The 114,117-nt window shown below is 48.4% G+C and carries 122 protein-coding genes, 2 pseudogenes and 3 riboswitches (2 of these 127 running past the window's edge); of the genes and pseudogenes, 90 read left to right on the forward strand and 34 right to left on the reverse strand.

The genetic code is table 11. The annotated features are described in order from the left end of the window. The 5 genes from IQ294_RS07330 to IQ294_RS07350 all read left to right on the forward strand — a co-directional run. Nucleotides 1–313, forward strand: partial view of a carbohydrate kinase gene (locus IQ294_RS07330; protein WP_432419951.1) — the 3' end only. It extends 806 nt beyond the left edge of the window; 313 of the gene's 1,119 nt are visible here — the last part of the coding sequence; its start codon lies off the left edge, out of view; it ends in the stop codon at nt 311–313. Then, nucleotides 310–1,224: a pseudouridine-5'-phosphate glycosidase gene (locus tag IQ294_RS07335; RefSeq protein WP_203333390.1), complete on the forward strand. Its 915-nt coding sequence runs from the start codon at nt 310–312 to the stop codon at nt 1,222–1,224. The genes IQ294_RS07330 and IQ294_RS07335 overlap by 4 nt, the downstream gene beginning before the upstream one ends. A gap of 257 nt (nt 1,225–1,481) precedes the next feature. Next, complete coding sequence (locus tag IQ294_RS07340) at nt 1,482–3,023, forward strand: histidine kinase N-terminal 7TM domain-containing diguanylate cyclase (RefSeq protein WP_203333391.1); 1,542 nt, start codon at nt 1,482–1,484, stop codon at nt 3,021–3,023. Between the two features lie 224 nt (nt 3,024–3,247). Continuing rightward, nucleotides 3,248–4,792 carry a malate:quinone oxidoreductase gene (locus tag IQ294_RS07345; protein ID WP_203333392.1) on the forward strand — a complete coding sequence of 515 codons (1,545 nt, stop codon included), beginning with the start codon at nt 3,248–3,250 and terminating at the stop codon, nt 4,790–4,792. Between the two features lie 451 nt (nt 4,793–5,243). Next, nucleotides 5,244–5,663 (forward strand): hypothetical protein, encoded by a 420-nt coding sequence (locus tag IQ294_RS07350; protein ID WP_349291333.1) that lies wholly within the window; start codon nt 5,244–5,246, stop codon nt 5,661–5,663. 70 nt (nt 5,664–5,733) lie between these two features. Here the strand turns inward: IQ294_RS07350 and IQ294_RS07355 are convergent, their stop codons facing one another. Further along, a complete protein-coding gene (locus tag IQ294_RS07355) occupies nt 5,734–6,285 on the reverse strand; it encodes an ECF transporter S component (protein WP_203333393.1) in 552 nt (183 codons plus the stop codon). Between the two features lie 291 nt (nt 6,286–6,576). On the opposite strand from IQ294_RS07355, the gene IQ294_RS07360 reads away from it, so the two are divergent. The 9 genes from IQ294_RS07360 to thiW all read left to right on the forward strand — a co-directional run bounded on the left by IQ294_RS07360 (nt 6,577) and on the right by thiW (nt 14,300). Further along, the gene (locus IQ294_RS07360; RefSeq protein WP_203333394.1) at nt 6,577–8,637 is read left to right on the forward strand and encodes an ATP-binding protein; all 2,061 of its coding nucleotides are present in this window, start codon (nt 6,577–6,579) and stop codon (nt 8,635–8,637) included. 33 nt (nt 8,638–8,670) lie between these two features. Further along, nucleotides 8,671–9,165, forward strand: a complete 495-nt coding sequence (locus IQ294_RS07365) for an LURP-one-related/scramblase family protein (protein WP_203333395.1) — start codon at nt 8,671–8,673, stop codon at nt 9,163–9,165. A gap of 168 nt (nt 9,166–9,333) precedes the next feature. After that, a complete protein-coding gene (locus tag IQ294_RS07370; RefSeq protein WP_203333396.1) occupies nt 9,334–9,786 on the forward strand; it encodes a helix-turn-helix domain-containing protein in 453 nt (150 codons plus the stop codon). Between the two features lie 27 nt (nt 9,787–9,813). Beyond that, nucleotides 9,814–10,368: a GNAT family N-acetyltransferase gene (locus IQ294_RS07375; protein ID WP_203333881.1), complete on the forward strand. Its 555-nt coding sequence runs from the start codon at nt 9,814–9,816 to the stop codon at nt 10,366–10,368. A gap of 315 nt (nt 10,369–10,683) precedes the next feature. Then, nucleotides 10,684–10,786, forward strand: a riboswitch (TPP riboswitch). Nucleotides 10,787–10,874: 88 nt separating this feature from the next. After that, entirely contained in the window at nt 10,875–11,570 is a 696-nt protein-coding gene (tenA, locus tag IQ294_RS07380; protein WP_203333397.1) for a thiaminase II, read from the forward strand. Further along, a complete protein-coding gene (gene thiM / locus IQ294_RS07385) occupies nt 11,560–12,372 on the forward strand; it encodes a hydroxyethylthiazole kinase (RefSeq protein WP_203333398.1) in 813 nt (270 codons plus the stop codon). Before tenA ends, thiM begins: the two co-directional genes overlap by 11 nt. Continuing rightward, complete coding sequence (gene thiD, locus IQ294_RS07390; protein ID WP_203333399.1) at nt 12,348–13,181, forward strand: bifunctional hydroxymethylpyrimidine kinase/phosphomethylpyrimidine kinase; 834 nt, start codon at nt 12,348–12,350, stop codon at nt 13,179–13,181. Before thiM ends, thiD begins: the two co-directional genes overlap by 25 nt. Then, nucleotides 13,162–13,815: a thiamine phosphate synthase gene (thiE, locus tag IQ294_RS07395; RefSeq protein WP_203333400.1), complete on the forward strand. Its 654-nt coding sequence runs from the start codon at nt 13,162–13,164 to the stop codon at nt 13,813–13,815. The genes thiD and thiE overlap by 20 nt, the downstream gene beginning before the upstream one ends. Further along, entirely contained in the window at nt 13,812–14,300 is a 489-nt protein-coding gene (gene thiW, locus IQ294_RS07400; RefSeq protein WP_203333401.1) for an energy coupling factor transporter S component ThiW, read from the forward strand. The genes thiE and thiW overlap by 4 nt, the downstream gene beginning before the upstream one ends. Before the next feature lie 172 nt (nt 14,301–14,472). Here thiW and pgeF read toward each other — a convergent pair whose 3' ends face one another. From pgeF to IQ294_RS07420, 4 genes and pseudogenes are all read right to left on the reverse strand, one after another. After that, the gene (pgeF, locus tag IQ294_RS07405; protein ID WP_203333402.1) at nt 14,473–15,234 is read right to left on the reverse strand and encodes a peptidoglycan editing factor PgeF; all 762 of its coding nucleotides are present in this window, start codon (nt 15,232–15,234) and stop codon (nt 14,473–14,475) included. A 120-nt stretch (nt 15,235–15,354) separates the two neighbouring features. Continuing rightward, nucleotides 15,355–16,062, reverse strand: a complete 708-nt coding sequence (locus IQ294_RS07410) for a Na-translocating system protein MpsC family protein (protein ID WP_203333403.1) — start codon at nt 16,060–16,062, stop codon at nt 15,355–15,357. Nucleotides 16,063–16,125: 63 nt separating this feature from the next. Continuing rightward, nucleotides 16,126–16,428 (reverse strand): annotated as a pseudogene (locus IQ294_RS07415) (Na-translocating system protein MpsC family protein); the annotation flags it as partial. A gap of 30 nt (nt 16,429–16,458) precedes the next feature. Then, the gene (locus IQ294_RS07420; RefSeq protein WP_203333404.1) at nt 16,459–16,821 is read right to left on the reverse strand and encodes a Na-translocating system protein MpsC family protein; all 363 of its coding nucleotides are present in this window, start codon (nt 16,819–16,821) and stop codon (nt 16,459–16,461) included. A 235-nt stretch (nt 16,822–17,056) separates the two neighbouring features. Here IQ294_RS07420 and IQ294_RS07425 point away from each other — a divergent pair, with 235 nt between their 5' ends. The 7 genes from IQ294_RS07425 (at nt 17,057) to IQ294_RS07455 (ending at nt 27,258) form a co-directional block, all read left to right on the forward strand. Beyond that, nucleotides 17,057–18,172, forward strand: coding sequence for a GGDEF domain-containing protein (locus tag IQ294_RS07425; protein ID WP_203333405.1), 1,116 nt, complete (start codon nt 17,057–17,059; stop codon nt 18,170–18,172). Nucleotides 18,173–18,282: 110 nt separating this feature from the next. Continuing rightward, nucleotides 18,283–21,423 (forward strand): DEAD/DEAH box helicase, encoded by a 3,141-nt coding sequence (locus tag IQ294_RS07430; protein ID WP_203333406.1) that lies wholly within the window; start codon nt 18,283–18,285, stop codon nt 21,421–21,423. A 316-nt stretch (nt 21,424–21,739) separates the two neighbouring features. Further along, the gene (locus IQ294_RS07435; protein ID WP_203333407.1) at nt 21,740–22,354 is read left to right on the forward strand and encodes an NUDIX hydrolase; all 615 of its coding nucleotides are present in this window, start codon (nt 21,740–21,742) and stop codon (nt 22,352–22,354) included. Nucleotides 22,355–22,469: 115 nt separating this feature from the next. Next, nucleotides 22,470–23,204, forward strand: coding sequence for a sulfite exporter TauE/SafE family protein (locus IQ294_RS07440; RefSeq protein ID WP_203333408.1), 735 nt, complete (start codon nt 22,470–22,472; stop codon nt 23,202–23,204). Nucleotides 23,205–23,473: 269 nt separating this feature from the next. Then, nucleotides 23,474–24,682, forward strand: coding sequence for a multidrug effflux MFS transporter (locus tag IQ294_RS07445; protein ID WP_203333409.1), 1,209 nt, complete (start codon nt 23,474–23,476; stop codon nt 24,680–24,682). A 127-nt stretch (nt 24,683–24,809) separates the two neighbouring features. Beyond that, nucleotides 24,810–25,610 (forward strand): ABC transporter ATP-binding protein, encoded by an 801-nt coding sequence (locus tag IQ294_RS07450; RefSeq protein WP_203333410.1) that lies wholly within the window; start codon nt 24,810–24,812, stop codon nt 25,608–25,610. Further along, entirely contained in the window at nt 25,603–27,258 is a 1,656-nt protein-coding gene (locus tag IQ294_RS07455; RefSeq protein ID WP_203333411.1) for a hypothetical protein, read from the forward strand. Before IQ294_RS07450 ends, IQ294_RS07455 begins: the two co-directional genes overlap by 8 nt. A gap of 419 nt (nt 27,259–27,677) precedes the next feature. On the opposite strand, the gene IQ294_RS07460 is transcribed toward IQ294_RS07455, so the two are convergent. Then, complete coding sequence (locus IQ294_RS07460; RefSeq protein ID WP_203333412.1) at nt 27,678–28,058, reverse strand: VOC family protein; 381 nt, start codon at nt 28,056–28,058, stop codon at nt 27,678–27,680. Beyond that, nucleotides 28,030–28,716, reverse strand: a complete 687-nt coding sequence (locus IQ294_RS07465; protein ID WP_203333413.1) for an alpha/beta hydrolase — start codon at nt 28,714–28,716, stop codon at nt 28,030–28,032. Before IQ294_RS07465 ends, IQ294_RS07460 begins: the two co-directional genes overlap by 29 nt. 159 nt (nt 28,717–28,875) lie before the next feature. Between IQ294_RS07465 and IQ294_RS07470 the strand changes: the two genes are divergently transcribed. Next, a complete protein-coding gene (locus IQ294_RS07470; protein ID WP_203333414.1) occupies nt 28,876–29,199 on the forward strand; it encodes a hypothetical protein in 324 nt (107 codons plus the stop codon). 69 nt (nt 29,200–29,268) lie between these two features. On the opposite strand, the gene IQ294_RS07475 is transcribed toward IQ294_RS07470, so the two are convergent. The 6 genes from IQ294_RS07475 to IQ294_RS07500 form a co-directional block, all read right to left on the reverse strand. Continuing rightward, nucleotides 29,269–29,679 (reverse strand): DUF4395 domain-containing protein, encoded by a 411-nt coding sequence (locus IQ294_RS07475; RefSeq protein WP_203333415.1) that lies wholly within the window; start codon nt 29,677–29,679, stop codon nt 29,269–29,271. Between the two features lie 69 nt (nt 29,680–29,748). Further along, nucleotides 29,749–31,107, reverse strand: coding sequence for a magnesium transporter (gene mgtE / locus IQ294_RS07480; RefSeq protein ID WP_203333416.1), 1,359 nt, complete (start codon nt 31,105–31,107; stop codon nt 29,749–29,751). 135 nt (nt 31,108–31,242) lie between these two features. Continuing rightward, a complete protein-coding gene (locus IQ294_RS07485; RefSeq protein ID WP_203333417.1) occupies nt 31,243–31,776 on the reverse strand; it encodes a 1,2-dihydroxy-3-keto-5-methylthiopentene dioxygenase in 534 nt (177 codons plus the stop codon). Between the two features lie 28 nt (nt 31,777–31,804). Then, nucleotides 31,805–32,431 carry a methylthioribulose 1-phosphate dehydratase gene (locus IQ294_RS07490; protein WP_203333418.1) on the reverse strand — a complete coding sequence of 209 codons (627 nt, stop codon included), beginning with the start codon at nt 32,429–32,431 and terminating at the stop codon, nt 31,805–31,807. Further along, nucleotides 32,428–33,093 (reverse strand): 2-hydroxy-3-keto-5-methylthiopentenyl-1-phosphate phosphatase, encoded by a 666-nt coding sequence (locus tag IQ294_RS07495; protein ID WP_203333419.1) that lies wholly within the window; start codon nt 33,091–33,093, stop codon nt 32,428–32,430. Before IQ294_RS07495 ends, IQ294_RS07490 begins: the two co-directional genes overlap by 4 nt. Before the next feature lie 3 nt (nt 33,094–33,096). Next, nucleotides 33,097–34,311: a 2,3-diketo-5-methylthiopentyl-1-phosphate enolase gene (locus tag IQ294_RS07500; protein ID WP_203333420.1), complete on the reverse strand. Its 1,215-nt coding sequence runs from the start codon at nt 34,309–34,311 to the stop codon at nt 33,097–33,099. A 78-nt stretch (nt 34,312–34,389) separates the two neighbouring features. Continuing rightward, nucleotides 34,390–34,499: riboswitch (SAM riboswitch) on the reverse strand. Between the two features lie 752 nt (nt 34,500–35,251). Beyond that, nucleotides 35,252–35,406: riboswitch (SAM riboswitch) on the forward strand. 81 nt (nt 35,407–35,487) lie between these two features. On the opposite strand from IQ294_RS07500, the gene mtnK reads away from it, so the two are divergent. The 7 genes from mtnK (at nt 35,488) to IQ294_RS07535 (ending at nt 43,210) form a co-directional block, all read left to right on the forward strand. Beyond that, nucleotides 35,488–36,666: an S-methyl-5-thioribose kinase gene (gene mtnK, locus IQ294_RS07505; RefSeq protein ID WP_203333421.1), complete on the forward strand. Its 1,179-nt coding sequence runs from the start codon at nt 35,488–35,490 to the stop codon at nt 36,664–36,666. Between the two features lie 2 nt (nt 36,667–36,668). Then, entirely contained in the window at nt 36,669–37,730 is a 1,062-nt protein-coding gene (mtnA, locus tag IQ294_RS07510; protein WP_203333422.1) for an S-methyl-5-thioribose-1-phosphate isomerase, read from the forward strand. Beyond that, nucleotides 37,727–38,809 carry a sugar ABC transporter substrate-binding protein gene (locus IQ294_RS07515; protein WP_203333423.1) on the forward strand — a complete coding sequence of 361 codons (1,083 nt, stop codon included), beginning with the start codon at nt 37,727–37,729 and terminating at the stop codon, nt 38,807–38,809. The genes mtnA and IQ294_RS07515 overlap by 4 nt, the downstream gene beginning before the upstream one ends. A gap of 57 nt (nt 38,810–38,866) precedes the next feature. Further along, on the forward strand, nt 38,867–40,420 hold the full coding sequence (locus tag IQ294_RS07520; protein ID WP_203333424.1) for a sugar ABC transporter ATP-binding protein: 1,554 nt from the start codon (nt 38,867–38,869) through the stop codon (nt 40,418–40,420). Further along, nucleotides 40,344–41,381, forward strand: a complete 1,038-nt coding sequence (locus IQ294_RS07525) for an ABC transporter permease (RefSeq protein ID WP_203333425.1) — start codon at nt 40,344–40,346, stop codon at nt 41,379–41,381. The genes IQ294_RS07520 and IQ294_RS07525 overlap by 77 nt, the downstream gene beginning before the upstream one ends. Nucleotides 41,382–41,547: 166 nt before the next feature. Then, nucleotides 41,548–42,552, forward strand: a complete 1,005-nt coding sequence (locus tag IQ294_RS07530) for an EAL domain-containing protein (protein ID WP_203333426.1) — start codon at nt 41,548–41,550, stop codon at nt 42,550–42,552. Nucleotides 42,553–42,616: 64 nt separating this feature from the next. Then, nucleotides 42,617–43,210: a flavin reductase family protein gene (locus IQ294_RS07535; RefSeq protein WP_203333427.1), complete on the forward strand. Its 594-nt coding sequence runs from the start codon at nt 42,617–42,619 to the stop codon at nt 43,208–43,210. A gap of 177 nt (nt 43,211–43,387) precedes the next feature. Here IQ294_RS07535 and IQ294_RS07540 read toward each other — a convergent pair whose 3' ends face one another. The 4 genes from IQ294_RS07540 to IQ294_RS07555 form a co-directional block, all read right to left on the reverse strand. Next, the gene (locus IQ294_RS07540) at nt 43,388–44,395 is read right to left on the reverse strand and encodes a FecCD family ABC transporter permease (protein ID WP_203333428.1); all 1,008 of its coding nucleotides are present in this window, start codon (nt 44,393–44,395) and stop codon (nt 43,388–43,390) included. After that, the gene (locus tag IQ294_RS07545; protein ID WP_203333429.1) at nt 44,392–45,390 is read right to left on the reverse strand and encodes a FecCD family ABC transporter permease; all 999 of its coding nucleotides are present in this window, start codon (nt 45,388–45,390) and stop codon (nt 44,392–44,394) included. Before IQ294_RS07545 ends, IQ294_RS07540 begins: the two co-directional genes overlap by 4 nt. 68 nt (nt 45,391–45,458) lie before the next feature. Beyond that, nucleotides 45,459–46,376: an iron-hydroxamate ABC transporter substrate-binding protein gene (locus IQ294_RS07550; RefSeq protein WP_203333430.1), complete on the reverse strand. Its 918-nt coding sequence runs from the start codon at nt 46,374–46,376 to the stop codon at nt 45,459–45,461. A gap of 5 nt (nt 46,377–46,381) precedes the next feature. Further along, nucleotides 46,382–47,173 (reverse strand): ABC transporter ATP-binding protein, encoded by a 792-nt coding sequence (locus tag IQ294_RS07555; protein WP_203333431.1) that lies wholly within the window; start codon nt 47,171–47,173, stop codon nt 46,382–46,384. A gap of 143 nt (nt 47,174–47,316) precedes the next feature. Between IQ294_RS07555 and IQ294_RS07560 the strand changes: the two genes are divergently transcribed. Both IQ294_RS07560 and IQ294_RS07565 read left to right on the forward strand, forming a co-directional pair. After that, a complete protein-coding gene (locus tag IQ294_RS07560; RefSeq protein ID WP_203333432.1) occupies nt 47,317–48,366 on the forward strand; it encodes an NAD(P)/FAD-dependent oxidoreductase in 1,050 nt (349 codons plus the stop codon). A 460-nt stretch (nt 48,367–48,826) separates the two neighbouring features. After that, entirely contained in the window at nt 48,827–49,657 is an 831-nt protein-coding gene (locus tag IQ294_RS07565) for a PP2C family serine/threonine-protein phosphatase (protein WP_203333883.1), read from the forward strand. Between the two features lie 54 nt (nt 49,658–49,711). On the opposite strand, the gene IQ294_RS07570 is transcribed toward IQ294_RS07565, so the two are convergent. Beyond that, complete coding sequence (locus IQ294_RS07570; protein WP_203333433.1) at nt 49,712–50,308, reverse strand: histidine phosphatase family protein; 597 nt, start codon at nt 50,306–50,308, stop codon at nt 49,712–49,714. A 91-nt stretch (nt 50,309–50,399) separates the two neighbouring features. Here IQ294_RS07570 and IQ294_RS07575 point away from each other — a divergent pair, with 91 nt between their 5' ends. Beyond that, a complete protein-coding gene (locus IQ294_RS07575) occupies nt 50,400–50,972 on the forward strand; it encodes a GNAT family N-acetyltransferase (RefSeq protein ID WP_203333434.1) in 573 nt (190 codons plus the stop codon). Nucleotides 50,973–51,376: 404 nt separating this feature from the next. Here the strand turns inward: IQ294_RS07575 and IQ294_RS07580 are convergent, their stop codons facing one another. After that, on the reverse strand, nt 51,377–52,216 hold the full coding sequence (locus IQ294_RS07580) for an aldo/keto reductase (RefSeq protein WP_203333435.1): 840 nt from the start codon (nt 52,214–52,216) through the stop codon (nt 51,377–51,379). A gap of 69 nt (nt 52,217–52,285) precedes the next feature. Continuing rightward, nucleotides 52,286–53,521 carry a dicarboxylate/amino acid:cation symporter gene (locus IQ294_RS07585; protein WP_203333436.1) on the reverse strand — a complete coding sequence of 412 codons (1,236 nt, stop codon included), beginning with the start codon at nt 53,519–53,521 and terminating at the stop codon, nt 52,286–52,288. A 438-nt stretch (nt 53,522–53,959) separates the two neighbouring features. Between IQ294_RS07585 and IQ294_RS07590 the strand changes: the two genes are divergently transcribed. The 16 genes and pseudogenes from IQ294_RS07590 to IQ294_RS07665 all read left to right on the forward strand — a co-directional run bounded on the left by IQ294_RS07590 (nt 53,960) and on the right by IQ294_RS07665 (nt 67,360). Further along, complete coding sequence (locus IQ294_RS07590; protein ID WP_203333437.1) at nt 53,960–55,189, forward strand: MFS transporter; 1,230 nt, start codon at nt 53,960–53,962, stop codon at nt 55,187–55,189. 74 nt (nt 55,190–55,263) lie between these two features. Continuing rightward, a pseudogene (gntK, locus tag IQ294_RS07595) lies at nt 55,264–56,807 on the forward strand (gluconokinase). A gap of 612 nt (nt 56,808–57,419) precedes the next feature. Then, the gene (locus IQ294_RS07600) at nt 57,420–59,075 is read left to right on the forward strand and encodes an FAD-binding dehydrogenase (protein ID WP_203333438.1); all 1,656 of its coding nucleotides are present in this window, start codon (nt 57,420–57,422) and stop codon (nt 59,073–59,075) included. 24 nt (nt 59,076–59,099) lie between these two features. Then, nucleotides 59,100–59,540, forward strand: coding sequence for a DUF4181 domain-containing protein (locus tag IQ294_RS07605; RefSeq protein ID WP_203333439.1), 441 nt, complete (start codon nt 59,100–59,102; stop codon nt 59,538–59,540). 24 nt (nt 59,541–59,564) lie between these two features. After that, nucleotides 59,565–59,969 (forward strand): GNAT family N-acetyltransferase, encoded by a 405-nt coding sequence (locus tag IQ294_RS07610; RefSeq protein WP_203333440.1) that lies wholly within the window; start codon nt 59,565–59,567, stop codon nt 59,967–59,969. A gap of 108 nt (nt 59,970–60,077) precedes the next feature. Next, entirely contained in the window at nt 60,078–60,656 is a 579-nt protein-coding gene (locus IQ294_RS07615; RefSeq protein ID WP_432419952.1) for a nucleotidyltransferase family protein, read from the forward strand. A gap of 12 nt (nt 60,657–60,668) precedes the next feature. After that, on the forward strand, nt 60,669–61,187 hold the full coding sequence (locus IQ294_RS07620) for a GNAT family N-acetyltransferase (protein WP_203333442.1): 519 nt from the start codon (nt 60,669–60,671) through the stop codon (nt 61,185–61,187). After that, entirely contained in the window at nt 61,184–61,747 is a 564-nt protein-coding gene (locus IQ294_RS07625) for a GNAT family N-acetyltransferase (RefSeq protein WP_203333443.1), read from the forward strand. Before IQ294_RS07620 ends, IQ294_RS07625 begins: the two co-directional genes overlap by 4 nt. Further along, the gene (locus IQ294_RS07630) at nt 61,740–62,216 is read left to right on the forward strand and encodes an 8-oxo-dGTP diphosphatase (protein ID WP_203333444.1); all 477 of its coding nucleotides are present in this window, start codon (nt 61,740–61,742) and stop codon (nt 62,214–62,216) included. Before IQ294_RS07625 ends, IQ294_RS07630 begins: the two co-directional genes overlap by 8 nt. Nucleotides 62,217–62,234: 18 nt before the next feature. Continuing rightward, a complete protein-coding gene (locus IQ294_RS07635) occupies nt 62,235–63,080 on the forward strand; it encodes a hypothetical protein (protein ID WP_203333445.1) in 846 nt (281 codons plus the stop codon). Nucleotides 63,081–63,117: 37 nt separating this feature from the next. Beyond that, the gene (locus tag IQ294_RS07640) at nt 63,118–63,750 is read left to right on the forward strand and encodes a class I SAM-dependent methyltransferase (protein ID WP_203333446.1); all 633 of its coding nucleotides are present in this window, start codon (nt 63,118–63,120) and stop codon (nt 63,748–63,750) included. A 38-nt stretch (nt 63,751–63,788) separates the two neighbouring features. Continuing rightward, on the forward strand, nt 63,789–64,400 hold the full coding sequence (locus tag IQ294_RS07645; RefSeq protein ID WP_349291335.1) for a metallophosphoesterase family protein: 612 nt from the start codon (nt 63,789–63,791) through the stop codon (nt 64,398–64,400). 10 nt (nt 64,401–64,410) lie between these two features. Further along, on the forward strand, nt 64,411–64,824 hold the full coding sequence (locus IQ294_RS07650) for an HIT family protein (protein WP_203333448.1): 414 nt from the start codon (nt 64,411–64,413) through the stop codon (nt 64,822–64,824). Between the two features lie 200 nt (nt 64,825–65,024). Then, complete coding sequence (locus IQ294_RS07655; protein ID WP_203333449.1) at nt 65,025–65,945, forward strand: ABC transporter ATP-binding protein; 921 nt, start codon at nt 65,025–65,027, stop codon at nt 65,943–65,945. Continuing rightward, nucleotides 65,938–66,894: an ABC transporter permease gene (locus IQ294_RS07660; RefSeq protein ID WP_203333450.1), complete on the forward strand. Its 957-nt coding sequence runs from the start codon at nt 65,938–65,940 to the stop codon at nt 66,892–66,894. Before IQ294_RS07655 ends, IQ294_RS07660 begins: the two co-directional genes overlap by 8 nt. Before the next feature lie 37 nt (nt 66,895–66,931). Then, nucleotides 66,932–67,360, forward strand: a complete 429-nt coding sequence (locus IQ294_RS07665) for a DUF4064 domain-containing protein (protein ID WP_203333451.1) — start codon at nt 66,932–66,934, stop codon at nt 67,358–67,360. A 333-nt stretch (nt 67,361–67,693) separates the two neighbouring features. On the opposite strand, the gene IQ294_RS07670 is transcribed toward IQ294_RS07665, so the two are convergent. From IQ294_RS07670 to IQ294_RS07685, 4 genes are all read right to left on the reverse strand, one after another. After that, nucleotides 67,694–68,425 (reverse strand): SDR family oxidoreductase, encoded by a 732-nt coding sequence (locus tag IQ294_RS07670; protein ID WP_203333452.1) that lies wholly within the window; start codon nt 68,423–68,425, stop codon nt 67,694–67,696. 97 nt (nt 68,426–68,522) lie between these two features. Beyond that, complete coding sequence (locus IQ294_RS07675; RefSeq protein WP_203333453.1) at nt 68,523–69,854, reverse strand: DUF4179 domain-containing protein; 1,332 nt, start codon at nt 69,852–69,854, stop codon at nt 68,523–68,525. Further along, nucleotides 69,847–70,365 carry a sigma-70 family RNA polymerase sigma factor gene (locus IQ294_RS07680; protein ID WP_203333454.1) on the reverse strand — a complete coding sequence of 173 codons (519 nt, stop codon included), beginning with the start codon at nt 70,363–70,365 and terminating at the stop codon, nt 69,847–69,849. The genes IQ294_RS07675 and IQ294_RS07680 overlap by 8 nt, the downstream gene beginning before the upstream one ends. A gap of 243 nt (nt 70,366–70,608) precedes the next feature. Then, entirely contained in the window at nt 70,609–70,920 is a 312-nt protein-coding gene (locus tag IQ294_RS07685; RefSeq protein WP_203333455.1) for a hypothetical protein, read from the reverse strand. A 350-nt stretch (nt 70,921–71,270) separates the two neighbouring features. On the opposite strand from IQ294_RS07685, the gene IQ294_RS07690 reads away from it, so the two are divergent. The 7 genes from IQ294_RS07690 (at nt 71,271) to IQ294_RS07725 (ending at nt 75,738) form a co-directional block, all read left to right on the forward strand. After that, nucleotides 71,271–71,969, forward strand: a complete 699-nt coding sequence (locus IQ294_RS07690) for a Type 1 glutamine amidotransferase-like domain-containing protein (protein WP_203333456.1) — start codon at nt 71,271–71,273, stop codon at nt 71,967–71,969. 21 nt (nt 71,970–71,990) lie between these two features. Beyond that, nucleotides 71,991–73,310: an alpha/beta hydrolase-fold protein gene (locus IQ294_RS16285; RefSeq protein WP_238942708.1), complete on the forward strand. Its 1,320-nt coding sequence runs from the start codon at nt 71,991–71,993 to the stop codon at nt 73,308–73,310. Nucleotides 73,311–73,326: 16 nt separating this feature from the next. Beyond that, nucleotides 73,327–73,800, forward strand: coding sequence for a GNAT family N-acetyltransferase (locus IQ294_RS07705; protein WP_203333457.1), 474 nt, complete (start codon nt 73,327–73,329; stop codon nt 73,798–73,800). A gap of 10 nt (nt 73,801–73,810) precedes the next feature. Further along, nucleotides 73,811–74,287 carry a GNAT family N-acetyltransferase gene (locus IQ294_RS07710; protein WP_203333458.1) on the forward strand — a complete coding sequence of 159 codons (477 nt, stop codon included), beginning with the start codon at nt 73,811–73,813 and terminating at the stop codon, nt 74,285–74,287. Beyond that, a complete protein-coding gene (locus IQ294_RS07715; RefSeq protein WP_203333459.1) occupies nt 74,288–74,806 on the forward strand; it encodes a DinB family protein in 519 nt (172 codons plus the stop codon). A gap of 55 nt (nt 74,807–74,861) precedes the next feature. Next, entirely contained in the window at nt 74,862–75,116 is a 255-nt protein-coding gene (locus tag IQ294_RS07720) for a hypothetical protein (protein WP_203333460.1), read from the forward strand. Between the two features lie 82 nt (nt 75,117–75,198). Continuing rightward, nucleotides 75,199–75,738 (forward strand): GNAT family N-acetyltransferase, encoded by a 540-nt coding sequence (locus IQ294_RS07725; RefSeq protein ID WP_203333461.1) that lies wholly within the window; start codon nt 75,199–75,201, stop codon nt 75,736–75,738. A gap of 66 nt (nt 75,739–75,804) precedes the next feature. On the opposite strand, the gene IQ294_RS07730 is transcribed toward IQ294_RS07725, so the two are convergent. Then, on the reverse strand, nt 75,805–76,344 hold the full coding sequence (locus IQ294_RS07730) for a peroxiredoxin family protein (RefSeq protein ID WP_203333462.1): 540 nt from the start codon (nt 76,342–76,344) through the stop codon (nt 75,805–75,807). 19 nt (nt 76,345–76,363) lie between these two features. Beyond that, on the reverse strand, nt 76,364–77,017 hold the full coding sequence (locus tag IQ294_RS07735; RefSeq protein WP_203333463.1) for a hypothetical protein: 654 nt from the start codon (nt 77,015–77,017) through the stop codon (nt 76,364–76,366). Nucleotides 77,018–77,333: 316 nt separating this feature from the next. On the opposite strand from IQ294_RS07735, the gene panB reads away from it, so the two are divergent. After that, nucleotides 77,334–78,170 carry a 3-methyl-2-oxobutanoate hydroxymethyltransferase gene (panB, locus tag IQ294_RS07740; protein WP_203333464.1) on the forward strand — a complete coding sequence of 279 codons (837 nt, stop codon included), beginning with the start codon at nt 77,334–77,336 and terminating at the stop codon, nt 78,168–78,170. A 66-nt stretch (nt 78,171–78,236) separates the two neighbouring features. Here the strand turns inward: panB and IQ294_RS07745 are convergent, their stop codons facing one another. The 3 genes from IQ294_RS07745 to IQ294_RS07755 form a co-directional block, all read right to left on the reverse strand. Then, on the reverse strand, nt 78,237–78,431 hold the full coding sequence (locus IQ294_RS07745; protein ID WP_203333465.1) for a hypothetical protein: 195 nt from the start codon (nt 78,429–78,431) through the stop codon (nt 78,237–78,239). A 23-nt stretch (nt 78,432–78,454) separates the two neighbouring features. Then, the gene (locus tag IQ294_RS07750; protein ID WP_203333466.1) at nt 78,455–78,862 is read right to left on the reverse strand and encodes a hypothetical protein; all 408 of its coding nucleotides are present in this window, start codon (nt 78,860–78,862) and stop codon (nt 78,455–78,457) included. Nucleotides 78,863–79,186: 324 nt separating this feature from the next. Then, a complete protein-coding gene (locus IQ294_RS07755; RefSeq protein ID WP_203333467.1) occupies nt 79,187–79,645 on the reverse strand; it encodes a universal stress protein in 459 nt (152 codons plus the stop codon). Between the two features lie 227 nt (nt 79,646–79,872). Between IQ294_RS07755 and IQ294_RS07760 the strand changes: the two genes are divergently transcribed. The 4 genes from IQ294_RS07760 to IQ294_RS07775 all read left to right on the forward strand — a co-directional run bounded on the left by IQ294_RS07760 (nt 79,873) and on the right by IQ294_RS07775 (nt 83,139). After that, on the forward strand, nt 79,873–80,547 hold the full coding sequence (locus IQ294_RS07760) for a Crp/Fnr family transcriptional regulator (RefSeq protein WP_432419954.1): 675 nt from the start codon (nt 79,873–79,875) through the stop codon (nt 80,545–80,547). Between the two features lie 318 nt (nt 80,548–80,865). After that, nucleotides 80,866–80,988, forward strand: a complete 123-nt coding sequence (locus IQ294_RS07765; protein ID WP_203333468.1) for a cytochrome C oxidase subunit II — start codon at nt 80,866–80,868, stop codon at nt 80,986–80,988. Nucleotides 80,989–81,016: 28 nt separating this feature from the next. Then, on the forward strand, nt 81,017–81,484 hold the full coding sequence (locus IQ294_RS07770) for a cytochrome c oxidase subunit II (RefSeq protein ID WP_203333469.1): 468 nt from the start codon (nt 81,017–81,019) through the stop codon (nt 81,482–81,484). A gap of 2 nt (nt 81,485–81,486) precedes the next feature. Continuing rightward, nucleotides 81,487–83,139: a b(o/a)3-type cytochrome-c oxidase subunit 1 gene (locus IQ294_RS07775; RefSeq protein ID WP_203333470.1), complete on the forward strand. Its 1,653-nt coding sequence runs from the start codon at nt 81,487–81,489 to the stop codon at nt 83,137–83,139. Nucleotides 83,140–83,655: 516 nt separating this feature from the next. Here the strand turns inward: IQ294_RS07775 and IQ294_RS07780 are convergent. After that, entirely contained in the window at nt 83,656–85,107 is a 1,452-nt protein-coding gene (locus tag IQ294_RS07780) for a murein hydrolase activator EnvC family protein (RefSeq protein ID WP_203333471.1), read from the reverse strand. A 616-nt stretch (nt 85,108–85,723) separates the two neighbouring features. Here IQ294_RS07780 and IQ294_RS07785 point away from each other — a divergent pair. From IQ294_RS07785 to IQ294_RS07820, 8 genes are all read left to right on the forward strand, one after another. Next, nucleotides 85,724–85,912: a DUF3934 family protein gene (locus IQ294_RS07785; protein ID WP_203333472.1), complete on the forward strand. Its 189-nt coding sequence runs from the start codon at nt 85,724–85,726 to the stop codon at nt 85,910–85,912. A 263-nt stretch (nt 85,913–86,175) separates the two neighbouring features. Beyond that, nucleotides 86,176–87,012 carry a nucleotidyltransferase domain-containing protein gene (locus IQ294_RS07790; protein ID WP_203333473.1) on the forward strand — a complete coding sequence of 279 codons (837 nt, stop codon included), beginning with the start codon at nt 86,176–86,178 and terminating at the stop codon, nt 87,010–87,012. A gap of 13 nt (nt 87,013–87,025) precedes the next feature. Next, on the forward strand, nt 87,026–87,574 hold the full coding sequence (locus IQ294_RS07795; RefSeq protein WP_203333474.1) for a GNAT family N-acetyltransferase: 549 nt from the start codon (nt 87,026–87,028) through the stop codon (nt 87,572–87,574). Then, on the forward strand, nt 87,571–88,095 hold the full coding sequence (locus IQ294_RS07800) for a GrpB family protein (RefSeq protein WP_203333475.1): 525 nt from the start codon (nt 87,571–87,573) through the stop codon (nt 88,093–88,095). Before IQ294_RS07795 ends, IQ294_RS07800 begins: the two co-directional genes overlap by 4 nt. Before the next feature lie 19 nt (nt 88,096–88,114). Beyond that, nucleotides 88,115–88,798, forward strand: coding sequence for an HAD family hydrolase (locus IQ294_RS07805; RefSeq protein WP_203333476.1), 684 nt, complete (start codon nt 88,115–88,117; stop codon nt 88,796–88,798). Between the two features lie 333 nt (nt 88,799–89,131). Next, nucleotides 89,132–89,344, forward strand: coding sequence for a helix-turn-helix transcriptional regulator (locus IQ294_RS07810; protein WP_203333477.1), 213 nt, complete (start codon nt 89,132–89,134; stop codon nt 89,342–89,344). After that, the gene (locus IQ294_RS07815; RefSeq protein WP_203333478.1) at nt 89,341–89,730 is read left to right on the forward strand and encodes a hypothetical protein; all 390 of its coding nucleotides are present in this window, start codon (nt 89,341–89,343) and stop codon (nt 89,728–89,730) included. Before IQ294_RS07810 ends, IQ294_RS07815 begins: the two co-directional genes overlap by 4 nt. Nucleotides 89,731–89,841: 111 nt before the next feature. Beyond that, nucleotides 89,842–91,533 carry a MutS-related protein gene (locus tag IQ294_RS07820; protein ID WP_203333479.1) on the forward strand — a complete coding sequence of 564 codons (1,692 nt, stop codon included), beginning with the start codon at nt 89,842–89,844 and terminating at the stop codon, nt 91,531–91,533. Between the two features lie 303 nt (nt 91,534–91,836). Here IQ294_RS07820 and IQ294_RS07825 read toward each other — a convergent pair whose 3' ends face one another. Both IQ294_RS07825 and IQ294_RS07830 read right to left on the reverse strand, forming a co-directional pair. Further along, a complete protein-coding gene (locus IQ294_RS07825; protein WP_203333480.1) occupies nt 91,837–92,769 on the reverse strand; it encodes a cation diffusion facilitator family transporter in 933 nt (310 codons plus the stop codon). A 28-nt stretch (nt 92,770–92,797) separates the two neighbouring features. After that, nucleotides 92,798–93,124 (reverse strand): ArsR/SmtB family transcription factor, encoded by a 327-nt coding sequence (locus IQ294_RS07830; RefSeq protein ID WP_284699725.1) that lies wholly within the window; start codon nt 93,122–93,124, stop codon nt 92,798–92,800. Between the two features lie 629 nt (nt 93,125–93,753). Between IQ294_RS07830 and IQ294_RS07835 the strand changes: the two genes are divergently transcribed. The 16 genes from IQ294_RS07835 (at nt 93,754) to IQ294_RS07910 (ending at nt 104,433) form a co-directional block, all read left to right on the forward strand. After that, nucleotides 93,754–94,473: an alpha/beta hydrolase gene (locus IQ294_RS07835; RefSeq protein ID WP_203333481.1), complete on the forward strand. Its 720-nt coding sequence runs from the start codon at nt 93,754–93,756 to the stop codon at nt 94,471–94,473. Nucleotides 94,474–94,613: 140 nt separating this feature from the next. Continuing rightward, nucleotides 94,614–95,270 (forward strand): DUF5694 domain-containing protein, encoded by a 657-nt coding sequence (locus IQ294_RS07840; protein ID WP_203333482.1) that lies wholly within the window; start codon nt 94,614–94,616, stop codon nt 95,268–95,270. 34 nt (nt 95,271–95,304) lie between these two features. Beyond that, nucleotides 95,305–96,180 (forward strand): GNAT family N-acetyltransferase, encoded by an 876-nt coding sequence (locus IQ294_RS07845; RefSeq protein ID WP_203333483.1) that lies wholly within the window; start codon nt 95,305–95,307, stop codon nt 96,178–96,180. Nucleotides 96,181–96,200: 20 nt separating this feature from the next. Continuing rightward, nucleotides 96,201–97,442: an MFS transporter gene (locus IQ294_RS07850; protein ID WP_203333484.1), complete on the forward strand. Its 1,242-nt coding sequence runs from the start codon at nt 96,201–96,203 to the stop codon at nt 97,440–97,442. Between the two features lie 66 nt (nt 97,443–97,508). Beyond that, a complete protein-coding gene (locus IQ294_RS07855) occupies nt 97,509–97,970 on the forward strand; it encodes an NUDIX hydrolase (protein WP_203333485.1) in 462 nt (153 codons plus the stop codon). 60 nt (nt 97,971–98,030) lie between these two features. Then, nucleotides 98,031–98,507 carry a GNAT family N-acetyltransferase gene (locus IQ294_RS07860; protein WP_203333486.1) on the forward strand — a complete coding sequence of 159 codons (477 nt, stop codon included), beginning with the start codon at nt 98,031–98,033 and terminating at the stop codon, nt 98,505–98,507. A 550-nt stretch (nt 98,508–99,057) separates the two neighbouring features. Further along, complete coding sequence (locus IQ294_RS07865) at nt 99,058–99,591, forward strand: GrpB family protein (protein ID WP_203333487.1); 534 nt, start codon at nt 99,058–99,060, stop codon at nt 99,589–99,591. A 41-nt stretch (nt 99,592–99,632) separates the two neighbouring features. Then, nucleotides 99,633–100,307, forward strand: a complete 675-nt coding sequence (locus IQ294_RS07870) for a metallophosphoesterase family protein (protein WP_203333488.1) — start codon at nt 99,633–99,635, stop codon at nt 100,305–100,307. Nucleotides 100,308–100,346: 39 nt separating this feature from the next. After that, the gene (locus IQ294_RS07875; protein WP_203333489.1) at nt 100,347–100,700 is read left to right on the forward strand and encodes a cupin domain-containing protein; all 354 of its coding nucleotides are present in this window, start codon (nt 100,347–100,349) and stop codon (nt 100,698–100,700) included. Nucleotides 100,701–100,740: 40 nt separating this feature from the next. Next, nucleotides 100,741–100,890: a hypothetical protein gene (locus tag IQ294_RS07880; RefSeq protein WP_203333490.1), complete on the forward strand. Its 150-nt coding sequence runs from the start codon at nt 100,741–100,743 to the stop codon at nt 100,888–100,890. A 458-nt stretch (nt 100,891–101,348) separates the two neighbouring features. Beyond that, nucleotides 101,349–102,188, forward strand: coding sequence for an STAS domain-containing protein (locus tag IQ294_RS07885; protein ID WP_203333491.1), 840 nt, complete (start codon nt 101,349–101,351; stop codon nt 102,186–102,188). Nucleotides 102,189–102,267: 79 nt separating this feature from the next. Next, nucleotides 102,268–102,762, forward strand: a complete 495-nt coding sequence (locus IQ294_RS07890; RefSeq protein ID WP_203333492.1) for a GNAT family N-acetyltransferase — start codon at nt 102,268–102,270, stop codon at nt 102,760–102,762. 144 nt (nt 102,763–102,906) lie between these two features. After that, complete coding sequence (locus IQ294_RS07895) at nt 102,907–103,230, forward strand: PadR family transcriptional regulator (protein ID WP_203333493.1); 324 nt, start codon at nt 102,907–102,909, stop codon at nt 103,228–103,230. After that, nucleotides 103,217–103,816, forward strand: coding sequence for a DUF2812 domain-containing protein (locus IQ294_RS07900; RefSeq protein ID WP_203333494.1), 600 nt, complete (start codon nt 103,217–103,219; stop codon nt 103,814–103,816). Before IQ294_RS07895 ends, IQ294_RS07900 begins: the two co-directional genes overlap by 14 nt. A 108-nt stretch (nt 103,817–103,924) precedes the next feature. Beyond that, a complete protein-coding gene (locus IQ294_RS07905; protein WP_203333495.1) occupies nt 103,925–104,128 on the forward strand; it encodes a helix-turn-helix transcriptional regulator in 204 nt (67 codons plus the stop codon). Nucleotides 104,129–104,130: 2 nt separating this feature from the next. After that, nucleotides 104,131–104,433 carry a hypothetical protein gene (locus IQ294_RS07910; protein ID WP_203333496.1) on the forward strand — a complete coding sequence of 101 codons (303 nt, stop codon included), beginning with the start codon at nt 104,131–104,133 and terminating at the stop codon, nt 104,431–104,433. A gap of 39 nt (nt 104,434–104,472) precedes the next feature. Here IQ294_RS07910 and IQ294_RS07915 read toward each other — a convergent pair whose 3' ends face one another. Next, complete coding sequence (locus IQ294_RS07915) at nt 104,473–106,530, reverse strand: EAL domain-containing protein (protein WP_203333497.1); 2,058 nt, start codon at nt 106,528–106,530, stop codon at nt 104,473–104,475. Nucleotides 106,531–107,138: 608 nt separating this feature from the next. Here IQ294_RS07915 and IQ294_RS07920 point away from each other — a divergent pair. The 5 genes from IQ294_RS07920 to arsC all read left to right on the forward strand — a co-directional run bounded on the left by IQ294_RS07920 (nt 107,139) and on the right by arsC (nt 111,140). Further along, complete coding sequence (locus IQ294_RS07920) at nt 107,139–107,651, forward strand: AAA family ATPase (RefSeq protein WP_203333887.1); 513 nt, start codon at nt 107,139–107,141, stop codon at nt 107,649–107,651. 44 nt (nt 107,652–107,695) lie between these two features. Continuing rightward, nucleotides 107,696–108,691, forward strand: a complete 996-nt coding sequence (locus tag IQ294_RS16445; protein ID WP_203333498.1) for a DUF2268 domain-containing putative Zn-dependent protease — start codon at nt 107,696–107,698, stop codon at nt 108,689–108,691. Nucleotides 108,692–108,714: 23 nt separating this feature from the next. Continuing rightward, nucleotides 108,715–109,779 carry a DmpA family aminopeptidase gene (locus IQ294_RS07930; protein ID WP_203333499.1) on the forward strand — a complete coding sequence of 355 codons (1,065 nt, stop codon included), beginning with the start codon at nt 108,715–108,717 and terminating at the stop codon, nt 109,777–109,779. An 11-nt stretch (nt 109,780–109,790) separates the two neighbouring features. Continuing rightward, nucleotides 109,791–110,648: an alpha/beta fold hydrolase gene (locus tag IQ294_RS07935; RefSeq protein WP_203333500.1), complete on the forward strand. Its 858-nt coding sequence runs from the start codon at nt 109,791–109,793 to the stop codon at nt 110,646–110,648. 72 nt (nt 110,649–110,720) lie between these two features. Further along, nucleotides 110,721–111,140 carry an arsenate reductase (thioredoxin) gene (arsC, locus tag IQ294_RS07940; RefSeq protein WP_203333501.1) on the forward strand — a complete coding sequence of 140 codons (420 nt, stop codon included), beginning with the start codon at nt 110,721–110,723 and terminating at the stop codon, nt 111,138–111,140. 351 nt (nt 111,141–111,491) lie between these two features. On the opposite strand, the gene IQ294_RS07945 is transcribed toward arsC, so the two are convergent. Further along, nucleotides 111,492–111,863 carry a GNAT family N-acetyltransferase gene (locus IQ294_RS07945; RefSeq protein ID WP_203333502.1) on the reverse strand — a complete coding sequence of 124 codons (372 nt, stop codon included), beginning with the start codon at nt 111,861–111,863 and terminating at the stop codon, nt 111,492–111,494. Between the two features lie 434 nt (nt 111,864–112,297). Between IQ294_RS07945 and IQ294_RS07950 the strand changes: the two genes are divergently transcribed. Then, nucleotides 112,298–114,117, forward strand: the 5' portion of a protein-coding gene (locus tag IQ294_RS07950) for a fructose-1,6-bisphosphatase (protein ID WP_203333888.1). It continues 112 nt past the right edge of the window; only the first 1,820 of its 1,932 coding nucleotides appear in the window; its start codon is at nt 112,298–112,300; the stop codon falls past the right edge of the window.

Raw genomic sequence — 114,117 nt, forward strand, 5'->3', positions numbered from 1 at the left:
AGTGGAAGAATGGCTGGCGCGCGGAGTGGAAAACGTGGTCATCACAAACGGTAAAGAAGGATCCATGATCGGCAATAAAACCGAAGGGATCTTCCATATTCCGGCGTATGTAACGGAGGAAGTGGCAGACGTAACAGGTGCGGGAGACGCATTTTCATCGGCCGTCGTCTATTCATGGCTGGAAGGGAAATCTTTGATCGATATTGCAAAAGCCGGCAGCGTGAATGCTGTCAAAACGCTTCAGTCGCCTTACACGGTAAGACAGGATCTGTCAGCAGAACAACTACTAAAAAACTTGGAGGAATTAGCATGAAACAATATATCGTATTATCCGAAGAAGTACGCACAGCAAAAGAACAGGGCAAGCCGATCGTCGCGCTTGAATCGACGATCATCTCACACGGCATGCCGTATCCGCAAAACGTAGAAACTGCCCGTGCAGTAGAAGAAATCATCCGTGAAAACGGTGCAGTGCCGGCAACAATTGCATTGATCGACGGCAAGATCAAAATCGGCCTGACACACGATGAACTTGAAATGTTCGGCAAGAGCACCGATGTCGCAAAAGTATCAAGACGCGATCTGGCATACTTGCTGGCAACGAAAAAAATGGGCGCAACAACAGTCGCTGCAACTATGATCTGCGCAGAACTTGCGGACATCCAGATTTTCGTAACAGGCGGCATCGGCGGCGTTCACCGTGGTGCGGAAACAACAATGGATATCTCTGCAGACCTTGAAGAACTGGCTCAAACAAACGTGGCCGTTATCTGTGCAGGCGCGAAATCCATCCTGGATCTTGGCTTGACGATGGAATACCTGGAAACAAAAGGAGTGCCGGTCATCGGTTACCAAACAGATGTACTTCCAGCGTTCTTCACGCGTACAAGTGAATTCGCTCTGCAGATCAACGCGAAAGATACAGATGAAATCGCTGCAACACTGAAAGCGAAATGGGATTTGAACTTAAAAGGCGGAGCAGTCATTGCGAACCCGATTCCGGAAGAGCACGCGATGGATGAGGAATTCATCAACGGCATCATCGAATCTGCACTGAAAGAAGCGGCAGAAAACAACATCGCCGGCAAAGATGTAACACCGTTCATGCTTGGCAAAGTAAAAGAATTGACTGAAGGCAAGAGCCTGGATGCCAATATCGCGCTTGTAAAACACAACGCGGTGATCGGCTCGAAAATTGCCGTAAGCTTTAATGGAATGAAATAAATAAACGTATGCGGATACGCCTCATCAGGCGTATCCGTTATTTTTTTGAAAAATATTTAGTTTTAATTTCCAGTAAATCTCAAAAATATACATATTTCTAGTGAAAATTATGCTACATTATAAGAAAATATCTGTAAGTGGATAATTTGAATTATAAAATTATACAATTCTTCCTTGGAAATTGTCAGCGCACGGTTTTTCTAAGGGATGATTATCGGAAATCATTGATTCGGCTTACACAAATGAGGGTCTTGAATTTGCATTCAACATTAACTGTATATATTACGCTGATTTGTATGTCGAGTGTGTTTATCATTTATCTTGGTTTCCAGGTTTTGATGAAGCGCCACCATTATTCGAACATCGCAAACTATTTTGCTGTTTACACGGCCGCCATTGCCATCTATTGTATAGCGTCCGCTTTGGGCCTGACTTCGGTGACGCTGGAGCAGATGAAACTTTGGACCATTGTCCAGTATATCGGGATGCCCATATCTTCACCGCTGGGTTTATTGTTCATCATGAAATACTTGGGGATTAAGGTGACGAAGAAAAGGATTGCTGCACTCCTTGCGCTTCCGGTCATTACGTTCCTGATGGTTTTGACGAACGACTGGCATCATCTCCATTATCATGTATTCACAGTGGATCCGGATCTGGGACTTCCATACATATATCAGGAAATCGGTCCCTGGTATGCGGTCCACGGCATTTATATTTTCGGCTGCATGTTCATCGCGTTGCTGCTGATGATCTCCCAGTGGAAAGAAACGGCGAGGGCCTACCGTTCACAATTGATCGCGCTGATGCTCGGTCAACTGGTGCCGATGGTGACGGCTTTCCTCTATTTAATCGGGATGACGCCGCCTGGAGTCGATCCGGTGCCGATGGTGCTGTGGATCACGTCGCTCCTGTATCTCTGGGCCATCAGTTCATCCAGCCTGTTCGCCATCATGCCCGTTGCGAAAAATGCCATATTCAACAGCATCAATGATGGTGTCATCGTGCTGGACGGTACCAAACGCCTGATTGATTTCAATGAAGCGGCGAGAAAAAACTTTCCCAACCTGAATAAATCCTTGTTCGGGACATCCATCCTGGAGTTTTGGGAAGATTATTTTGTGCTGGATCTGGAACATGCCACAGAAGCCAAAGAAGTGAAGATGGCTGTCAGCGGAATGGAGAAAGTCTACCAGGTCCGCGTTACTCTCCTGGATGAGTCGAAAGGGTCGCTGCTTATCTTCACGGATGTGACGGAACTCAAAAAATTGCAGACGCAATTAGAGAACCAGGCTTATTATGATGAGCTGACCGGTATTCATAACCGCCGCGCTTTCATGCAGCAATGTGAAAAAGAATTGGCGGAAGCGAAGAAAGAAGGCGTGCCGTTTTCCGTCATGCTGCTGGATATCGATCATTTCAAAAAGGTCAATGACACATATGGGCATCACACGGGCGACGAACTGCTCGTCCACATTACCAAAGTTTGCCGGACACAATTGGAGGCCCCCCATTTATTTGCCCGCTATGGCGGGGAGGAATTCGTCCTGGCACTGAAAGGGATGCCGGTCTCCGAAGCGGAGAAATTGGGTAACCGCATGCGCGCGCAGCTGATGAATCTGCCGCTGAAGACGGTCCAAGGCAAGATTGCGGTGACGATGAGCATAGGAATTACAGAAGGAACAGATAAAAGTCTGCATCAATTGCTCCACGAAGCAGACACGGCCTTATACGCGGCAAAAGAATCCGGGCGTAATCAGGTACGGGTGGTCGAAGCCTCTAAAGAAAAGGCGAAATGAGTTTTTTTCATGTTCACCATAAAATAGGTAGCTTTTCTTTATTGCCAGCTGAAAATGGTATATAATTATCTGTTAGAAGTAGAACTATTTACTTTATGGCAAGTCGCGATAGATTTTACGAAAAACTGAGGCAAAAAAGTGAGTACCGGAAGTCCTGCTTGAGATCGACCCGGGGCAGGGTGGCCGGCATTTTTTTGCAAATATATGGGATAAGGAAGGGTATAATGAGCAGCGTACCGAAAAAAACAGATGTCATCTTAATCGGAGCCGGTGTAATGAGCGCGACATTGGGAGCAATGTTGAAAGAAGTGGCGCCGGACTGGGAAATCAAAGTATTTGAGAAGCTCGAGAAAGCCGGAGCGGAAAGCTCCAATGAGTGGAATAATGCAGGTACAGGACACGCGGCGTTATGCGAGTTGAACTATACACCGCAGAAAGCTGACGGTTCGGTCGAGATTGACAAAGCGATCAAGATCAACGAACAATTCCACATGTCACGCCAATTCTGGTCATTCCTTGTGAACAATAAACGCATCGCCAACCCGCAGGACTTCATCATGCCGATTCCGCATTTGAGCATGGTGCAGGGCGCAGACAACGTGAACTTCCTGAAAAAACGTTTCGATGCATTGACGCAAGTGCCTTTATTCAACGGCATGGAATTTACGGATTCTGCTGACAAGCTGAAAGAATGGATGCCGTTGATCATGGAAGGACGCACTTCCACTGATCCGATTGCGGCAACGAAGATCGACACGGGAACGGACGTCAACTTTGGCGCATTGACTCAAATGCTTTTCAAACACCTTCAGCAGGAAAACGTCGAAGTGAATTACGAACACACCGTCAAGAACATCAAACGTTTGAGCGACGGCACGTGGGAAGTTAAAGTCCACGACTTGAAAAACGACAAAATCGAATACCATACGTCCAAGTTCGTCTTTATCGGCGGCGGTGGCGGAAGTCTGCCTCTATTGCAGAAAACCGGTATTCCGGAATCCAAGCACATCGGCGGATTCCCGGTAAGCGGCCTCTTCCTGGTCTGCAACGACCCGGAACTCGTCAACCAGCATCACGGGAAAGTCTACGGCAAAGCGAAAGTCGGCGCACCGCCGATGTCCGTGCCGCATTTGGACACACGCTATATCGACAATAAAAAATCGTTATTGTTCGGACCATTTGCAGGATTCTCACCGAAATTCCTCAAAACCGGATCGAATATGGACCTGATCGGATCTGTGAAGCCGAATAACGTGTTCACGATGCTTGCAGCTGGAGCGAAAGAAATGGGCTTGACGAAATATCTTGTTCAGCAGGTATTGCTGTCTGATGAAAAACGCATCGACGAATTGCGTGAATTCATCCCGACTGCAAAACTGGAAGACTGGGATGTAGTCGTAGCCGGCCAGCGCGTCCAGGTCATCAAAGACACAGAAGAAAAAGGTAAAGGCACACTTCAATTCGGTACGGAAATCGTAACCGCTGAAGATGGCTCGATTGCCGCCCTTCTTGGGGCATCTCCCGGTGCATCGACAGCCGTGCACGCGATGCTCGAAATCTTCAACAAGTGCTTCCCTGAATACAAAGAAGCATGGGCACCAAAAATCCGTGAAATGGTTCCGTCCTACGGCGTTTCATTGGCGGACAACCCGGAATTGTTCAAGGAAATCCACGAACTGACCGACAAAGCGCTCGGTTTGAATGAAACGGCTCTTTCCACAGCTGCAATAGCTGACGCTGATGACAAATCAGTGAAAGAACGAGTGTAAAAAGTTAAAAGAAAGCCCTGAAAGTCGGGCTTTCTTTTTTTTGATTGGTTATGTGCGGGAGAGCGGGGTTTATGTGCGGAAGATGGGATTTGTGTGCGGTGAGCAGAATTTATGTGCGGAAGATGGGATTTATGTGCGGAGAATAAAGTTTGTGTGCGCAGTGACAACAATATGTGCATTTCAATAAAATTCTGCCACACTCCAGATTCTAAAGCCGAAGCGGATGTTTTTCGCCAGGCGAAAAACTCCAATCCCTTAAGGAAGCTTTCGCGTCCGCGAAAGCTTTTTCCATTCAAGTCTTTCCAGTGTTAACAAATAATTCTAATTATGTATGCTAGAATATAGGAAAAGCTTGTTCTAAATCAGCTCGCACGGACGAAATGAATCATGTCAGACACCTAAGTAGATTATCCAGATTCTATACATCTTTCTAAATAGACAGGAATATGGGGTGTTTATAATCGGGGAACTGATTAACGGTAACGAAACGATCATTATGCTTATCTATTGTTTGGTCATGTTATGGCTCAATGTCGATTATTTAAGGGAATATAAGAAAATTAAAGAAGGCATGATGGATATTTCGTCTGAAGAAGAATTGGAGATCGACCCTAAGCATATTTCGGTCATGCTGCTGGGGTTGCTCGTTAACTTTATCCGCAGGTGGTTCATTTACCTATTGGCCGTCTCGGTGACGGAAAATGCTGTGGTGATTGGCATCTCAATTATTTTATTCGCTGCCAGCCTGTATGATACTTTGTTCAATTACAGTCTCGCGAAAATGAAGAAATCGAAGACCAAGCTGTATCTGGCGATGGCCGATGCAGTATTCATCTCCATTTTCATCATCCATCTTTTCACTTTGCTATGATCCATCTTTTACATAAAGCCAGTTTTATTGAAAGAAAATCTCAGTTCACTGAACTGAGATTTTCCTTATTTTATAGCCCTCTTTTGAAGAAAGGCACTTTTTTCAATGCGATTACTACAGGGATCGCGATCAGCAGGCCGACGGAGTTCTGGACAAGATTGCCCGGAATGGAAGCAGCCGGAATGATGAAACTGCTGAAGATGATGGCTTCACCCACATAATAGACGGCCACCATCACTGGAATGGAGACGATGGCTGCAAGGATGTTAAATGCTTTACTGCCACCTTGGCGACCGGCGGACCATGCGATTCGGCCGACAATGTAACCCTGTAATCCGCGGGCGATGATCGTGATCGGAGCCCATAGCGTCCAGCCGTTGATAAGGTCGAATAATCCCATGCCGACAGCGCCGGCAATGGCGGCCTTTTTCGGTCCGAACAGCATGGCGATGGTGAACAGCATCGCTGTACCGAGGTGGACCAATCCACCGTTTGCGGCAATCGGCAGCCGGATATTCAATAATTGGGTGGCGACAAAAACAAGCGAAATGGCCATTGCTGTCAGGATCAAATCGAATGTGCGTTTACTGGAAACAGGTTTTACCGCAGCTGTTTTTTGCATAAGAATTACCTTCCTTTTGAAAATGGATTTTTTTCAAGCGGCCGAAAAATCCGCCGCTCTATGATTCCTGCTAAGAATAGCAAATGGTTGACCCAGTTGAAAGTGCCAAATATGGTTAATTCTTAGGGGTCAGTTTTCCAAAGAATAAAGGACTTACGGAATTAGCCCTCATCTTTTGGTAAAATGTATGCAGATGAAGAAATTTTGAAAACGACATGAAATGAAGTCATTGATAGTGCATCCATGACTTCTATGTGGGTTTTGTGCTGACGAAAGATTGGAGAAGATGGAATGGAAAAAGAACAGTCGAGGTATTCGCGGCTTGCCAATATAACGCAGATCATCAATGCGAAACTGGAACTCCAGGAAGTTCTGCAGCAAGTGACGACGGCCATTTCGGAAGAGATTGTCCGTTGCAGTGCAGTCGGCATTTATTTGCCGCAGGAGGATGGCACTTACCGGGGCTATACGGGGAAACCGGAACGCATGAATGGCATGACTTTACAATCGCAGGTGATCGATCCGGCAACGGACCCGCTGGCTGCAGAAGTGATCAAAACGCGAAAAACCGTTTATATACCGGATACACAGCAAGACGGCCGTCCCGACTCGAATTCCGTGGAAAATTTCCAGATCCGATCGCTTCTGGCTTTGCCGATTTCCTATAAAGAAGAATTATTCGGCCTGGTATTCCTGTTCAATTACGGGAGTCTGATGAATTTGCAGAAATCCGAAATTGAAAGTGTGGAGGCTTATGTGAATATGGCCGGCTTAGCGATCCACAACGCAAAAAATATTGCCGAGAAGGAAAAGCTGTTGCAAGAAAAACAATTGCTGTTGAATCTCAGCCAGGAGTTGTCATATTGTTCGACCAGCCAGGAAAGTTTGGAAGTCTGCTTTTCCTATGTGGAAAAAATAATTTTCCTCGATCAATTTATTGCACATACGGTAAAACCATCTATGGCCGGAATTGATAACGGATTGATCTTCACAGCGGCAGGCAATTCGACGGAAGAAGAATGGAATGAAACACTTCGCCAGAAAGGCTTGTTGAAAAGCTTCGAAGAATCACTCGCAGATGTGGTCATACTCCGTCAGCGTATGCATTTAAAGGTTTCTCAAAACCAGGTCTTGCTGCTGTCTCCTTTGATCTCAATGGGGAAAGTACAGGGGATTGTCTCCGCAATCTGCATTTTCGATGACAAGGAAGATTTTAAAGAAGCGCAGATCCCATTGGCCCAATCCATCGTCGATGCAACGGCACCGGTATTTTCGAATTTATTGTATATGGATGGGCTGGAAGTGATGGTCGAAGAACGGACGAGTGAGCTGTATGCCGCCAATAAGCGGGCCAATAGCGTCATCGAAAGCATCACGGACGGTTTTTTTGCGCTCAACAAAAAATGGGAGTATGTCTATATAAATAAACATCACCTGATGCCGGAAGATAAAAAGGATGCGGCTCTAAGCGGCAAGAATATGTGGGAAATCTATCCCGAATTGCTCGGAAGCGATATTTACCATGCTTTCCAGCGGGCCATGAAGGATAGGGTGACCGTGCGTTTCGAGGCCTATTCGGAAGAAGAAGATTATTGGTATGAAGTCACTGCCTATCCTTTTGATGACGGCATCTGCTGCATGCTGAAGAATATCAAGGAAAAGAAGAAGTACGAGAAGGAATTGAAACGGCTGGCCAATCTGGATCTGATCGGCCAGATGGCGGCGGGGATCAGCCATGAAATCCGCAATCCGATGACGACGGTGAGAGGGTTTCTGCAATTATTGAAGGCGGATGAGTTATTGGCGCCGCATGCCGGCCATTTCGATTTGATGATCAGTGAACTCGACCGGGCCAATGCCATCATTACGGAATTCCTTTCCGTCGGCAATACGCGGACATCCGATATGAAAATGATGAATTTGAATACCATCATCCAGGACATTGCCCCGCTGATTAAAAGCGATGCGTTCAATCAAAACAAGCAGCTTGAAATTTATACGCAGGAAATTCCGGATTTATTGCTTAATCATAATGAAATCAAGCAATTGATCATCAACCTGTACCGCAATGGCTTTGAAGCGATGGAAGAAGGCGGCACGCTGACCATCGGAACCTATGTGGAAGAAGATAATAGTGTGGTGCTGGCGGTGCAGGACCAGGGAAGCGGCATCGATCCCGCCATCATGGAGAAAATCGGTACGCCGTTTTATACGACCAAAGAAGGCGGGACCGGCCTCGGACTTGGCATCTGCTATGCGGTGGCAGCCCGCCATAATGCAGCCATCGACATTGAAACAGGACCGGAAGGCACGATTTTCTTTACGAAATTCCAAGTTGCCGGAATAGACTGAAAAAGGATATGCTATAGCAAAGGGGGGATGGGGATGAAGAAGCTTTACATGAAACAGAAGGTGTTCAGTCTGAGCGGCAAATTTACGGTAAAGGACATCGATCAGCAGGATGTCTATTACGTTGAAGGCAGTTTCATGCAAATTCCCAAGACTTTTACCATCATGGATCCGTCGCGCAAGGAAATTGCGCTGATTACGAAAAAAGTGTTCAGCCTTTTGCCGAAATTTTTTGTCGAAGTGGACGGCCGTGAAGCCATGACGATCAATAAGGAATTTTCCTTTTTCAAAGCCCGCTATACGATTGATGCAGAGGGAATCGATGTGCAGGGAAATTGGTGGGACATGGATTTTGAAGTCTTACGTAAGGGGGAAGTTGTCGGTTCAGTGAGCAAACAATGGTTCACATGGGGCGACACTTACGAAATGGAGATTCTGGACGAAGAAATGGAGCATCTTATCATTGCTCTGGTGGTGGCCATCGACTGTGTCAAGGCGGATCAGGCGGCGGCAGCTTCGGGCGGTGCGTAAGCAATCTTATTAAAAGGGAAGACGAAGCGGCCGGAAATGGGCCGCTTTTTTAATTTATTTCATACAGAAAGCGGTCAAAGCGGGGTGAAGCCGGCATGCAACTGAAAGTAGCTTTACTTCGCATGGGATTATGCTCAAACTTGAAAGTATAGAAAGGCAGTGGTTTAAATGACTTTTGGAGAACGGGTGAAAACTGAAAGAGAGCGGAAGGGGTGGTCCCAAACAGAGCTTGCAGAGAAAATTCATGTCAGTAGGCAGTCGGTTTCAAAATGGGAGACGGGAAAGAGCCTGCCAAGCATCGAAGTTCTGATTGATCTTAGCGATCTGTTTGGAATAACAATTGACGAAATGCTGAGGAGTGACAGGGAATTGAAAGAAAAAGTGATTCAGGACAGCAGACAACTGGCTTATCCGAAGTGGAAAGTTTTCTTTGACAGTGTGTTTTTAATCGGTGTGCTATTGTTGGCGGCCAAGCTTATTGCTTTCGCTATCAATTATTTTGCAGGAACGGATTTATTGCAGATGGATGGCCTGCCAAGATTGTTGGCCAATTTTGGTCCATTGGCTTTGATGCTGATCGGCGGAGTCGGCAGCGATTCGCTGAAAGATAAATACCGCTGACGGGAAAGAGATGAAAGGGTGAAGGAAATGGGAGAGCTTTATATATTCGAATCTGAAAGGCTCGGTTTCAGAAGATGGAAAGATGACGATAGGGAAGGGTTTGCCGAAATGAACGCGAATCCCGAGGTGATGGAGTTCTTTCCGGACACGTTGACGAAGGATGAATCGGATAAGCTGATTGAGCGATTCGAGCAGCATACCGAAGAAAAAGGCTTTGGCATTTGGGCAGTCGAACGAAAGGAAGACGGTGCGTTCATCGGCTTTATCGGACTGCTGGAAGTCGGCTTTGATGCGGGTTTCCCGGGAGCCGTTGAAATTGGCTGGCGGCTGGACAATAAATTCTGGAAGCGCGGCTATGCGGCAGAAGGGGCGAAAGCGACGCTCGATTATGCTTTCAAGATTTTGGACATGAATGAAATCTGTTCCTTTACCGCACAGACCAATAAGCCGTCGGAAATGGTCATGCAACGGATCGGCATGACAAAAGCGGGTGAATTCGACCATCCAAAATTGGAAAAAGGAAGTCCATTGAAAAAGCATGTGCTTTATCGAATTACAACGGGCGAATACGCCGCGCTTTAAGCGAAATGCATTGACTTATTGCCGCTTAGGGCTTATTGTTAGAGACGCGATGAGCTCATTTGCGTAAGACGCACAAGCACTCCTTTCGGGGAAACACGTTGTGGAGCGTGGCTTGGACGCCGCAAATATCGATACACCCCGCCTTTATGGCGGGGTGTTTTTTGTTATTCGGCAGATTGGAATATTTGCGTGCGGTTAAGCGATACTTGTGTGCGATTAAATCAATTTGCGTGCGTTCAACCAGAATCCCTTCTTCGTAAATAAATTTGTGATTCTCCAGACACTGTGATAATCTGTGAGGGAACAACTGAATACATGCACCACTGGGGGAGCCGGTTACCGGCTGAGACGAGCAATGCTCGGACCCTTTGAACCTGATCTGGATCATACCAGCGGAGGGAAGTGGGCGAGCGTATGCCGGATTTCTCTATTCCTTTGCGTATATGATTGCCGCTTTCCTTTACTGGAAAGCGGTATTTTATTTTGCCTGAAAGGGGCTGGAGAAGATGAAATTTACACAGGAAGTGCGACAAGAATGCGAGGGATTATGGCAGGCGAGTTTTGATCATCCGTTTGTGAAAGGGATTGCGGACGGCAGTTTGCCGGTGGAGATCTTTCGCTATTACGTCATGCAGGACGCTTATTATCTGACGAATTTTGCGAAGATGCAGGCGGTCGGTGCGCTTAAAGCGCCGGACCTTGCCACGACAAAAAGCTTTGCGCATCATGCCGAGCAGACATGCGCGGCGGAAATGGCGCTCCATGAATCATTTATGGGCATGCTCGGGGTAACGGAAGAAGATTGGAAGAAATTCGAGCCATCACCGAGTGCCTATGCGTATGTGTCGCATATGTACCGCGCGATGGAAGGGGATCTGGCGGATGTGCTGGCGACAATTCTGCCGTGTTACTGGCTTTATTATGAAATCGGGGAGCGCTTGAAAGATGCCGAGCCGGATCACCCGATTTACGACCGGTGGATCGAGACTTACGGATCTGAGTGGTTCGGTGAATTGGTGCAGGAGCAGATTGACCGGATGGATCGTTTAGCGGAAGGGCTGCCAGCGGAACGGCGCCAGGAACTGAAGGACCGCTTCCGCCGCAGCAGTTATTACGAGTGGAATTACTGGCAGCAGGCATGGACGATGGAAACCTGGGAACTGCCGGCGCAGGTAAAGGCTGGTGTCGGTTATGATCAATAAAATCAGAAGCGAAAATCCGATCATCCATTGCATCACCAATCATGTCGTGTCGAATTTTCAGGCGAATGGGCTGCTGGCCATCGGGGCTTCGCCGATCATGGGCGAGGCACAAGAGGAAGTGGAGGAACTGGTCGCCATTTCACGCGCATTGTCACTGAATATCGGTACGTTGAATAAAGACACGCTGAACAGTATGATCCTCGCCGGAAAACAGGCGAACAAACAAAAGATCCCCGTAATTCTGGATCCGGTTGGAGCAGGAGCGACCGCTTTTCGAAAAGAGGCCGTGCAGAGAATTTTAAGGGAAATCGATGTCCAGGTGCTGCGCTGCAACGCAGGGGAACTGGCTGCAATCGGCGGTGTGGAATGGACGTCAAAAGGTGTCGATGCAGGTGAAGGCAATATCGACCTCAAGGAACTGGCGGCCCGGGTGGCAAAAGAATACAGCTTGGTAGTGGCAGTGACAGGCGAGACCGATTTCGTGGCCGACGGTTCGCGGGTGGAGAAGATCACAGGCGGTACAGAGCTGATGAGTTCTGTAACCGGCATGGGCTGCCTGCTAAGCGCTGTAACAGCGGCTTTTACAGCAATATCTCCTGACAATCCAACAGCTGCGGCGATCGAAGCTCTCACATTTTACGGGGAAGCCGGTAAAAAAGCGGCAGCTTCTTCAGAAGGGCCCGGCAGCTTCCGCGAGAAGTTCCTGGATGCTTTATTCGGCCATGAGCTTGAGCAAAACGGTGTCGATTTTGAACAAGAGAAAGGAGTGGATGTGCTGTGGCAGCGATCAAGCAGGTATTGACGATTGCGGGGTCGGATTCCGGCGGCGGAGCGGGCATACAGGCGGATATCAAGACATTCCAGGAGCTCGGTGTTTTCGGGACATCGGCCATTACAGCGGTAACGGCGCAGAATACATGCGGCGTATACGGCGTTTACCCGATGCCTGCCGGAGCGGTGAAAGCGCAAATTGATGCAATTGGTTCGGATTTTGCTATTGCGGCCGTGAAAACGGGAATGCTCTTTGACGCTGAAATCATCGCTGAAACGGCGGCCGGAATCGAAAGACACGATTGGCGTAAGCTAGTAGTGGATCCGGTGATGATCGCAAAAGGCGGCGCAACGTTGCTGCAGGAAGAAGCACTCGAGGCAATGCGAACATTATTATTGCCGTTGTCAGCGGTCATCACGCCGAATATCCCGGAAGCGGAAATGCTGAGCGGCATGGAAATCCATAATTCGGCAGACCGGAAAAAAGCGGCGGAACAGATTCTCGCTTTTGGCGCGAAAGCCGTCGTCATCAAAGGGGGGCATGCCGACAATCCGCTGATTGCGGAAGATTATTGTCTCGATCAGAATGGTGAATCATTTGTGCTGCGTTCTGCGCGCATCCATACACAGCAGACGCACGGCACCGGCTGCACATTTTCCGCTGCTTTGGCCGCTGAATTGGCTAAAGGGCGAGCATTGCCGGAAGCTCTGGTGACGGCAAAACGTTTTATCCAGGCGGCGCTGACGCATCAATTGCACATCGGGGCAGGGCACGGCCCGACAAACCACGCAGCTTTTCGTCAATTTGCAACGGAAGGGGATGTACAGGTTGTTCAATAAACCCTCAGTTTATTTCATCATGGGCACACAGAATGCTTCAGGGAAAGATCCTTTAACGGTATTGAAAGAAGCTCTGCGGGGAGGCATCACTCATTTCCAGCTTCGCGAAAAAGGTGCGGGAGCTCTACAGGGGCAAGAGCTACTGGAATTCGCAAAGAATTGCCAGGAATTATGCAGGCAGTATAAAGTTCCTTTCCTAATCAATGACGATGTCGACTTGGCGCTCGCAATCGATGCTGACGGTATCCATATCGGACAGGATGATATGGATGGCGGCCAGGCGAGAGCATTGGTCGGCAAAGAAAAGCTGCTCGGTGTTTCTGTGCATTCGTTGAAAGAAGCGGAAATTGCGATTGAAGCGGGAGCGGATTATCTGGGGATGGGCCCGGTTTACGGCACCCGTTCGAAAGCGGACGCCAAACAGCCGGCTGGAACAGCGGGCATCAAAGAAGTCATCAGCCATTTTCCTGAAGTGCCGATCTTCGGAATCGGCGGAATCACGCCGCAAAATGCCGGAGCTGTGTGGCATGCCGGCGCATGCGGTGTTGCCGTCATTTCGGCGCTGTCGGAGGCGGAGGATATCGCGCGGCAAATCGCCAATTTCAAAAATTCGTATACAGGGGTAATGATATGAATACGAAGAGACTGGTCATTATGTCGATGTTTGTCGCGCTCGCAGTTGCGGGCTCAGCGTTTGTGTCGTTTCCCGCAGGAATCGCACGCGCCTATCCGATTCAGCATGCGCTTAATGTTATATCAGCGGTGGTTTTCGGTCCAATTCCTGCCGTAACGATAGCCTTTGTCACCGGCATCGTGCGGGTGATTACCGGAACCGGTTCACTGCTCGCTTTTCCCGGCGGCATGATCGGCGCATTGCTTGCCGGTCTCATGTATAAAATGTCGGGGCGCGTCAGCTTTGCCGCTGCTGGGGAAATCATCGGGACCGGTATCATTGCATCACTGGTGGCGGTGCCGTATGCCAAATTGCTGATGGGCACTGAAACCGCAGCATTTTTCTTCATGCCGCCATTTCTGGCGTCGAGTGTCAGCGGTGCCATATTGGGTGTGGTGCTGGTTTATAGGTTGGAAAAAACCAAAGTCAGGAAATTATTGTATTAAAAAATGGATGGGTGCGGAATAGAGAGGCGCAATATGAGTTTACGCGCGATTAAAATGATTTGTGCGCGATTAGAAAATCTTATGCGCGATTAAATGAAAATACGCGCGATTAGAAAAAGTTATGCGCGTTCCGCAAAAATCACTCGAAAAAAGAGCTTGAGCGGAATCCCGCTCAAGCTCTTCTGACGATAAAGCCCATATGTCTGCCAGCACGTTTGTCTTCCCGGTAGGAAAAACCGTCGGGGTTCATGAATGTGCATGTGCGGTCGATTGAAATGTGGCCGCTCGGGATACCCGCGAGTTCACATTGCCTTTTGACGGTCAGCTGACTATCGATATGGTATTTACCTGTGGAATCTTTGTAATACATAAAATCGTCTGCGTAGCCAAGCGCCTTGAATTTCAAATAGACATCTCTGTCGACCTCGAATTTTTCCTGGCTGAGAGCCGCACCGATATGGACATGGAAATCTTCAGGGCGACAGTTTTCTTCGTTTTTCAGATGATTGAAAAGCTTTAACGTGACTTCTTTGACAGTGCCTTGCCAGCCGGAATGGACGGCGCCGATGAGTCCTTTTGTTTCATTGTATAAAAGGACCGGAACGCAATCGGCAGCAAATGCAGCCAGTAAAATATTCGGTTCAAAAGTGTAGAGCGCGTCCGTATCCGCCACCGCATGCTCGATATCCGTTGAACCACGGCCTTTCTCATCCTTTTCCACTCGGTAAAAGTTCGCGCTGTGCGTCTGGTTGGCGCAGACGAAATCAGTCAGTCGGATGCGGAGGTAATCGGCCAGCTTCCGGCGGTTTTCCACGATCAGCGAAGTATTTTCGCAGGCGTGGAGCGCCATATTATTGCTTTCAAAAGACTGTGCGTCTTTCATCGTGATTCCGGCTGTCAGATTCGCCGAATTGACATAGAGTTTTGTTTTCATATCATCATCACCTGTCTCTACTATATAAGAGCTGGATTTTAATGTATAGGAAAACACAGAAAAAGGAGGGCATGGCGCCTTCCTTTTTCTTATACGCATAATGATGAATTGCCGGCATTGTCACTGGTGCATCCTTTTCACCGGTTCCAGCATGAATACGATATAGCTGATATCCTCGTTGAAATTCCAATCAAGGAAAATCTCGATGACATTGCGCCCTAAAACCTTTTCAGGCTGGGCTTCGAGCAATAACTTGCGTTCCAGTGGACGTTTCACGAGTTTAAGGATTTCCGTATAGCCTTCAGCTATTAAGGCGTTCTCGATGCCAACCAGAATTTTCGATTTTTGGATGAGGATCGTCCGGTCATCCAGCCAAAAGCTTTGCAGTGAGCCGGGTTTCTTTTCCGCTTTTTCACTGGCATTGACTATTTTCTGGTCGAAGGCGTTTTGATCGATATGACCGGGCCAGTCAAAATCTGCTTCCCTGACCTTGTCATCTGATACGCCGATCAGCAAACCTGTTTCTTTCTCGAGATCCCAGTCTGCGTAGAATTCCCGGATATTCAATTTCGCGATGCGCTGGAGATTTTGCTTTATATCGTCTTTCAGTTCATTGACCAGCAAATCCCTTGTTTCCAATACACGTTTCCATTCATTCTGTTTCAGGAGCACGGCTTCCATTGGCGCAACGAATCCACGGAAGTGGATAACGATATAAGGCTTTTGGATGGAGACAAAAACTGATGTGGGACCTTTCCCGAAATGGCTCCGCAGCAGCATGGATATATAGCCGCCAATTTCAGATTGGACCGTTTTTTCTTTCGTCATGGGGATTCTCCCCCTTCCTGTAAGACCGTGGCATGTGAAGGCAGAATCTGCATGCCCGGCAGCTCATTCGTCTTTTTTCATCATCAGGACCATATAGCCTTTGTCCGCTTCGAAATCCCAATCGACATATAAGTTACGGATCGTCCGTTGCAAGTAGGTTTCGAGGTTGAACAATTTGATGATGCGGTGTTCCAATGGACGCTTTGCCAGTCGTAATTCTTCCCTGATGCCGTTTTCAATCAGCTTTTTTTCAATATCGATGAGAATGCCGTGGCGTTCAATGACCAGTAACTCATCTTCCAGCCAAAAATAATTGATCCGATCAGGCAATTTTTGTGTCCGCTGACTGTTTAATTTAATGATTTCATCGACCGCTTCGGCATCTGTTTCGGCTGGCTACTTGAAATCCGCCGATGAAATTTCCTGGTCCGTAACGGCGAGCAGCATCCCGCTTTCGTTTTCCAGGTTCCAGTCGGCATAGAATTCAACGATTTTTTGGTGGGTGATATTTTCGAATCCGGAGATGAAATCGGTCTTAATGGATTGCATCAATAGATCACGGGTTTCCATAACATAGGTGGTTTTATTTTTTTGCAGCAGAAGTTTTTCAGCAGGCATCAAAAATCCTTGGAGGTGGATGAGGGTGAAGGGAGGTTTGTTGAATACTTCAAGGGAGGCCGGGCTTTCGCCAAAATGCTCAGTAAGGAAATCGCCGGTAAATCGAATTACATCATTTGTGAAATCAACACTTTCTTCCATCGGAAACACTCCTTTTTCCTACTAGTGTGACTTGCATTCCATCAAGTATAGGCTTGTTGTCTTTGAATTGCGAGAAAATTCCGCGATTATAAAAGGGATAATAAGAAATTGATCAAATTGGAAACCTGAAATAAAAAATATAACAATAAACTCCTGGACACAGCATATTATTCCGGAGCTTTCCTGATAAAATGAAAATTAAAAGGGTGAAATAGAGACGGAAGGAGGGGATCTCATGGAAAAAACGCATCAAGCGGGAATGGATTACGAATTTTGGGCGAAGAAAATCTTTTATTTCTATGGCTTATTGTCATTGGTTGCCATCGGCGGTCAAGTGGTGGGACTGGCTGTCACGACTTATTATTACGCTGATTATACAGAAGAATATATCGTCTTGCGGATGCTCTGGCCGACCGCCTTTATCGTACTTCTCATGCTGGCCTGCTGGTTCCTGGTGGAAATCGTCAAAATCTATAGTCCGTCCATTCTCTTTTTTGTGGGAACCCTTCTGGCTGTCTCCATGATTCTCGGCAACCCGACATTGCCTGGACTGCAGATGGTTTTGCTTCTAGCCATGGCGATTTCGCTGATTTACCTGGATAAATCCACGCTGACAATCAGCTTTCTGATCAATTTCGCAGCGCTGCTAACGATTTATGTATTCAATGAAGAGAGTCGCATGGCCATGACACCGTATGAATATTTCAGCTATATATTTATCTTGATCGGCGGTTTTATCGTCTATCTGGCAGTTATCGAAAGAGGGTCAGAAATGCTTTCAACGCTGCGCAGTGCAGCGGAAAAAGAAGAAGAATTGATGATTCAGAACCGCGTGATGGAGCAGCTGTCGAAAATGGATGCACTGACGGGGCTCGATAATCATAAGACATTCCAAACTCAATTGGATGTGCTTGTCCATCAGGCGGAGCACTCCGATATGCAGCTGCACTTGGCGGTTATTGATATCGATAATTTCAAGAAGATCAACGACAGTTACGGCCACAGCGCCGGGGATGCTGTATTGAAGAGGGTGGCGGCGGTCATCCGGGAAAAAGCTGATACGGGTGATATTGCTGCCCGTTATGGCGGTGAGGAGTTTGTTGTAATTTTCGTGAATAAAAATTTCGATGAATCACTGAGGACGCTGGAAAACATGCGCCAGTCGATTGCTGAGCTGGAACATCCGGAGATTCCCGGGGACCGGGTCACAATCAGCGCGGGCCTCCAAAATTATTACAAAGGTTTATCCAAAAGCGATTTCTTCAATAAAGCGGATGCTTATTTATACGCGGCCAAACGGAATGGCAAAAATCAGGTTCGGTACAATGACAGCCACGCGCGGAGAAGTTAAGCGTACGCACCGTTGCCCTTGCCGGCGAAGCGGTGTTTTTGGTTGTACCTGCGTATAGAATTGGCGATAATGGAGAATACAAACAAGCATGGACGGGAAAGGGTCATTCGATGAAACTGGCATTGAACGAATTTCGGATCAAAAAAATATGCGGCGCAGCAGCTTACAGAAAAGGGAAGGCTTATTTTGACGCGGGTAAAGTCGAATTGCGGCCTGTCAGCGAAAATGCTTCAGTCATCCGTGCCGAAGTCCGCACAACCGGGAAGTTCGAGGTGTCGGTGCGTGAAGAAACGGATGGCAGCATCCAGGCATCCTGCAGCTGCCCGCCGGTCGGATTCGTCAGCACCTACTGCCAGCATATCGCAGCGACTCTGCTGGCCATAAACGATCTGCAGCAGCAGGAACTTTTAAAAGCGCAGAAATTAATGACATTATTCGGCGACAACAACAGGCGTCCGAGCCGAAAACAGCTGCATTTTGACGACCGTCCGGTGCTGGAGATCAGTTTTTTGGTTCATTCCATTGAAGGGGATGACGGACAGCGCTTTTTAGCTGTCCGCTTAAGTGCCGGGATGGACGGTGCAGTTCCGATTCGCAATGCAGGCGCTTTTCTGCAGGCAGTGGAACAAGGCACGGACTGCCTGATTTCTTCCGAATTGACATATTCCCGGGAAGCTTTCAGTTTTACTCCAGAGACGGACGCAGTGCTGCATGAATTGATGAAGATCAACGGCACGTTGTCCGGCCGCAGCCGGGTCATCATCCCGGCATCATCCTGGGAGCGGCTGGTCGAATTATTGGCTGAGATTCCATCCGTTAACCTGGCGCATAAAGGCAGGGTCTACAGGGGGTTGCGTTTTGATGAGGAATTATCACTGGTCTTCCGTTTTGATGAAACGGCAAACGCCGGTTATCTATTGAAAGCGGAAGGGCTGGAACGCATCACGGTGATGAAATCCTACGGCCTCGTGATAAGCAATGGGATTTTGATGAAACTGCCGCCCGGCGATTGCCGCCGTCTGGATGAATTGAAAAGCTTGATGGAAGGGACGGCGGAACTCGAAATAGCACCCGTACAGGCCGTTTATTTCATGGAAAGTGTCATCCCCGGGCTGGAACGTATCGGAGAAGTCCATATGTCAGCCGCGATCACCGGACGGCTGGAGGAAACACCGCTTCAGGCAAAGCTGTTTCTCGACCGGATCCGCAACCGGCTGCTTGCCGGCATCGAATTCCATTACGGGCAATTGGTCATCAATCCATGCGAAGAAGAGGCCGATGAAATTCGCCATTATCCGGGCGTACGCCGGCAGCGCGGCAAAGAAGAGCAAATCATGGAACTCATGAAGAACAGCCTGTTCACACAGACGGACGGCGGCTTTTACATGCAGGACGAAGAAGGCGAATACGATTTTCTGGTCCATACGATTCCGCAGCTTGAAGAGTTGCTTCAGGTGTATGCCACAACCGCTGTGAAAATACGCGTACAAAAAAATTACACAGGCCCGAAAGTGAAGGTGGAGCTGAAAGAACGGACCGATTGGCTGGCATTCAAACTGGAACCGGGCGAAATCCCGGAAGCTGAAATCCGGTTACTCCTGGCGGCGCTGAAGGAAAAACGCAAGTATTACCGCATCCCTAACGGTACGTTATTGTCTCTAGAGACGGAAGAATATATCGCTTTGAATGAACTGATGCTGGAACTGGGCAATGAAGAAGCATGGCACGGCGATGAAATTCGCCTGCCACTCATTCAGGGGCTTCAGCTCGTGGCGTCTCTTGAAGACGGCGAACTGCTCGATCCAGGTGCGGATTTCGCGAAGCTTTTGCAGAATCTCAGCAATCCGGACGAAACCGGTTTTGAGATTCCGGAAGAGCTTTCAGTCGTCTTGCGCGATTACCAGAAAGCCGGATTCAACTGGCTGAAGGCATTGGCGAAATATCGCTTCGGCGGCATTCTGGCGGACGATATGGGACTGGGCAAAACTTTGCAGAGCATCGCATTCATCCAGTCGGAACTGCCGGAAATCCGCCGGCGAAAAACGCCCGTGCTGATCGTCGCTCCGTCGTCGCTGACCTATAACTGGCTGAGTGAATTCGCGAAATTCACCCCGGATATCGATGCAGTCATCATTGACGGCCATAAAGCCAAGCGGGCAAAAAGGCTCGCAGACAGTGCGGATGCGGATGTCATCATCACATCGTATCCATCACTGCGTATGGACGGCACCCTCTATAAAGGGAAAACATTCCATGCGCTGTTCCTTGACGAAGCGCAGGCGTTTAAAAATCCGGTGACGCAGACAGCAAAAGCGGTGAGAGCCATCGAGGCGGATCATCGTTTCGCGCTGACCGGCACGCCGATTGAAAATTCGCTGGATGAGTTGTGGTCGATTTTCAACGTCGTGTTTCCGGAATTATTGCCGAACCGCATGCGTTTTGCCGAGATGCGCCGGACGAACATCGCCAAACGTGTCCGCCCGTTCATCCTACGGCGAGTGAAGCAGGAAGTGCTGAAGGAATTGCCCGATAAAGTCGAAACGCTGCAATTTTCCGAACTGTATCCGGCACAGAAGAAATACTACGCGGCGTATCTCGCAGAACTCAAACAGGAAGCGCTGAAGCATCTCAATAAAGACAGCCTGCAGAAAAATCGCATCAAGATTCTCGCGGGTCTTACCCGGCTGCGCCAATTATGCTGTCATCCTTCCTTATTTGTGGATGATTATCAGGGAGGATCGGCGAAATTCGATCAATTGATGGAAATCGTCGAAAGCAGCCGGATGGCGGGACGGCGTGTATTGGTATTTTCACAGTTTACCGGGATGCTGCAATTGATCGGCAACCGGCTGACCCGTGAAGGCCGTCGGTATTTCTATCTGGACGGCCAGACGCCGCCGCAGGAGCGCGTCGAAATGTGTGACCGTTTCAACGGGGGCGAAGGCGACCTGTTCCTGATTTCATTGAAGGCAGGCGGCACCGGGCTTAACCTGACTGGAGCCGATACCGTCATCCTGTATGATCTCTGGTGGAACCCGGCGGTCGAACAGCAGGCGGCCAGCCGCGCGCATCGCATGGGCCAGCAGCACACTGTGCAGGTGATCCGCATGGTTGCGAGAGGTACCATCGAAGAAAAGATCACGGAATTGCAGGCGAAGAAACTGGATCTGATCGATGAAGTGATCCAGTCCGGCCAGGAGCCGCTTGCGGCCATGACGGAAGAGGATATCAGGGAATTGCTGATGATTTAACCAGTAAACTGAACGAATGGGCTATTAAGGTTAGTAAATGATATTCCGCAAACCAGCTCCATATCGCTGGAGATTCTTCTGTAACTGGAGAGGACGCCCAAAAGCTAACTCGGACCTTTCGTCCGAGTGGATGCTCAAGGTGATACTAGAACATAAGTAAGTAGCTGGTGCTTCATGTTCTCTGGAGAAGCAGACTCCAGCGAAGCGGCTTACCGATTATTATTTATACTCCTTCCAAACCCTATTATTAATTGCCAAAAAAGCTTTTAGTCGATTGGTTTGCTAGAATAGAAGGAAAGAGAACGGGGGTGAAGATATGGATCCGAAAAGCTTGGTGGCCAGAGTGAAAGACCGTGTGCCAGAAGTGATGGACAATAAGGTGTTTGCGAAATTTGCGATTTTGCTGCCGTTGATCGAAAAAGACGGCGAAATCCATATCCTCTTCGAAGTCCGTTCCCATCAGCTTAGAAACCAGCCCGGTGACATCTGTTTTCCAGGAGGCAGAATTGACAAAGGGGATCATTCCGAAGAACGGGCGGCCATTCGGGAAACGACGGAAGAGCTGGGTATCGCCGAGCATCAGATTTCCGACATTTTCCCGCTCGACTACATTGTTTCACCGTTTGGCATGATCGTCTACAGCTTTGCGGGAATAATCGATCCGGACGTCGAGTTTCAGCCGAATCCGCCGGAAGTCGACAGCCTGTTCACAGTGCCGCTGTCCTTTTTCCTTGAAAACGATCCGAAAGTCTACCGCATCAATTTTGATATTCAGCCGGAAGAGAGCTTTCCCTATGACCTCATAGCGGGTGGCGAAAATTATAATTGGCGCACCCGTCAGGTAGATGAATTGTTCTATGTTTATGAAGGCAAAGTGATTTGGGGACTCACCGCCAAAATACTGACCCATTTCCTGGAGATCATTCGTTGAATGATCTCTTTTTTTAGTTTATGTCATAAGTTTTCCTTATTGCTTTTCATAATGACAATTGAATTTTATTAAGCCTCAGTCTGGCTTACAATTGGCGTAAGAGAGGTGAAGACAGATGGATTTCATTCTGATGTTCCTTATCGGCTTAGGCGCCACTATGCTCGGAACACTGGCCGGAGGGGGCGGATTGATCAGTCTGCCGGCGATGCTGCTGCTCGGGATGCCGGTGCATTCGGCCATCGGTGCCAATAAAGTCTCGAACACGGTCAGTTCATTTTCCAGTTTCTATTACCTGCTCCGCAAAAAGAAAATTTCGTTCAAAGAGTCCTTCTGGATTGTGCCGGTCAGTTTGCTGGGTGGTGTGGCGGGTGGATTTATCGCTTCGTCCATTCCGGCAGAGCAGATGTACATTGTCGTTACGGGCCTGCTGATTGCTGCATTTTTCATATCCTTTATCGGTAAAAAAGGATTTACAGGGGAGAGCCGCTTGAAAGCCGGCCCCAAAAGTGCCGGTGGACTGTTCGGCATCGGTATTTATGACGGCTTATTCGGTCCGGGCCAAGGCACGCTGATGCTGTTCCTTTTCAGTTACCTGGATATCGCTTATGTCCGGGCGGTCGGGTTCGTCAGGCTGGCGACTTTCTCGAGCTGCCTCGGAGCTGCGGTCACTTACACATTAGCCGGCCATATCATCTGGCCGCTGACCCTTGCGCTCATGCTCGGCTCCGTTACGGGTGCCCAGGCCGGCGTCAGGATTGCGGAGAAGATGAACCCGCAATTCGTAAAACCGCTGCTGCGCGGGGTTACGGTGCTGCTGATTGCACAAATCCTTTTTACGAGAGTTTTTTAAGAGTAAAATTCGATTATGTAAAGAAAGCCTTTGCGGATGCAGAGGTTTTTTGTTGTTTGGGTTGGGGGAATTAAATTTGCGGGCGTTCAGCAATAATTCCGTGATAGATTGGATTTAATTTCCTTAAAAAATCACCAATTTCAAAAACAGCAGATTGAAAAGACAAAAAAAGGGAAAACATCTAGTCTCTATGGTAGGCTAAAAACTATTATTTTATTTTCATCCACTTCTAAGGAATAATAAGAGATAGAGAAAGAAGGTACGCGAATATGACTAAATTAGCCGGCATGAAACGATCACGTTTCGTTATACTTTTGGGTGCACTTACAGCATTGATCCCTTTTACCATCGATATGTACCTTCCTGCGTTCCCAACGCTTGCTGAGGTCTATCACACGAATGCATCGGCAGTCCAGCTGAGCTTGACCGCCTGTCTGCTGGGGCTGGCATTCGGCCAATTGGTAACGGGGCCGCTCAGTGATACGCGAGGGCGCAAGAGTCCGTTGATCATTTTTCTGATCGCTTATGCGATTGCCTCCGTAGCCTGTATATTTGCCCCGAACATTTACATATTCATCGGATTGCGCTTCGTACAGGGCTTTGCCGCTTCTGCCGGACTCGTTATTTCCCGGGCAATAGTCAGGGATGTTTCAAGCGGGGCAGAACTGACACGCCTGTTTGCGCTGCTGATGGTCGTCAATAACCTGGTGCCGCTGCTTGCGCCGTCAGTCGGAAGCACCGTGCTGCTGTTTGCTGACTGGAAATGGATCTTCCTGTTCCTGACAGCATTAGGGCTGATCCTTTTGATGATCAGCGCATTGCGACTGGAAGAAACCTTGCCTCCTGAAAAGAGAGTGCCGGGAAATCTGTCAGAGACCTTCAGCAATTTCGGCGGCATCATCAAAAACCGGCAGTTTACCGGCTATGCGCTGGCACAAGGGTTCTTGATCGGTGGCGTTTTCGCCTATGTGGCTGGAACCCCGTTCATCTATCAGAACATCTACGGCGTCTCGCCCCAAGTGTTCAGTATCCTGTTCGGGATGAACGGCATCGGCTTGATATTCGGCAGCTACGCTGTGGGCCGCTTCAGCCATATCTGGTCAGAAAAGAAATTCCTTGAAGTTGCACTTTACTCAGCGACCGCAGCAGGCGCCGTGCTGTTTGGCGTCGTCTTATTCGATGGACCGCTATGGGCGGTCGTCATACCGATTTTCTTCTTTGTCACGTCGCTTGGCGTCGTGGGGACGTCTTCATTTACGCTCGCCATGGCAGAACAAAGCCGCGTGGCAGGCAGCGCCTCTGCATTGCTTGGCCTCCTGCCATTTGTCTTCGGCGCAGTGGCGGCACCGTTGGTCGGCATTGCCGGAGAAGAAACGGCCGTGCCGATGGGCGCCATCATCTTCACGATGTGTTCGCTTGGGCTCCTTGCGTATCTGCTCCTGGTGAAGCGGTTTGATAATAAATTGGCTGGAAATTAATTGGAATAAAAATGCGAAAGCTGTCGAATCGTGTTCGGCAGCTGTTTTTATTAACCTTAAATAGAATCCCAATTTAAACCAGTCGAATGGTAAAATGAAGGCATTACATACTTAATGAGGTGTTCACATGGAATCTTCAAAAGATATCATATTATCCATCCAGAACCTGACGATGAGTTATGGGGAAAAGAACGTATTGAACGGCATCAATCTGGAAGTCGCCAAGGGGCAGATCATCGGCTATATAGGTCCGAACGGCGCCGGCAAAAGCACGACGGTGAAAATCATGCTTGGCCTGATTGACGATTATGAAGGGAAAATCGTGATTTTCGGCCAGGATATCTCAAATGGCGATCCATCCTATAAACGTAAAATCGGCTATGTGCCTGAAAACGCCGAAGCCTACGACAACCTGACCGCTATGGAATACCTCGTTTTTACAGGGGAACTCTATGGCCTGGACAGTAAATTCGCCCAGCAGCAGGCCGAGCGATTGCTGACGCAGTTTGAACTCGAGAAAGTGCGCCATACCCGGCTGTCTTCTTTTTCAAAAGGAATGAAACAGAAAGTGCTGATCATTTCGAGCCTGCTCCATGACCCGGATCTCTTGTTTTGGGATGAGCCGTTGAGCGGACTGGATGCGAACAGCATGATGGTCATTCAGGAAATCCTGTCGCAGCTTGCGGCGGAAGGCAAGACCATCTTTTATTCGTCCCATATCATGGACCTCGTCGAAAAAATCAGCAACCGCATCGTGCTGCTTGTTGTCGGGAAAGTGGTCGCAGACGGCAGTTTTGAGGAATTGCAGGAAAAGAGCGAGGAAGGGTCGTTATCGGGCATCTTCAATCAGTTGACCGGCTTTACGGAGCATCGCCAGAAAGCGGCGCAATTCGTTTCGATCGTGCGGGGAGACAGCGGCGATGCGTGAGTTCAAATCACTCCAATTCGTCGCGTTATTCAAAGGCCTCTTCAAACGGATGGGCGTCGATTACGAAGTCATGATGATGATCCTGCGCATCAAACTGACGATGGACGAACGGCGTGTGCCGACAGTCTTCAACGAAATCGGCAAGAAAAAGGAAGGCAATCAATTCCTGAAGTCGCTGTGGATTTACGGCGTCTACAGTTTACTGCTGCTGCCGTTCCTGTTTATCGGCGACAATTATATCTTCGGGATGAGCATCCAATTTGGCATCATCCTGTTCATCCTGATGACGTCGATGATTTCCGATTTCTCCTCGGTGCTGCTGGATGTCCGCGATAAAAATGTGCTCCAGACGAAGCCGATCGCCAAAAAGACCATTACGGTTGCCAAAACGGTGCATATCCTGATTTACATGAGCTTCGTGACCGGTGCTTTCACAGCGCTGCCTTTTGTGGTCGGCATCTTCCGCCACGGGCCTGTCTTTTCATTGATTTTCCTGTTGGAAATTATTTTGACGATGTTCCTTGTAGTGGTCCTGACATCGCTGCTGTATTTGTTCGTGCTCCGCTATTTCGACGGCGAGCGCCTGAAGGACATCATCAATTACGTGCAGATCGGGCTGTCTGTCGGCCTGATCATCGGCTATCAGGTGTTGATCCGGGCATTCGAATTCACGGATATCAGCTTGAGCTATACCTTCCACTGGTGGCATTTCCTGATTCCGCCGCTGTGGTACGGAGCACCGTTTGAAATGATCCTGAACGGCAACACGGGCAGTCATATGGTCGCTTTTACAGTGCTCGCGGTTCTCGTGCCGATTCTTGCCATTTTCATCTACAGCCGTTTAATGCCTTCATTTGAACGGAATCTGGAGAAATTGCTGAGCGATACGAAAGCCCGGAAACCAAGCCGTAATCTGATGGACGGATTGTGGTCGAAACTCTTATGCCGCAGTCCGGAAGAGCGCGTTTTCTTCCGCTTCTCAGCCCTGATGATGAAAAAGGAAAGGGAATTCAAACTGAAAACATTTCCGAATCTTGCGATGGCATTGATTTTCCCGCTTTTATTCATCTTCAATGAATTGCGGATCCGCAGCCTCGCCGATATTTCAGAAGGCAATATGTTCCTTTTCATCTATTTCTGCAATATCCTGATCCCTGGAACGATTGTCATGCTGCAATTTTCAGGTGGCTATAAAGGCGGCTGGATTTTTAAAGCCGCACCGGTTGTCAGGGAAACGGCTGCCTACAGCGCCGCGATCAAAGCATTTCTGGTGAAACTCTATTTCCCGATATTCTTGGTGGTCGGTATCGTATTTCTCGGCATTTTCTCGGCTCGCATTTTGCCGGATCTCGCTGTGGTGCTGCTGAGTGCCATTCTCCAATCGTTGATCATGTATAGAATTTTAAAAGATATCGACTTTCCTTTTACGCGCTCATTCGAATTCGCGCAGAATGCCGGCACTGCCCAAGTGATCCTGATGTCCTTTATCATTGTCGTGTTCGTCGGGCTTCACTTTATCGCCCGTTCATTCGACTATGGCATTTATATTTACCTGGCTTTGCTGGCAGCTACGATTTTCGTGTTGTGGCGAAAGACGTTTCCGGAGAACCGGAAATTTGAATACAATAAAACCGCGATTGATGCGTGAATGAAAGGCCCTCCCGGAGCGTGTGCTTGGGAGGGCTGTTTTTATGGCGGGATGGGTGGCAGCTGAGAAGGTATTTCGAGGGAATATTATACATATTTAAAAATAATCCTAGTTAAAATAGCAATAGATAGTATTTCAGCTGATTTGGAAATCATCTCCAAATTTTAGAAAAAAATGAGTCAGATTTTTTTGAGAAAGTGCAACGGACAGTATTTGGTCGCTGGCGGACAGTATTCCGGCGCTAACGGACAGTATATCCAATTAAATGGCAATTGGAATCTGGAAACAACCCGTCGCAGCAATATTGATCGGATGGTTTCCGCCCGGCGGAGACCATCCCGGAACATTCGCGCACGCGAATGTTCTTCCATCCCAAAAAGAAAGACCGGACAGCAGTATCGTCCGGTCTTTCTGACTTTCTATGCAATTGTGCGGTCACTCGTAATGGCATGCGTATTGCCTTCGGTATCTTCAAAGAATGCCATCCAGGTTTCAGAGACGCCGTTTTTTACGACGCAATGAGGAGGACCGCTGAAGTGAACGCCGCGCTCCACAAATTCTGCATGAGCCTGGTCGATATCCGCCACTTCAAAATAGAGCACGGAACTGGCGTGGGCGAACTGCTCTTTTTCCGGCAGGCTCAACAGCAGGCGCAGGCCGCCGCAGTCGAAAAACGCCATCGTATCTGTGTCGAACAAGAGAGTGAGGCCCAATTGCGATTGATAGAATTCGATAGCCCGTGCCAAATCTTTCACCGGCACGCCGATTTGATTAAGCTTTTGAATGGCTGCTGTCGTCATTGACTCGCCTCTCTCCCTGAAATTTCTCGATTTCACTCATAATTTCCTTCAGCACGTCAATGGAAGCAAGCGGCTGTCCCGGTAGTTTCAAGCTATGGTCCGTACCCGGCACCAGCCGCAGATCCAGCTGTGGATTCGTTTTTAATTTCTCAAACCTTCCTGCATCAAAATTCGGATCTTCATCGCCAATAAAGCCGATTGCCTGGTTCGGCAACGAATGCATCGCGTCGAAAACATCCGGACGCTGGATAAGCGGCGTCAGCCAGATGGTTTTCGCGTTATGGAAGACGGGGCGCGCAAGTGCAGAAGCCATCGCAATAGTGCCAAGAGATTTGCCGATCAGCGAGTACTCGTTATAGGAAGTTTCCGCCATCACCGCATCAATAACAGCATTCACATCAAAGCGGATCGCATCGCTTATTTCTTCCATCGTGAAGTCATCGTAAAACGCATCGTTATAACGATAATTCACAGTCAGCACGTCATAACCTTGTTGAAGGCAGATGTCCGTTGCAAAATGCAGCAATGGAGCTTGCGCCGTATAACCGGCCCCCGGCAGCACAACGGCGAGCCGCGTACTCGGCTCTTCCTGCCGGATCAGCAAATAATCGACGTTGTTATCTTTGTATCCCCTAATGGAAGCTTTGTGTAAATTCATCCCAATCCCCTCCTGTTATTTCCAGTATAGCGAAAATTGGAAATAAATAGTTTGAATTTATTAATAGACAATAATTATAATCTAAAGTTGTTTTTTAGAGGACCAGGATTTATGATACGATCATTTCCAAATGAAAGATTCAGAGGGGGCATTAATGATATGAAACACATTTGTCCAGTATGTGGTTATAAAGGGTTTGACGAACCTCCATACCATGACTGTAAAAATTTTGAGGGTGGCTCATTTGAAATATGTGAATGTTGCAGGTTTCAATTTGGGGTAGATGACGATGTTGAATTAGAAAATGGAAAATTTTTAACAATAAGAGATGCACATAGGATCTACCGTAATATTTGGCTGAGTTTTGATGCCCCTGTTTTCATGCCTTATTATTATCCAACCGAGTATCAGGAAAACGGGAAAGTAAAAAGGGATTATTTAGAAAAACAATTTGAAAATATCGGTATCAATTTAAATAAATGATAATTGAAGGACCCGAAATACGAAAAATCCCTCTAGGAAAGCGGATGGCTTTCTAGAGGGATCCCATCTTCAATTCATCCGCGCACGGTTATGCTTCATCATCATCAAACGGTAACGTATCGTACAGCCGATGCAATAGCCCATCAGCGCAATGCCGGCCGCTGCCATGACCATGATGCTGAAGAAATAGGCGAGGATCGATAAGCCGAGTCCGAAGAAAAGAAGCGATAAGCCGAGGCAGACAGTCGCGATCCATTGATTGAATAATTGCTGGTCGCGGTCTTCCTGGATATAGGCGTTAGCGGGCTTCTTCAACAGTGGCCGCGCTGCCATGATGACCGGGTTTTTCTTCATGGCCAATGTATAGACGCCGACTGCAAATGGCAGCAGCAGGATCACGGGTGAAATTAGAAGCCCCAGAATAACGGACAATACGATGAAACTCTGATTTATTTGGACAAGCGGTTTTGGAATCGTCATGATACAGCTCCTTTTCTCTTCAGCCTATTATACCAAGTAAGTCAATAGGAATAAAGAGAATGAAACTGCTCACATCAACTGCGAAATGAATACCGTCGCAATACCGAAATAAATCAGCAGGGACAAAATATCATTGATTGTCGTGATAAGCGGACCGGATGCGATGGCCGGGTCAATGTTTAATTTGAATAAAATCAATGGAATAATGGTGCCGGCCAGTGTCCCGATAATGAGCGTCAGCAAAAGCGAGCTGCCGACAACAAAACCGAGGACGAGGCTGCCCTGCCATAAGTAGGCAATGCCGGTGATCAGCACGGCGCAGATGACGCCGATGATGATGCCAACCCACATTTCACGGAGGATCAGTTTCAAACTTTGCCTGAAGTTGAGCTTCTGGGACACGAGTCCGCGCACGACAACAGCCAATGACTGCGTACCGGTGTTGCCTGTCATGCCCGCGATCATCGGCATGAAGAACGTCAGGGCGACGACGGTTTCAAGTGTCGCTTCAAAGCGGCTGATGATGCCGCCTGACAGGAGGCCGATAAATAATAACAGGACGAGCCACGGCAGGCGCCGGTATGCGGCTACAAGCGGTTTTGTCTTGAAATCAATCGATTTACCGGAAGCGGAAAGTTTTTCAATATCTTCATTGGCTTCCTGCATGACGACATCAATCACATCATCGACTGTCACAACGCCGACAAGCCGGTTATCGCTTTCAACAATCGGCAAGGAGACAAAATCATAGCGGCTGATGAGGTTGGCGACTTCTTCCTGGTCGGTCAGCACATCCGCCTTCACGACCCGAGTGTACATGACATTGCGTATTTCTTCATCAAGCTCGCCCAGCAGCAGGTCCTTATACGACACGACTCCCTCGAGGCGTTTATTGTCATCGACGACATACAGGTAGTTCAGAAATTCAGCATAATGAATAAAGTGCTTGATCTTATCGATCGCTTCACGGATCGTGTAATCGCCAGGAATCCAGACATAGCGGTCGTTCATGATCCGGCCGGCGGTTTCCGGCGGGTAATTCATCAGGTTCTGCACAATCGTTGATTCATCTGCGTTCATATTCGCTAATAATTCTTTCGCGCGGCGGGGCTCGATATCCGCAAGCAGCGAAGCGAGGTCATCGTTATCCATCCGGTCCAGCACTTTCCGGGATTCTTCAATGCCCAGTTTTTGGAGCATATCAAGCTGCTCTTCACTGTCGAGCTCATCCACCAGCTCGGTCAATTGTTCAGTCGTTAAATAGAGCAGGAATTTTGTCCGGTGCTTGGCGGGGATGCGTAGGTAATGCTGCGCCATGTCATACGGCTGCAGCTCATCCATGATTTCCTGGAATTCCAGGATCCGCCCTTCTTTCAGCGATTGGACAATCGCCAGTGTAATTTCATTTTCTGTCATTATTGTTGTCATGCCACTCTCTCCTTGTAGTCAATCGAACGTCAGCCGCCGTCCTCACCATCCTACAGTATTCCCTTAACCAGCGGATTTGAAAAGTCTATAAAAATAAAATAAAACCGCAGCCAAGGCTGCGGTCTGTCAGTCTATTCAGCTTTGCACGCTTTCTTCCTGGTAAACCGGCACCCAGCCTTCCGTTGTAACGAAAATGCGGACGGCGACGACTTTGCGGTCATCAGCAAGTGTGAAATAATGCGTGATGTTTTCCTGTACGGAAATCAAATCGCCAGGCGACAGGTGAACTTCAAAAAAGCGCTCGTCTTTGCCCTGGATGATGAACACGCCGTGGCCGCTGACGATATAGCGGACTTCGTCGTCTGTATGGATGTGCTTGCGCTGGAAGTTCTTCAATAATTCATCCAGCTTCGGATTGGAATCGGACAAGGAAATGATATCTGCCGCCTGATAGCCGCGGCGCTCGGAAATGTCGTCGATTTCTGTTTTGAACGCATGCAGGATCTGTTCTTTTTCTTCATCGCTCAAATCGAATTTTTCTCGGAGCGGTTCCGGCAGTTTGTTGATATCCCAGTGCTCATAAACGACTTCCTGCTGCTCGAGAAATGCCGCCACTTCGTTTTGCGCTTCAATTGTTTCGTCTGTACCTTGAATTTTGATGATTGCCATGAATAATCTTCCTCTCTGATTTTAGGTTTTATTTTAGTTGGAGAAGTGCGAGCTGGTACTGAAATAAAAACTCGCTCGCTTCCAATAATTTCTTCGCTTCAAACGCATCTTTGCCCCAGACGGTGATGCCATGGTTTCGGATCAGCACGGCGCCTTTATCGGCCGTCACATGTTCCGCAAAATCCTCCGCCAGCCGCGGAATGTCGGCGTGGTTCGCGATGATCGGGATGGACAGGACGGCATCTTCGTCCCACAGGCCGAACGCCTTAATCAGTTCCTGCCCCTTGAAATCGATTTTACCGTCGCGTCCATAAATTTCGGACAGGACGTTATTGGCGACGGTGTGGACGTGCAGGCTGCAGCCGGCATTTGTTTTATTGTAGATGACGCTGTGCAGCAATGTTTCGGCGGAAGGCTTCAGGTGCGTCGTTTCGACCGGCGCGCCGTCCGCATCGACGAGAAGAAAGTCCTCATCGGTCCGTTTATATTTATCCTTGCCGCTTGCTGTGACCAGAAAATCGAGCGGGGCATCGCTCACTTTGATGGCGAGATTGCCGCTCGTGCCCATAAACCAGTCGCGCGCAGCCAGCACATCTTTCACGTCCGCCAGTTCAGTCCATTCTTCTTCTAAAGAGTTGAGTGTCTGTTCAGTCATGAGCGGACACCCAATTTCGCATCGATGATTTCCGTGACGTCGCCAAAGTTCTCAAATGGCTCGTAAGGAATGTTCAGTTCCTCGCATTTTTCAATGAGGAAATCGCGGGCGATGACGAGGTCCGCGTGTTTGGCCGCCTGCAGATCGGTGATCGAATCACCGATGACGATACTCGTTGCGCCGCCTGCCAGCAGCTTACGGATGATCGACGGCTTGCAGCAGCCGCAGCCCTGGCTCGCGCATTCATCGTCGCAGCCGTGCGAGAAATCGATGCGGATAGTGTCGCCCGAGAAATCAGCCGTGTTGCAATAGATCCCTTCAAACGGTCCGAACGGTTCCAGCAGCGGGTAGACGAAAAAGTCGATGCCGCCGCTGACGATGTAGAGCGGGATGTCTTCGCGTCTTGCATAAGCCACAAAATCCGCAAATCCTTCCCTGATTTCCGCCTGCTCGAGCACATAGGCGATGACTTCGTCTTTTTTCGACGATGGCAATAAAGAAAACATTCTCGTGACACCTTCACGTATCGAGATGGTTTGGGCGAGGATTTCGTCTTTGATCGGTTCCCAGCCCGGTGGATCGAAATGCTTCATGATGGCGATTAAATTATCGTTTGTCGTGATTGTGCCATCAAAATCACAGAAGATGATTGCTTGTGTCATGATTTACCCCCATAATTCCAATGCTGTTTTTAGTTCCGGATGCTGTTCGGTGGCCTGTTCCAATGTTTTATTCTGCAGCACTGCATCAACTGCCTGGCGGAAGGCTTTGCCGCCGCCCGCTGCGCCGTCGGGATGCCCGTGGACGCCACCGCCCGCGTTGATGATGCTGTCGGTGCCGAAATCGTTGACGAGCAAAGGCACGAGTCCCGGATGGATGCCGGCGGAAGGCACCGGAAATGCCGGCTTCAACAGGCTTTCATTCGTTAACTGATTCCCAAGCGCCAATGCCGCCGACTTCTCCATCGCAACACTGCCGTAAGGGGAGGGAAACAGTGAGAAATCAGCGCCGGCATAGCGTGTCAGCTTGCCGAGTGCGAGCGGCGCCGCAACACCGTAGAACGGGGAAGCGGTGAACGCGCCGCTGAACGCCGGATGCGCCATCAGCGGTAGGGCAATTTCTTCGTCTTCCGCGAGTTCCTGCAGCACATCGAGTCCGTATGTATGAACATTGAACAGCAATGCGGCGGCGCCGAGTTCCCGTGCGCGCCTCGCTTTGTCACGCAGCTGGGAAGTGCGGCCTGTCAGATTGACGGCGTAAAGTGTGCGGTGGCCGGTTTCGGTGTAGACTTCGTGCAAAACCTGTTTTGCAGCAGTGATGCGCTGTTCAAAAGGCGTCAGCGGATTGTCGAACAGGATTTCGTCGTCTTTGACGAGGTCGACGCCGCCGAGTGCCTGCTGTCTGAGTTGTGCCGTCAAATAATCAATGTCTCTTCCGATGACGCCTTTGAAGATGCTCATGACGAGCGGACGGCCATGGACATCGAGCAATCCACGGATGCCGTCGATGCCGAAGCGTGGGCCGGGGAAGTGTTTCAGCAGTCCTTCCTCAAAATCGAGATCGAGTAATTTCACTTCGCCGTCGAGCGACAGTTTGCCGAAAACGGTGGTCAGAATAGCCGGCAGGTCCGCCGAGAAATTCGCGCTCGGATAGGAAACTTTGATGTGCGCTTTGATCAGTCCGGGTTCGAGCGGATGTGGATGTTGCGGAAATTCCTCCACCGACACCACCTGGCCTTTATGTTTTTTCAGCTGCTCCTGCTCGAGCAGCGGCAAATCCGTCCACGACCCGATCGTCAGCCCAAGCGCGATGCCTTCCGCTTTCTTTTCAAATGACCCCGCTTTTCCGTATACCTGATAACTTGCTGTCAGTCTGCTCATAGTTGGCCACTCCTTTGATTTCATTGATAAAAATAAAAAAACCTCTTCAAATAAGAAGAGGTTAAGGGCGTTAACGACTTCTTATTTCTCAGCCATAGTTTCTGGCTGCAAGAATTAGCACCGTATCCATCACTGGACCGGTTGCCGGGCTTCAAAGGGCTTGTCCCTCCACCTGCTCTAAATAAGAATTGGATATTCGGTTGGTTGTTTTAACAAAGTAACCCGATTATTTCATGTACGGAGAATTCTGTCAACAGTGTAATGGGAAAAAGATTTTTTGGACGGCTTTTTGGCTAATGGACAGTATTTGGTCTCTAGCGGACAGTATTCGGCTTCTAACGGACAGTATTTGCCTTCGAGTGGACAGTATTTTGAGTTTTGTGGAAAGTAAATCCAAAATATGGAATTGAAGATGGCTGAAAGAGCAGCAATTGCCTCTTCAGAGCCTATATTTTCATGAAATATCGCTGATCTCTCTTGAATTTGTCCGATCAACACTGAAATCAGTCGAAATGGCGACCGATTTATCAGGAAAACGACCGGTTCCAAAGAAAAACAGCTGAATCCACCGCGAAACAGCGACCACCTTACTTACAACCTCCACCAAACCCACAAACCAGGATCAAAAACCGGGGCTTAAAAGGAGCCTTCGCCGCCAGCGAAGGCTCCTTTTAAGCCCCTGGAGTTTTTCGCAGAGCGAAAAACATCCGCTTACGAACTTGGTTTTTTCCCTTTGCAGAAGGGGAAGGGATGGGCAGTACCTGGGAACAGCAAAAAAATTTTTTCCTCACCAGCCGGCAAAACCTTCTATAAGAGCGCCGAAATTTCGGAAGGGGCTGACACCGCTTTTGGCAGAAAAAATCAAAATCTCATGTTGACAGTCAATTCTGACTCATGATAGGATTCGTATCATAAACAAAACCACATATAAACTTACGTACTCTTATCAAGAGCAGGCAGAGGGAAATTGGCCCTATGACGCCCAGCAACCGACCGTAATACCTTCGTGAGAAGGGGCGCTTTATGCGCCGGGATGAATATCCCGCAAGGCACGGTGCTAATTCCACCAGATATTTTATTTCTGGAAGATAAGAGGCAAGGAACCTCTGTATAATTCTGCGCCTCTTTCTTTCGGGAAAGAGGCGTTTTTATATTGAATTCAGGAGGAAGATACTCATGACACTCACAGCAATTTCTACATATGAAGCATTGACGGAAGAAGCGGCAATCCGCCTGGCGGCAACGTTCCTGCCGGAAGCAGGCAGACTGGAATGCCGGGAAATCGGCGACGGCAACTTGAATTATGTGTTCCACGTGATCGATGCGGATTCAGGCAAAGGCGTCATCATCAAACAGGCGCTGCCTTATGCGAAAGTGATCGGCGAAAGCTGGCCGCTGACATTGAAACGCGCGGCGATCGAAGCGGCAGCACTGCAGAAACATGGTGAATTTGTTCCGGCTCTCGTTCCAGAAGTCTACAGCACGGACGAACAGCTGGCCTACACGGTCATGGAAGATCTTTCCCGTCTGACGATTGCGCGTGAAGGCCTGATCCAGGGGAAAAGCTACCCGAATCTATCCACCCATATCGGCGAATATCTCGCTGAGACTTTATTCCATACATCGGATTTCGCACTGCATCCGTTTGAAAAGAAACGATTGGCGGCTGAGTTTTCCAACCCGGAATTGTGCAAAATCACAGAAGACCTCGTTTTCACCGATCCATATTTCGACCATGATACGAACGATTTCGAACCGGCACTTCGGCAAACCGTGGAAGCCATCTGGAACAATGAGGCGTTGAAACTCGAAGCGGCCAAGCTGAAACGCAGCTTTTTGACGGAAGCGGAAGCCCTGCTCCACGGCGACCTGCATACGGGCAGCATTTTCGCGGATGACAATGAAACCAAGGTCATCGATCCGGAATTCGCGTTTTATGGCCCGATCGGCTTTGATGTCGGGTTGTTCATTGCCAACCTGATTGTACAGGGCATCACGCGGAGCGGCGAAGGGCGGGACATCATCATCCGCCATATCGAAAATACATGGAACGTATTCGAAACGCGTTTCTCGGAGCTGTGGGAATCGAAAGGCATTGAAGATTTCAAGGACGTTCCGGGTTACCGGCAGGCGGTGCTTGAGAAAATCTTCAGCGACACACTTGGATTTGCGGGCTGTGAACTGATCCGCCGCACCATCGGACTGGCGCATGTGAAAGATCTGGACGGCATCGAAGACGACGTACAGCGCATCGAATTAAAGAAACAGGCGCTGCAAATCGGAGAGACATTGATTTTAAAACGCAATGAACTAACAACGATAAAAGACGTAATTGCATTCATAGAGGAGCGGTAAAAATGGCAATTCCCTTATCCATCCAGTGGCTCAACGGCCAGCTGATCATCCTGGATCAGCAGAAACTTCCGCACGAGACGGAATATATCGCGCTCAATACACTTGAAGACGTATATGACGCCATCGTTACCCTGAAAGTTCGCGGCGCACCGGCGATCGGCATTACGGCAGCTTACGGGCTCGCGATTGCAGCGCAAAATCACGAAGCAGAGACAGCGGAAGCTTTTCTGCATTTCGTGAAGAAAGATGCGCTTTACCTCGCTTCTTCGCGTCCGACAGCGGTAAATCTTGAATGGGCACTCAACCGCTTGCAGGAATCCATCGAATCGGTGCGGACAGTTGCAGCGGCGAAAGCGCAGATTTTGGAAGAGGCCAAGCGCATTCAAAAAGAAGACGAAGAAGCGTGCCGCGCGATCGGCGGCTATGCGCTCCAATTGCTGGAAGGCAAATCGAAAGTCATGACGATCTGCAACGCCGGTTCCATCGCGACGGCGAAATACGGCACAGCGCTTGCACCGTTTCATCTCGGCAAGGAGCTCGGCCGTGAATTCGAAGTCTTTGCCTGCGAAACGCGGCCGGTGTTTCAGGGCGCGCGGCTGACGGTATGGGAGCTGCAGCAGTCCGGTGTTGACGTGACGCTGATCACCGACAGCATGGCGGCGCATACGATCGGCGCCAAAGGCATCGAAGCGATCATCGTCGGTGCGGACCGCATTGCGGCAAACGGCGATACGGCGAATAAAATCGGAACGCTCAATCTGGCCATTCTTGCGAAAGCCTATAACATCCCGTTCTACGTGTCGGCACCTGTTTCGACATTCGACCTGCTGATAGCAGATGGCAAAGAGATTCCGATTGAAGAGCGTCCGGCGACGGAAATCACGCACATCGCCGGCCAGCCCTTAGCACCGAACCACACGAAAGTTTTCAACCCGGCATTCGATGTGACGCCGGCGCAGTACATTACGGCAATCATCACGGAAAAAGGCATCATCAAACCTGATTACGAACAAAACATAACCGGCCTGCTTGGCGCAGTTTCCGGAGGAGGAGCTCAATCATGAGAAAACAATCATTTTGGATTATCGCGGCATTACTGGTCTTAAGTGTTTTATTGGCAGCGTGCCAGCCGAAAGGCGAAACAGTAACTAAAGAAACAGATTCGGATAAGAAAGCGGCAGCTTCGGAACATCCGCTTGCAGGCAAAGAAGTGGCGCTGATCCTGCAGCAGAATCTCGGAACATTTTCGGCGCAATACATAGCAGGAGTTGAAGAGCAGGTTGAGAACTTCGGGGGCAAAGTTACCGTGTTCAATTCTGAAGGAGACCTGGCGAAAATGGCATCCAATCTGGACGCTGCGATCAACCAGGGAGCAGATGCGATCCTGATCGACCACGGAACGAAAGAAGCGTTGAACCAGGGCGTTGAAAAAGCGGTCGAAAAAGGCATTCCAGTTGTTGCTTTTGACGCAGGCGTCGACGTGGAAGGCGTGGTTTCACTGGAACAGGGCGATGGGCTGATGGCCGAACAGACGCTGCAGAAACTGTCTGACGACCACGGCGGTGAAGCGAACATCGTGAAAATCTGGACAGCAGGCTTTGCGCCGATGGAACGCCGCCAAGTGGCATATGAGCAGTTCCTGAACGACAACCCGGGCATCAAAGAAGTGGCGGCTTTCGGTTCTGCCACACAAAATACGGCACTTGATACACAGGCGCAAATGGAAGCGATTTTGAAACAATACCCGAACGAAGGTGACATTACAGCTGTCTGGGCGGCGTGGGATGAATTTGCGAAAGGTGCGGTGCGTGCCATTGAACAGGCAGGGCGCACGGACATCAAAGTCTACAGCATCGACATGAGTGACGAAGATCTGCAGATGATCCAAAAAGACGGCAGCCCGTGGGTGGCTTCGGCAGCGGTCGATCCGACAGATATCGGACGCATCCAGGTGCGCTATGCATACCAATTGATCAACGGCGAACAGCCTGAAGAGAAAGTCGTGTTGGAGCCGGTCTTCATTGATGCTGAAGAACTTCCGGAAGAATCGGTGACGACTGAAACATTGAGCGAACACATCGAAGGATGGGGTGCGAGCGAACAGGGTTATACAGACGAATTGCTGAAACTGGAAGGCAAATAAAAACGGAGCCGTTCCCGCAAAAGGGCGGCTCTTTTCGCAGGAAGGAGGACGACAGCGATGACGCAATTATTGGAAATGAAAGCAATCGGCAAGCGCTTCGGCCATGTGACTGCACTGGAAAACGGCGAACTGACTCTCGCGCAAGGTGAGGTTCATGCGCTCCTTGGTGTCAACGGAGCGGGGAAAAGCACGATGATCAAGATTTTGTCAGGTGTTTACGGTCAGGACAGCGGCGAAATCAGGCTGGAAGGAGAAGTCGTTTCGCTGCGTTCACCAAAACAGGCGAAAGAACATGGCATCTACTGCGTCTACCAGGAAGTCGACACAGCCATCGTCGCCGAACTGACGGTAGCGGAAAACATCCTGCTGGACAGTTTTGCAGGAGGTGGCAGTTTCCTGCTGTCACGGCAGAACATCAACAAACAGGCGAAAGCGGCACTGGCCAAGCTGCAGTCGGAAGACATTTCAGTGACGCGGAAAGCGGGCACGCTTTCGTTGGCGGAAAAACAGCTGGTGCTGATTGCCCGTGCACTCGTGCATTCGGCAAAAATCATCATCTTCGACGAACCGACAGCGCCTTTGTCACTGACGGAATCGGATAAACTGTTCTCGGTCATCCGCCGCTTGAGCAGTGAAGGCGTCGGCTGTATCTTCATTTCCCACCGTCTGCAGGAAGTTTTTGAAATCAGCGACCGTATCACCGTCATGCGGGAAGGGAAACGGGTCAACACTTTCGTAACGGAAGAGTCTGATTCCGAAGAGATTATCGAAGCGATGCTCGGTGCAGCACTGAGCCACGAACTGGAGAAAGAGCTGCATCCGGTGGGTGATGATTTATTGAATGTTCAGGGCTTGTCGGATGGCCAAAAACTGAAGGATGTTTCATTTTCAGTGAAAGCCGGTGAAATCGTCGGCATTGTCGGACTGGTTGGCGCGGGCAAGACGGAACTCGCCAAAGCGCTGTTCGGGGCAGCGAAGAAAGTGGAAGGCACCGTCGAAACCGCCGGACGGGAAACGCGCATCAACCATCCCGGCGACGCAATCCGTGCCGGGATGGCGCTGATTCCGGAAGAGCGGCGAAAAGAAGGGCTGTTCGTCCACGAAACGCTGCGGACCAACGCATCGTTTCCGAATCTCCGGAAATTTTCCAAAGGGCTGTTCATGAATAAAACCTCTGAAAACAATTTTGCAGAAGAGATGATTGATAAACTGAACATCAAGACCGGCGGCACGGAAACGCCGCTCGTCCACTTGAGCGGCGGCAATCAGCAGAAAGTGGCCATCGGCAAATGGATGAGCCTCGACTCGCTTTTGTATTTATTCGATGAACCGACGAAAGGTGTCGATATCGGCGCCAAGGTCGATATTTTCAAATTAATCCGGAAACTGGCCGGAAGCGGCAAAGGCTGCCTTTATTTTTCCAGTGAAATCCATGAAGCGATCGGCATCTCCGACCGCATTCTGGTAATGTGCGATGGTCAGATCGTGAAGGAATTATCACGTCAAGAAGCGACCCAGGAAAGGATATTGCTGTATGCAAGCGGTGGAAAAGAAGAAACTGTCAAAAACGAACAACTCATTGAAAGAAAACGCGATCCAGTTTCTGTTTAAATACGGCGCCATCATTCTGCTGATTGCAATCATCCTGTATTTCAGCAGCCTCAGCGACGCCTTCTTCACTTACGGCAACTTCGCGGACATCCTCCGGTCGATTTCAATCGTCACGCTGCTGGCGCTCGGCGTCACGTTTACGCTCGTTGTCGACGGCTTCGATCTGTCGGTCGGCTCGACGATGTCCCTGTCGACGGTCGTTACGGCGTCTTTAATGGTGTGGTATGAAATGCCGCTGTGGCTTGTGCTCCTGCTGCCGCTTGGGATCGGCGTTGCAGTCGGGCTGGTCAACAGCCTCCTCATTAATGTCATCGGAATACCTGATCTGCTGGCGACGCTCAGCATGATGTATATCGTTGCGGGTCTCCACCGTACGTATACGGAAGGTTATTCGATCTACAACAATATGCCGCTCACTTCCGGCGTCACGGCTCCCGGGCAATTGTCCGAAGCGTTCCTGTGGATCGGCCAGGGCCAGATGCTGGGTCTGCCTGTGCCGGTCTGGATCATGGTCGTCATGGTTCTTGCTTCGTATGTGGTTCTGAGCCATACGCGCTGGGGACGTATTCTCTACATGACCGGCGGCAATGCAGAAGCAGCGACGCTGTCCGGTGTCAATGTGAAAAAAGTGAAGACCATCGCCTATATCGTTTCCGGCGTCTTCGCGTCGATGGCGGGAATTTTGTTCACGGCGCGCGTCGGCTCCGGCCAGATTGACGCCGGTGCACCACTCTTGATGGAGGCAGTAGCTGCGGTATTTGTCGGCTATTCCGTGCTCGGTGCCGGCAAGCCGAACGCCCTCGGCACCTTTTTCGGCGCAGCCGTCATCGGCATCCTTCTGAACGGCCTGACGATCCAGAACCTGCCGTATTATGCTTTTGATATTATCAAAGGTGCTGTGCTGGTTGCGGCGCTGGCGGTTACTTATGTGTATGCGAAGAATAAATTTGCTAAGACTTGAAGGGGTATTGATAATTCTACTTTGAATGAAAAGACGTCCGTAACGTGTAGTGACACGTTTGCGGACGTTTTTTGTTTTATTTTATCTGTTATAAATTTGAAACATTCAAGATTTATTAACCATTTTCAGATAATCTAAAAGCAGCAGGACAAAAGGAGGGCAAACAATGGATTGCAATAATTGTTCAGTTGCAGAACTGAAATTTGATATAAAGCTGGAAGGGGAAACGAACCTTTCAATGATGGATAAAGTCGTGAACCATCTTGCCCGCCGGGATATGGAATCGACCAGGAAAGACAATAGATTGCTGTTGAAAGAAGCAGGAGCAAAGGAATTCCTCGATTTCTGCCGGCACCTGATGGAACCGGAGCAGGTGCAGTTCCGCCTGGACAAAGGGGCATGGCAGAGCATCGGAGAAATCGACCAGGTATTCACTGTCGAATGGATCGATGACGTGATCCGCAAGGAATTGCTGGTTTGCCATTATCAGCCGATCGTCAGGGCGAACGGTGAAATTTTCGCTTATGAAATGCTGGCCCGCTTTCACCGGGAAGACGGTTCGGTCATTTACCCGAATGAAATCTTTCCGGCTGCAAAAATCCGCGGCCGATTGTATGCGCTCGACCGGGTCTGCCGGATGGCGGCAGTTCGGCATGCGGCTGTGCTGAAAGATGTGAAGGCGTTCATTAATTTCATCCCGACTTCGATTTATTCGCCTGAATTCTGCCTGCGTTCGACGACGAGCCTCGCTCAGGAGCTTGGCGTGGACCCGCGGCAGCTGGTGTTTGAAGTGGTGGAGACGGAAAAAGTGGATGATATCGATCATTTGCGGGAAATCCTTTCCTTCTATAAGAAAAAAGGTTTCCAGTACGCGCTTGATGATGTGGGCGAAGGCTACAGCACAATCGAGTTGCTGGCAGATTTGAAGCCGCATTACATGAAACTCGATATGCAGTATGTGCAGGGTGTCGCAGAGGATAAAGAGAAGCAGCAAACCGCTTTGCGTTTTCTTGAAAAAGCGCTTGAAGTCGGCTCTGTTCCACTTGCTGAAGGTGTCGAGACAAAAGAGGATTGGAAATGGCTGAGAGAACGGGGCTATGAATTATTTCAGGGTTATTATTTCGGCAAGCCATCGAAAGACCCGCAGGAAATCGAAGGCGTGCTGATCTGAGCCAGGCATTTTCTGCGTCAACGGCACGCGGTTCAGGTAAACTGGACGAAAAGGAGTGATGATTATGCTGAGTTTTGATCCGGATAAGCAGACGGAGCGCGAAAACTATAAATTGCTGATCGGTTCGATTATTCCGCGGCCGATCGCTTTTGTCACCAGTATATCTCCTGAAGGAGTCGTCAATGCCGCTCCTTTCAGTTATTTCAATCTTGTCTCATCGAATCCTCCGATGCTGTCCGTATCCGTTCAGCGGAAAGGCGGCGAACGGAAAGATACGGCGCGAAATATCCTGGCGCAAAAGGAATTCATCGTCCATATCGTGGATGAAGAAAATGTCTTTGAAGTCAATGAAACAGCAGCTTCGCTGCCGCCGGATGCCAGCGAGATCGACATTACGAAACTGACTCTCACAGACAGCGAGGCGGTGGATGTACCGGCTGTCAAACAGTCGAAAATCCGTTTTGAATGCGTCCTGCAGCAGGCTGTGGAATTGCCCCATAATGACCTGCTGATCGGCCGGATTGTCCGGATCCATGTCGATGAGTCGATTTATGGGAACGGCCGCATCGATCCCGAAGTATTAAAGCCGGTCAGCCGTCTCGCAGGAACGAATTACGCCAAACTGGGTGAGATTTTCTCGTTGAAACGGCCGGATTGAGTTAGGAATATATTGGAGTCCACGCTGGAAAGCTCTGCTTTCCGCATGGACTTTTTTTTATAGCGGGTGACCGCACCGCACGAGCCGATTTCCGCACCTCGCAGATGAAAAACCGCACCTCACGAGCCAAACTCCGCACCTCAAAAGCAAAAACCCAAGGTCAGCTGACCCTGGGTTTTATTTCTTCACCATCAGATAAATGAAATAAGGTGCGCCGATCAATGCCGATACCACTCCGGCAGGAATACCGGAAGGCTCCAACAGATTGCGGCCGATCGTGTCTGCCAACAGCAGCAGCCAGCCGCCTGTCAAAATGGCGAGCGGCAGGAATAGTTGATGGCGCGGGCCGACCAGCGCTTTGGCGATATGCGGTGCCATCAATCCGATGAACGCGATGCCGCCGGTCACGGACACGGCCGAAGCGGCTAATGCAACAGCGGCCAGCAGCAAGGTGACCCGTTCTTTTTCAACCGATACACCCAGCCCGATAGCAACCGGTTCATTGAGGTTGAGCATGTTCAGGCGGTTCGCTTTATAAAGGACGAAGGGAATCAGGATCAATAACCAAGGCAAGAGCGCCAGGATGAATGGCCAGTCGGTGCCCCAGATATTGCCCGCCAGCCAATTGGCGATGAAATCGACTTTTTCGCGTTCGGCGGACGAAATCAGGATGATCATCACTCCGGACAAGGCCATCGAAAATCCGATTCCTGTGAGGATCAAGCGGATCGGCTGAAGCCCCGTCTCCTTTTGATACGAAAACAAATAGATCAGCACGGCTGTCAGCAGCGCACCGCCAAAAGCGACCAGCGGCAGCAAATAGACGAACGAGCCCACTTCAAGGGGCACGAACAGGAAAAAGATGGCAATAGCAGCACCTGCACCGGAGTTGATGCCGATGATGCCGGGGTCCGCCAGGTCATTGCGCGTGATGCTTTGCAGGATGGCCCCTGACAGCGCAAGTGCCATACCGGCAAGCACCGTAATCCCGATGCGCGGCATGCGGACCGAGAACAGGACGAAATTTTCCTTGAATGTTCCCTGGCCGATGAGTGCGGCGAAAATCCGGTCATAGCTCATCGATGAATAACCTGCCCCAACGCTGATGATGGCTGTCGCCAAAATTAATCCCAGCAAGCCGAAAAAGAAGCGGCGCTGTTTTTTGATCAAAGCAGATTGGATCATGTGAATGTGCGGCCTCCTTTACGGACGATGATGAGAAAGAACGGCAAGCCGAGCATAGCGACGATCGCGGCCACCGGCGTTTCGAAAGGTGCGTTGATCGTTCTTCCCATCAGGTCGGCAAATAGCATGAATATCGCTCCGGCGACAGCGGACATCGGAATGATGTGCCGATAATCGACACCGACGATGGCCCGTACGATATGCGGCACGAGCAAACCGACAAACGCCATATTGCCGGCAAGTGCAACGGCGGCACCCGCGAGTGCGGTGATGACGACAAACAGCATCGCTTTCGTACGGTTCGTATTTTGTCCCAATCCGATTGCGGCTTCCTCGCTCAGGCTCAGAATCGATAATTGCCGTGATAAGAGCAGCGCGACAATCATGGCAATCAGGATGAAAGGGAAAATCACCTGCAGCTGCCCCCATGTCGTACCGATCAAACCGCCGGCCGTCCACATGGAAATGTCTTTCGAGATTTTAAAATACAAGCCGATTCCTTCAGCCACGGCCGTAAGGAACGCCGAGATGGCAGCACCGGCAAGCACGATCCGAAACGGGGAGAAGCCGCCTTTCTTCATTGAACCAAGCCCGAATACCAATGCTCCCCCGACCGCTGCGCCGATAAAGCAGGCGACCATGATGCCGAAATAATTGGCAGCGGGAATCATGGCTAGCGTTACAGCAAGCGCAGCGTTGGCGCCGGCTGTCAAACCGAGTAAGCCGGGATCCGCCAGCGGGTTGCGCGTCATGCCCTGCATGATGGCTCCCGACACTGCGAGCGCCGCCCCAACGAGTATGGCGGCAAGTTCCCGAGGCAGGCGGATTTCCCTGATCACCGAAATGGCATCATTTGAAACGTTTGAAAAAAGAGCCAGACGGATATCGTTCAATCCGATATCCGCCGCGCCAAAAGCGAGAGCTGCTGTGAACGTCAGCACAAAAACGGCAAAAGCCATCAGCAGTTTGGCGAAGAAATTAAATTTGGTCGGCATAAGGCATCATCATTTCTGTTAAGGATGAAAAGGAATTCCCGGTGGTTCAGGAATCCCTTTTCTTTTGATTATTTAAGAAAGCTTTCTTTAAAGAATTCCAGCTGATAGTCAAGCGAAAGGGGATCATTGAAATAGAACTCTTTGGCATTGACTTCGAAGACATGGCCATTTTTCACCGTTTCGGTGTTTTTGTATACATCTGTTTCCTGGAAAGAATTATCCTGCTCGGAATCTTTGCTGAAAATCACGTAATCGCCCATGTATTCAGGGAGAACTTCCTGTGACAGCGCATAATAGCCGTCGTTCAATGCCATTTCCTGCACTTTCTCAGGCATTTTCAATTTCATTTCCTGGTAAAGGATTTCCGTTCCCCGGCCCCAGCTGTCGCCGAAAACGTAAATTTGCTTATCGAAATTCTCGATGACCGATACAGTCGCATCTTCGCCGATTTCGGCGCGGATTTCATCTCCTGCAATGCGCGTCCGTTCTTTGAAATCGTCGATCCACGCCTGAGCTTCCTGTTCCTTATTCACGGCTTTCCCGATTTCAAGATGCTGCGTCAGGTAATCGACATTGTTATAGGTGAAAGTCACTGTCGGTGCTATTTTTTCCAGCTTATCGATGTCTTTCATCGTCGATGAGCCGATGATCAGATCCGGATCGAGCTCGATGATTTTCTCCAGATTATCTTCCGTCACTTCTTCAACGTCCGCCAATTGGGCTTCAAAGCGGGGGTTCATTTTTGACCATGAATCCACTCCCACCATCGGCACGTCGAGCGCCATGACATTTCCTGCATATGTCGACAACACAATCACACGCTGTGGATCAGCGGGAACTTCGATGGGACCATTTTCCGATTCATACGTGATCGTGTCCGGAGATTTCTCGGCCGCAGCCTCTTCCGTTTCATCAGTTGACTCTGAATTGCAAGCTGCAAGAAATAAAGCAGCCAATAAAACCGGCATGAAAATTAATTTTTTCATTCGTGTTACGCTCCTTTGATCAAATTATATGTAATGCAAATCGGTTTCTGGGTTCTTGGATCCAACCCGATTTCAGCATCGATTCGAAATACGGTTTTCAACACTTCTGCCGTCATGACTTCATCACAGGTTCCTGCTTTGATGATTTCACCGTTCTTCATGGCAATCATGTGGTCGGCGAAACGTGCGGCCTGATTCAAATCATGCAAAACCATGACGATGGTGCGTTCCTGTTCCTGATTCAGCTTCTGAAGCAGTTCGAGAATCTCCAATTGATGCGCCATGTCCAGATAGGTCGTAGGCTCATCCAGGAAAATCATTTCCGTTTCCTGCGCAAGCGCCATGGCGATCCACACACGCTGGCGTTGGCCGCCTGATAAAGCGTCGACCGGGTGATATTTGAAGAATTGTGTGCCGGTGACATCGAGTGCCCAGTTGATAATGTCATGGTCCTCGGCGGACAGGCGTCCAAATCCCGTTTGATAAGGGAATCGGCCATAGGACACCAATTCGCCGACTGTCAGGCCGGGTGCATTTTCCGGGGTCTGCGGCAAAATGGCAATTTTCCGGGCGAGCTTTTTCGTATTCTCCTTGGCGATATCAGAACCGTCGAGCACGATACTCCCTGCCTGGTGTGGGATCACCCGGGTAAGGGCTTTCAGTAAAGTGGATTTGCCACAGCCGTTCGATCCGATGATGGTCGTTATTTTCTTATCGGGGATGGCCAGCGATAAATCTTTTACGATTGTGCGGTCTCCGTAACTGATATCCAGATGCTCTGCGGACAGGCGGACCATAACTTTCAACCTCCTAGTAAAACTTTGTGAAAATTAAATGTGAGAAATTAATTGATAATGATTATCAGTTTCAGTACAATCAATACTATAAGACGAGTGAGAATGATTGTCAATTTAAAACTGAAAGAAGAGGATGAGGCAAATTGGCACAAACTGAGGTATTTGATGTAACGATTATCGGCGGTGGTCCAGCTGGACTGTATTCGGCCTTCTATAGCGGTCTGCGGGAAATGAAAACAAAAATTATCGAGTTTCAGCCAAGGCTGGGCGGCAAGCTTCATGTCTATCCGGAGAAAATGATCTGGGATGTTGGCGGCCAGCCGCCGATCCCTGGCGCGAAACTGATCGACCAATTGGTGGCGCAAGGCCTTACCTTCAATCCGGAAGTCGTGCTGAATGAGAAAGTTGAAAGCATTGTGAAGCGGGCAGACGATCTATTTCAACTAGAGGGATCATCCGGGGAAACCCATTTATCCAAAACGGTCATCGTTGCAGTCGGCGGCGGCATCCTCAATCCACAGAAACTGGAGATTGAAGGCGCCGAGCGTTTTGAAGTATCCAATTTGAATTACACGGTCAAATCCCTCGAACGTTTCAAAGGGAAGACCGTCCTCATTTCGGGCGGCGGCAACTCGGCGATCGACTGGGCCAATGAGCTCGAGCCCATTGCGAAAAAAGTTCATGTCAGCTACCGGAAAGACGCGCTTGCCGGCCACGAAGCCCAGGTCAGCCAGTTGCACGGAAGCTCAGTGGCCTGCCATTTGAATACATCCATCAGCCGGTTGATCGCTTCAGACAGCCGGGATGCGATTGAATTGGTTGAGTTAACAGACCGGGTGACAGGGGAGAAAACGCTGCTGCCGATTGATGAAGTCATCATCAATCATGGTTACGAGCGCGACATCAGCCTGCTTGGCAACAGTCCATTGGACATCGGGATTGCGGACGATTACTACATCGCCGGCACACCGAAAAGCGAATCATCCGTCGACGGTCTGTTTGCTGCGGGTGATATCCTCCAGCATCCCGGCAAACTCAATCTGATCGCCGGCACATTCCAGGATGCAGCCAATGCCGTCAATCAGGCAAAAAGCTACATCCAGCCTGACGCACAGAAAATTGCCATGGTCTCCTCACACAACGACGTTTTCAAGAAGCGCAACAAAGAATTGATCCAGCAGATGATGAGCTGATTCAGACGCATAAAGACAACAGGAGACGGCCCGCGGGCCGTCTCTTTCGTTGAAAAGTCGAATTCTAAAGCGTTGAGCGGATGTTTTTCGCTGTGCGAAAAACTCCAGTCTTTGAGGGAGCCGCCGCGACAGTGGCGGCTTTTTCAAATCAGGGGCTTGAATTTTGGGTGACCGCAACTAAATTGGGTTTGACCGCAACTAAATGGCTGATAACCGCAATTAAATTATGAAATCGCGCAACTAAAAAGAAAATTTTGGAATATATTTAAATGTTTTGCCCACTTTTTTAGATTTTATCTTTGAATAATTACTGACCGCACCTCGCGAGCCGATTTCCGCACCTCAATCTCAAAAACGCTCCATCCGCACCGATTTTATTCAAATAAATCCCGAAAAAGTTTTCCAGTCGCTGACAGATGTTCTATAATTGTAAGAATATTAAAAAGGGGATGTGGGGTTGATGGAGGAGTTTGACTGGGTAGGCAGCGAGGAGCATTTTGTGGATCAGCCGGACGTATGGAAGATGCAGAAGATGGCGATCGGCCGGTTCGGCGGCAATTCTTCGGCCGGGCAGACGAAGAACGAGGATGCCTGTCTAGCATGGGCGAATCCCGAAGAGGACTGGGAATTGGCGATGATCATGGATGCGCATGATACAGCGGAGAGTGCCGAAGTGGTCATGGAGCAATTTCTTGCGCACCAAGAAGAGATCAGATCGTTCCTTTCGATGGACGTCAGCTTTGAATTTTTTCAGAGCCTCGAGGCATTGCTGCTGCGGATCTTCCGGCAAAAGGATTTCCTCGCGACGTGCCGGGAGATTCAAGGTGAAACCGCATGTTTAATCACGATCCGAAAAGGCAAGCACCTGTATTGGTTCTCAGTCGGCGATTGCCTGCTCTATTTGTTTCATCCGGAACTTGCAGCGATGGGGCAATATCAGTTGAACCAGCGTCATTTTTACGAGTGGATCGGACGCAATAACAGTTTTGCCCAGCCGGTGCCGAGCTTCAGCAGCGGTTTGCGTGAACTTCGCCAAGGGCGCAACCGGATCCTGCTGGCAACGGATGGCTTAACGGAATGCCCGGGCGAACCTTATGCAGATCCGGCAAATATCTATGATCAGTTCGACGGCATCAGTGAAGAAACAGGTATCCAGGAAATGCTTGGATCTGTACAGCAAAAAGGGGTGCGCGACAGTGTCACTTTAATTTCCTGGACGGTGGATGTTGCAGAAAAACCGCTGTACGCAAGCAATCAGCAAACTGTAACGTTAGAGGATAGTCAAGGCTGACAGATTAACAGGAAATAAAAAGCCTGGTTGAAAACAACCAGGCCAAGACCGATTTTATTGTGCGAAGACTTTGCCGTCCAAGTGACGCGTGCAGTTAAAGAGCGGGCATTGCCACGCATCTTCGGCATTTTTCAAAATCGTGATCGATGTATTGTTGAGCAGGGTTCTCGTGAATTGGTCCGGCAACAGCGACTGGAGCGTCAATCCGATCAAGCCGCCGTGGCTGACGGCAAGGACACGTTTGCCTGGATAATCTCTCACGATATCCTGCAGGGCGGCGGCACCTCGTCCGGCCACCGCTTCACGCGTTTCCATCCCAAGGTCGAGCGAGCGCCAGCCGGCACCCCATTTTTTCACACGTTCATCTTCCGTCGTGCCTTCGATTGCGCCGCCGTTCATTTCGCGCAGGCGCGCATCAAAATGGCTGATGGGGATGCCGAGTCTAGCGCCGATGATTTCAGCCGTTTCCTTGGCGCGTTCCAGGTCGCTTGCGATGATCAGGTCCCATCCCTCTTCGGCCGCCAGCCGTTCGGACAAGGCGGCAGCCTGCTCACGCCCGGTTTTATTCAATGGGATATTGCTGCTGCCCTGTACGATTCCAAGCTCATTCCATTCGGTGATTCCATGTCTGACAAGACCGATTGTGGTCATCCCATCCAACTCCTTTGCCGATATTTCTTATTTCAGAATAACGGAATTGCTTCGTTTGTGCACCACCAAAATAGGACAGGGAGGAATACATATGAATGAAACGCCTACAATTTACAGCCAATTGCCAACCATTGAAAGTGAGCGTTTACTATTGCGAAAGCTCGAATTGGCGGATGCCGCTGACATGTTCGAATACGCATCCGAGCTGGTGGTATCACGCTTCATGCCCTGGCAGGCGCACCAGAAAACTGACGATACGAGAGAGTTCATCGGTCTTATCCTTAAAGGGTATGAAGAAAGCAAAAAGCTGACTTGGGCCATCGAGTTGAAGAGAGAAAACAAGATGATCGGCACCATCGATTTCGTCAGCTGGCTGCAGAAGCGGCAGCGTGCGGAAGTGGGCTATACGCTGTCCCATCATTATTGGGGACAGGGACTGATGCTTGAAGCGGCGGAGACGCTGATCGATTTCGGCTTTAAGGAAATGAACCTCATCAAAGTCGAAGCGCCGATCATGCTGGACAATAAACAATCGCAGCGCGTCGCCGAAAAACTCGGCATGATCCGGGAAGGGGTATCGCGCAAGCATATGATTATCAAGGGGAAGTTTGTCGATCTGGCGATGTATGCGGTGTTGAAAGATGAATTTTATTCGCGGCAGTAATGGGGTAAAATCGCTGTCATTCCGTTTATAAGGCGGGTGCTTTTGTGGAAGTCTTCCTGTTCATCGCGATTATTCTGATAGCGTCCGTGCTTCAGACGAGCACCGGTTTCGATTTTTCGACACTTTGGATTGATTGATGCGGATGAAACCACGTGGATTTTCCTTAATAATGCCGAACGCCGATATAATCTCCTGAGCGCCGATAAAAATTTTTGAACGCCGATATAATTTTCCGAACGCCGATATAATCTAAATAAGTGAGAAGCAAACGGCAAATCATTCATTGAAACAGAAAAAAAGACGATTTTCGCCTGTAATCAGCCATAATCATGCCATAGATTGCAGAAAAGCCATCTTTCCCACCGTTAACGGTGCAAGAAAGATGGCTTTTCGCATCATAAAGATCAAAAATCAAAATTATCCGGATCCGCACCGCTGCGGCGGTTCTCGTTCAACGTGGAAATGCGCGCCATGTCATCATCGGTCAATTCAAAATCGAAGATCTGGGAATTCTGGATGATGCGGAATTCGTTTTTGGATTTTGGAATGGTGACGACGCCGTTCTGAAGATCCCAGCGCAAAATCACCTGAGCCGATGTTTTCTCCGTTTTCATCGCGATTTCTTCGATGACGGGATGATCGAGCAGCCCGCCTTTCATGAGCGGCGACCACGCTTCGAGCTGGATCTTATGCGATTTGCAGTAGTCATGGAGCTCGGTCTGCGTGAGCAGCGGATGGTATTCGACCTGATTCACCATGGGCACGATTTCTGCATCCTGAAGCAAATCTTCCAGATGATGAACCTGGAAATTGCAGACGCCGATCGCTTTGACGCGGCCATCGTTATACAATTTCTCGAGCGCGCGCCAGGCGTCTTTGTATTTTCCTTTTACCGGCCAATGGACCATATATAAATCGAGATAGTCGAGTCCCAATTTTTCAAGGCTCGTCTCAAAAGCGGCAAGCGCCGATTCATAGCCCAGATCTGAGTTCCAGACTTTCGACGTGATGAAAAGCTCTTCGCGCGCCAGCCCCGTTTCCTCCAGCGCCTCGCGGATTCCCTGCCCGATACCGGTTTCATTGGCATACAGCGCAGCCGTATCGATGCTTCTATAGCCATTGACGATAGCCATGCGAACGCATTCTGCCGGTTCTCCGCCTTCTTTGATGCCTGAAGTGCCGAGGCCGAACCACGGCATTTCCACTCCATTATGCAAAACAGCTGCTGAACTTAAATTTTTCATTGGATGAAGACCTCCGAATCTCTAAATTTCCGTTTTTCACTAGACCCGCTGTTCCAATAAAGAACGGTGTCACGCTTTCGCTTTTGCGGCATCCCGTTTCTGTTCCGTTTTATCGATGACAGTGGTTCCGACAAGGTCGCCCGTCACATTCAGCATTGTAGCGCCCATGCCGACCAGTGCGTCAATCGCCGTCAATAGCGCGACGGCTTCCATCGGCAGGCCGAGCTGCACGAAAACAGTGGCGATCATGACGATGCCAGCACCCGGCACGCCGGCCGTTCCAATTGACGCCAGTGTACCAACCAATACGACCATCAGCATATCTGCCAATGACAGGGGATTACCCGTCAGGTTTGCGGCAAATACGGCAGACACGGCGATGCGGATGGCTGCCCCGTCCATGTTGACGGTCGCGCCGAGCGGCAGGCTGAAACCGTAAAGGCTTTTCGACAAGCCGAGACCCCGCGCTGCATTCAGCGTCAGCGGCAAAGTCCCCGAGCTGCTCTGCGTAACGAAAGCCGTCAGCATCGGTGTCCGTGCGTGGCGGAAGAAGAAACCGGGTTTAATTTTGAATAAAATCAGCACCAGGGTATACAGTACAATCTGCACGGCAAGGGCTACGTAAAGCACAAGAACCATTTCACCAAGTTCCCTCAGCGTATTGAGGCCCTGGCTGCCGACCACTTCCGCAACGATGGCGAAAATACCGATCGGAACAAATTGCAGAATCACTTTCAATATAATAATTGTTGCTTCATTCAATGCGTTGACGGTTTTATAGATGTGCTCCCCCAGGTCCCCGTGCTCCGACGACCCCCGCATATAGGCAATCGCCAAACCGAACGCGAAAGCTGTGAAGATGATGCCAAGCAGATTCAATTCCGCAAAGGCCGTAAAAATATTCGACGGCACAATACCCAGCAGCACATTGATGATGCCGGGATTTTCAGGAACGTCAAATGTTTCATTCCCCTGCAGCGTCATACCGGTGCCCGGTTGGAACAGGCTGGCTACAGTAAGGCCGACGATGATGGCGAACGCGGAACTCAACACGTAATAGAGGAAAACTTTTCCGCCCATGCGGCCGAGGTCAGTGAGCCGGCTTTGATTGATCCCGACCATCAGGGTAAAAAGGATCAGCGGAATGATCAGGAAAGTCAGCAGGCTCAGCAATAAATCTCCGAGCGGTGCCAGAACCGCCGCATCTTCCCGGAAAATCAGGCCGACCGCCACACCAAGAATCAGTGCAATCGTGATTTTGACAATTAATGATGTATCCAGATAAGTTCTCCATAAAGCTTTCATATGCGGCCTCCTAAATATTATTGGGAAATAACTTAATTCGTATAAAATTACTTGGGAATCAATCATTACGATAGAGGAACTGGAAACGTCTGTCAAAATCCTTGCTCAAAAAAATCCTATACACTTATAGTGCCCAATGTTATCCTAATGAAAACCAAATGCGCTGAAGAGAAGAGTACGCATATCCCGACCTTTCACAAGAGACCCCTGGCAGCTGGAAAAGGGGGAAGGCGGATTGCCGAAGCAAATCTCCGAGCAGCACGCCGGAACCGCAAATGCGGTGGTGGTGTGCCGGGAGCTCCCGTTACCGGGCAAAAGTATAAGCAGGCTGGATCTGCCGTACTTAATGAGATCGGCATGGTGACATGGCGATGAACTGGAGTGGCACCGCGAATCGAAACCGCCTCCAAGACAACTTGTCTTGGAGGCGGTTTTTTGATGGCAAAATTCTCTGATTGGAAGCATCCGCTGATTTTACTGGCGGCGATCGGCATTTCGAATATCGGTGCCTGGATCTACCTGATCGCCTTGAATCTGAAGGTACTGACGATGGCGGACGGTTCGGCATTTGCGGTAGCCGGTCTGTATATGACGGTGCCGCTCGCTGCCATTTTTACGAACTTCTGGGCCGGCAGCCTGATCGACCGGCTGAACAAGCGGAAACTGCTGATTGTTCTTGATGTGGCGCGCGCCGCACTCGTACTCTCCCTGCCGTTTGTCGATTCTCTTGCGCTTATTTACACAGTCGTCTTTGTCCTCGGCATCGGTGCTTCAATGTTCACACCGGCGTCGATGGTCTACGTGACGATGCTGCTGAAACCTTCGCAGCGCCAGCGTTTCAATGCTTTTCGCGGTCTCGCTGATTCAGGTGCTTTTCTTGTCGGCCCCGCAATTGCGGGAATCCTGCTGACCCTCGGAAATGCGGATTTCGCGCTCTGCATCAATTCAGCCGCGCTGTTCATCGCGGCTCTGCTGACTGCGATATTGCCGAATTTGGAAGCCAATAAAAACGCGGATGATGTCGAAACGTTGAATCTGGCGTTAATCCGAAATGATTGGGTCGATGTCATTCGCTTTAGCCGCAATAACAGCACCATTGCCATAGTTTATCTGGCATTCGGCGCATTCATGGTGCTTGCTGCCGCATTGGATTCACTCGAAGCATCTTTTTCGATCCTCGTGCTCGGCCTCACCGAACAGCAATACGGCTTTCTCGTCAGTGTCGCCGGCGCAGGAATCGGCGCTGGGTCGCTCGCGGCAGCTGGCTTCGGAAACCGGCTGACTGTTTCGTTCTTACTGGGCGGCGGCACCACAGCCGTTTCGGCAGGTTATCTCATCTACACTTTTTCGACCGATTTTTGGAGCGCGGCCACCGGATTCTTTGTGCTCGCCTTTGCGCTCGCTTTTGCCAATACCGGTTTTCAGACTTTTTACCAGGAATCTTTGCCCGTCGCCACGATGGGCAGGATTTCCAGTATTTACGGGTTGATCGAAGCCATTTTTGTCATTATACTCACGGCAAGCTTCGGCTTGGCTGCAGAATTTACGGCAATCCGGCCGGTGATTGTAGGCGGTTCACTTATGATGTTGGCTGTCAGCATCACGATGTGCGTTTATATGCGGAAGGACCGGATCTTAGCGGGGGACACTTCTTTTAAAACGCTATAGAATCAATCTGATATAATGATAAAAATATGATTTTCGATTCCGGGAGAAAACCTCAATAAGAAAAGAGGGATTTCATGGCCGAACCAGCGTACTACCTTGGTGTGGATATCGGAACGACTTCAACAAAAGCGGTTTTATTCGATAAAACAGGAAACATCGGGGCATCGGCTTCAATCCATTATCCGCTGCACACACCTTCGGCACAGGCGGCAGAACAGGATCCGGAAGTGATTTTCCGCGCCGTCCTCGGAACTGTCCGCGAGACGATGCGCAAAAGCGCCATCGATCCGGCCTCACTGAAGCTAGTGTCTTTCAGCTCGGCAATTCACAGCCTGATCGCTGTCGGAGCGGAAGGTGAGCTGTTGAGCCAAGCCATCACCTGGGCGGATTCGCGCGCGGCAAAACACGCCACGCGCATCAAAGAAGAATTGGATGGACACGCAATCTACCTGCGAACCGGCACGCCGGTCCATGCGATGTCCCCCTTGGCAAAAATCGTCTGGCTGAAAGAAGACAAAGCGGAAATTTTTGGAGAGACGGCAATGTTCGCGGATATCAAAAGTTTCATCTTCCATAAATTTTTCGGCGAGTTCGTCGTCGACCATTCGATCGCTTCGTCTACTGGCCTGTTCAATTTCAAAAATCTCGACTGGGACAGCGGGGCGCTCGAAGTCGCAGGCATCCATGCCGGCCAATTGCCGAAACTGGTGCCGACGACGCACCAATTGAAGGGACTTGCTGCTGATCATGCCGCATTCATGGGCATTCCGAAAGACGTGCCGTTCATCATCGGCGCAAGTGACGGCGCACTGGCAAACATCGGACTCGGCGCAATCGGTCCAGGTGTCGCTGCCGTGACAATCGGAACGAGCGGGGCAGTGCGCACCGTTTCACCGATGCCGAAAACCGATCCGAAAGGGCGAACGTTTTGTTACGCATTGACTGCCGACCACTGGATCATCGGCGGAGCGGTCAATAATGGCGGCATCATTCTCCGCTGGCTGCTCGACGAATTCGCGGCGGCGGAAGTCGAAACGGCGAAACGCCTGGGCACCAATCCGTATGACGTGCTGACGAAAATCGCCTCGACCGTCAATCCCGGTTCCGACGGTTTGATTTTCCATCCATATCTGACGGGTGAACGCGCGCCAATTTGGGATTCCAATGCCCGCGGGTCGTTCTTCGGCCTTAGCATCCATCATGAAAAGCAGCATATGATCCGCGCGGTGATTGAGGGCATCGTATTCAATTTATATACCGTGGCGCTCGCCGTCGAGGAAGTGACCGGCGAACCCACACTCATCAAAGCTTCCGGCGGCTTTGCCCGCTCTGAAATGCTGCGCCAGCTGTTGGCGGACGTCTTCGGCCAACCGGTCACCGTACCGGAAAGCTTCGAAGTTCCTGTCTCGGCGCGGCCGTTCTCGGCATGTATGCGCTCGGTGAAATCGACGACTTCAGCATCGCCGGAGACATGATTGGCCCCACACATATTCATAAGCCCGATCCGGCGTCCAACGAAATCTATAACGAACTGCTGCCGATCTTCATTCGACTGCCGCGTCTCTTGTCTGATGAATATGAAAGCATCGCCGAGTTCCAGCGCAAGCATCTGGATTGATGCGAATGAAATCCGATGCGGCGGATAGATGGGCCGTTGAGCAGGAGAACGAAGCCTATTTATATAGAAGGAACCAGAAATCGACGGAATGAAAAACGGATATTTTGCGCCGTGCGAAAAATATCCAAAGTTTGTGAGGGAACCTCCGCGGAAGCGGAGTTTTTTTCATATTGAGGGGTTCGAGAGAAGGGAATTTAGTGGAGGAGGCTAGTTTATGGAAGGTCATTGGCTGGAAATATTTTCTTTAATTATTTTTGTGAGTGTTTCATCGCCTGTCTAAACAGATTTGCGTGCGATTAAAATAAAATGCGAGCGATTAGAAAGATTTGCGAGCGATTAAATCGAAATGCGAGCGATTAAAATTATTTGCGAGCGATTAGCATCGTTTTGTGTGCGTTCAGCGAAATTTCTTCGGCGGAACAAATCATAAAGAAGATATAAAAATAATTATGGATAATATTTCCTCTCGCTATTGCTCTTCCACACTATCTTTATTTCCTAAAAATTCATCCCTACTTTTATTGTCTGAAAACTGCAATTATTAACTATAATTTACCAGCTCAAAATGATACGATTACTTATAGAAACAGCATCACCAAGGGGGAAGTATGGATGGAGTTCGACGTGATCGTAGTGGGGGCGGGACTGGCAGGGCTGACAGCGACAGCGGAACTTGCCGATGCCGGAAGAAAAGTGCTGCTGGTCGACCAGGAACCGGAGACGAATTTCGGCGGCCAGGCCTGGTGGTCATTCGGCGGATTGTTTCTGATCGATTCGCCGGAGCAGCGACGCATGGGGATCAAGGATTCCAAAGAGCTCGCCTGGCAGGACTGGCTAGGGGCAGCAGGTTTCGACCGCCTGGGTGACGAAGATTATTGGGGCGCAAAATGGGCGCGGGCTTATGTCGATTTCGCGGCAGGTGAAAAGCGGGAGTGGCTAGCAGCGATGGGCGTCAAATTCTTTCCGGTCGTCGGCTGGGCAGAACGGGGCGGCTATCTCGCTGAAGGTCATGGCAACTCCGTTCCGCGTTTCCACATTGTGTGGGGGACGGGTCCTGCAATTGTCGAACCGTTCGAACGCCGTATCCGGGAGCACATGAAAAATGGCCGCGTCGAATATCTGCCGCGCCATCAGGTTAACGGGCTAATATCGGAAAATGGGACAGTTCAGGGCATTCACGGATCGATTCTGGAACCGAGTGATGCCCCGAGAGGTGAAGCGAGTTCGCGCAATGCAATCGGGACATTTACCTACAGGGCAAATGCAGTCGTCGTCACAAGCGGCGGCATCGGCGGCAATCATGGCCTGATCCGAAAAAATTGGCCAGATCGTCTCGGCACGGCGCCGGAGAATATGCTGTCGGGTGTACCGGAACATGTCGATGGCCGCATGCTCGCGATCACCGAACAGGCGGGTGGGCGTCTCGTCAACCGGGACCGGATGTGGCATTACACCGAAGGCATCAAAAACTGGAATCCGATATGGAGCCGGCACGGCATCCGGATCCTCCCGGGCCCGTCTTCGATGTGGTTCGATGCGACAGGGAAACGTTTTCCAGCACCGAATTTTCCAGGCTTCGATACACTCGGCACACTCGAAACGATTCAAAAAACAGGCTATGACTATTCATGGTTCATCCTGACGCAAAAAATCATTGAAAAGGAATTCGCGTTATCCGGCTCCGAACAAAATCCGGATCTCACCGGAAAAAGCATTCCGCAGGTGCTGTCGCGTGTAAAAAAAGGTGCTACGGCACCAGTCCAGGCATTCATGGACAAAGGCGAAGATTTTATTGTCGCTGATAATTTGCAGGATCTGGTGGCCGACATGAATAAATTGACGGGTGAGAATCTGCTGGATGTTGCAGAAATCGAACGCCAGATCATTGCGCGTGACCGTCAGCTGGACAATAAATTCACGAAAGATCTCCAGGTGACAGCGCTCCGGGGTGCCCGCAATTACAGGGGAGACCGGCTGATCCGGGTGGCTTCGCCGCATAAAATACTGGAACCGAAAAATGGGCCGCTCATCGCAGTGCGCCTGAATATCGTCAGCCGCAAAACGCTCGGCGGCTTGCAGACGGATCTGTCGGCCCGCGTATTGAATGACGCCGGCCAGCCGATTCCCGGTTTATATGCAGCAGGCGAAGTCGCTGGTTTTGGAGGCGGTGGGGTACATGGTTACCGCTCACTTGAAGGCACTTTCCTCGGTGGCTGCCTGTTTTCCGGCAGGGTGGCAGGACGGGCAGCTGCTGAATTCAGTGGCTGATATCAATTCATAAGGAGGGTTTCAATGTCTGGTACGGATTATCATACCGCTCCCGCGATACAGGATGATTTAGGCGTAAAATTAATCCTGTTTATTGGCGGCATGTTCGTGATCCTGTTTCTCGTCAACCTGTTTCTGCGAAAGGTGTTGGGTATTGAAAAACGACATTTTCTAAAAGCGAATTACGTCAATGACAGGCACAAAAAAGTGGAATTCCGCCTGAATCTGGTGAGTGCTGCGGGTGTTGCTGCAGCCGCGTTTTATGGTTACGGCAAAAGCGGTTTATATCCATTGTACGCTGTTGCCATCTTCGCATTGATCGGAATTTTTTACCGGATCTATATGGAAAAGAAGTATGCAGAGAACCCGAGGGAATATCTTGTCACGCTATTCGAATTTCCTTTGGTCGTCCTGTTCACTCTGAGCCTCGGCAGCTTTCTGTTTCCGGATTTTTCTATATTCTAAAGACAGGGAAGGCGGAAACATAATATGAAAAAGCAGCAAGAGGTTTTCATTCGGCCATACGAAGACAAGGATTTTCCTGCCATACATAAATTGAACGGGCAGGAAGGCTGGAGCAACCTGGCCGAAAAGCAGGATCAGACGAAAGCTGCATGGCAAGGGTCTAATGCGGCGCTGGTGGCAGAGCAGGACGGGCGGTTGGTAGGGTGTGTGCGGGCGCTGACGGATGGTTCTGTGACGCTTTATATTTGCGAATTACTGATTGAAAAAGATAATCGGGGCAGCGGAATCGGCAGTAGATTGATGAATCATCTACACGAGATGTATCCTGATACGCGCATGGAGCTGCTGGCGAGCAGTACGTCCCATTCGTATTATGAAGCAAAAAGATTTCGTGCATTTTACGGTTTTCGTAAAACATACGGTGAATAAAGTGTTTCACGTGGAACATCTTTTTGTTCTTTTGACAGGATTTTGTTTGATTCGTGAATAAAAGAAGTCCAACAGGAAAGGGAATAATTCTTTTGAACTTGGAGATGCATGATGAAAAATGAACAGGAAATAGTAAAAACTATAGCAGAAGATGAGTGGATGCTGGAGGTGCTGCAGGCTGCAGCGGAGTTGGAATTGCCTGATTGGTGGGTGTGTGCAGGTTTCGTCCGTTCAAAAATCTGGGATGTGCTGCACGGATACAGCACCCGAACGGCTTTAGGCGATATTGATGTTATTTATTTTGATGAAGAAAATTGTAAGGAAGCACAAGAGAAAGGATATGAACGCCGATTAAACCGGGCATTTCCAGGACTCCCCTGGTCAGTCAAGAATCAGGCACGAATGCATGAAGTCAATGATCTGCCTCCCTATAAATCTTCGGTGGATGCAATTTCACAATTCCCGGAAACGGCTACAGCGCTCGGGTTGAGATTGAATGGGTGCAGCGAAATGGAATTGGCAGCACCACACGGATTGACCGACTTACTGACAATGCGGATACGCCCGACTCCGGCATTCAGAAAAGATGCGCGGCTGATGAACGTCTACGAACAACGCCTGCTGACCAAGCAATGGACGCAAAAGTGGCCGAAAGTGGAAATTGTGCCACTACAGGGAATGGCGTAAAAGGGGGCATCTATGAGAATCGTAACAGAACGGTTAGAGCTGCGCCGGTACAGAGATTCGGATTTCAAGTTTCTGGTGGCGATGACGGCAGATCCTGAAATGATGAAATTTATCGGGAACGGGGAGACACGGGACAAGGATGGCGCGCTCCGCTTTCTTTATTGGATTTATCAGGGATATAAGGAGCATCCAGGGACTGGCCTGTTGCTGATCGAGCGAAAAAGTGACGGCCAGCCTATCGGGCATGCTGGGATTGTGCCGCAAAAAGTGGATGGCATTGAAGAATGGGAAATCGGCTACTGGATCGCGAGGGACTGGTGGTCACAGGGCTATGCCACCGAAGCGGCGCACGCACTCCGGGATTACAGCTTCGGCCATCTCCGGAAAGACCGGCTGATTTCATTGATCCATCCGGACAATAAAGCATCGCAGCGTGTCGCTGAAAAAAGCGGGATGACATTGGAGAAAAACAGCCTGGTGTCGGGCAAAGTCGCCTGTGTTTACGCAATACAGAAGGAGGAATCACTATGAAATTTCCCGTATTGGAAACGCCGAGGCTCCAGCTGGTTCAAATCGGACCGGAACATACCGATGCCCTCTTTGATATTCTGTCGAGGGATGAAGTCACCCGGTATTATGGAATGGACAGCATCGAAGACCGGCTCATTGCCGAAAAAATGATCCAAGCTTTCCAGTTCGGATTTGAATCACAGCGGAGTTTCCGCTGGGGGCTTCAATTGAAGGGAAGTGGAGAATTCATTGGCACAATCGGTCTTAATAATTTGAATGTGGGATCGAAAAAATCGGAAATCGGCTACGAATTGCATCCTGCTTACTGGCGGAAAGGGCTGGCAAAGGAGGCGGTGTTGGAAGTGCTGAGGTATGCATTTACGGAATTGGCACTTTACCGGATGGGCGCCGTGACCTATCCGGCCAATGAAGCGTCGAGCGGCATGCTGAAAAAACTAGGTTTTAAAGAAGAAGGAAAGTTGCGCGGTTATCTGTATCAGCGCGGAAAATCGCATGATGCCCTGATTTTCTCGCTGCTTGAGCCGGAATGGAAAGAGATGGGGGCAGATGGGAATGGCTGAAGGATCGAACGTCACATTAATGACGATGTGCCTCGTGGTTCAAGAGGGCAAGGTGCTGCTCATTGAACGGCCGCCTGAAAAAGGGTTTCCAGGTTTCATCGGAGCCGGCGGGAAAGTGGATTATCCGGAGTCGATCGCGGAAGGCGCTATCCGGGAAGTGAAGGAAGAAACGGGATTGACCGTCACCAAACTGGTTTATAAGGGTTTGGATGAATTCACGGACCTGAGCGATAATTTGCGCTATATGGTATTCAATTATGTGGCCGAGGAATTTGAAGGGGAGCTGCTCGAAGATCCGCCGGAAGGAAAATTGAAATGGGTGCCGATTGAAGGGGCGCTGGACTTGCCGATGCAGGACTGGTTCCGGGAGCGATTCCCTTTATTCTTTGAAGAAGGCACGTTTGAAGTACATAAACGGTGGGACGGTGTGCAGGAAAAAGCGCTGCAGGAATCGGTCAGAAAACTATAGACGGGAGCGGGCGGTCAAATGATGAAAATCGTCGACACAGCAAGTTATTTTCTTGAAAACTATGATGGGACCCTCAATTCCCTCAGAACCTATTACAGTGAATATCCGGAAATTTTCGCGGTGTATTTCGCCTGCCATTGCAAAGACACGGAAGAGCGCCATCAGCAGTCGATCAGCAAATATCCAGCCGTGATGGAAGCGATCGAAGCGGCCAGGTGGAGACTGCCTTCTTTAATAGAAGAAACAGCTACAGCATATGAACGGCTCTACGGCATCACTTTTCCGATCGACGTCAATCTGCTCGTCGGCGGATTCGGCTCCAACGCTTATACATACCGGGAAATTATCCCGACCATCAGCTTCGCCCTTGAACGGCTGTCACCGGAACCCGACCACCTGCGCGTCATCGCAGCCCATGAATTCGGCCATGCGGCACATCATATCATTTCGGACAGAGCAGAAACCGACTGGTCCCGAGTCAATTGGACGCATCCGCTGAACTGGCTGTACCAGGAAGGAATCGCGACACATTTCTCAAGAAAAACAGCTGTCGGATTGGCGGAATCCGTCTATTACTCGTTTAACGGCGAAGGAGAAGAATGGCTCCGATTCGCTGAACGGAATGCTGGGGAAATAAAGCGGGCATTTGCAGAAGATTACCGGAATCTAAGTACCGTGGAACTGTTTAAGGAATGGTTTTCCATCACCGGCGGCAAGCGTTTCGGCTATGACCGGCTGGCCTATTTCCTGGGAAATGATTTTGTTCAGAGCAGGATGGAAGAGCTGGGGGAAATGAAGACGGTGCTGTGCTGGCGTGAAAAGGATTTTTTGCAATCTGCTGAGAAATGGCTTGAAGAAGAATAAGCAATTATACGGAATTGAACATACTGGAGGAAAAAAGATGTTAAACAAACAAGGCTTTGATTTATGGGCAAACGATTACGACCGCACGGTTCAATTGAGCGAAGAAAACAACGAGTATCCGTTTGCGGGTTATAAAGAAATACTGAAAGGGATTTTCAATGAAGCGATGCAGAAAGAGGGATCCGCTATTCTGGATATCGGGTTCGGTACAGGCGTCCTGTCGGCTAAATTATATGAACATGGCCACTCGGTCGACGGCATTGATTTTTCCGAAGAAATGATTGCGATCGCTCAGGAAAAAATGCCGGAAGCGCGGCTGCTCCAATGGGATATTACTAATGGCCTGCCGGAGGCGATCGCCGACAGCAGCTACGATTCGATCATCAGTACATACGCGCTGCATCATCTGACAGATGCGGAGAAAACGGTATTTATTGAAAATTTACTGGCACGTTTGAAGCCGGATGGCAAGATCTATATCGGCGACATCGCATTCCGTACGCGAGAAGATCTGGCAAAATGCCGATTGGACAGTATCGCTTACTGGGACGAAGACGAGTTTTATTTTGCTTATGATGAATTCGAAAAATCGGTTGCCGGATTGTGCCGCAGTGAATTCCATCCGGTGTCGCATTGCGGCGGCGTGATCATTTTGTCGAAATTATCATGATGCTATAAATGGAATATAAAAACTGGAGGAATTCAGACGTGAAATTTGCAGTGATTACGGATGTACACGGCAATGCAAGGGCTCTAGAAGCTGTGCTGGCGCTGGCCCTTGGCCGGGATTATCCGAAAAGCCATCTGCATGTGCTGGCGCATCATCAATGGATTGCGGACAATATGGATCCGGCTTTTATTGATAAACTGAAAACATTGCCGAGGGTGATCCGGGATGAATTCAACGGACACCGCGTCCTGTTCACCCATTATCATATCGAAGAGCATAAAGCGGAAGCTCCGATCAGCGAAGATCCGTTTTCGCAGATTGTCGAACCGGGATTAATGAATGCAGAAAAAATGTTCAGCGCCCACAGCGATCGCCTGATTTGTTTCGGGCATCATCATCCGCAGCATTTTTTCCATAACGACCGGACGATTTACCTGAATCCCGGCGCGCTCGGCTGCAGCCATAAACCTGAAGCCCCTTATGCCGTCGTCGAAGCAAAAGATGAAGGCTTGGAAGTGGAGATAAAACAGGTGGCATACAACAATAGAGAATTTCTCGAAGCATACGATAAACTTCAGGTGCCGGAGCGGGACTTCATCCTGCGCATTTTTCACGGCGGCCAATTGGATGCTTTATCTAGACAAGATTAGGGGGAAGTGAATGGACGCCAAACAGAATTGCCCATACTGTGATTTCAGGGATGATCCGGAGCAGCATGTCGTATTTGAAAATGATACGTGCTATTTTCTGCAGCATGACCGCCACCAGGGCGTATTGGAAGGGTCCGGCATCATCATTCCGAAAATCCATCGTGAAAATACATTCGAACTGACGCGGGAAGAATGGGCGGATACATACGAACTCATGCAGCTGGCACAGAGCTACCTGAAAGAAAAACATGCGCCGGACGGCTTCACGCTTGGCTGGAATGTCGGCGAAGCTTCCAATCAATCCATTCTGCACAGCCATTTCCACATCATTCCGCGTTACAGCGACGAGCCATACGCCGGAAAAGGCTTGAGGCATTGGATTAAGAAACCGGAGAACAAACGGCCGCAGCAAAAACCTGAATGATGTCAATAACTTGGACACTTCTCAACCACATCTCCTTTTCAGGGGATGTATTTTTATTCGTTCAATCCGGCAATTACTAAACCAATAGATAAGCGGAAACTATTTTGATATATAAATTTAGAAAATAATTACTATTAATGGGAACTTTCTTCATCTTGGCCCGTAAAAGAATAGAAGAGCAAAACACGGAGGTGCACACGATGTCGAAGCCGGCAATGCAGTTGGTGAATTTAAAAAAGACGATCGGCAATAAGCCGATTATCAAAGGGCTCGATTTTGAAATCCGGGCGGGAGAAGTATTCGGATTCCTGGGGCCGAACGGAGCAGGGAAAACGACAACCATCCGGATGATGGTCGGATTGATCGATATTACGGAAGGCGATGTCCTGATCGAAGGAAAAAGCATCAAAACGGATTTCAAAGGTGCGATCCAGCACGTGGGCGCAATTGTGGAGAACCCGGAAATGTATCCGTTCCTGAGCGGCTGGAAGAACCTGAAGCAATACGCGCGGATGGTAGAGGGCGTAACAGATGAGCGGATCAAAGAAGTGGTTTCTCTGGTAGGGCTGGAAAAAGCGATACATGAAAAAGCCGGCCGTTATTCACTTGGTATGCGCCAGCGCCTTGGAATTGCGCAGGCACTCCTTCACGGGCCATCAATTTTGATACTCGATGAACCGACAAACGGTCTCGATCCATCAGGTATCCGTGAAATCCGGAAATACATACGCAATCTGGCGGAAAAAGAGAATGTGGCGGTTATCGTCTCAAGCCATTTATTGACGGAAATCGAATTGATGTGCGACCGGATCGGCGTCATCAAGAATGGCGAGTTGATTGCCATCGAAGAAGTGAAAACTGCCGAGAACAAAGAAGGACTGAAAGAAGTCTATATCGAAGTCGAACCGATGGAGACGGCGAAAGCGTATCTCGATACCCATCTGGACAATGAAATCGGGGTCGGCGGCAAGGAACTTTCCATGTCGGTCAAACGTGAAGAGATTCCGCATATCCTGAAAAGCTTGATGGAGCAGGGCATCAGCATCTACGGCGTGCGCGTTCTGCAGGCGACGCTGGAAGATAAATTCTTTGACCTGATTGGAGAGAATACCATTGAGTAATTTCATGAATCTTATCTGGAATGAACAGATCAAACTATATGCCAAAAAAGGGACATGGGTCATGTTCGCTGTGCTGTTGGCACTTGCGCTCGGCGGCGGACTGATCACGAAATTCTTTGGAACCGAGTCGGATTTCAAAGAATACGGCGACGACTGGCAGACGGAACTGCAGGCAGAAAATGAAGAATTGACTGCTGAGATGGAAAATGATGAGTTTGCAGGCTTCGTCAACGAAATGGTCATTGCAGAAAATAATTACCATCTGGAAAATAACATCAAGCCGCTGCCCTATGACGGCTGGGAATATGTGCTTGAAAACAGCTTCCTGACGTCGGTGATCAGTCTGTTTACGATCATCGTGGCAGCCGGCATCATCTCGAACGAATTCAAATGGGACACGATCAAATTATTGCTGATCCGTCCGATTTCAAGATCCAAGATTTTATTGTCCAAATATGTATCCGTCCTTATTTTCGCCTTTACGTTGTTGGTGTTCCTATTGGCTTCTTCATGGATAGTCGGTGCAATCCTGTTCGGTCTGAACGGTTTGAACCCGATGGTCGTACAGGATATGATGCCTGGCTATGTGCAGAATGACGTATTGGGTGAAATTGTGAAATCATACGGCTTTGGCCTGGTGACACTGGTCATGATGGCCACTTTCGCTTTCATGATTTCCGCGATTTTCCGCAGCAGCGGAATGGCTATCGGCCTGGCGATCTTCCTCATGATGGCAGGCAATGCCATCGTCGCTTTCCTGTCGCAATATGAATGGTCGAAATACATCCTGTTCGCGAACACGAATCTGAAACAATACATGAACGGCATGGAGCCCCCGATCCCGGGAATGTCGTTGACGTTTTCCATCATCGTGCTGGCGGTCTATTTTGTCATCTTCATGGCGGCCGCGTGGGCAGCTTTCACAAAACGGGACGTTGCAGGAAATTAAATGATCAGTTTGAATGAAAAATTAGGAGGAATAAAGAATGAAACGCACAGCAGAAATCGTATTAGGAATTATTGGAGCACTCGGGTATGCATTTATGGCGGGAATCGGCGCCTTCATGCTCTGGATGAAAGACAATAGAGATCTTATTGAAACCGAATTGACAACTGGAACAGGCGATCCAAGCACGGACTTTTCAATGGAAGAGTTTGAATTGATGATGGACTTGCTGAGTGCAGGCGGATGGGTACTGATTGCCTCAGCCGTTGCTGCGATCGTTCTGGGAATCGTTTCAATGATTTTACTGAAAGGCAATAAAAAGCCGCTTATCGCAGGAATCATCTTTATCGCGGTTGCAATCATCGTCTCCGTCGTCACAACAGGCGTCGGCGTCATCGCCGGTCTCTTCTATCTGATTGCCGGCATCATGGCTCTTGTCCGCAAGCCGAAGACGACACTTGAAATGTAATTCTTGAAACAGGAGGCTTTTCGCTCAGCGAAAAGCTTCCTTTTTTTGTTTTGGGGTTGGTGAGTGGTCGAGTTAGAGTGGTGAGGCGGAATTTTGGTTGGTACGGGTAGCTTGCGTGCGATTAAAAGAAGATATGGGCGATTAATCGAAAATGTGGACGATTAAAAAGTTTTATGCGCGATTAGAAAAAAATATGCGCGATTAAAAAATCTTATGCGCGGTTAGAAAAAAATACGCGCGATTAAAAATTAATACGCGCGATTAGCTGTCACTTATGCGCGTTCAGCAAAAAAGCCCCCCTGGAATTTAAAATTCCAGAGGGCTTGCCACAAATTACTTCTGTTGTCTCGGACGGATCAATATTTCATTCACATCGACATGCGTCGGCTGCTCCACTGCGTATGCAATGGCGCGTGCGATATCTTCCGCCTGAAGGAATTCCATCGATGGGCCGTTTGAGAACGCCGACAAAATATCTTCATCCGTAATCGTTTCGGTAAGTTCCGTCGTAACCGCACCCGGTGACACGATGGTAGCGCGGATATTCTTCGCAGGATCCAGTTCCTGACGCAGGCCTTCCGTTATCGCACGAACCGCGAATTTCGTTCCGCTGTAGATGGCGCTGCCCGGGGTCACGTCGTGTCCGGCTACGGATGAGATATTGATGATATGACCTTCGCCGCGCTCTTCCATATGCGGAAGCACCGCCGCGATGCCATACAATACGCCTTTGATGTTGACGTCCACCATGCGGTCCCATTCGTCGATCTTCAGTTTATTCATGAACGACAGCGGCATTAAGCCTGCATTATTGAGCATGACATCGATTTGGCCAAACTGCTCGATTGCCGCCTCCGCCAGTGCTTTCATTTCTTCGGCTGACGTAACGTCCGTCACTTTGTAGGCCGCTTGTCCGCCGGCTGATTCGATTTCCTTCTTCAATTCGACAAGGCGTTCTTCCCGCCGCGCCGCCAGCATGACGGAAAATCCGCGGCCAGCCAATTCTTTTGCTGCTGCCTGTCCGATGCCGCTGCTGGCACCGGTAATGATTGCTGTTTTGCCCATCATCCATCCACTCCATTTCTATGCGTTGAATTTTATTTTATTCAAATAAAAGAGGCAGGGAGCTTTTACGCAGTCCCTGCCCATAAGTGTAACGCTGTTATTTTTTCAATTCAATTTTAACGTCGCCGTTGATGTAGTTGGGGTAGGCGGCCAGGTCGACTCGCACCGGGTTGGTATAGCCGTTATCATCGAAACCGATGCTGATTTCCTGCTTGCCTTCATAGCCTGAAGATATTCCAGAATACTGCATATCCATATCTTGGCCATTGGCATCTGTAACTCTCAAGTCAAGTCCGTACGAATGATCAGGCTCTTCATCTCTTGTCAGAATCATATCAAATCCGGTGCGGCTGGATTTAATCAGTTCCAGCCTGCCGTCTTTCGGACTGTGGAGCAATAAATTCTTATCCGTATCCACAAGGAGATATGAATCTTCTACATCCACCGCCTGCATTCTGTTGATGCGCAGATAGAGCTCTTTTGGTGCTTCAAAATAATTGCTTTGCAGATAATAAATGACTTCTCCATCATCAACAGTGCCATGAGCGGAAATCCCATTTGCAATGGAACTCCAGGCCTCACCATTTTCATCTTCCAGTCGGATATCTTCAAACTGCAATATTTTTTTCGAATTGTCCGGGTCGAATGAAATTCGGATTCCGACTCGCTGCGGGTAGACAGTCACTTCTTCAACGATGAATTTCTGTCCTTCCACTTCGACTTCTTCGTCCAGTTCATAAACAACACTTGGCTTCACATTTTCAGGAACTGTAAATGGCACGGAGAAATCAAAATCGCTGCCGTCCAGTGTAACTTTTAAATCAAGGGTAAAATCAAGATTTTCAAATCTTACTGGTTCCTGGAAAGTGAATCCCAGAATATCGGAATAGATTTTCGGTGAATCTTCTTCTGTAATTGGATGGTTGTAAGAAATACTGCCTTCAGGTACTTCCTGCTCATTCTCCAATACCGGCGTATCGATCACAATATCCTCCATATCCACGGCAGACTCGATTTTATAAAAAATGTTCATCCCCGACTCATCCAAAATGACCCCGTCAATCGTCAAAGTCGCATTGCCGACTGTCTGCGATTCGCCGATTGGCTGATAATATTCATTTTCGAAAATGCCTTCCAGCCCTTTATCAAACTGAATCAGCTCCACAAACTTCTCCATCCCCGGAATCGACGCCACCGCATTGGCGAAAGCAGGGGATACGCGGATTGATGTCACCAGAGTGAGAATGATCAAAGCCGCTGCCGCCAAGCTCCAAAGCGTCCGTTTCCGATTGGCGCGCGTTTTCAGTTTCTCTCGTTTGGCTCGTTCCAATCCCTGCAGAATCGCGCCGTCCGCTGCTTCCAACGGCAAAGGGATCTGTTCCAGGCGGTCTTTGAAATCAGTCAATTTCTGTTCTTCTTTTTCATACATGGTCCATCTCTCCTTTGCCTTCAAAATGGCTACGCAATGTCCGCAAAGTCTTATGGAGCCGGGATTTTACGGTGCCTTCCGGAATCTGCTCAAGCGCGGCAATGTCTTTTATTTTGACGTCCTGGAAATATTTCATGTAGATCAATTGCTGTTCTGCAGGCGAAAGTGTGCTCAGCGCTTCCTGCAGCTCAAACTGTGTCTGGTCATCCAAAACGGCTGTTTCTGCAGACTTTCCATCTCTCACGTAACGTTTGTCTTTCTTCAATTGGTCCTGGCAGTAATTGATCATGATGCGGATCAGCCAGGTTTTCGCGTAGGAAGGCTCTTTCAAGGAACCGATTTTCTTATATGCCCGGTACGTCGTTTCCTGCAAAGCCTCGAGCGCATCATGCTCGTTTTTCAGGAAAGCCAAAGCCGTCCGCAGCAGAGCTTCTTTATGTAATTGCATCAACGCGACAAAGGCCTCTTCGTCGCCTCCCGCCGCTTTTCGGGCGACTTCGATTTCATCCACAGCCAACACCCCATTTCTCTCTAGTTACACATTAGACACGGTAAAGCCGAAAAAGTTCATAAGAAATAAAATATTTTATTGGATAGAAAAGCGAAAGTGCCTGTTCAGCTCTGAAAGGCATAAGACGGAATAGCGGCGCGGCGATCTTTACCGCATAGCTGAGCCGGCTTATGTTACGAAGAGCCAGGCACTGGAGTCTAGACAAAGAAATAAAAAAATCCCGGCACCTGGCCAGGGAGAATGTTAATCTTCAGCCCGGACACCCCGGGCCCTTTTTAAAATGAACCAATTCATGAACAAGTAAATCGGGTAAAGGAGAAGCACCAGGCCGTAGCTGAAAATCCAGTGGATATTCTCCTCCGCGGCATCAATAGTCATGGATTGGAACCAGCCGAAAATCAGTATCAGGCTGAGCAGGCTGGCGATGAAGATACTGACGAAACCGATCAAAAGATTCTCGGAAATTCGAGTGACAAACCAGGCCAGCACCATGCAAAGGACAGCTACGGCAACCAGCAAGAAAATGTACCAATTCAGAACTGTGTCGACATCCACCGGCATTCCCCCTGAATTTGTCTTAGAACCCACAATGACACTTTAATAAATTCATTTTACCCCAGCTGCCAGAAAATAGGAACGAATAAAGTTGGTCAAGTCAAAATGTTCCGAATTTCATTGTAATAGAGCAGTTTGAACGGTAATATTTACCTATACAAAGCGATTTACTCAAGCAAGAGATTGCAATTGGAAGGCGTTTTCAATTTATCCCCAACTTTGGTTCATATATGCCCAACTTCGAGTCGGATATGCCCAACTTTAGCCGAAATATGCCCAACTTCCCCCAAAATACGCCCAACCCGCAAAATAACAACAAAAATCAACTGAAAACGAAGGAGCGAACCCTTATGAAGCAAATCATCGCCATGGGCGGCGGCGGTTTCCTGATGGAACCGGAAAATCCGCTGCTCGACCGTTACATACTGCAACAGTCAGAAAAAGAACGACCGAAAATCTGTTATATCGGCACGGCAAGCGGAGACGCGCAAAGCATGATCGATAATTTCTACAGTTTTTTCAACGAGCAAAATTGCGAACCGAGCCATCTGGCTTTATTCAAGCCGCCGGTAAGGGATCTGGAAAGTTACGTGCTCGACAAAGACATCATCTACGTGGGAGGCGGCAACACGAAAAACCTGCTTGCGCTGTGGAGGGAGTGGGGACTTGATGAGATCCTGAGAAAAGCACTCGATCAGGGAATCGTGCTGGCCGGTATCAGCGCGGGTTCGATCTGCTGGTTCGCAGAAGGCGTGACGGATTCATACGGGGACGAGTTGGAGCCGTTGAAAGCGCTTGGTTTTCTAAAAGGCAGCAATTGCCCGCATTACGACGGCGAAGCGGACAGGCGACCAACGTACCGGAAACTGGTGGATGAAGGCATCCTGAAGCCGGGAATCGCTGCCGACGATGGCGCCGCTATTCATTATATTGACGGTGAAATGAAGAGGATCGTCAGCTCGCGGCCTGATGCAAAAGGATACTTTGTGTCGCCGGGGAGCGAAGAGGAATTGGAGACCTATTATCTAGGAAATGAAAGTAAGCGTTGAAATATGGAAGGAAGAAAATCTATGCTTGATATATTCTCGGTTTACTCCACCAGATTAGGCAATGAACGACTTATTCGTGTTTATATGCCGGCCGATTATCAGGAGAAGGAAAAGAGTTTTCCTGTCCTTTATATGCATGACGGCCAAAACGTCTTTAACGACAAAGAGGCAATAGGCGGGCTTTCCCTTCAGCTGGAAAAGTATCTGGACGAAAATAAGTTGGAGATCATTGTGGTGGGGATCGACCAAAACAGTCTGGAACGGAAAAATGAATATTGCCCATGGCCAAATAATGAATTCAGCCGAAAATTATTATCGGATGACACTCTGTCTTTCGGTGGAAAAGGAGAAGCTTACAGCAGTTTCGTTGTGGAAGAGTTGAAACCTCTGATTGACCGGAAATATCGCATACAAAAAGATGCAGCGGCGATGGCCGGAATTTCGATGGGTGGCCAGATCGCACTCTATACTGCCTGCAAGTACCCGGGTGTTTTTAAAGATCTGATTTTGTTGTCCAGCGCTTTTTATGCGAATCAGGAAGAGATGGAGAAATTGGTTGAATCCGCAGATTTGAGCGGGATCAAAAGTTTTTATATGGATTGCGGAACGGATGAGGCGGGTCAAGGGACGTTGATCAGTAAAGAATTTCTGGCATCGAATAAATCGATTTTTAACATTGTGAAACAAAAAGTTTCTGATGCCAGTTTTAAAGTGCTTGAAAGAAATGAACATCATTACCGTTTCTTTCAAAAAAGAGTTCCGGAGCTGGCTTCGTTTTTGGATAAGGAAGGAAGTGCAGAGAAACTGAAACGGAAATACGGGGATCGCGCGAGCTGGAGCAGGTTACTTAAGAAAGAGTTTCGACAGATGAAGATAACCGATAAAAACTTTATGGGAGATGTCACTTTATTGACCATGCAGAAAGTGAAGGAACCCCTTGTTTTTGAATATCTGGATCTGACTGTATGCATTGTAGACAATGGCTATAGCTGGCTCCAGCATTTTCCGGAGAATGAGCATTTCTCAATGACTACGGTATTTGATGGAAATGGCGAAATTGTCCAATGGTATATTGATATTTGCTTAAGGAATGGCAACGAAAACGGCCGTCCATGGATGGACGATTTGTATCTTGATATTGTCCTGCTGCCGAACGGGAAGATTCTTCAAAAAGATGCAGACGAACTTGAAGCAGCTCTTTCAGCAGGAGTTATTTCGGAAGAACTGTACCAGCTTGCCTGGAAAGAAGCGAATCGCATTAATCGCTTACTTGAAACCGATCAATTTTTATTGATTGATGAAGCAAGCGAACACAGAAGACTCTTATTGAAACAGGACTAAAAAAGAAGGTGCGCACATGAATTTCACATCCCAGCCCATGACCAAAAAAGCCGCCACGGAAATACTCGAGTGGCGCTATCCTTACCCTTACGACTTCTATAACAACGAATTGGACGACGAATCAATGAGCGAAATGCTGGAAGGCACATACCACGCGGTCCGGACCGAAACAGGAGATCTATTCGGCTTTTATTGCACCGGCAATTCAGCGCAGGTTCCTGCTGGGAGGCTGCTGGGCATTTACCCGGAAGGATCCATCGACTTCGGTCTAGGGATACGGCCTGCAGAAACCGGGCAGGGTAAAGGAAGTGAATTTTTTGCTTTCGTTCAGGAGGAAATCGTCCGGAAGCATCCGGATTCACCGCTTCGGCTGACTGTCGCCACATTCAATAAACGCGCAATCCGCCTTTATGAAAAATTCGGTTTCATCAAATTCAAAGAATTCAAGACCGACTTTGCCGTATTTCAGACGATGGAGAGAAACAAATGAGGATAAAAAAATGAAAATCAACTTACAGCTGGCGCAGATGACAGATGCTGCCGAAATTCATAAATTACAGATCGCTGCATTTTCTCCATTACTGGAAAAATACAGAGATCACGATACGAGCCCGGCGAACGAACCACTCGAGAAAACAATCCACCGGCTGAAAAATCCTGACAGTTTTTATTTCAAAATACTGGCTGCAGGCCAAATAGCCGGTGCTATCCATATTGTCCGCAAAGAAAAGAACGGCAGCCTGTGGATCAGCCCGATTTTCGTCATTCTGGAATTTCAGGGAAAAGGAATCGCGCAACAAGCCATGAAGCTGGCAGAGAAGAAATTTTCGGCTGAAAAAACATGGGAATTATCGACGTTAGCCGAGGAAACCGGCAATTGTTATCTATACGAAAAGCTCGGCTATGAACGGACGCGGCGGATCGAAAAGATCAATGAACGCGCTACGCTGGTGTATTACAGAAAGGAGCTGGATTAAATGATCGATTACGTCATCAAATCGCCGAAAGGCTATGCCGATAAAGTCGGGGAACTCGTGTCCATGCTCGAGCATGCCCGCGCCGTAACGCTATGGGAAATCGGTGGACTGCGCATGGCCGATCTGGATCATCTGCAGACGCGCCACAGCAATTCCATCGGCGCACTGCTCATGCACATCGCTGCCATCGAAAAAGTCCATCAGGTGATCTCATTTGAAAACCGTGATTTCTCTGAAGCGGAAAACGGCAAATGGAGTTCGGCATTGTCGCTGGGCGATGAAGGGCGCCGTGATATCAATGAACAGCCGCTGGAATATTATCTGGAAGAATTAGCGGAAGTCCGGCGGGAAACGCTGAAACAACTGAAAACAAAGGACGAAGCCTGGCTGTTTAAAGAAAACACCTGGCCGAACGGTGTCGCTTTCAATAATTACTATTTATGGTTCCATGTGCTGGAAGATGAAATCAGCCACCGCGGCCAAATACGGATGCTGAAGCGGGAAATGAAGAAGAAGTAGACTCTGACGTTAGTGGATGGTTAGGAGATTAAAAGGGGAAATGAGGGAATTGGACATGGTGTTATTTGGTTCGATAGTGGTGGGTATCGTCATCGTCTTATTATTGATGATGGTGGACGTCGTAATCGGCGGGGTATTGGCACTAGGCATCATCATTGGTATTTTAATCAGAGTAGTTCTTCTATTGAATGATATCCATAAAGTGCTGGTTATGAAAAAGGAGAAGCCGGATCCAACTAAGACTGCGCTGGAAAAATACCTTGAGGAACGGGACGGCAAAGAAAAAGCAGCGGAGCTGAAAGGGCAATAAATTCAGGGATTTGATATTAGGCCTGGTCAGGAAAGGGTAGAGAACAATACCGACCTGATTCTAAGAAGAGGAAGTGGCCCCGATGATCAAATTGCGTTATTTTGAACCAGCTGACTTCAAACAGCTGATCGACTGGGTGGATACGGCTGAACTGATGCTTCAATGGGCTGGCCCGAGTTTTGTTTTTCCGTTGAATAAGTTTCAATTGGAGGAATACCTGAAAGAGGCAAACGGCAAGAATTCATCATCCTATATCTACAGCGTGGTCGATGCGGATTCCGGGAAATTACTTGGTCATATTTCCTTGGCACGCATCGATCGAAATAATCGTTCTGCACGGATCGGCCGTGTGCTGATAGGGGATCCGGGTGCAAAAGGCAAAGGACTTTGCAGCCAGATGATGCAGCAGGTCCTCAAAGTCGCTTTTGAAGAGCTGAAGCTCCACCGCGTAACTTTGGGCGTTTTCGATTTCAATGGACCCGCCATCGCCTGCTATGAGAAAACCGGCTTCAAAAAAGAAGGCCTCATGCGTGATCATCAAAAGTTCGGTGAAGATTATTGGAGCCTTTGGGAAATGGCGATTTTAGAAGACGAATGGCGCGAAAAAAAGGATAAACCATAGGAAAAGCCAAAACCAATCAGCTGGTTTCGGCTTTTTAATGTATTTCCCGGGAAATATCCACTCAATTTATTTCACTTTCTCATATTCCTGCACCATCGTATTATAATTCATCGCCCCATACGCAACATGGCTGATCTTACCTTCAGCATCCACCATGTATGACGTAGGGTAAGCCTTTACGTTATACCTATCCGAAACTTCGCCTTCCATATCCATGAGCACCGGAAAAGTCAGTTCCATATCATCCACAAAGGTGGCGACGCCTTCTTCATTGCTTTCGGAATCCGTCATGTTGATGGCAAGGATTTCAATGTCCATATTGTCATAAAGCTCCTGCATATCCGGCATTTCGGCACGGCACGGAGGACACCACGTTGCCCAGAAATTGATGAATACCGGCTGTCCGCGGAAATCGGATAAGCTGGCCTCTTCACCGTCCAGCGTCTGTAAGGTGAAGTCAGGAGCAGTCTTGCCGATTTCAAGGCCCGTATCAGCTGACTCGCCGGAGCCGGTCAGAGAAGTTGGATCGGTTCCGGAAAATCCGAAATCGTAAATGGCCCACACAAGCATGGCACCGATGACAATAAAAAATAATGCTTTCTTCATTCTGTTTCCTCCAGTTACTTTAACTTGATCGGGATTGGAGTTCATCCCCTCGGATGAGCAGCGCAAAAAACGCGGCGAGCATCAGAGCGAGAAACCAGCCATCCAGAACATAGCCGAATACAGAGACATAAGGGACAAAAAAACTGATGATGAAAAAACCGGCAGCGGCTGCGAACAGGGCGGAAGCCATCTGGATTTTGCGGCTCACGCGCTCCTGCAGCAGGTGGAACAGGAGCAGCAGGGGCCCATAAACAAGCAGATAGGAAAAGGAAAAAGGGTGGTCGCGCCAGATCAGCTGGATGAATTCATATACAAACAGTGCGGCGAGCATCACCTGCAGCAAGGAATGTGCAAAGGCTTCGCCTTCAATTTTCCTTTTCGTTGATTGGCAGAAAATCAGCAGGCCAGTGAACAGCGCCGCCAGGTAAAAGGCATCGGAATTGGCAGGATAAGCGAGAACGGCCAATGGATCCTGCAGGAAAAGAGGCAGTTTCAACAGGACTTTCGCAAGCCACAGGAACAGCACAAAATTGATCAGCTGTGACACGATTTCGCTCGCCTGCTTTTTCCGCTGCGCCTCAGACAGGCCGCTCATGATATAAAAAGCCAGCAGTGAAAGTGCGAAACTGATGGCCAGTATGAAAATAACGGTTAACTTACTGATGGCTGCCATAGGGACCTCCGGAATGCTCAATCTACTTACTACTATACAGAGGATGAAGAAAAAATTTCGGATATTTGCTCAGTCTGCAAATTGTGGGGCGGGAAATATTGTCAGACTATTACAGCTTCTGCTATAGTGGGGGTGTGGGCGGTATCTGCGAGGAACTGCACCCAAATGCAAGTTGCACAGACTTACAAAATTCTGCCTTGATCAATCGATGACAGGGACGGAGGAAACCAGCTGATGAAAATCCTGTCCTTCTGTCCATTTTGGCACAGAGGGCTTTTTATGTCCGGTTTTCTCCCTGAAAAGGAGAGAAAAGAAGATGAAGAACACAGCAACATTTTCGAAAATGAAAAAAGAAGGCGATAAGATCGCTATGCTGACGGCATATGATTACCCGTCGGCAAAAATCGCAGAGGAAGCGGGTGTGGATATCATTCTGGTCGGAGATTCACTCGGTATGGTCGTCCTTGGGTATGATTCGACAGTGAAGGTTACTGTGGAAGACATGATTCACCATGGAAAAGCCGCACGCCGCGGAGCGCAAGATACCTTTTTGGTTGTCGATATGCCCTTTGCTTCATTCCATGGCGACATCGACCGGACGCTTCAGACCGCTGTCCGTATTTTTCAGGAAACGGGGGCAGAGGCGCTGAAACTTGAAGGGGCCGATGAAGTGCTGAAGGTTACGAAACTGCTGACGCGCACGGGGATCCCTGTTGTGGCACATCTCGGTTTATTGCCGCAGACGGCCGGCGTGCTTGGGGGCTTTAAAGTGCAGGGCAAAACAGCCGATGCCGCGAAAAAGCTGATTGAAGATGCGAAAGCGTGCGAAACGGCGGGCGCGTTCATGCTTGTTCTGGAATGCATTCCCTATCAACTGGCGAAGCAGGTGACAGAAGCAGTCGCGATTCCGGTCATCGGCATCGGTGCCGGCAGTGAAACAGATGGCCAGGTGCTTGTGTATCATGACACCATCAAATATGGTTCACACCATCTTCCGAAATTTGTCCGTTCATACGCGGAAGCGGGGGAAGTGATGAAGAACGGCTTGAGTGCATACGTGGAAGAAGTGAAATCGGGTGCATTCCCGGCTGAAGAACACCGCTTCACGATGAAAGAAGACGAACTTCAGCAACTGTATGGAGGGAAATCTTAGACATGTCAAAAACCGGAACCCTGTAGAGGGCTCCGGTTTTTTCATGAGAGGATTTTTTCGTGGAGGTTAATCGATGATTAAGGGAACTTCGTGGCAGTAAGGGCATTTGGCGTACATTTTCTCTTTTTTCAGAATATAAATATAGGGTGCAGAATCCGTGAGTTCTTTTGTCTCAGGAGGAGTTTCCTCGACTCGGCATCTTTTCTCGCTATAGGACAGTTCATGGATGAACTTTTTTGTGTGATCGATGATATAGGTCATAAAAGAGTCTTCCTTTCTTTTTATTAACTGATGGTTTCAAGGGGTTCGAGCGCAAGCAGTGCTGCTGAAAGGCTCGAAGTAAAAGCTTTCGGACATTCCACTGTCTCCAGATGCAGGCAGACGATATTGGGATTCGTCTCACAGCGCTGCTTGAAACTGACAGGCAGCGGTATGGCAAAGCTGGACCAGGCCGCTGTAAATGCGGGCAATTCCTCCGGCAGCAGCAGAATTTCCGATTTATTCAAGGCCTTGCCATTTTTTCTGAGTTTCCTGAACGAGATATCCAATTCCAGAATGCACGAAAAATAAATTTGTTCGGTTTGTATATTCAAATGCCGCTTTTTTTTGACGAGACACGTGTCAACTGCAAGTTCGATGTCTGCATTCATCAGCGACGCCACTTCCTGGGCTAATTCCTCTAAATGAGTCATAAAATCCGCTCCTTTCAAAATCTGATATTGAAAAAACCCGTCAAAAAACGCCGAAAAGGACCACCTGGTCCTTTTCGGCGTTGCTAACAGCACAAAAGTCTGTTCCATCCTGTCCGAAGCCTGTTGTCATGAAATTTTATAGGGGTAGATATTATATGCGCAATAAGCAGAAACACTAATCGTTTTCTGGTTTACTTTTCTATTGCCAAATTCTTTATGGCTTTAAACCCTTTTATAAGAAATAGGGTCCTAAGTCATGACAAATATTTGATGTCTGGAGGTGTTCAGTAGAGCACAGGCATCCGTTTATCAGCACCAAGGGTATTATTCCCTGCCTGTCTCATCTTCCGTCCGGACAACCAATACATCACATTTCGCATAGCGGACAATGCTTTGTGAAACACTGCCCATGATGATGCGCTCGGCGCCGGTCAGGCCGGTAGCTCCGCAGATGATCAGGTCTGCACCTGTCCGTCCAGCGATTTCACGCGGGATTTTTTCCTTGGGAACACCATATTCGATAATCGTCTCCACAGTTTCAACACCGGCTGCTTCCGCTTCTTTTTTATATTTTTCAAGTATTTCCCGTGCAGCAATCTTTGCCTTTTTTGAATAGTCCCTATCATAGGCTTCGATCATTCCGAACGTACGGTTGTAGACGACATTGACCAGATCGAGTGCCGCATGGTTACGGAGAGCAATATCAACCGATTTCTTAAAGGCCCATTCCGCTTGCTTTGAACCGTCCAGTGCGACCAGTATATGGGAATATTTCAGAGTCACGCCGATCTCCTCCTCGAATATCTTATTTAGTAAACAATTCTCTATATCAATGAAATCTTCCTTCTTTCCACAGCAAAAAAATACCATGACTAAGAGGGCCTTGAATTTATTTCCTCTATAAATAAATTCAAATATCTTACGTCAGAAAACTGTCGTTGTGCTATTCTGTTATTAACAGAACGAAGGAAAGTGGGAGCCCTTTGACTAGACGAAATATGGAAACCGATATGCATGAAACTGTACCGGATCTCGGCGCTATCCGCCATACGACAAGAAAATATGAAAAAGGCAGCTACCTGTTCCGGGAAGGCGATCCGATCAAAGGCATTTACCTGCTGAAATCCGGCAAAGTGCAGATTGGCAAAGTGACGCCGGAAGGCAGGGAGCTGACGTTGAAAATCTGCGGTGTCAATCAAATGGTCGGGGAAATCACCGTGTTTTCAGGACCATCCCAATACCGGCTGGACGCGAAGGCGATTGAGGATACGGAATGCATTCAGATTGCCATTGACGATTTGGAGGAAGCGCTGCAGCGGGACCAGGCACTGGCCATTGCGTTTATGCGCTGGACAGGCATCGACCAGCAGAAGACGCAGACGAAATTCCGTGACTTACTGCTGCACGGCAAAAAAGGCGCACTCTATTCGACGCTGATCCGCCTCAGCAACAGTTACGGGGAGCTTCATGAAGAAGGCATTTTGATCGACGTGGTGCTGACCAATCAGGAGCTGGCCAATTTCTGCGGCATGACGCGCGAAGTGGTCAACCGGATGCTGAGCGATTTGAAAAAGGATCGTATACTTTCGATGAAAGACGGCAAGCTGATCCTCCATCAGATTCCGAAATTGAAAGATGCCATCAATTGTGAAGATTGCCCGATTTATTTATGTAAAATCGACTGAAGAAAGCTGAACCGGAAACGGTGAGGCTTTTTTTGTTGGTGAATTTCGTCTGAAACAGAGGAAATAGGGGTTAGGGGAGGCTTTTCGCTTGGCGAAAAGCTTCTTTTTTTGTTTTCGGGGCATGGCGGGAGATGGAAATGAGAAGGAAGAAAGGTTTGCGTGCGTTCAGGCAAATTTTCCGCAAAGCCCGTCCGTTTTTGTCCAAAATTTGACACCTTCACTAAAAACATGTCCAAGTGTGATATTTATCACAATGCGCGGAAGAGGAAAAGAATAAGCTGACAATATAGAAAGAATGACGTAAGAGGTGAAGAATGGATGAGCAAAAAGAATGAACATGACGGGTTGGATTTAAGGGGAACGTTAATCAGCGTCCTGGCAGTCGGCATCATCATCATTGTGATGTGGGTCGCCGTCTACATGATGTACGTCGCAAGGTAGAGACACAGTAAGAAAGGAGAACATCACCATGCATTTTCATAAATTCGAAAAGATTTGGCTTGTATTTGGAATCATATCATTAATTGTATTCTTAAGTGTTGTCGGCATTACCGCATTTTCACACGATCATCATCCGGCTGGCGGAATGGATACGATCGATCCGGAGAAAGTGAATGAGACGGCGCCATTCGATAACCCGGGTGTGACGCAGCTGGACGAAGATACGTACCAGGTGGCGATTGTCGCCATGGCTTTCGGCTATACAGCACCGGAACTGAAGGTGCCTGCCGGAAAAGAGATCATCTTTAAAGTGACGAGCACGGATGTCGTCCACAGCTTCACGATCGACGATACAAAAGTGAATATGATGGTCGTTCCGGGTCAGATTACCACACGCTCCTATATTTTCGATAAGCCCGGCAAGTACTTGATCCTGTGCAATGAATACTGCGGCACGGGCCACCATTATATGTTTACAGAAATTGAGGTGTACTGAACATGATCGCTCAGCAAGATCGCAAACTGGCCTTATCATATATCAGCGTTGCGTACATAGCCTTCCTGATCGGAACCCTGATGGGGCTGCTTCAGGTATTCATCCGGAACGACAAACTCGATTTGCCGGCATGGCTTGATTATTATCAAATTTTAACGGCACACGGTGTGCTGCTCGCACTTATTTATACAACGTTCTTCATCTTCGCATTCTTTATCACCGGCATGAGCAAGAGCCTTGGGACATTCGGTCCAAAAGTGCGGCTCTGGTCATGGGTGGGTTTCTGGGTGACATTGCTCGGTACGGTCATGGCCACAGTCCTGATCGTCATCGGCGAGGCATCCGTTCTTTACACATTCTATGCGCCGCTGAAAGCGAACGGCTGGTATTATGTCGGCCTCGCACTGGTCATCATCGGCACCTGGATTGCGAGTTTCGCGCTGATTGGCCATTACCGGGTCTGGCGCAAAAACAATAAAGGCCAGTTGAGTCCATTATTCGCATTCATGACGATTACGACCATCATCATGTGGCTGATCGCCTGTCTTGGCGTCGTTGCTACCGTACTATTCCAATACATTCCGTGGGCATTCGGCTGGACGGATACCATCAATGTGGAATTAAGCCGTTCATTGTTCTGGTTCTTCGGCCATCCGCTTGTGTACTTCTGGCTGCTGCCGGCATATATCGCCTGGTATGTAATCGTGCCGAAAATACTGAATGTCCCTGTGTTCAGTGATTCGCTTGCACGTCTTGCCTTTGTTTTATTCATCCTGTTCTCGATCCCGGTGGGCTTCCACCACCAATTGACAGAACCCGGCATCACAAACTTCTGGAAATTCCTGCAGGTCGTGTTAACGTTCATGGTCATTATCCCGTCACTCATGACGGCCTTCACCATGTTCGCCAACTTTGAAATTTCCGGACGTAAAAAAGGGGCAACCGGACTGTTCGGCTGGTTCAAAAAATTGCCGTGGAAAGATATCCGTTTCACTTCCATCTTCATTGCCATGGCGTTCTTCATCCCGGGGGGCGCGGGCGGCATCATCAACGCCAGTTTCCAGCTGAACGAAGTCGTCCATAATACGTTGTGGGTCGTCGGGCATTTCCATATCACGGTCGGCACGCCGGTCGCGATGACGTTCATGGGGCTCACATTCTGGCTCATCCCTTATTTGACGGGCCGTAAATTTACGAAATCAATGAAGGTCCTGGCGTTCGTCCAGATCATCACGTGGTCGATCGGCATGCTGCTCATGTCGACTGCCCAGCACGTTCTGGGTCTTCTTGGGGCACCGCGCCGGACCGCTTACTCCGGTTATAATGGCCATCCGAGCGCGATGGAATGGTTCGACGGCATCCTGTCGAGCCACGTCACAATGGCGGTCGGGGGAAGCATCCTGTTCGTATCGGCGATGATCCTGATCTATATCGTCGTCATGTCGATGTTCCTGTCGCCAAAAGCATTGAAAGTGGAAGACCAGGTCGAATTCCCGATGGCGGAAAGCGACAAATCGCATACACCGAAATGGCTCGAAAACTGGTGGATCTGGATCGGCATCGCCTTCGTCCTGATCATCATCGCCTATGCGATTCCGCTGTCATCCATGATCATGCACGCACCGCCTGGTTCTGAAGGATTCAAAACATGGTAGGAGTTGAAGAACTATGTTCACAATGATCATTTCCATGATGCTCATCTTCATCCTGTTTACGGCCATACTGGTCGAGGTAAGTGTTTCGGACGAGGAATAAAATAGGAGTGGATGGGAGAGTCGGTTGCTGAGGGGCAGCCGGCTTTTTGTTGTTGTGGACGGGAGAAGTGTGGTTTGTGGGTGAGAGAGTGGGGTTGTGGGCGGAGAATCGGGTTTATGTGCGGTGAGCGGATTTTGTGTGCGCAGAATCAAGTTTATGTGCGCAAAATGAGATTTATGTGCGCAGTGCTAATTTCATGTCACTGCTATCAATAATGTGTGCCGGTAAACCGGATTTCACTATCCCGTTTTGATAGCTACCTCACCCAAAGTTCAAGAACAACAGCGGATGTTTTTCGCCGGGGCGAAAAACTCCAATCCCTTGAAGGAAGGCTTCGCGTCCGCGAAGCCTTTTTCATACCATTCTTTCAAAAAACAAAAAAGAGCGGTCACCCAAGGGCGGCCGCTCTTTCAATATTAGTTGATGTAATTCGATGGGTTGACTGCATTTGTGCGTGAGCCATTCCAATTTCCTACGTGCACTTCGAAGTGAAGGTGCGGTCCGCTTGAACGTCCTGTGCTGCCCATCGCGCCGATGCGGCCGCCCTGGGAGACATATTGTCCCTGGCTGACAGAGATGGAATTCAAGTGTGCATATACAGTGGCATGGGTTTTGCCGTTGATGGAATGCGTCATCATGACGACATTTCCGTAAGTGCCCATTGCTCCAGCAAATGTTACATAGCCTGAAGCCGCTGCCTGGATTGGTGTACCCGTGCCGTTGGCGATATCAATCCCGTGGTGGAATTCTCTGGCACCAAAGATTGTGCGGTATCCGTATGGAGATGAAATGCGTCCAGATGCCGGGCGAATAAATCCGCCGCTATTGGATTCTGGTGGTGCAGAAACGGACGGTGCCGGTGTACTGTCTTTTTCTTTTGCTTCAGCTTCGCGTTTCGCAGCTGCTTCACGCTCATCTGCTGCCTGGCGTTCAGCTTCATTTTTCGCTGCCGCGCGTTCTGCCGCCGCTTTTTCGGCTGCTGCTTTCTCAGCCGCTGCACGTTCCGCCGCCGCTTTTTCAGCTGCTGCGCGTTCCGCTGCTAATCTCGCCTGGCGCTCTTCTTCAGCTTTTCTTGCCAATTCTGCAAGGCGTTCCTGTTCGGCAACGATCTGTTTTTCAAGATCTGCGCTGATTTCGATAACGTCAGCATATTCTTCGCCCAAAACGACTTTTTCGCTTTCAAGGCGTTTTTGTTCTGCTTTCAACTCTTCAGCAAGAACCCCTTGCTCTTTTTTCTGGCCGTCAAGGTCGGCTTTCAAGCCTTTCAATTCAGCACCGCGCGCTTCCTGCTCTGCCAGTTTCGTTTCGACAGAAGCTTTTTGTTCAGCCAGCAACTCTTTATCCGCTGCCTGTTCACGCATGATTTCGCGGTCAGCGTCGATCAATGTGCTGACTGCAGAAAAACGGTCGATGAAATCAACGAAGCTGTTGGCGCCAAGAAGGACATCAATATAGTCGACAGAACCGCCGCTCAATTGGATTGCGCGGGCGCGTTCCTGGAGAAGTTCAGTGCGTTCTTCGATCTTATGTATCAATACCTCAATGGATGCGCGAAGTTCTTCGATCTCCTCTTTTGTTTGGGCGATTTCAGCTTCGACACCTTTGATCTTGCCTTCAGTTTCTTTGACTTTATTGTTCAGTTCCTGGATTTTTCCCAGAATGGTTTCAAGGTTTGAAACTGTTTCTTTAATCTCGGTATCTTTTTGCTTGATCCCTGAATTCAATTCGTTCTTTTTCTGCTCGGCTTCCTGTTGCTTCTGCTCGAGCTCGCTTAACGTATTGGCATTGGCGTCGACGGTTGGCAATAAAATTGAGATGGCTAGCAATGATGAAATTCCGGACAACATCCATTTCGACTTCAAGTTCAAGTTGTTTACCCCTTTCAAAATATCAAATATATATTCTTAATCTATAATCTTTATCTATTATTGAATAGTTTTTTCAAATGAAAAATTGCGTCTATTAAAATCGCAGCACGTTCATTATAACAGCTGTAAACCTTTATAATATTACAGTTGTATATCAATTTATAACGTAATGTAACACTCCGGGTGAGTCAAAAGACCTTGGTATCATACTGGAAAATGAGTTTTGAAAATCCCTGCCGAAGTTTTCTCTAACTCTTACGTAATGTAATCAAAACAGAATAGACTCGCTGTAAGACAAGAGAATCACCAGTTAACTTTTTTATCCGACTGCTCATAATTTTCAGCTTGTTATATTTTCATGGGCTTATTCTTTGAATTTATTCCATCGGAAGGGTGTGAAAGAAACAGGTCTATATTCCTGAGATATATTACAAGCAAATCAAAACGGCAAGAGGAGGAAAGAAATGCGGTCCCGAGAAGAAACGCAGAAATAAAATCTATGCGGGCATAATGATTTTGGCAGATTCGTTTAAACGTGGGGCGCACAGTGGACAGGTGAGTGTGTCAAGGAACTCCTCGGCGTGCTATAATGCAAGATAGTAATGGAGTGATGGAAATGGCAAAAGAAAAGAAAAAAAGCGGCACGGGCCAAGGCACCGGCAAAAAAGGCTGGAATCGCTGGAAAGCGGGATCCAATAAAGCCAAAAGCTTCAAGCCTTACACAAGTAAAAACACCAAAAAAACAGATGCCGGCAAATCAGGCGAAAAAGCGAATTCTGACGAACCGGGCTGGATTGACGGCTAATCAATGCTTATATAGTAGAAACAGAATTGCCGCCCTGAAGAGGGGCGGCATTTTTTTGTATGAGAGGCTTGGCGATCACAAAACGGCTTATCCCGATCATAAAAGTCGTTATGCCGATCATAAAACGACTTATCCCGATCACAAACTGGCTCATCCCGATCACAAAAGTTCAAATCCCCCTTTTTTCATCTAAGAATCTTGATTGGGACTGCGCCAAATGGAATGATATGGTATAGAAGGATAATAGTCAGGAGGGAATCGGGATGGAAAAGGAAGAAAAACACGCAAAACGGGACGAAAGCTTACCGGAAGTCAGAGAGCAGCTCTTGGAACGGGCATTACGGGATCTTCAGCAGGATCCGGATGTGCTTGCCATTTATCTGACAGGCTCCCTCGCCAAGGGGAACGCGGACAGCTACTCGGATATCGATCTCCACACCATCGTCAAACCAGATAAGCTGGAAGGTTTTATTGCCAATAAGTTTGGACGCGCAGGGGGCTGGGGCCATGTGCTGTTTTATGAAGGGATTGCGGCATCCCCGGTGATTGTCAGCCATTTCGACTGCTTTGTTAAAGTCGATTCCTGGTATCAGACGATCGACGAAATCCAACCGTCGATTTGGCTGAAAGGCATGAAGATCCTCTATGATCCACACAGGATCCTGGAGCCGATCCGCCAGCTTTCGGAAGAGGCCGTCTATACAGTTTCACCTGCGGAAGTCGGGTTCTGGCGCACGAAGATGCTGGCGTTCATCCACGAAACCTACCGGGCAGGCATGCGGGATGAACCCTATTATGCACTCGCCAATCTCGATAGCGTCCGCTGGCTGATGGCATACGGCTGGTATATGGAAATGGGCGAGCATCTCGACAGCCCTTATCAGGTCTGGTCAAAAATCGAAGGGCCGCGAAGCCTGCTGCGCGAGGATCAGCTGCAGCGATTGGCTGGTTGGTCGGCTGATCGGCATGTCCGCAGCCTATTAACTGCACTCGGGCACATAGCGACGGAATTCGTTCAGCTCAATAAAACATTGAGCCGGCAAGCGGGCGTCGAGGATGGCAGTGAATCAGTGGAAAAAGCATTGAATCTGGTGCTCTAAGGAGGCAGCTGAGATGAAGATCCGCAAAATGGTCCATGAAGATCTGGAGCTGATGACGAAATGGCTCAATACGAAGGAAATCCTTGAATTCTTTGGCCACCCGAGCGCACCGCCGAGCGCCCGGCAAGTACAGGAGAAATACGGCCCGCGGATTGACGGGGCGATAGCGGTGGAACCGTATATTGCGGAAACAGATGGGCGGCCGTTCGCATTCCTGCAAGGCTACCGTATAGCGAACGCGGATTACGCAAATTACGGTTACGCTATGGATGAAACGATTTACGGCATCGACCAGTTCATAGGAGAACCGGCTCTTTTCAATAAAGGCTATGGCACTCGATTGGTAACGGAATTCGTGAATTTTATTTTTCAGGAAAAACAGGCGGACGCCATCGTGTTGGATCCGGAGCTGAGCAATCCACGGGCCATCCGCTGCTATGAGAAATGCGGTTTCCGTAAAGTGAAGAAGATTGAAGGCAATAAGAAATGGCTGATGGAAATTTCGCGGGACACCGGAATCCTTCAGTTCAGCGGCAGCAGAGAAAGCGGAGGGAAGCAATGAGAAGAGTGAACGTTTCACTATATAGCGAAGAATGGCCGGTTTTATTCGCAGAGGAATCGGGGCAAATCAAGCGGATCTTGGGGGAAGAGCTGGTGGAGATCCATCATTTCGGCAGCACTTCGGTTCCCAGTCTCGCAGCGAAGTCGATCATCGATATGCTGGGCGTCGTGAAAGACATCGAGTTGGTCGACCGATTTAATGCGGAACTGCAGATTTTCGGCTACGAAGGAAAAGGCGAAAATGGCATTCCAGGCCGCAGGTATTTCCAAAAAGGCGGCGATGAGCGGACGCACCACCTGCATATTTACCAGATCGGCAGTCCTGAAATCGGGCGTCATCTGGTATTCAGGGATTTCCTTCGCGCGCACCCTGACGCTGCGGAAGAGTACGGGGAGTTGAAGCTGCGTCTTGCCAAACAATTTCCGTATGACATCGATTCGTATATCAATGGCAAAGAGGGATTGGCGACGGACATCCAAGGACAGGCAATTGCATGGCAACGAAATCAGGAAAAATACTGATAGTGCAAAGAAGCAAATCATGACATCATTCATCTTCGATATGGACGGAACGTTATTTCAGACCGATAAGATTCTGGAGTTGGCGCTTGTAGATGCGTTTGACCGGTTAAGGAAGCTGAACCTTTGGGATGCGGGGACGCCGATTGATAAATACCGTGAAATCATGGGTGTGCCGCTGCCGAAAGTTTGGGAAGAACTGCTGCCTCAACACTCCGGTGAAGTCCGGAAAGCCGCAAACGAATTTTTCCACGAACGGTTGATCTGGAACATCCAAAACGGCAACGGCGCATTATATCCGAATGTCGAAGAGGTGTTCAAGTACATAACGGACAATGACCATAAGATCTATATCGCAAGCAACGGCTTAACTGCCTATTTGGCCGCCATCACCAAGTTTTATCGGCTGGATCGCTGGGTCACAGAGACCTTCAGCATCGAACAGGTCTCTTCATTGGATAAAGGCGAACTGGTGCGCTCGATCATGGAGAAGTATCATATTCAGGACGGAGCTGTCATCGGCGACCGGCTGTCCGATATCAACGCCGCAAAAGCTAATAAGCTGACCGCCATCGGCTGCAGGTTCGATTTTGCGCAGGAATCGGAATTGGCCCAGGCTGATTTTGTGATTGAGGATTTGGCGGAATTGATGGACTTAACAAATGGAGACATTTTACACGCGAATAAAGTCCGGCGAGCGGATTGATCATTGACTTTTTAATATGGAAGAGGCTGTCGGGATGCGATTATCCGACAGCCTCTTTGTGTTTTCCTATACAAAATGGCTGAGTGCTCATAGAACGTCGAAAAGTGCTCATAGAATCCGCTGAGTGATCATAGAACGCACTGAGTGATCATAGAACACCAAAAAGTGCTCATAGAATCAAATAAGTGCTCATAGAATCCAACCGGCTGAAAAATAAAGCAGAATAGAGAGTGAAAATAAAAAAGGTAAAGATTTCTTTACATTTCAACTTCAATGTTTTATTATATACGTAAAGATATCTTTACATAAATTTTCCTGAAAGCAGGGATCGGCATGCCGGTGAAAAATAATATCCAAAAAATCCGGAAAGAGCGGGGCATCAAGCAAATAACGATGGCTGAAGATCTGCAGGTAACGCGGCAGACGTTTACGGCCATCGAGAAGAATAAATACAATCCGAGTCTGGAATTGGCGTTGAAAATCATCAAGTATTTCGATCTGCCGATTGAGGAAGTATTCACACTGGAAGAGGAGGAAGGGAAATGAAAAAGAAAAAATATGCAAAGTGGAATATTACGATTGGAGCGACAGGCGGGTTGATCGGCATGATCATTGGAACGCTCATTTTCAGCGGAGTCGACTGGTCAGCCATACTGGGGGCTTTCACCGGTTTTGCTGTCATTTTTCTTATCAACTTTTTCTACGTGAGGTCGAAGAAGGACAAAACACCGGAAGTCGATGAACGGACCGTCAATAATGTACGCAAGTATTATGCCATTATCGCCAATGTGTTCCTGGGCGTGCTCTTTCTGGCGCTGGCCGGGTTTACCTATGCGGGACAGGACCAGATTTCAATCAGCTATCTATGGATTTTCGTCATCGCTTATATGCTGATCAGCGGGATTGGCGCACTGGTTGTCAGCCGGAGATAGAGCCGGCAAAGGAGGAAGCAGGAATCCGGGCTTCCTCCTTTTTATTTGTCCTTCCTGCATTGAAACTTTCTCATGCAGCGCCCGTATAAAATAAGAGGGAGAGGTGCTGACATGGAAAATGGATTTATCTTGATCGGCTTATTTGTCGCCGGTTTTATTGTCTACCAGCTGTTGACGCGAAACGGCCGGAAACTGAAGAAGATCCGGCAGGAATGGGAGACCGGCGACTTCATCGCGCTGAGTGAGGATGTTGAATCCGTTTCCTCGTATTGGCGGAATAAAAAAGAGCGTACGGATTTTTATGCCGGCGTCGATGGCATCACGTGGGACGACCTGTCGATGGATCAGGTATTCAAAAAAGTGAATTACACCCAGACCAGCGTCGGTTCGGAGTACTTGTTCAATCAGCTGCGGGATATAGATCCGAAACTCGGGGATCTTCAGTCAACAGAAGAACTTTACAGGCTCGTCGAGAAGGATCAGGCGCTGAGGGAAAAAGTTCTCCTCATTTTGTCCGGTCTCGGCAAACGCAATTATACCGATACATCCTCTTATTTTTATGAACTTAATGACCAGAAGATCAAATTTGCATACCTCTATATTTTTCTCGCCTGTCTGCCGGTGCTGTCTGTTCTTCTGATGTTCTTCAATTTCAATCTGGGACTTCTCAGCCTGACAGGTTCAATCGTTCTGAATGCGGTGATTTATTACCGCAATAAAAAGATGCTGGAAAATGATCTGCATTCCATTACCTATGCGGCTGCCATTGTGAATACGGGGAAAAGCCTGGCAGCTATGCGCCATCCGCAGCTTCCTGTTTTTGAGGATATCCTGAAAAGGGAAGGAAGAGGCCTGGGGAAAGTGTCTTTCTTCGGTCAGTTGCTTGCGATCGGCAATAAAAATGGAGGGGACTTCGATTTATTCTTCGAATACTTCCGTATTGTGTTTTTGCTCGATTTCATTTCCTACAATCAAATCGTGAATACGATTGCCGCGCACCGAAAAGCCTATCAGCAATTATGGGAAGCGATCGGTCAACTGGATGCCGCGATTGCGGTTGCTTTTTACCGGAAATCGCTGCCGTTTTATACAACGCCTCAGTTCATTGCCGAAGAGGCGCTTGCTTTTGAGGATTTAGTGCATCCGCTGCTGAAGGATCCTGTTGCGAATTCGTCGGTGCTTGGCAAGTCCGTGCTGATCACGGGATCCAATGCGTCCGGAAAATCGACTTACATCAAAGCGGTCGCCATCAATGCGATCCTGGCGCAGACGATTAACACGGTTCTGGCTAAGGCTTGGACGATGAAGCCCAGCTATATCGTGACTTCGATGGCTATCCAGGACAATGTCATGGACGGGGACAGTTATTTTATCGCAGAAATAAAATCGCTGAAACGGATCATCCGGCTGAGCGGGGAAAAGAAACCGCTCCTTTCTTTTGTGGATGAGATTTTGAAAGGCACCAATACGATTGAGCGGATTTCCGCCTCAGCCGCCATGATGGAATGGCTGTCTGACCATACAGGCATGAACATCATCGCCTCGCATGATATCGAATTGACGGAGATTGCAGGAGAAGTCTACACGAATTATCATTTCCGCGAATCAATCGAGGACGGTGAAGTGCTGTTCGATTATAAAATCCACAATGGGCCGTCGCAAACACGGAATGCCATCAAGTTGTTGGAAATTATTGGGTATCCAGAAAGTGTGACAGCCCGGGCGAATGGCCTGGCGGAGCACTTTACCGAGGCGCGCGAATGGAAAGAGCTGGCTGTGTCTGTCTCCGGATCCGCTGAGTGATCATAGAACACCGAAAAGTGCTCATAGAATCAAATGAGTGCTCATAGAACACCAAAAACTGCTCATAGAATCCCGACGACATAAATCGGCCTCTTTTAATCGTCGGATTACAGCTGTTTCTCGGCTGTAATCTCTTATTTTCTTAAAAAGTTGGACACTTAAGAACGAATTCCAGTGTAAAATCGATTTTTTCAACGCAATTGGTTTCCAGACAAACGAAAAGAGGAGCTGCTCAATTTAAAATTGGACAGCTCCTCTTTTTTGAGGCCTGAATATTCATTGAGCTGAATCACGTTCAAGAATTTAATGGTGATGTGCATACTTATTCATACAAAGAATGGAATCCTCATGTTCATGCGCATCGGTTTCCATTTGGATGGTCACATGATTGATGTCTTGATGCTTAAGATTATGTTCGATAGCATGAACCATCTTTTCGCTTTCAGCCAAAGTCAGCTGATTGCCGACCACCACGTGGCAGGATAGCGCGTTCATGCCGCTCGTGATGGACCAGACATGCAAATCATGGACGCTGCGGACGCCTTCGGTTTTTTTGATTGTCTCAAGAATATCTTCTATTTTTATATTCTGCGGGGTGCCTTCCATCAGTACATGGAGCGAAGATTTTGTTACATAATAGCCGCTCCGCAGAACTAGCGCCGCAACGATGACACTCGCTGCCGGATCAGCCCATCCCCAGCCGAAGAAAATGATGAGCAGCGCGGCCGAAATGGCACCGACTGACCCCAGCAGATCGCTCAGCACGTGCAAATAAGCGCCGCGCATATTCAAATTTTCTTTTGTATCGCCGCCGCGCATCATGATCCAGGCGACAAGCATATTGACCAGTAGTCCGAAGACGCTGATGATGAGCATGCCGGTCGCAGCGACTTCGGGCGGATTTGCGAACCGGCCGACCGCTTCATAGAAAATATAGAGCGCTACACCGATCAGCGTCACGCCGTTGATCGTCGCTGCAAGAATTTCAAAGCGTTTATACCCGTATGTTTTCCTGTGGTTTGCTGCCTTTTCGGCCAGCATGAACGCAATCAGGGCGATCGCAAGGGAAATGGAATCGCTCAGCATATGGCCGGCATCCGCCAGCAGCGCCAGACTGTTCGTCAGAAAACCGCCGACCGCTTCGATGATCATGTAACTGGTGATGATGATGAATGAAATGAGAAGCACTTTCTTATTCGCTCCATGGGTATGACCATGGCTGTGGTCATGCGCCATCTCGGTTCCTCCTTTCCTTTCAGGAATTTTAAGGATGAGCCGCGTGCTCGATCGCCTGATTCAACAAGTTGATGACATGTTCATCATCTTTTGAATAGTAGAGAGTCGTTCCGGCCCTTCTGAATTTCACCAGCCGCAATTGCTTCAAAAACCGCAGTTGATGCGACACCGTGGACTGGCCGAGATCCAGTTTCTCCGCCAGCTCGTTGACGGAATGCTCAGCGACACAAAGCAGATTCAAAATCCGGATCCGTGTCGGATCGCTCAATGCTTTAAACGTCTGGGACACGATGAAAAGCGTTTCTTCATCCAAAGGATGTTCGCTTGCCGTAAAAGTTTCATCTTGTTTCATCATGCAGGGCACCTCCGATCATCCGTTATATATGACTATATGTTCATATATCGATTATATGGCTTTTACTCGAATAAATCCAATGATTAGGAAAGGAGGAGCCCCCAATGTTGAAGGAGAGATTCTATCTTAATAAAAACTGGATGAGGCGAGCCAAAAAGAAGGTTTTCATCAATATAGGATCATCGAAAAAGAAATGCTTTTATCCAGTGAGGGGATTTTATACGTCGAAGCGTCCCACTTATGTGCGGAGAATAGGATTTATGTGCGGTGAACAGACTTTATGTGCGCAGAATCAAGTTTGTGTGCGGAAAATGAGATTTATGTGCGCAGATAGAAAAATATGTGCGCAGTACTAATTACACGTCACTGCTATCAATAATATGCGCCGGTAATCCGGGTTCCACTCTCGATTTAAAAACCACCTCATCCATAATCCAAGAACAACAGCGGACGTTTTTCGCCGGGGCGAAAAACTCCAATCCCTTAAAGGAAGGCTTCGCATCCGCGAAGCCTTTTTCATAACAAAGTTCTTTTTTAAAAGCTCTGCATCATACACGGGCTATTTATAATTTTTCAAATTTTTGGTAAAATGTTTGAGTAGCGAAATTAAGTAAGGGGCGCAGATTTGGATGAGTAAAAGTGAGCAGCTGAAACCTGCCTGTCTGATATCTATGCCAAAAGTGAAAAACACAGGCAAAACCATAATTATTTTTCATGGCTGGGGATCAAGTGTGAAGAATTATGTGGATTTTGCAAGATCTCTGTCTTTATGCGGATTCAAGGCAGTAGTTCCGGAACTGCTTTTCCATGATAGCCGAGGCAGACTGGAAAATCATTTCAGCAAAGAAATCACACAGGAATATTTTTGGAAGACGATTTTTTCAACAATTGATGAAGTTGACTTTCTCCTTGATGAATTAGCAATTTCCAAAAAAGATACTCTCCTTCTGGGAGTCTCCATGGGCGGCTTCATCTCGAGCGGAATCTATGCCGGATCTCAAGAGTTTGCCGGTTTGATTAGCATTAACGGTTCCGGATCATTTCAGTTGTCGGAAGAAATTTTCAGGGAGCAAGATGGCCGTCCGGTTTTATCGATTGAAGAAATACATAGATTAAACGCTTATGATCCAAGGCATAAAGACAAACCGATAGCTCCTGTATTGCTGATGCACGGGGAGCGGGATTCCATCGTTTCCATCAAGGGGCAGGAAGATTATTATGCTTATTTGCGTGAAGGATCATCAGAGAGGGACGTCACTTTTCTGAAGTATGAAAATGTTGATCATGCAATATCTGAGGACATGACCAGCGATTTGATCCGGTGGCTGGAAAAGCGATTTGCACTTTAAAAGTATCAATTTTTGTTGATAAAGACACAACTTTAATATTCAAGGAGGTCATCATCATCAAACCAACTATTCTACTGCTGGGAACCCACCATTTTTCCGCACACGATAACGGGGATTTATTCCGACCTGAAAAAGACGATATGCTATCGGAAACGCGACAGATAGAAATCGAGGAAGTGATCGGCCTCCTTAAGGATTTCAGGCCGACGAAAATCGCTCTGGAAGCGGTGGAAGGGCTTCAAGGCGCATTAAACGAGGGATATCAGGACTTTTTGAGTGGACAATACATATTGGGCGTCAATGAAATCGAACAGATAGGATACCGACTGGCGAAGGACTGCAGTCTCCCGGCAGTCCATGCAGTGGATTGGAATGAAGACGAGGAGGATGTACCGGAAATGTCCGATTTGAGCACAGCGGAAAATGGCAAATATTACGATGCAGCCATGCAGATCGGACAGGAAATCACTTCTGACATGGAGGCGTTTTTCAAAGAACATACCTATAGGGAATTGCTGCTTTGGCTGAACGCGCCGGAGCAGGTTGCCAAAGGCCATGAAATTTACATGAAAATGGCTTTGGCGGGCGGGGATGAGCACCCGGCAGGCGCATTGTGGACCGCGAAATATTGGTATTACCGGAATCTGCTCATTTATAAAAACCTCATCAAGCTTATCGAATCGGACGAAGAACGGATTTTTGTTCTATATGGCGCAGGACATCTGCATTTATTGGGGCAATTCTTGAAGGAAAGCAACCTGGTGGAAGTGGAAGTTGCACATGAATATCTGAGCTGAATCCAGTGGCTCAGAAAAAGAAGAGGCGATTTAGATGGATATTAAATTTGTTTCACCAAAAGAAGTAAAGGAACTCTCCGTGTATCTCGAAAAGATGAACGCCGACAACAGCAGCCACATCGGTTTTTGCGGGGAACAGAGTGGGGAGATATACGATTCGTTGATGAATGACTTCTCCGATTTGAAAATAGAGGACTCATTTGCAGTTGCATGGGACAAGTCTCAAATAATTGGAGCAATGGGGCTGGATATTGACCTGGGCAATGGGGCCGCTGATGTCTGGGGGCCGTTCGTTACGGGCGGGGAAACGGATACCGCACAGGCATTATGGGAAAAAGTCCTTCTCAACCTCCCTGAAGAGATTAAATCCTGTTCTTTTTTCATTAATAAAGACAATGAATTCGCCAAAAAATTTGCCATACAAAACAATGCCGAATACTGCGGAGCGGATGCGGTACTTCACATAACGAGAAACACCTTCACTCAGGACGCCATCGACGCTTCCGAAAAAATGGGGGAAGCCTGCCACGATTCTTTCGCTCGTTTACATGATATGGCATTTCCCAAAACATATTTCAATTCAGGCACCATTTTAAGCAGAGTCAACAGCCATAATGATTTATTGATAATAAAAGAAGATGAAGCTAACATCAAAGGCTATGTTTATATAGAAGCAAATCCCGAACACAATGAAGGGAATATCGAATACATTGCTGTATCCGAAGGCGTCCGGGGCCAGGGAATAGGAAAAAGGTTATTAAAAGATGCAGTGAAGAAGCTCTTCTCCTATCCAAGTATCGGAGAAGTGACCATATGCGTATCGTGTGAAAATACAGCGGCCATCAATTTATACAAATCTGTCGGATTCAAAGAAAAATATGTTTTGGACAGTTATGAAGTGACGATGTAAGAATTGGGGGCGGATTCCGCATGAATAACAAGCTGAAAGACTGGAAAGACCCTGTGCTGCTGCTGGCTTCACTCGGAATCGCAGGAATCGGCGATTTCATCTATCTGGTCGCCATCAATATCATCGTTTACCAAATGACGGGTTCCGCCGCAGCGGTGGCCGGACTATGGATCATTGGGCCGATCGTCAATATCTTCACGAAGTTCTGGACGGGCAGTTTTATCGATTACCGAAGCAAAAAAGGCGTGATTATCGCGACTTACCTGATGCGGGCAGGATTTATCGCTTTGATCCCGTTTGCCCCCAGTATTGCCGGCATTTACATAATTCTGATTTTCCTGAGTGTGGCCAAATCCTTTTTCGGTCCTTCCTCGGTGACCTACACGACGATGCTCGTCCCGAAAGCGAAGAGGAAACGGTTCAACTCGATACGTTCAGTTACGGCTTCGGGAGCTTTCATCATCGGCCCGGCCATTGGCGGTACGCTGATCCTGCTTAGTTCCATCCACATCACTCTTTGGATCAATGCGGTTTTCTTTGTGATCGCGGCGCTTCTGCTTACAGTACTTCCGGAAAAAGAAACGATCGACCGGGAAGCAATACCTGCGATGACGGCGGCTCAAGTGAAAAGTGATTTTACCGTGGTCACAAAATTTCTTTCCGCCAATAAATACATAGCTTTGATCTACCTGAGTTTTATCGGGGTCATGATTTTTACATTCGCCATGGATGCACAGGAAGTGGTCTTTACGCAGAAAGTGATCGGGTTGTCTGAAGTGGATTACAGCCTGCTGATCAGCATCACCGGCATCGGCTCGGTGGCTGGCGGACTCCTGCTTTCCATTTTTTCTTCTAAGTTTTCATTGCGGCTGATGATTGTGCTCGGTGTACTGATGACATCAGCCGGCTATCTGATCTATGCGTTTTCCTGGTCGTTCCTGTCCATTACGGCCGGATTTCTGATTCTGGGTTTTTTCAACGTATTTATGAATGCGGGAATTTCCACGTTTTATCAGAACAATATACAGGTTGCGCTGATGGGGCGGGTCACTAGCATTTTTCAGCTGATCCAAAGCGCCGTTCAGGTGGTTTTCATACTGGGCATCGGGATCTTGGCGGATGTCTTATCGCTCCGCATCACGATTGTCGCGCTCGCCATCATCATGCTGCTGGCGGCTGTCGTTTTCTCTTATTTTGTAATGAAACCTCAGAAAGCTGTATTTTATCAAGAAGAAGAGGCGGACAATGAAGTGTTGGTTTAGCCAATAGCTTCTTTTCATATGAATTTATTGAAATACATTTAAATCATACTCACCAGGAGGAACCCTATGAATTACATACAGGAAATGCGCCGGTTGATCGGCAACCAGACGCTGATGACGGTCGGCTGCGGGATTATTATGGAGAAGGATGGACAGATTTTATTGCAGCACAGGAAAGACAACGACGTCTGGGGAATTCCGGGAGGTGTGATGGAACTGGGCGAAACGTTCATGGGAGCGGCTATGCGCGAAACGTTGGAGGAAACCGGATTGAAAACGGAAAACCTGCGTCTTTTCGGCCTCTACTCAGGCAATGAAGGATTCGCGGAATATCAAAATGGCGACAAGATATTCAGCGTCCAGATCATTTTCCGCACAACCGAATTTTCAGGGGAGCTGATTCAGGATGCGCTGGAAAGCCGGGAGCATCGATTCTTTTCCCGAACGGACCTGCCACATTTGAATCCTCATCAGGCGCGGTTCATATTGGATTGGGTGGATGGTGTGGAAGGGCCGGTTGTGAAGTAGTGACTTGCTGCATTTATTGGAAACGATTCTAAGCATCTGCCAATCAGGAGGAATACGAAAATGAAAGATCTGCGTCAATCCCTACATATCACACCAATAACCGCACAATATGAAGAAGTGGCCAGACAATTGATCCTGGATGGACTGGAAGAGCGCTTTGGATTCCTGGATCATTCCTTCAATCCGGACCTGAAAGATATCATGCGAAACTACACCCAGGGCGATGCTGTGTTTTTGATTGGCCTTGCTGGCAATGAAGTCGTGTGTACAGGTGCGTTGACGAGAGAAAGCGGAACGGCTGGCAGGATTCAGCGGATGTCGGTGAAGAAATCCCATCGACGGGAGGGACTGGCGGAATTGATGCTGCAGCAGCTCGAGAAAAAAGCACGACAAGCAGGATATCGGTCATTGAAGCTGGAAACGAATAATGAGTGGCACAGTGCTGTCAGCTTTTATACAAAAATGGGCTACCAAGTGGATTGGAAAGATGAGGAGCGGAGTCATTTTGTAAAGAGACTGGATCAATTGCGGGTATGATCGGATGAAGATAGCTGAATTAAGAGTAAACTAGACAAAAAGCGAGTGTTTTTTTTAGATCTTGAAGATTATCTTCTATACAGAACAAAGTCATAAAATGAGAAGCTGGGTTGAGCTGACGAATGAAGAATAGAGCTGGAATAAGACTTGGATATTCCTGTTATTTCTAGAATTTCAGGTGAATAAGTTAAAAGTTCCCAACTCGAAAAATTTATGTGCGGAAACGGACTGCTTGTGCGCGGAAAACAGGATTTGTGCGCGGGAAAGGCATGTTTATGTGCGCAAAACAGAATTTGTGCTCAACTTAATAATAAAATGATATAAAATGTGTTTTTCTGATGCCCGCTGAACGGCCATCATCCCCAGAACCTGCTACACCCAAAGTTCAAGAGCAACAGCGGACGTTTTTCGCCACGCGAAAAACTCCAATCTTTTAAAGGAAGGCTTCGCCTCCGCGAAGCCTTTTTCATCTCAAAGTTCTTTGGATGAGAGCTCAGCCAGTTTTGAAAGAACTCTAAAGATTTTAGGAATAACGGGGAGGGTGATCTTCATGAAGCTCGGCTTGAAGCAGGATGAAGTGAAAATTGTGGAATATACGCCTGAGTGGCACGAAGAATTTATTCGGGTGAAAGAGGAGCTCGTAGATCACACCGGTTTGGATGGAAAGCGCATTGAGCACATTGGCAGCACGGCGATCGAGGGGATGAGTGCAAAGCCGATCCTGGATCTCATGGTTGGGGTGGACGATTTGCGGCAAGTGGATAAGGAATTGCTTCAGGCGTTCCAAAAGGCGGGTTTTCTGCGTCTGAAGGTCGAGCGGCCGGGCGAAATCGTGCTGGCGAAATTTACCGACGACACGTATCAGGAGAAAACTCATTTCATCCATTTGGTCGAATATCGGAAAGAGCTGTGGGGAAAGCTGATTTTCTTCCGGGATTATCTGAATGCGGAGGAAGTGGCCAGAAAGGAGTATCTGGCGGTCAAGTTGGCGTATTTGAAGAATTCTGCTACAGGCATCAATGCTTACACGGATTCGAAAGAAGCATTCGTGCGGGACATCGTGTCAAAAAGATTTTCATCTTAAATAAAAAAGGGAATTCCGTATTGATTAAGGGAGAGGTTAACATGAAAAGAACTTTAGTCATCAGCGACATCCATGGTGAGCTGGAACTTTTTCAGGAATTGCTGTTGGAGGCTGGATATGACGCGAATGAAGACCAGCTGATTTTACTGGGAGATTACGTGGACCGCGGTCCGGATTCAAAAGGCGTGCTGGAGCGGGTCATCGAATTGAAAAAAACGGGCGCCATCGTTTTGCGGGGCAATCACGATAATATGATGCTCGCTGCAGTGAATGATGAACCCGGCTCTAAGGAAAGATGGGCCAGAAACGGAGGAATCCCCACTTTGCAAAGTTACGATCCATCGATTGCCGATATGATGTTTCCGGCGGCACAATCTTTTTGGGCACATGTCGAATTTATTCGCGGAACGGGTTATTTCCATGAGACAGACGATTATATTTTCGTGCATGCGGGTGTGCAGCCGGGTACGCCGGTGGAGCAGACGGACCCGTATACGCTGATGTGGATCCGTGAGGAATTTTATCTGGCATATGAAGGTGACAAGACGGTCGTTTTTGGCCATACGCCGGCGTTTCTGCTGCGGGGGACAGACAATCACGACATCTTTTTTGGCGACAATAGCATCATCGGCATCGACGGCGGTGCGGCTTACGATGGCCAGCTGAATTGTCTGGAATTGCCGGGGCGGAAGAGTTATTCGGTGAAGAAAAGTTGAAGCATCCACCAAAATCCACATGTCAGAAAGAGGTAACGTATGGAGTTTTATAAATTCAATAAAAGCAGCGGCAAGAAAATTTCGAAGTTCGATTCAGATTTTATTATGTCCCGCATTCTTCAAACGGACAAACCGGCGAATATCGGCTGCATACATTTAGAAGAAAACGGGGTAGTAGGGTATCACCAGGCGGTAACGCCGCAGCTTCTGTTAGTCGTAAGCGGTGAAGGATCCGTCCGCGGTGAAATGGATGAGTACTTTTACGTTGGAGTCGGCGATGCCGTGTTTTGGAATAAAGGCGAATGGCACGAAACCAAGTCGGAAAGCGGAATGACTGCCATCGTCATAGAAAGTGAAGCGTTGGAACCGGCATCGTTCATGCAGAAAAAATAAAGGCTGCGCCACTTTTGGATAAGGGAAATGAGGCGGCATTTTGGTCGAAAAAAGCATGCCGATCACAAAACCTCTTATAGCGATCACAAAAGTCCACATGCCGATCACAAACACCGTTATGCCGATCACAAAAGTCCATATGCCGATCATAAAACCCAGTATGCCGATCACAAAACCAAAATCACTATGAAATAAGCCCATTTCCACCATCATTTTCGTAATTTCTCAGCCTGAAAATCCGATTTGCCGAAAAATATCAGAGTCCCTAACCGAAATCCCTTCAAAACGAGCCAAATCGAATCGATTTTCACCCAAAACAGAATCAGGCACCATAAAAGAAGGCACATCCCCAAATACGTCCAATACGTCCCCCATCCCCAGTTCAAGAGCAGCAGCGGAGGTTTTTCGCCGTCGCGAAAAACTCCAATCCCTTAAGGAAGGCTTCGCGTCCGCGAAGCCTTTTTCATTCATTAGTTAATCAGTCGACTTAAATGAGAGTTTCGCACCATCAGATTCCCCGTTTCCGAAAACACAATCCAGCCGTAAAATAGTTGCTATTATTTGAAGTGAACTATATGTTTTTAATAGAGGAAAAATGTGCAACAGTGGGGTGCATTGAAAAATGTTGAGAAAAAGGAGAACCCAGAGATGAAGAATGAGATGTTATACAAGTATCTTAGCGAAAGAACGTCCTTCTTGACCGAGCAATGGTATGAAAATCTGGATAAAACCAAAGGCGGGATCTATGGTTCGAAAAATCCGGAAGTTATTCAACAGGTGAAAAGGCAGAACAACGAATTTCATATGCGTTTTTGCTCGATTTTCAATAATGGCGACGAAGAGAACCTGAAGGAATTCCAAGATTGGATTTATCTCATTGCACAAGATGAAGGGCATTTGAACACGCCGTTATCGGACATTCTGGAAGAGTTTTTTGCAACTGAAAAACAATACATAGAACTCATTACAGAGTTTGCCACAGAACGTCAGGACACCATTTCGCTCGCTGAATTCGGCGAACTTATCTATACCGTCACTAATACGATCAATGACATCGTGCTGGAATTCAGCCGCCAGAATACACTTGCTGCGGAACAGCGGCTAACTGCCCAGCAGGAATTGATCACGGAAATGAGTGCGCCGGTCATCCTTCTTGGCGAAACGGTCGGGCTGCTGCCGTTGATCGGGGAAATCACTACTCATAGAGCGCAGGTCATTTTTGAAAAGACATTGGAACAAAGCGCAGGAAATAAAATCGAGACACTCTTTATTGATCTGTCCGGGGTACCGATTATCGATACGATGGTAGCCCATCAGATTTTCCAGCTGATCAAAGGATTGAAGCTGATCGGGGTCAGCACGGCCCTGTCAGGCATCAGTCCGAATATCGCCCAGACAGCCATCCAGCTTGGTTTGGACTTTTCGGATATCAAAGTATTCAATACATTGACGCAGGCAATCGATTTACAGGCAGCGAAAATCAGCTAATATCATCACTAACTCAAATCCGGAATCGACAGTTCCGGATTTTTCACTATCCAATAAGTCCCGACAGGAGGGAAATAAGATGACTGTATGGATCATAAAACCTGCTGAACATCATATCCCTGCGATCTCGGAAATCTGTTCAAAAGGTTGGAAGCAGACCGTTGAAGGCAAGTTAAGCGCAGAATATCAGGAGCAGAATATCGCTTTCTGGTATGATCACAAAAAGATTCGGGAAGATCTGGAAGCAGGCTTCTATACGCATGTTGCTGTGGTCGACTCTGACGTAACGGGAGTGATTGGCGGGGGAATGACAGGACCGGACGTGGCAGAGGTATTCGTGCTCTACATGGATGAAGACTATCGTTATCAAGGCATCGGCAGGAGGCTGCTGGAGGCGCTCACCGAACTGCAGAAAGAGCAAGGCGCAACGGAACAATGGGTTTCTGTGCAGGAAGACAATCAGCGGGGCATCCCTTTTTACGAAGCGAGAGGGTTTGTTTACCAGGGCAAAAAATCCGAAACGACGATAACTGGAGAAGAGCAGGTGTCGTTGCGGTATTTGAGAAAAATATAAAAGAGAATAATGTAACGGTCTCCAAAACATTCGCCTGGGCGGATGTTTTTCTATTTCACAAATTTTTGATTATATACAGTTGAACTATACAGTTGGACTGTGTATACTGTAACTATATAGTTCGACTGTATAGGGGATGACTTGATGAAACGACATAAATTGCTGCCGCTGACGGAAACGATGCATTATATTTTATTGGCGCTGCGTGAACCTTTGCACGGCTACGCCATCATGCAAAAAGTGGAGAGGATGAGTAACGGCGAAGTCCGGATTGCCGCGGGTACGTTATACGGGGCCATCGAAAATCTGTTGAAATACCATTGGATTGAACTGTTGCCGACGGATGAGCCCAGGAGAAAAGTGTATGGGATTACGGAAGAAGGCTTGAAGATCTTGGACGCAGAACAAGCGAGGCTGCAGCATATTCTTTCACTCCATGAGGGAGGTACAGATCATGAAGAAGTTTAGGATGTTCATGGATATTCAGAAAGAGGAAAACTGGCTGAACGAAATGGCCCAGCAAGGCTGGCTGTGCAAACGCGTCAGCTCACTTGGAATCTATCATTTTGAAAAAACAACGGCCACGGATCAAGTGATTCGGATCGATTATCAAACCTTTAGATCGAAAGCGGCGAAAGAGCGATATATCGAACTTTATGAAGAGTATGGCTGGACACACCTGGGAGGCAGAGAAACGCATTACTGGCTCAAACCGGCGGATGGCATGGACGAACTTTTTTCAGATGATGCATCCCAGAAAGCTTATCTTCGCCGCCTGCTCGAATATTACGGTGCGCTCTGCGTGGTATTCTTTGTAATGACGATTACCACATTCAATAATTTCTCCCAGTACAGGAATCCGAAAGATGCCTATTTTACACCCGGTCTATGGGACAAAGAAGGCTTCGACTTCCTGTTCGCCTTTCTGTTTGAAACCCCTTTTGCCGTCGCAAGATTTGGTGCGCCCTGGTTTTTCCTGCTCTGTCTGGCGTTGCTGTACACCATGTATGGAAAATACCTGACGCGAATCAAGAAAATAGAGAAGGCAGACTAAAGAAACTTCATCTCGAAGTTTCTTTTTTTATTTTGTAAAGGGGACTTTACAATGAAAGGGTAGTAAAGTATACTTTACGTAAAGCTAGCTTTACAAGGAGGGTGAGAAATGGAACATCGCATTAAAGAACTCAGAACTTCTTCGGGTTGGACGCAGGAGCAGCTGTCCGAGAAGCTGGGCGTTTCAAGACAGACGATCATTTCGATTGAAAACGGCCGTTACAAACCTTCGTTGGAACTTGCGTACAAAACAGCAAAATTATTTGGACTCACGATTGAAGACGTATTTATATTCGAAGAGGAGAGTGAATAGGGATGGATATCAATCAAATATGGGCAATTCTAGGTTTGGTGCTGGGCGCTTCAGCTGGGCTTTTCGCTTACTGGTGGGGAAGGAAAAAAGCGGCAGAAAACAGAGGGCTTGATGAAAGGTACGAGAATATCATGACGAATTCTTTTGCGAGTGCATGGAAAATTTCACTGGCAGCCATGTATATTTTATTCGCGATAACGATTTTCGGCGTCGAGTTGGCTGCGGTCCAATTGCTGGGCATGCTGTTCATCATTCATATGATCGGCTGGGCGGGTTCGACTTTCTATTACAGTTTTAAATTTTAATGAAAAAATCCGTTACTGAACCGATCAGTAACGGATTTTTCATGTGTGCTCCAGTGAAATGATTTTTCTGCCTTTCACGGGGAACCTATAGCCAGACCGAATATATTTCTGTTCAAAGTCGGTTGGTTTTAATGGCTTATCGAACAGATATCCTTGAAATACATGGCAATCATTTTCCTGCAGGAACCGGACTTCTTCCATTTTCTCCACCCCTTCAGCCAATAACTCGCATTCGATGCTTTTGGCCAGATAAATGAGTGATTTCAGGACTGCCTGCGATTTACAGTCGTGACCGATTTTCTGGACGAAGGATCTGTCGATTTTGATTTTATTGATCGGAAAAGTCGTCAGATAGGAAATCATTGAAAATCCGGTGCCGAAATCATCAATCGCGATGGACATCCCTTTCGATTTGTACAGCAGAAGGTTTTCCAGGGTTTGTGGAGAGTAGGTAAGTTCCGCCTGCTCGGTAATCTCAATTTCGATTAAACCGGGATCAATGTCATATTGGTCCATCAGCTCGATGAATTTATCGAAGAAACGAGGGTTGCTGAGCAGGGACGACGTCATATTGATTGCGGTGCTGAGCTTCCAGCCATACCGGTGCTCCCAGGTTTTCAGCTGCGCAAAGACTTCTTCCAGCAAGTGGACAGTTAAGGGGAAAATAGCGCCGGTCTCTTGAGCGATCTGGATGAATTCCAAGGGGGAAACTTCACCGAATTCGGGATGCGTCCACCGGGACAGGATTTCGGTGCCGCTGATTTTGCCGGTATTCCCATCAATCTGCGGCTGAAGCATAAAATAGAAGCCATTTTTCTTCAAATCACCGGTCATGCTTTTTTCAATGGCGGCACGCCGGTCCCGGGATAATTTCATCGTGGGCTGGAAAACCGCATGGGAAGAGCCACGGATGTTCTTTGCTTCTTCCATCGCCAGTTCAGCATATGAAATAACTTCCTCGATCAATGGGGAGTCCAGAGGATATTCGGCAACTCCGACACTGATGTTGACGATGATCATTTCGGAATTCTCGAGACAGATGGGAAGTTGGAAAATCTCTTCGATGTGCTGCGCAAGACGTGTTGAGATTTCCGGTGAATCCGCTTCTTTCAGGATGATAAATTCATTTCTGCTCATGCGGGCGACCAGGCAGCTCCTGCCGACAAGTTCAGATAGCACTTCTGCCACTTTTTTTATTATATTATCCCCGGAATTATAGCGTTGTGCGGCATTGAGCAAATTCAAATTATCAATTGCCAGGTGGAAAACCGAAAACCGCTTTTTCTCTTCCACGAGTAAATTCACTTTTTTTGTCAGCAACCTATGGTTCGGCAGTCCAGTGAGATAATCATAATAAGCAGATTCCGAGAGCTTAGCTTCTGTCATTTTCCGTTCGGTGACATCCTGGAAATAGACAGCCAAACCGCCTTTTTTCAGCGGATATGCCTTGACCTGAAACCAGGTATCGAGCGGTTTATAATAATCGATGAATTCGGAAACGGTTTTTTCTTTCAATGCAAGCTCGTAATGGTAATGGAAAGGCGTATCGATGATTTCGCTGAAATTATCCAACAGAGGTTTTCCAATCACATCTTCCTGGCTGCACTGAAGCAGCTTTTCCCCTATTTCATTGAGATACATCAAATTCATCTGTTCATCGAGCAGGTAAAAGCCTTCGGTCATGCTTTCCAGGATCAACTCGGCTGAAATGGGCTGAGTGGTGTGGAGTGAGACAGGGGAATGATGGACGACAACTCCCTGCAGATGTCCAGCTGTGTCTTTGGCTCCCCGGACTTTGGTCTGAAACCACTGCGTACTGCCGTCGGCAAGAGTGAAAGGGGATAATTGCTTGTGTTCCTCTATGTCATTGCTTAAAATCCGTTTTATGGACTGGAGCTCAATTTCTTTGGAGTTCTTTTCGAGCATCGCGAAATAATCTGCTCCCGTTTTCCATAAGGATTCCGGAAGTTCATATTCCACACAATAGTCCAACCAGGGTTGGTTGACTGTAATGATTTTTCCATTCTTACCGATGGAAATTAAAAATTCCCCATCATTATTTGTAAATTCCTCGATATGTCTGGTGTTGTTTCCCATAATGCAACCGCCTCATAAGATTATTAATCATTTTGCCTGACAGTATTCCTGTTGAAACTCTGATAAAAAATATTGAATTAATTATTGCCCGTAATCCCGTTTCATTTTAATCTTCTAAGATGTTAAGTGCTGCGAATTAAAAAAGTAAAAAGACCTATCCTCGAATAAAATTGATCTTAAGAGGGATAAATCGCAATATCAATTTTATTATATTTAAATAATAATTAACTGAAAGCAGGAAAGAAAAATATCGCATTTATTATAAAAAGGGCATGAGCAGCTCGTTTTCCTGAGAACTAAAAATCAGTGTAGATAAATAGACTCAAATAAAAGGTATTATATCGAAAGTATATAATCATAAAAAATAGAATATATAGGTACATAAGACTAAAGTGAAAGGGTTTGAAGAAAACCGGCGGACTAAAATAAGGAATGGCGATTTTCCTGACGCACCGCCTAGAAAAAGAGGGTCGTACAAAACAGGATTAAATGATGTCGAAGCAGATAAAATGATGAGTAAAATAGAAGTGACCGAAAATAAAGAGGGATGGTAAAATTAGTATAACAGCAAAAGGAGCTCTAAAAAAATTTTGAAAGAAGTGATTCCAATCGAAACAAAGCTGATCATTTTAAGAGGAAACTCCGGAAGCGGCAAAACGACGGTCGCCAAAAGCCTGCAAAATCGCTTTGGCGACGCTACACTCCTGGTTTCTCAGGATACGGTCCGGCGCGATATGCTGAAAGTGAGGGACAGAAAAGGGAATCTTTCCATTGACCTCATCAGGCAAATAACAGAATACGGCAAAGGGAAATGTGAAATTGTCATTCTGGAAGGCATTTTAATAGAAGAAGGATACGGGGACATGCTGCGGAAGCTGATCCATTTTTTCGAGGGCAACGCCGATGTTTATTACTTCGATCTGCCATTTGAAACAACGGTCGAGCGCCATCATTCGCGGGATCTTTCAAATGCATTCGGGGAAGAGGCCATGCGGGCATGGTGGCGCCAGCAGGATTACCTGGGCACAGAAGGTGAAATGATGCTGACGAAAGAGATGACAGAGGAAGATATTGTGGAGTTGATCTGCAGCCGGACAGAAGCAGGGGAAATGAGCAGGTAATTTAAATGGGGACATCGAAATGTTATTCCTGAAAAATAAAAGAGGTGGACAACATAGATTATTCGAAGAAAATAGGCTTGGCGATCCTGCTGACGATTATGCTTACCGGATGTTCAGCAGACAGTGGAGAGACAGTGTCTCCGACCGAACAAACCGCGACAGCGGAAACAACTGACGATGCAGCCGGACAACAAGCCCCGGCAATCGTCGAAGCCGGCGATCAGCAATTCAAGATTTTCTCCTATCACGAGGCGTTTAGCCAATATGTGGCCTTGGCGAAAGAAGAGCAGGATTCTCGCGATCTGGTTTATTCGGAAATGATTTTCCAGCCCTTCCGCCAGAATGCCTTCCATGATGGAGGCGGCAGTGAATTCGAGGATCTGGGAGTTTTTAACCCACCCCAAAATGGGCTTTCAATGCAAAGCACACTCGACGCGCTGGCAGGAAAAAATGAGGATTTTCAATCAGCAATTGAAAAGGCGCTTATAAAATCTGCAGAACTTTTGCCAGGCGGCGATAAAACTGTACATATTTTTCCGGCAACACCGGCTGATGGATCGGGGATGGCATTAAACGCAGAAGTGATGATCCTGTGGGTGCATCCGACACTTAGCGCAGAAGAACTGGAACAGACGGTTGCGCATGAATATTTTCATTTGATTGATATGGAAAAAGGGGTTTTTGAAAGTGCAACAGCTGATTCGACTTTGCTTGAAGCGACGATAATGGAAGGGAAAGCAGTGGCTTTTGCGCTGCTGAACTACCCGGAGACAGACTTGTCATGGCTTTCAAATGAGGATGGGAAAGTCACTGAACAGGTGCATAATCTGTTCCTGGAGCAAAAGGATTCGTATGATCTGCAGGTTTGGGGAGATTTTCTTAACGGCAATCCGGCAAAAGGAATTCCTCCGTATGCAAATTACATCATCGGGCATGAAATCATGCAAAGTTTCCTGTTGAACCATCCGGGCCTGTCAGTGGATGAATGGCTGAAGATGACGGCTGAAGAAATTCTGCAGGGCAGCGGTTACGGGGAATAGGATTATAAAAAAGGGGCGAGAACATGCATAACCAGAAACGGATACGCGATTACGGAGTGGAAATCGGCCGCCTGAAACCAGGGCCGCGCAACGCCATCACTGATATAGAAGGTGTAACGGTCGGCCATGTGACACTGAGTGATGGCAACAGCCAAACAGGCGTGACGGCTATCCTCCCGCATCAGGGGAACATCTTCAAAGAGAAGCTGATCGCTTCGAGCCATGTCATCAACGGCTTCGGCAAAACGATGGGCACGATTCAAATGGAAGAACTCGGCACATTGGAGACGCCGATCCTGTTGACGAATACACTGGGCGTCGGGGTGGCGGCCGATACACTATTCGACTATATGCTGGAACAGAATCCTGAAATCGGGCGCTCGACCGGAACTGTGAATCCGGTCATCGGCGAATGCAACGATATGTTTTTGAATGATATCCGGGCGAAATTCGTGAAACGGGAACATGTGCTGGAAGCCCTCCATAATACTTCGGCCGATTTTGAAGAAGGGGCAGTGGGCGCAGGCAGAGGGATGCTTTGCTATTCGCTGAAAGGCGGCATCGGCTCCGCTTCCCGGCTCATCGAACTGGCGCATGGCACCTATACAACCGGCGTCCTGGTCCTGTCGAACTTCGGTATCCTCAGTGATTTACTGGTAAAAGGGAAAGCGATAGGACAGGAACTGAAGGAAGCGCTCTGTGACGATCATAAAGAAGAAGACAAAGGTTCGGTAATGATCATTGTTGCCACAGACTTGCCTGTATCTGAACGCCAGCTGAACCGGATTCTCAAAAGATCAGTTGCAGGTTTATCGAGAACGGGTTCAATCATCACGAACGGCAGCGGTGAAATCGTTCTTGGTTTTTCGACAGCCACCCGGATTCCGCACGACAAGCCGGAAGGGCTGCTCACGATTCCGCAGATCCACGAGGAAGACATGGATGAGGCATTCCGCGCTGTGGGCGAAGCGACGGAAGAAGCGGTGCTGAATTCACTCGTGACGGCCGAAGAGGTCATCGGCCGTGATGGCAATAAACGCCCGGCATTCAAGGATTTGATCGAGAAGTTTGACGTATCGTTAGTGTGAGGAGGATTCTCATGAAATGGACCCAAAATATAATCAAAACAACCCGCGGTGATTTCGAAGTATTTACGAAAGGTGAAGGCCACCCTTTATGCGTCACTCACCATTATTCCGAGTTCAATGAAACCGGCGATTCCTTTGCAGATGCGTTTACCAAGACAAACCAGGTGTTTCTGGTCAATCTGAGAGAAGCGGGAAACTCCGCGAAAGCAGATCAGCCGCATCAACTAAGTATGCTGGAAACGGTGCTAGATCTGGAGGCAATCCGCGAAGCGCTGGGATTCGATAAATGGGGCTTTGCGGGGCACTCGACCGGCGGCATGCTGGGCGTTGTCTATGGCATTTATTTTTCTGAAAAGCTCAGCTTTAATGTAATCGTCGGCGCAGCGGCCAGAGAGTACATGACGTTTTCAAAAAACTGCATCTATAACGAACAACACACTCATTTCGAAAAGATGCAGGAACTGATGGAAAACCTGAAGCAGCCGGGTTTGTCGGCAGCGGAAAAGAGCAGTCTAAAGATAAAGCGTACGAAACTCTCTTTGGCGAATCCGGATAATTATGATGATTATTTTTCGGAAGATATCCGAAAAGAGCTGTCAGCTGTGCGGCTCAATTTCTTCAGCAGGGAACTGCACGTGTTTGATGTCACCAGAAAACTGGGGATGATCACTGCGCCGACGTTGATCATGTGCGGCAGGTACGATGTGCAATGTCCTCTCGAATACTCGGTAGAGATGGCCGATGGAATACTGAATTCCACTTTAACGATTTTTGAAGACAGCAATCATTATCCGTTTTTAGAAGAAGCGGAACGTTTCAATGAAGTCTATCAATCGTTTATCGACCAACTGCTCTCTCCAACAAACTAATAGACAGGTTTCTTGAACATATAAGTGAATGCTGATATGTTAGTTGGAGAAAAAGGGAAAGAGGTAGCTTAGATGACGAAAAAAACATTATACTTCCTTTGCACAGGAAATTCATGCCGCAGCCAGATGGCAGAAGGCTGGGGGAAAAAGATTCTTGGGGATGAATGGCGAGTATTGAGTGCGGGCATTGAAGCGCACGGCTTGAACCCGAACGCCGTGAAGGCCATGAACGAAGTGGATATCGACATTTCAGAGCAGACTTCGGACATCATCGATACCGAAATCTTGAACAATGCGGATTTCGTTGTGACTTTATGCGGAGACGCTGCCGATAAATGTCCGATGACGCCGCCACATGTGAAGCGGGACCACTGGGGATTCACAGATCCGGCAAAAGCGGAAGGCACCGAAGTAGAAAAGTGGGCGGTATTCCAGGGCGTCCGCGATGAAATCGGGGCGCGCATTCGAAAGTTTGCTGCAACAGGAGAATAAGAAAGAAAAGCGACGGCACCCGTTAAGCTTTGAAATGCATAAGACGGAATAGCTCTGCGGTCCTGACCGCAGAGCTGGGCTGGCTTATAACCCGAAGAGCTGGGTCCCCGGAGACTGGACAATAACATAGAGAAAAGCCGGACATCGCGTCCGGCTTTTTTGCATTTCATTTCTATATAATTTGAACTAATAATTTTCAATAATCGATATTCTGCAAAACAGCTCTGAAGATATTAGTCGACGCTCGCGAGGCTAAGTCTTTGCGACGAGCTGTGCGCAGGAGCATAATCTTTGCTCTGTCCAAAGCGCCGAAGCGATATTTCTATTATTTCTTTAATTCAACTTATCTAGTTAACTGTCCACTAAATTCGGATAGAACGAATTCCAGCATTTCTCAAGAAACTCCTTCGTCTGAGGCGATGAACACATGGCGAGCGGTTCCTGGAGCCGTTGGACTTCTTCCACCATCTTGTGTCCGATGCCTTCATTGCGGTAAGAAGGGATGACAGCCGCATGGTGGACGGTAAAAGTATGCTCCTCCAGCTCGATTCCGATGATGCCGAGGAAATCGTCGTGTTCTTTCCAGAGGTACAGCTGCCAATCAGGATGTTCTTCGTAATTCTGGATAATTCGCTGCAGTGCACCGGCTTTATGATGGACAGTTGTATAAGACAGCAGCCCCATAGCAACTTTATTATTCGCCTTTTTGTATTTGAGCAACATAGGATGGAACCTCCTGGATTCGGGAATTCTTCATTCCCCTTGATGGTTTGGGCAATAAAAAAACACCAAAAAGAATGGATCATTCTTCTTGGCGTTATTGCCAGCTCAATCGTCTGGAATACTCGGCCTCGTAATATATATGACAGCACCGCAAGTCGGCGCTGTTTTTAAAAGGATTTTGCTGCAGAAAGGATAATCTTAGATGTCCGTTCAAGTCCATAATAACCAGAAACTTATGCAAAGTAAAATAAAGTGAATCGTCATTTGAGGAGAAGCAGAGTCTTTTTCTCCGTCTATGCAGATTCATACTAGAGCGAGCACGCTAACTGCTATAGACTGGAAGTAGAGAAACTTTATCCTCCCGGCAGTTACATTTTTCGAGAGGGCTTAGCATAGATTGAAAAAGGACAGAATCTGAAAGGGGAGTTTCGATGCTGAATACAAAATATCTGGATTTATTGGCGCAGAAATATGATAGCGAAGAGAAAGTGGTAACTGAGATCATCAACCTGGAAACGATACTTGAATTGCCGAAAGGGACGGAGCATTTTGTCAGCGATCTGCACGGCGAATATCAGGCTTTCCAGCATGTGCTGCGGAACGGTTCCGGCAACGTGAAAGTGAAAATACGGGATCTTTTTAAAAATGAACTCGGGGAAAAAGAGCTGAACGAATTTGCGACGCTTGTTTATTATCCGGAAGAGAAACTGCAATTGATCAAAAGCCACTTCAGCAGCAAACAGCAGATGCGCGAATGGTACATAGAAATGATCGAGCGCATGCTGAAGCTGGTGTCCTATGCCTCTTCGAAATATACCCGTTCAAAATTGCGCAAAGCGCTGCCGAAACAATTCGTTTACATTATCGAAGAACTTCTATATAAGACGGACGAGTTCACGAACAAAAAGGATTATTACGCGAAAATGGTCGACCAGATCATCGGGCTTGGGCAGGCGGACAAGCTGATCATCGGACTTGCGTACACGATGCAGCGTCTGACCGTGGACCATCTTCACGTAGTCGGCGACATTTACGACCGGGGGCCGGATCCGCATAAGATCATGGATACGCTCATCGATTACCATTCCGTCGATATCCAGTGGGGCAACCATGATGCCTTGTGGATCGGCGCTTATGCCGGCTCGAAAGTCTGCCTGGCGAATATTATCCGCATCTGCGCGCGCTATAACAATCTCGATATCATCGAGGACGTTTACGGCATCAATCTGCGGCCGCTGCTGAATCTGGCGGAGAAATACTACGGGGACAACCCGGTGTTCCGGCCGAAGCGTATTTCAGATGAGACTTTAAGTGAGCAGGAACAGCTGCAGATCACGAAAATCCATCAAGCGATTTCCATCATCCAGTTCAAACTGGAAAGCCCGATCATCAAGAGGCGCCCGAGCTTCGAAATGGAAGACCGTTTATTGCTGGAAAAAGTGGATTATGACAATGGAACCGCGACCATTCACGGCAAGACGTATGCACTTGAAAATACCTGTTTTGCGACCATCGATCCGGAGCAGCCGGATTGTTTACTGGAAGAAGAGCAGCAAGTGATCGACAAGCTGCTGTTCTCGATCCAGCATTCGGAAAAACTGGCCCGACACATGAATTTCCTCATGAAAAAAGGCAGTTTATATCTGCAGTACAACGGCAACCTCCTGATCCATGGCTGCATTCCGCTTGAAGAAAACGGCGACATGAAAAGGATGGAAGTGGAAGGAAAAAGCTATGCCGGACGGGAACTGCTGGATGTTTTCGAACAATACCTGCGGCAATCATTCGCCAACCCTGACGAAACGGATGACTTTTCGACAGACATGGTCTGGTACCTGTGGACCGGCGAGAATTCCTCGCTATTCGGGAAGCGCGAGATGACCACATTCGAACGGTATTTCATCAAAGAAAAAGAAACGCATAAGGAACGGAAAAACCCATACTATTATTTGCGTGAAGACGAGGAAATGTGCCGGAAGATGCTGGAGGAATTCGATTTGGATCCGGACCACGGCCGCATCATCAATGGCCATACGCCGGTCAAGGAAATTGACGGGGAAAACCCGGTTAAGGCGAATGGCAAGATGCTTGTCATCGACGGCGGATTCTCCAAAGCCTACCAATCGACTACGGGCATCGCCGGCTACACGCTTCTCTACAATTCCTATGGCATGCAGCTCGTAGCCCACCAGAAGTTCAATTCTAAGGAAGAAGTATTGAGCAATGAAACCGACGTCCTGTCAGTGAAACGGTT

The organism is Planococcus beigongshangi, assembly GCF_016820495.1.
Lineage (GTDB): Bacteria > Bacillota > Bacilli > Bacillales_A > Planococcaceae > Planococcus > Planococcus beigongshangi.

Coding starts and splice junctions, on each gene's coding strand:
- IQ294_RS07335 (WP_203333390.1), top strand. CDS start 310: ATGAAACAATATATCGTATTATCCGAAGAAGTACGCACAGCAAAAGAA.
- IQ294_RS07345 (WP_203333392.1), top strand. CDS start 3,248: ATGAGCAGCGTACCGAAAAAAACAGATGTCATCTTAATCGGAGCCGGT.
- IQ294_RS07355 (WP_203333393.1), bottom strand. CDS start 6,285: ATGCAAAAAACAGCTGCGGTAAAACCTGTTTCCAGTAAACGCACATTC.
- IQ294_RS07360 (WP_203333394.1), top strand. CDS start 6,577: ATGGAAAAAGAACAGTCGAGGTATTCGCGGCTTGCCAATATAACGCAG.
- IQ294_RS07365 (WP_203333395.1), top strand. CDS start 8,671: ATGAAGAAGCTTTACATGAAACAGAAGGTGTTCAGTCTGAGCGGCAAA.
- IQ294_RS07370 (WP_203333396.1), top strand. CDS start 9,334: ATGACTTTTGGAGAACGGGTGAAAACTGAAAGAGAGCGGAAGGGGTGG.
- IQ294_RS07375 (WP_203333881.1), top strand. CDS start 9,814: ATGGGAGAGCTTTATATATTCGAATCTGAAAGGCTCGGTTTCAGAAGA.
- tenA (WP_203333397.1), top strand. CDS start 10,875: ATGAAATTTACACAGGAAGTGCGACAAGAATGCGAGGGATTATGGCAG.
- thiM (WP_203333398.1), top strand. CDS start 11,560: ATGATCAATAAAATCAGAAGCGAAAATCCGATCATCCATTGCATCACC.
- thiE (WP_203333400.1), top strand. CDS start 13,162: ATGTACAGGTTGTTCAATAAACCCTCAGTTTATTTCATCATGGGCACA.
- thiW (WP_203333401.1), top strand. CDS start 13,812: ATGAATACGAAGAGACTGGTCATTATGTCGATGTTTGTCGCGCTCGCA.
- pgeF (WP_203333402.1), bottom strand. CDS start 15,234: ATGAAAACAAAACTCTATGTCAATTCGGCGAATCTGACAGCCGGAATC.
- IQ294_RS07410 (WP_203333403.1), bottom strand. CDS start 16,062: ATGACGAAAGAAAAAACGGTCCAATCTGAAATTGGCGGCTATATATCC.
- IQ294_RS07420 (WP_203333404.1), bottom strand. CDS start 16,821: ATGGAAGAAAGTGTTGATTTCACAAATGATGTAATTCGATTTACCGGC.
- IQ294_RS07425 (WP_203333405.1), top strand. CDS start 17,057: ATGGAAAAAACGCATCAAGCGGGAATGGATTACGAATTTTGGGCGAAG.
- IQ294_RS07430 (WP_203333406.1), top strand. CDS start 18,283: ATGAAACTGGCATTGAACGAATTTCGGATCAAAAAAATATGCGGCGCA.
- IQ294_RS07435 (WP_203333407.1), top strand. CDS start 21,740: ATGGATCCGAAAAGCTTGGTGGCCAGAGTGAAAGACCGTGTGCCAGAA.
- IQ294_RS07440 (WP_203333408.1), top strand. CDS start 22,470: ATGGATTTCATTCTGATGTTCCTTATCGGCTTAGGCGCCACTATGCTC.
- IQ294_RS07445 (WP_203333409.1), top strand. CDS start 23,474: ATGACTAAATTAGCCGGCATGAAACGATCACGTTTCGTTATACTTTTG.
- IQ294_RS07450 (WP_203333410.1), top strand. CDS start 24,810: ATGGAATCTTCAAAAGATATCATATTATCCATCCAGAACCTGACGATG.
- IQ294_RS07455 (WP_203333411.1), top strand. CDS start 25,603: ATGCGTGAGTTCAAATCACTCCAATTCGTCGCGTTATTCAAAGGCCTC.
- IQ294_RS07460 (WP_203333412.1), bottom strand. CDS start 28,058: ATGACGACAGCAGCCATTCAAAAGCTTAATCAAATCGGCGTGCCGGTG.
- IQ294_RS07465 (WP_203333413.1), bottom strand. CDS start 28,716: ATGAATTTACACAAAGCTTCCATTAGGGGATACAAAGATAACAACGTC.
- IQ294_RS07470 (WP_203333414.1), top strand. CDS start 28,876: ATGAAACACATTTGTCCAGTATGTGGTTATAAAGGGTTTGACGAACCT.
- IQ294_RS07475 (WP_203333415.1), bottom strand. CDS start 29,679: ATGACGATTCCAAAACCGCTTGTCCAAATAAATCAGAGTTTCATCGTA.
- mgtE (WP_203333416.1), bottom strand. CDS start 31,107: ATGACAACAATAATGACAGAAAATGAAATTACACTGGCGATTGTCCAA.
- IQ294_RS07485 (WP_203333417.1), bottom strand. CDS start 31,776: ATGGCAATCATCAAAATTCAAGGTACAGACGAAACAATTGAAGCGCAA.
- IQ294_RS07490 (WP_203333418.1), bottom strand. CDS start 32,431: ATGACTGAACAGACACTCAACTCTTTAGAAGAAGAATGGACTGAACTG.
- IQ294_RS07495 (WP_203333419.1), bottom strand. CDS start 33,093: ATGACACAAGCAATCATCTTCTGTGATTTTGATGGCACAATCACGACA.
- IQ294_RS07500 (WP_203333420.1), bottom strand. CDS start 34,311: ATGAGCAGACTGACAGCAAGTTATCAGGTATACGGAAAAGCGGGGTCA.
- mtnK (WP_203333421.1), top strand. CDS start 35,488: ATGACACTCACAGCAATTTCTACATATGAAGCATTGACGGAAGAAGCG.
- mtnA (WP_203333422.1), top strand. CDS start 36,669: ATGGCAATTCCCTTATCCATCCAGTGGCTCAACGGCCAGCTGATCATC.
- IQ294_RS07515 (WP_203333423.1), top strand. CDS start 37,727: ATGAGAAAACAATCATTTTGGATTATCGCGGCATTACTGGTCTTAAGT.
- IQ294_RS07520 (WP_203333424.1), top strand. CDS start 38,867: ATGACGCAATTATTGGAAATGAAAGCAATCGGCAAGCGCTTCGGCCAT.
- IQ294_RS07525 (WP_203333425.1), top strand. CDS start 40,344: ATGCAAGCGGTGGAAAAGAAGAAACTGTCAAAAACGAACAACTCATTG.
- IQ294_RS07530 (WP_203333426.1), top strand. CDS start 41,548: ATGGATTGCAATAATTGTTCAGTTGCAGAACTGAAATTTGATATAAAG.
- IQ294_RS07535 (WP_203333427.1), top strand. CDS start 42,617: ATGCTGAGTTTTGATCCGGATAAGCAGACGGAGCGCGAAAACTATAAA.
- IQ294_RS07540 (WP_203333428.1), bottom strand. CDS start 44,395: ATGATCCAATCTGCTTTGATCAAAAAACAGCGCCGCTTCTTTTTCGGC.
- IQ294_RS07545 (WP_203333429.1), bottom strand. CDS start 45,390: ATGCCGACCAAATTTAATTTCTTCGCCAAACTGCTGATGGCTTTTGCC.
- IQ294_RS07550 (WP_203333430.1), bottom strand. CDS start 46,376: ATGAAAAAATTAATTTTCATGCCGGTTTTATTGGCTGCTTTATTTCTT.
- IQ294_RS07555 (WP_203333431.1), bottom strand. CDS start 47,173: ATGGTCCGCCTGTCCGCAGAGCATCTGGATATCAGTTACGGAGACCGC.
- IQ294_RS07565 (WP_203333883.1), top strand. CDS start 48,827: ATGGAGGAGTTTGACTGGGTAGGCAGCGAGGAGCATTTTGTGGATCAG.
- IQ294_RS07570 (WP_203333433.1), bottom strand. CDS start 50,308: ATGACCACAATCGGTCTTGTCAGACATGGAATCACCGAATGGAATGAG.
- IQ294_RS07575 (WP_203333434.1), top strand. CDS start 50,400: ATGAATGAAACGCCTACAATTTACAGCCAATTGCCAACCATTGAAAGT.
- IQ294_RS07580 (WP_203333435.1), bottom strand. CDS start 52,216: ATGAAAAATTTAAGTTCAGCAGCTGTTTTGCATAATGGAGTGGAAATG.
- IQ294_RS07585 (WP_203333436.1), bottom strand. CDS start 53,521: ATGAAAGCTTTATGGAGAACTTATCTGGATACATCATTAATTGTCAAA.
- IQ294_RS07590 (WP_203333437.1), top strand. CDS start 53,960: ATGGCAAAATTCTCTGATTGGAAGCATCCGCTGATTTTACTGGCGGCG.
- IQ294_RS07600 (WP_203333438.1), top strand. CDS start 57,420: ATGGAGTTCGACGTGATCGTAGTGGGGGCGGGACTGGCAGGGCTGACA.
- IQ294_RS07605 (WP_203333439.1), top strand. CDS start 59,100: ATGTCTGGTACGGATTATCATACCGCTCCCGCGATACAGGATGATTTA.
- IQ294_RS07610 (WP_203333440.1), top strand. CDS start 59,565: ATGAAAAAGCAGCAAGAGGTTTTCATTCGGCCATACGAAGACAAGGAT.
- IQ294_RS07615 (WP_432419952.1), top strand. CDS start 60,078: ATGATGAAAAATGAACAGGAAATAGTAAAAACTATAGCAGAAGATGAG.
- IQ294_RS07620 (WP_203333442.1), top strand. CDS start 60,669: ATGAGAATCGTAACAGAACGGTTAGAGCTGCGCCGGTACAGAGATTCG.
- IQ294_RS07625 (WP_203333443.1), top strand. CDS start 61,184: ATGAAATTTCCCGTATTGGAAACGCCGAGGCTCCAGCTGGTTCAAATC.
- IQ294_RS07630 (WP_203333444.1), top strand. CDS start 61,740: ATGGCTGAAGGATCGAACGTCACATTAATGACGATGTGCCTCGTGGTT.
- IQ294_RS07635 (WP_203333445.1), top strand. CDS start 62,235: ATGATGAAAATCGTCGACACAGCAAGTTATTTTCTTGAAAACTATGAT.
- IQ294_RS07640 (WP_203333446.1), top strand. CDS start 63,118: ATGTTAAACAAACAAGGCTTTGATTTATGGGCAAACGATTACGACCGC.
- IQ294_RS07650 (WP_203333448.1), top strand. CDS start 64,411: ATGGACGCCAAACAGAATTGCCCATACTGTGATTTCAGGGATGATCCG.
- IQ294_RS07655 (WP_203333449.1), top strand. CDS start 65,025: ATGTCGAAGCCGGCAATGCAGTTGGTGAATTTAAAAAAGACGATCGGC.
- IQ294_RS07665 (WP_203333451.1), top strand. CDS start 66,932: ATGAAACGCACAGCAGAAATCGTATTAGGAATTATTGGAGCACTCGGG.
- IQ294_RS07670 (WP_203333452.1), bottom strand. CDS start 68,425: ATGGGCAAAACAGCAATCATTACCGGTGCCAGCAGCGGCATCGGACAG.
- IQ294_RS07675 (WP_203333453.1), bottom strand. CDS start 69,854: ATGTATGAAAAAGAAGAACAGAAATTGACTGATTTCAAAGACCGCCTG.
- IQ294_RS07690 (WP_203333456.1), top strand. CDS start 71,271: ATGAAGCAAATCATCGCCATGGGCGGCGGCGGTTTCCTGATGGAACCG.
- IQ294_RS16285 (WP_238942708.1), top strand. CDS start 71,991: ATGCTTGATATATTCTCGGTTTACTCCACCAGATTAGGCAATGAACGA.
- IQ294_RS07705 (WP_203333457.1), top strand. CDS start 73,327: ATGAATTTCACATCCCAGCCCATGACCAAAAAAGCCGCCACGGAAATA.
- IQ294_RS07710 (WP_203333458.1), top strand. CDS start 73,811: ATGAAAATCAACTTACAGCTGGCGCAGATGACAGATGCTGCCGAAATT.
- IQ294_RS07715 (WP_203333459.1), top strand. CDS start 74,288: ATGATCGATTACGTCATCAAATCGCCGAAAGGCTATGCCGATAAAGTC.
- IQ294_RS07720 (WP_203333460.1), top strand. CDS start 74,862: ATGGTGTTATTTGGTTCGATAGTGGTGGGTATCGTCATCGTCTTATTA.
- IQ294_RS07725 (WP_203333461.1), top strand. CDS start 75,199: ATGATCAAATTGCGTTATTTTGAACCAGCTGACTTCAAACAGCTGATC.
- IQ294_RS07730 (WP_203333462.1), bottom strand. CDS start 76,344: ATGAAGAAAGCATTATTTTTTATTGTCATCGGTGCCATGCTTGTGTGG.
- IQ294_RS07735 (WP_203333463.1), bottom strand. CDS start 77,017: ATGGCAGCCATCAGTAAGTTAACCGTTATTTTCATACTGGCCATCAGT.
- panB (WP_203333464.1), top strand. CDS start 77,334: ATGAAGAACACAGCAACATTTTCGAAAATGAAAAAAGAAGGCGATAAG.
- IQ294_RS07745 (WP_203333465.1), bottom strand. CDS start 78,431: ATGACCTATATCATCGATCACACAAAAAAGTTCATCCATGAACTGTCC.
- IQ294_RS07750 (WP_203333466.1), bottom strand. CDS start 78,862: ATGACTCATTTAGAGGAATTAGCCCAGGAAGTGGCGTCGCTGATGAAT.
- IQ294_RS07760 (WP_432419954.1), top strand. CDS start 79,873: ATGCATGAAACTGTACCGGATCTCGGCGCTATCCGCCATACGACAAGA.
- IQ294_RS07765 (WP_203333468.1), top strand. CDS start 80,866: ATGAGCAAAAAGAATGAACATGACGGGTTGGATTTAAGGGGAACGTTA.
- IQ294_RS07770 (WP_203333469.1), top strand. CDS start 81,017: ATGCATTTTCATAAATTCGAAAAGATTTGGCTTGTATTTGGAATCATA.
- IQ294_RS07775 (WP_203333470.1), top strand. CDS start 81,487: ATGATCGCTCAGCAAGATCGCAAACTGGCCTTATCATATATCAGCGTT.
- IQ294_RS07785 (WP_203333472.1), top strand. CDS start 85,724: ATGGCAAAAGAAAAGAAAAAAAGCGGCACGGGCCAAGGCACCGGCAAA.
- IQ294_RS07790 (WP_203333473.1), top strand. CDS start 86,176: ATGGAAAAGGAAGAAAAACACGCAAAACGGGACGAAAGCTTACCGGAA.
- IQ294_RS07795 (WP_203333474.1), top strand. CDS start 87,026: ATGAAGATCCGCAAAATGGTCCATGAAGATCTGGAGCTGATGACGAAA.
- IQ294_RS07800 (WP_203333475.1), top strand. CDS start 87,571: ATGAGAAGAGTGAACGTTTCACTATATAGCGAAGAATGGCCGGTTTTA.
- IQ294_RS07805 (WP_203333476.1), top strand. CDS start 88,115: ATGACATCATTCATCTTCGATATGGACGGAACGTTATTTCAGACCGAT.
- IQ294_RS07810 (WP_203333477.1), top strand. CDS start 89,132: ATGCCGGTGAAAAATAATATCCAAAAAATCCGGAAAGAGCGGGGCATC.
- IQ294_RS07815 (WP_203333478.1), top strand. CDS start 89,341: ATGAAAAAGAAAAAATATGCAAAGTGGAATATTACGATTGGAGCGACA.
- IQ294_RS07820 (WP_203333479.1), top strand. CDS start 89,842: ATGGAAAATGGATTTATCTTGATCGGCTTATTTGTCGCCGGTTTTATT.
- IQ294_RS07825 (WP_203333480.1), bottom strand. CDS start 92,769: ATGGCGCATGACCACAGCCATGGTCATACCCATGGAGCGAATAAGAAA.
- IQ294_RS07830 (WP_284699725.1), bottom strand. CDS start 93,124: ATGATGAAACAAGATGAAACTTTTACGGCAAGCGAACATCCTTTGGAT.
- IQ294_RS07835 (WP_203333481.1), top strand. CDS start 93,754: ATGAGTAAAAGTGAGCAGCTGAAACCTGCCTGTCTGATATCTATGCCA.
- IQ294_RS07840 (WP_203333482.1), top strand. CDS start 94,614: ATGCTATCGGAAACGCGACAGATAGAAATCGAGGAAGTGATCGGCCTC.
- IQ294_RS07845 (WP_203333483.1), top strand. CDS start 95,305: ATGGATATTAAATTTGTTTCACCAAAAGAAGTAAAGGAACTCTCCGTG.
- IQ294_RS07850 (WP_203333484.1), top strand. CDS start 96,201: ATGAATAACAAGCTGAAAGACTGGAAAGACCCTGTGCTGCTGCTGGCT.
- IQ294_RS07855 (WP_203333485.1), top strand. CDS start 97,509: ATGAATTACATACAGGAAATGCGCCGGTTGATCGGCAACCAGACGCTG.
- IQ294_RS07860 (WP_203333486.1), top strand. CDS start 98,031: ATGAAAGATCTGCGTCAATCCCTACATATCACACCAATAACCGCACAA.
- IQ294_RS07865 (WP_203333487.1), top strand. CDS start 99,058: ATGAAGCTCGGCTTGAAGCAGGATGAAGTGAAAATTGTGGAATATACG.
- IQ294_RS07870 (WP_203333488.1), top strand. CDS start 99,633: ATGAAAAGAACTTTAGTCATCAGCGACATCCATGGTGAGCTGGAACTT.
- IQ294_RS07875 (WP_203333489.1), top strand. CDS start 100,347: ATGGAGTTTTATAAATTCAATAAAAGCAGCGGCAAGAAAATTTCGAAG.
- IQ294_RS07885 (WP_203333491.1), top strand. CDS start 101,349: ATGAAGAATGAGATGTTATACAAGTATCTTAGCGAAAGAACGTCCTTC.
- IQ294_RS07890 (WP_203333492.1), top strand. CDS start 102,268: ATGACTGTATGGATCATAAAACCTGCTGAACATCATATCCCTGCGATC.
- IQ294_RS07895 (WP_203333493.1), top strand. CDS start 102,907: ATGAAACGACATAAATTGCTGCCGCTGACGGAAACGATGCATTATATT.
- IQ294_RS07900 (WP_203333494.1), top strand. CDS start 103,217: ATGAAGAAGTTTAGGATGTTCATGGATATTCAGAAAGAGGAAAACTGG.
- IQ294_RS07905 (WP_203333495.1), top strand. CDS start 103,925: ATGGAACATCGCATTAAAGAACTCAGAACTTCTTCGGGTTGGACGCAG.
- IQ294_RS07910 (WP_203333496.1), top strand. CDS start 104,131: ATGGATATCAATCAAATATGGGCAATTCTAGGTTTGGTGCTGGGCGCT.
- IQ294_RS07915 (WP_203333497.1), bottom strand. CDS start 106,530: ATGGGAAACAACACCAGACATATCGAGGAATTTACAAATAATGATGGG.
- IQ294_RS07930 (WP_203333499.1), top strand. CDS start 108,715: ATGCATAACCAGAAACGGATACGCGATTACGGAGTGGAAATCGGCCGC.
- IQ294_RS07935 (WP_203333500.1), top strand. CDS start 109,791: ATGAAATGGACCCAAAATATAATCAAAACAACCCGCGGTGATTTCGAA.
- arsC (WP_203333501.1), top strand. CDS start 110,721: ATGACGAAAAAAACATTATACTTCCTTTGCACAGGAAATTCATGCCGC.
- IQ294_RS07945 (WP_203333502.1), bottom strand. CDS start 111,863: ATGTTGCTCAAATACAAAAAGGCGAATAATAAAGTTGCTATGGGGCTG.